The organism is Kitasatospora sp. NPDC001664 (genome assembly GCF_053596675.1).
Genome location: NZ_JBSFGS010000033.1, coordinates 1 through 82,085, shown reverse-complemented (window position 1 = coordinate 82,085; position 82,085 = coordinate 1). Strand labels below are relative to the sequence as shown.

The following is an 82,085-nucleotide window of genomic DNA, read 5'->3' as shown; positions in this document are numbered from 1 at the left end:
GGGGCGGGGGCTCCCTTCGGCCCCGGGGGTGTTGGGGGGGGGGGGGGTGGGGGGGGGGTGGGTTTGGGGGGGGGGGGGGTTTGGGTGGGGGGGGGGGGGGGGGGGGCGGGGGGGGGGCCCGGGCCCACCCGGCCGGTGACAGGACTCTGACACGCCCACCCCGCCCCCGGCCAGAGCACCACGGCGATCACGTCACCGTGGCTCCCGTCACACCGGCGGTCGCCCGCCGCACCACCACCGGCATGGCCAGCGCCGCCACCGCGAAGACCACCCCGGTCATCACCCATCCGGCCAGCCCGAGCGGCAGCACCAGCGTGGTTACCAGCACCGGACCGAGCATCAGCGCCGCCGCCTGCCCGGAGTTGAAGACGCCCTGGTAGACGCCGTGCCGCCCCTCCTGCGCGAGTTCGTAGCTGAGCGCCCACGCCGCCGCCTGGGTGGTGACCTCCCCCAGCCCCTGGAGCAGCACCGCGCCGACCACCAGCAGCGCGGCGGCCCAGCCGGGCAGCCCGTGGGCCAGGCCGAGCACCACCCAGCAGAGCCCGACCAGCAGACCCCCGTACCGGAAGACCCGGCCCGCCCCCGCGACGGTCCCGGTGCCCCGGGCGGCCCGCACCTGGAGCAGCACCACCATCAGGGTGTTGACGATCAGTGAGCCGGCCACCAGCACCCGGGGCGCCTCGGTGTGGTCGACGATCCAGAGCGGCACGCCCACCTCCAGCAGGGGGAACTGCAGGCAGAGCACCGCGTTGAGCAGGGTGACGGCCAGGAAGGTCCGGTCCCGAAGCGCCGGGTTGCGCCCGCCCGGCCCCGCCTCCTCCGGGCCGGCCCCGGCAGCGCGCTCCACCGGCGGGACGGCCAGCGCGTAGAGCACCGCCACGACCGCGAAGCTCGCCGCGTCGGCCAGGATCGCGGTCACGTAGGCGCCCGGGGTGTCCACGTGCAGCACCAGCGCGGCGGCGGCCGTGCCGAGGCCGATGCCCACGTTGGTGACCACCCGCAGGTACGCCCGCCCGACCACCCGCCGCTCGGGCGGCAGCACCTCGGCGTAGAGCGCGCTGCGGACGGCGGCCGAGCCGCGGTCGGCGGTGGCCACCACGCAGGCCAGCGGCAGGAAGAGCGCGTAGTCGCGGACCACCGCGTAGCCCACCATGCCGACCGCCTCCACGGCGACCAGCCCGATCAGCACCGGCCTGACGCCCCACCGGTCGGCGGCCCGGCCCGCCGGGATGCCGGCCAGCACCCCGCAGATCCCCGCCAGGGTGAGCGCGAGGCCGACCCGGGCGGGGCCGAAGCCGAGCACCCGGGTGAAGTAGAGGACCCCGAGGGCCATGGACAGGCCGTTGCCGAGGCAGTTGACCAGGGTGATGCCGGAGAGCCGGCGGATCGTCCGGTCCGGGTGGAGCAGGCGGTCCCGGAGGCGCTCGCGGGCAGGGGAGGGCCGGGGCCCGAGGGTGGTGGAGGTCATGCACCGATCCCACCGCCTGCGGGCCGGGCGCGTAACTGATTTAGGGTATGGCTGAATCGTCGGCCCGTTGGTGGGGGAAATGCACCGGTTCCGGCTCAGCACCGAGGCGTTGGCCAACGCCTCCTTCGCCCTCTCCCCGCTCCAGGAGACCGCGCTCGGCCTGCGGCTGTGGACCCACCCCGGCCGTTACCCCGTGCAGGCACCCTGGGCCGAGGTGCTCCGCCCCGCCTTCGAACGGCTGCCGGGCGCGCCGCTGCTGCTCTCCCTGGTGGGCCGCAACCGGTACGTGCCGGACTTCCTGACGCCCCGTCCGACCACCCCGCAGCCCGACTTCCACGCCGAGCTGGCGGTGGTCCGCGCCCTGCCGCCCGAGCGGCTGGCGGTGGAGCTGCGCGCCGCCCACCTGCCGCACGAGCAGCCGCTGCCGCCGCTGCTGGCCGAGGGCCTCGCGCGCGACCCGGCGGAACTCCTCGCCCGGATCGCCGACGCGCTGGCGCAGTACTGGGAGGACTGCCTCGCCCCGCTCTGGTGGCCCCGGGCCCGGCCGGTGCTCCAGGCGGACCTGGTGCACCGCTCCCGGATCTTCGCCGAACGCGGCGCGGCGGCGCTCTTCGCGGACCTGGACCAGCGCCTGGAGTGGGCGGACGGCGTCCTGACGATCCATCGGGACTGGGGCGACGCGGACACCGACATCACGGTGGCCGCGCGGGGGCTGGTCTTCACCCCGACCTGCTTCGCCCGGGGCGCGATCACCTCGATCAGCCACGACTACCCGCCGTCGATCGTCTACCCCGCCCGGGGCCAGGGCGCGATGTCCCCCACCCCGCAGGCACCGCCGGCCCCGGCCGCCCTCGAACTCCTCCTCGGCGCCCCCAAGGCCCGCCTGCTCGCCCTGCTCGCCGAACCGGCCTCCACCACCGAACTCGCCGCCCGCCTCGGCGTCACCCCCGGCGCGGTCAGCCAGCACCTCTCGGTCCTGCACGCCACCCGCCTGGTCACCCGCACCCGCAGCGGCCGCCTGGTCCTGTACACCCGCAGTCCCCTCGCCGACGAACTCCTCGGCTGACGGCGGCCCGGTCGGCGCCCGCCCCGGTGTCGCGTCCCGGCCGCTCCTCACCCAGCGCCCGCAGCGGGGCTGCGAGCCGGGGAGCGGGGAGCGGCCGGCCCTCCCCGAGGCCCCGGAGGATCGGCAGGCCGAGTCCGTCCATGACGGCCGAGGTGGCGGGTGGCGGCGGTGGAGGTGAGGACGCCGACGAGGTAGCCGTCGTCGTCGACGACCGGCCAGACCGTCAGGTGCTTGATCCGCATCGCGAGGACGGCCAGCACCAGGTCCATCGCGGGCCAGGTGAACGGACCGCGCTGGTGGCCGACTTCGCGCACCCGGGTGCGCAGGGTGTACCAGGAGGAGGCGTGGAACGCGTGCAGTCCGCTGCGGGTGACCAGGCCGTGGCAGCGGCCGTCGTGGTCGCGCACCACGAGGTAGTCCACGTGGGCCGCGCGCAGGACGTCCTCCGCCCGTTCGACGGTGCTGTCCGTCGTGATCTGGTACTCCCACGGCACCATCGCATCGCCGACCGTGGGCCGTCTCGTCACCTCGTGCGGTCGGGTGGGGCCGGTGCCCGGGACGGACCGGACGCCGAGGACGGACGGCGTGCTGAGGGTGAGGGCGGACTGGATGTCGCGCGCGGTCTGGGTGGTCACGGTGTTCACCGTTGCCTGTCCCCCGGACGGGGTACGAGGTGCCCGGGTCGTCACCCAGAACGAGGCCGGATCGACTACCGGAGTGCGAAGTGCCCTGGATGCCCCCTACCCTACGTCCCCGTCCGCCCCGGCGGGCATCACCGCGCAGTAGGGTTGGCAGCAGCCGAGGAACGCGCACGCCGGCACCGCACCGGTGGCTCCTGGGCCCGAGAGGTCCTGAACCCAGGGACCGGAACGCGGACCACGTGATGCAGATTCCGCTCCCCACCCCCTCTTCGTCCGGCTCGTGGACCGTTCCGGTGTTCCCGCTGCTGCCGCGCCTCTCGCTGGAACCGACCCTGGCACGCGACGGCGTCTTCGACGGTGCCTGGTGGCCCCGCTCGGGCCACCTCCTGGACGAGCTCCCGGACTTGATCACTGCTCTGACCCGCCACCTCGGCCGCATCGTCCGCGTAGGCCTGGACACTTCGGCCTGGGACGAGGCTCCGCGCTCCCTGGAGGTCGACGGACTGGCCGTCAGGATCGGCCGGTACTCCGGCAGCACGGCCACGATCAGCCTCACCTGCGGCTTCCAGGACCACTACCTCCTCCTGGTGGTGCCGCCGCGCACCGCTCCGGCGGCCGCGCGGGCCGCGATGGCCGGAGCCGCGAGCACCGGCAACCACACCCCCGCCGCCGAGCTCCTGCCGGCCCCGGGCCGATGACCGTACGACGGGTCGGGAGGCCGGCCCGGACCGAGCGGCCGGAGTGCGGCGGAGCGGCTCGGCCGCGTCGCTCGCAGTCGGCCGGTACCCGTCCGGAGGCCCGCCGGCCCTCCCGGGGACGCCGACGCCGGGCGGAGCGGCTGCGGGCCGCCCCGCCCGGCGCCGGGCCGGGGTCCGGGTCAGGCGTTCGCGCAGATCACGAAGACGCTGATGCCGACCGAGCTGGTGTTCCCCTGGCGACCGAGGCCGACCCAGCCCCGCCCGTCGTCGGTCGGGAAGCTGCCGACCAGGGTGGCGTCGTTGCCGCGCGCTTCGGCCCCGCCGCCGAGGGCTCGCTTGCCGGCCGGGCAGGAGACCGTACGTCGCTGGAAGTTGGGCACGTTGGCGTTCGGCAGCGTCACCAGCTGGATGCCGTCCACGGCCCGGACGGCGGCGGCCGGCTCGGCCCGCTGCTCCGAGCCGGCCGCCCGGTCCTCGGCACCGGCCTGGGCGGCGATGCCCATCCCGACGGTCAGCGCCACCGCCAGCAGACCCGCCCCGAACGCTCGCTTGTTCCGCAGCATCTCTGATCCCCTTCCGAGCGGCGAGCCGATCGGTTCGGACTCGCACCACCAAGCGCATCGGCCGCCCACCCCAGGGGAGTTGAGCCAAACCCCACCCCAGGGCGAACCGGAAGCACGGGCCCACGAACCATCCGCCCGCCGCCCGGCCCCGCACCCGGTGGGCGTACGGCGGGTAGCGTGGTGCGGATGGATCACGACAAGGGCCTGGACGCCGACGGACACTTCGTCAGGGAGGGCTCGCTCGACCGGGTGCAGCCGGAGTTCGCCGGGCTGGTCGACGCGGCCCGAGCCGCGATCGTGGAGACGTACGGTCCGGACCGGCTGCACAGCGGCTACCTCTACGGCTCCGTCCCGCGCGGCACTGCCCGGCCCGGCCGCTCCGACCTCGACCTGCTGCTCGCCCTGCACCGCCCGCCCACCGCGGCCGACCGCGCCGACGCCGACCGGATGGCCGCGCGGCTGGACGCCGCGCACCCGGAGGTGGACGGCGTCGGGGTGCTGCTCTTCGACACCGCCACCCTGCTGAGCGAGCCGGAGCGGTACGACCTCGGATGGTTCCTGGCCTGCCTCTGCACCCCGCTGCTCGGCCCCGACCTGGCCGCTGACCTGCCCCGCTACCGGCCGAGCTCGCTGCTGGCCCGGGAGACCAACGGCGACTACCCGCTCCACCTGGTCCGATGGCGGGGCGGGCAGGGGACGGTGCGCGGCACCTGCCGAGTGACCGTCAGGAGCGCGTTCACGCTGGTGATGCCGCGCTGGGGCGGCTGGACCAGCGACCTGCTGCGCTCGGCCGAGATCGCCGGGTCGTACTACCCCGAGCGCGCGGAGCAGCTGCGCACCGTGGCGCTGGCCGCGCTGGACCCCGTCCCCGACGAGTCCGCCCGACGGCTGGTCACCGAGGAGCTCGGACCCTGGCTGGCCGCGGAGTACACCGCCGTGCACGGCACCAAGGCGCCCCGGCCCTGACGGGTCGGTGCGCGCGGTGGCCGACCGCTCCCACCTGGTGTGACCTTGCTCCCTCCGCCCTGCCCGGCGGCGGAGCGGACCGATAGCGTGGGGCGCATGTCGAACTCCAGCTCGCTGCTCACCGCCGTCCGCGACCGAGGCCGCCGTGCCGCCGGGCGGCTGGTGCACCGCGGCTGGGGGCTGGTGCAGAAGCTCGGTGCGGTCTCCAACCGGAACCCCGGGCCCTACCGCTTCCGGGAGTTGGGGGACGGGACCAAGCTGGCCTTCCCGCTCGGGGCGGTCTTCAACGAGCAGTGGATCACCATCGGCCCGTTCTCGATCATCGGCGAGCGGGTCACCATCTCGGCGGGTTTCCTGCCCGGGCTGGACCTCGGGCCGGAACCGATCGTGCGGATCGGCGGGGGGTGCGTGATCGGCCGGGGCAGCCACGTCGTCGGCCACGAGTCGATCACCCTCGGGGACGACGTCTGGACCGGCCCGTACGTCTACATCACCGACACCGCGCACTCGTACCACGACACCGACCTGCCGATCGGCAAGCAGTGGCCGCGCAACGCGCCGGTGGAGATCGGCTCCGGGTCGTGGATCGGCACCGGGGCGGTGATCCTGCCGGGCGCCCGGCTGGGGCGCAACGTGGTGGTGGCGGCCGGATCGGTGGTCAACGGGGAGGTGCCCGACCACGCGGTGGTGGCCGGGGCGCCGGCCAAGGTGGTGCGCAGCTGGTCCGAGCTGGACGGCTGGCAGCCGCCGCTGCGGCACGAGCCGCCGACGGCGATCCCGGAGGGGGTCACCGCCGAGCAGCTGCGGGCGCTGATCGGCTGGGACCTGCGGCTGCCGGGGGAGGGCAGGGCCTCCTGACCCGGCGTCAGGCCGGCCGGCGGTACCCGCAGCTGCTCGGCGGTGCTCAGGCCGGTCGGCGGGCCTCGATCAGGAAGCGGGCGGAGTGGGCGACGAACGGGCCCTCCGCCTCGATCCGCCCGTGCAGCTCGCGCAGCCGGTCGCGGTACTTCTCCACGGTGAAGCCCGGCACCATCCAGACCACCTTGCGCAGGAAGTAGACCACCGCGCCGATGTCCAGGAACTCGGTGCGCAGCCGCTCCGGCCGAAGGTCGACCACCTCCAGCCCGGCCGCCCGGGCCTGCTCGGCCTCGTCCTCGGGGTGGCGGGCCCGGCGCACCTCCTCCGGGAGCGGCCCGAGGAAGTACTCCACCAGCTCGAAGACGCTGGCCGGGCCGACGTGCTGGGCGAGGTAGCTGCCGCCCGGGCGGAGCACCCGGTGGATCTCCTCCCACCAGGGGCGCACCGGGTGACGGCTGGTCACCAGGTCGAAGGCGGCGTCCGCGAAGGGCAGCGGCGGCTCGTCCTGGTCGGCCACCACCGCGACGCCCAGCGGGTGCAGCCGGGCGGTGGCCTTGGCGACGTTCGGCGGCCAGGACTCGGTGGCCACCATCAGGGAGGGGAACGGGGCGGCGCCGGCGAGCACCTCACCGCCTCCGGTCTGCAGGTCCAGCGCGGCCCGCACTCCGGGCCGGGCCAGCCGGGCCCGGAGCGTGCGCTGGTACCCCCAGGACGGTCGCTGCTCGGTGGCACGGCCGTCCAGCCAGGAGAAGTCCCAGCCGTCGACGGAGACGGACTCGGCCTCGGCGACGAGGTCCTCGAAAGTACGTGACATAACGGGATCATCGCGTGCGAAACGGACCGGCGGCAAACGAATTCGCCGCCGGTCCGCCCGGGGTCCCCCCTGTTCGGCCCCGGGTACTGGGGGAGGTGGAGCCGGAGGGGCCTCGGTCAGAGGCGCTGCCAGAGCGCCGGGACGTTCGGCGGCTCCCAGCCGGGGTAGGCGGTGTGGGCCTGCAGGCAGCGGTAGGTGACGCCGTTGTAGGTGACCTGGTCGCCCGCCTTGTAGCTCGCGCCGGCCTTCCAGGTGGTGGTGCCACCGGTCGGGCTGGGGGACGGGCTCGGCGTTCCGGGCGAGGACGGCGACGGCGAGGGGGACGGGGTCTGCGGCACGTTCAGCACGAAGTCGTACGTGCCCTCCTTCGCCGAGCCGATCTGACGGACGTTCATCAGCAGCCGGGCGTCGAAGATGGTGTCGGTGCTGTTGCGGGGCTCGTTCGGGAAGTACAGCTGGGTGGTGAGGATCGGCCGGTTCGGGGCCTGCACCTTGACGTGGATGTGGCGGGTGCGCCCCGGGTAGAGGCCGGGCACGATCGTGGTGAGGCTGAACGCGCCCTGGGCGTTGGTGAACTGGTGGCCGCGGAAGGTGAAGCCGGTGTTGTCGTAGGCGCCGTTCACGTCGGCCTGCCAGAAGTCCAGCAGGGCGCCGGCGATCGGCAGGCAGGCCGAGCCGAAGACGTAGCCGCTGACGGTCAGCCGGGTGCCCGGGGTGCTGTCGGTGATCAGCGAGCTGCGCAGCGGGGAGTTGGGCTTGAAGTACGGGCCCTCGGTCTGCGGGATCGTCGGGTCGTCGTGGTCGTCGCAGAACGGCGTGGGCTCCAGGTCTGCGCCGGTGCCCCGCTGGTCGCGGGCCAGGGCACGGCCGGTGCCGATCAGCAGCGGGGCGGCGCCGGCCACGGCGAGGCCCTTGAGCATGGTCTTGCGGCTGAACCGGCGTTGGCCGGGCTCGGCCTCGGTGCCGGGCAGCTCGGGGTCGTGCTGTGCGGACATGGCGGTGGAACCTCCGGTGTGGGGGCATGACCACTGTGGGGGCGCGGTCATGACAGCCGACGGGCGGGCAGCAGTGAACCTACGGGCCGTCGGGGAGGCTCGCGATGGACGGCAGCCGGGGATCGTGGTGAATTTCTCCGACGCCCCGCTCACCGCCCCGCTCGGCGGCCCAGCCGCCCGGTTCGGCGGCCCGGCCGCGGAACTCGCCGGGGCTCATTCCGGTCTCCCTCCGGAAGAAGCGGCAGAAGTACGCCGGGTCCTCGAAGCCGCTCTCCCTGGCGACCTGACGGACCGTCAGGGAGGTGCGGGCGAGCAGCAGCTTGGCCCGCATGGTCTGCCGCTGGCGGATCAGCCGGCCGGGCGTGCGGCCGGTGGCCTGCTTCACCAGCTCGTGCAGGTGGCCGGGGGAGACGCCCAGCTCGCGGGCGCAGTCCGCCACCGAGCGCCCCGGCTCGGCGATCAACCGGCCGAAGGCGGCGGCCAGTTCGGCGGCCCGGCCGGGCGCGGCGGCACCGCCGTCCGGGGTGGCGGCGGAGGCGGCGCGCAGCGCGCGGACGACCAGGATGTGCAGGTAGGAGCGGAGCATCCCCGCGTACCCCTCCGCCAGGGTGCGGTACTCGCGGTCCAGTTCGCGGAACAGCGCGGCCACTTCGCCGGCGGCCGGGCCGAGGTCGCGCCAGGGGCGGGTGGCCAGGGTGCGCAGCGCGGTGACGTCCTCCGGATGGGAGAGCAGGAAGTCCTCGTCGAACAGCAGGACTTGGCCGGTCAGGCCGTCCGCCGCCTCCCAGTGGTGCAGCTGGCCGGGGGCCACCACGTACAGTTGCGGCGGCTCCAGCGGCCAGTGCGCCAGGTCCACCACGTGGGTGCCGCGGCCGCCGGTGACGTGGACGATCTCGTAGAAGGTGTGCCGGTGCGGGAAGTCGGCCCTGGACAGCGCTCCGATGGTGTCGAAGGAGCCGATGGCGAACGGCAGCACCTGGGGCTCGGGCACCTGTAACCGGTGGACGGGGAACTCGACGGTCATCCGTGGAGTCTGCCGCCGGGGGCCGTCAGTGGTCCAGACCAGAGTGTGATCGGTCAGGCCCGCAGGGCGGCGTGCAGCATCGCGGTCAGCCGGTCCAGGTACTCGGGCGTTGCGGGGGCCCGGACGACCGCGAGGTGCCAGTAGAGCGGCCCGGCGAGCAGGTCGAGGGCGGCCGTGAGGTCGAGCCCGGCCGGCAGTTCGCCCCGGTCGACGGCGCGCTCCAGCATCCGGGTGGCGCGGGCCCGGCGCGGGTCCCGCACGGTGCTGAGCAGGGCCTCGCCCAGTTCGTGGTTGCGGCCGCCCTCGGCGATCAGGTCGGGGAGGATCCGCAGCACGAGCGGATGGCCCAGTCCCTCGGCCATCTCGGCCAGGAAGGCCGCCAGGTCGCCCCGGAGGGTGCCGGTGTCGACCGGCTCGGGGGTGGCCGTGACCAGCTCCGAGAGGAGGGCGAGGGTCATGTCCTGCTTGGAGGACCAGCGCCGGTAGATGGCCGCCTTGCCCGCGCCGGCCCGCTTGGCCACCGCCTCCAGGGAGAGCCTGGCGTAGCCGGTCGCGGCCAGCTCGGCGAAGAAGGCCTCGGTGATCGCGGCCGTCACGGAGTCCTGGAGCACGGGGCCGCCGGCCGGACGCGGAGTGGTGGGGGTGCCTGCCATGGCCGCGATCCTACGCGATACGGAACGGTTGCGTCTCGGCTAGCGGCGGCGTACCGTCGGGGTCATAGTCGAGACGGAACCGTTCCGTCTCGGCGCCGACGGAGGTGTGCGCACCATGAAGTTCCTGTTCGAGAACGAGTCGTTCTCCTTCGAGACCCTCCGGGCGGCCGGCTTCGCCGGCGACGGGGGCGCCGACCTGGGCGAGGTGGTGGCCACCGCCGGCCGGATCGCCGAGGGCGACGAGGACGCCTGGCTGCGGGAGTGGACGGCGACCGCCGAGCGCGTGCACGGCACCGGCGACCGCGCCCTGGCGGCCGGGGCCCGGGTCAGTGCGCGGGAGGCGCTGCTGCGCGCTTCGAACTACTACCGCACCGCCGAGTTCTTCCGCCGCGAGGACCCGGCCCACGACCCCGAGGTCCAGCGGCTCTCGGCCCTCTCCCGGGAGACCTTCGCCGCCGCGGTCGAGCTGATGGACCGTCCGGTCCGGGCGGTCACCGTCCCGTACGAGGGCACCGGCCTGCCGGGGTACCTGTTCCTGGTGGACGACTCGGGCACCCCGCGGCCCACCATCGTCTTCACCAGCGGCTTCGACTCCACCCTGGAGGAGTCCTACTTCGTCATCGCCGCCGCCGCCATGCGCCGCGGCTACCACGTGCTCGCCTACGACGGCCCCGGCCAGGGCGCCGCGCTGCGCCTCCAGGGCCTGGTCTTCCGGCCCGACTGGGAGGCGGTGGTCACGCCCGTGATCGACCACGCGCTGACCCACCCCGAGATCGACCCCGACCGGCTGGTGCTGTTCGGCTACAGCCTCGGCGGACACCTGGCGGCCCGGGCCGCCGCGTTCGAGCACCGGCTCGCCGCGCTGGTGCTCGACGACGGCCTGTACAGCTACCACGAGCCGCACCTGACCGGGATGCCGCCGTTCCTCGCGGAGTGGGTGACGGCCGGCCGGGACGACGTCGCCGGGCCCGTGCTGGACCTGGTGATGCGGACCAGCACCCAGGTCAACTGGGCGATGCGGAACGGGATGTGGACCTTCGGCGCCTCCTCGCCCTGCGACTACGTCCGCCGCACCGCCGCCTACACCCTGGACGGCGTCGCCGGGCTCATCGACTGCCCGACCCTGGTCCTGGACGCCGAGGACGACCAGTTCTTCCGCGGCCAGCCGCAGCGGGTCGCGGACGCCCTCACCTGCCCGCACGAGCTGGTGACGCTGCGGGAGGAGGACGGCGCGGGCGAGCACTGCCACATGGGGGCGATGGCCCGCTTCCAGCAGGTCACCTTCGACTGGCTGGACACGGTGCCGGCCCTCCGGCCCGGGCCCCTCACGCCCGAAGGGTGACCACCGCGACCACGCCGTCCACCCGCAGCCGGTCCTCGCCCTCGCGGGTCAGCAGCGCGGCGTCGTACCGCCCCAAGGAGACGTCGGCAGAGCCGAGTTCGGCGGTGCCCGCGAGGCAGACCAGCAGGACGGCGGCGCCCGGCGGGACGGTCACGTCCCGCTGGAAGTCGGCGATCTCCACCTCGGCGGAGGCCTTGCCCCGACGGGTCATCACGTTGAAGTCCACCACCGGGCCGCCGAGCAGCACGCAGTCGGTCGTGGCGTCGCCGGAGAAGGCGAACGGCCGGTACGGCTCGGCGATCCGGTGCTCGGTGCCGTCCACGGTGAGCGCCATCCCGGCGCCCTCGACCATCGTGATCACCCGGTCCACCTGCTCGAAGCGGGAGAACGGGCCGCCCTGCGCCACGTCCGCGAGGCTGACCCGCCAGTGGAAGTCCGCCAGTCCCGCCCCGGACGGGTGGCCGGCCACCTCGCGGGTGATGCCGCCGCCGTTCAGCCAGGGGGTGGCGGCGCGCTGCCCGGCCGGGAGCACCTGGACCTGAACCGTCGTCATCTTCTCGCCTCACTGCCGCTGGTGCCGGTGCCGGCCGCCCCCGCACGGAGCCTGGGACCGCCGGTCCCAGGGTAAGCGCTGCTCTCCTCCCGCTCCCGGCGGCCCGGCAGAGTCTCTCCCGTCAGCAGGAGAGAGCCCCAGCGGGGCCGCACATGAGGAGCCGTCACCATGCCCGTCGTCCCCGTCGCCGATGCCCAGGTCCAGTACGACGTCACCGGCAGCGCCCCCGGCGTCCCGCTGCTCCTGGTGCACGGCACCGGCTCCGCCGGAGCCGCCGTCACCTGGGGCCGGACCGCCCCGCGCTTCGCCGCCTCCCGCACCGTGCTGACCCCCGACCTCTCCGGCACCGAGCGCACCACCGACGCGGGCGGTCCGCTCACCGTCGAGGGCCTGGCCGCCCAGGTGATCGCCGTGATCGAGCACGCCGGACGCGGCCCGGTGGACCTGCTGGGCTTCTCGATGGGCGCCCCGGTCTCGGCGGCCGTCGCCGCCCTGCGGCCCGACCTGGTCAACCGCCTGGTCCTGGTGGCCGGTTGGGCCCACACCGACGGCGACGAGCACCTGCGCAACCTGTTCACCGTCTGGCGGACCGTCGGCCGCCTGCTCCCCGACTCGGACGCCTTCGGCCGCCACGTGACCATGACCGGCTTCAGCCGCGGCTTCCTCAACGCCATCGGCCGCGAGCAGGTCGAGCAGCTGGTCCCCAACCTGCCGCCCACCCCCGGCACCCTGCGGCACGTCGACCTCGACCTGGCCGTCGACATCCGTGCGCTGCTGCCCCGCGTCAGCGCGCGGACGCTGGTGATCGGCGGCACCCAGGACGCCACCGTCCCGGTGGAGCACAGCCGGGAGCTGGCGGCCGCGCTGCCCTCGGCGCGGTACGCCGAGGTGGACGCCGGGCACGTGCTCTTCTTCGAGCGGGAGGACGAGTTCGTCGAGCTGGTCGAGGGCTTCCTGGGCTCGGTCGCGGGCGGCGGAAATGCGCGGGCGGAGCGGGGGCTGGTTCGGGCAGCATGACGCCCGTTCGGATCCCTGCGGTGAGAGGCGGTAGCGGTGGCGGCGGTCTTCGAGACGGAGCGGTTGGTCGTGCGGCAGTGGGTCGAGGGGGACCTGGAGCGGGCCCTCGACACCTACTCGCGCTGGGAGGTGGCGCGCTGGCTGGGCGCCACGCCCCGGGCCTGGGAGGGGCGGGCGGACGCCGAGGCCTTCCTGGAGCGCTGCCGGGTCCGCTCGGCGGATCCCCGGTACGGGGTCTGGGCGCTCGAACGGCGGGACACGGGGGTGGTGGCCGGCTCCGTCCTGCTGGTGCCGCTGCCGGGCGGCGACGGCGAGGTGGAGGTCGGCTGGCACCTCCACCCCGACAGCTGGGGGAACGGCTTCGCCACCGAGGCCGCCCGGGGCGCCCTGGCCAAGGGCTTCGCGGAGGGCCTGACGGAGATCCACGCGGTCGTGTACCCGGGCAACGAGCCGTCCATGGCCGTCTGCCGCCGCCTCGGCATGACCGCCCAGGGGCGCACCTCCCGCTGGTACGGCGTCGAGCTGGAGGCCTTCCGGATCGGGCGCACCGCCTAGGAAGCGCACCGCAGGGGGTACGGCAGCACCTGCGACTGGCTGATGTGCCCTCAGTTGCAGGTGTGCCGCCTTCCGGTTCGCGCAGTTCCTCGCGCCCCTGGGGCCTGCGGCCCCGAGGGCGCTGCCCTTCCGGGCGACGGGCCGTCAGGCCGCGCGGCGGGGGCGGGTGGCCAGGGCGAGGGCTCCGGCCAGGGCGGCGGCCGCCGCGACGGTGGTGAGGGCCAGCGGGAGGCTGGTGGCGTCGGCGAGGAACCCGATCACCGGCGGGCCGACCAGCATGCCCGCGTAGCCGAGGGTGGAGGCGGTGGCCACGCCCCGGGGGCCGCCGATGGCTCCGGCCTGGGCGATGGCGAGGGGGAAGACGTTGGCCAGGCCGAGGCCGACCAGGACGAAGCCGGCCAGGGCCGCGGTCAGGGTCGGGGCGAAGGCCGCGAGCAGCATCCCGGCGCAGGCGGTCAGGCCGCCGCCCAGGACCACCCGGGTCTGCCCGAGCCTGACGGCCAGCCAGGTGCCGCCGAGCCGCCCGGCCGTCATCGCGAAGGCGAAGGCGGCGTAGCCGGTGGCCGCCGCTCCGGCGCTCACCTTGACGTCGTCGGTGAGGTGCAGGGTGGCCCAGTCCGCGAGCGCGCCCTCGCCGTAGGCGGTGAAGAGCGCGGTCAGGCCGAGCAGGACGACCAGGAGGCGGGCGTGCCGGGCGGGCCGGGGAGCGGCGGAGGCGGTGGAGGGAGTGTCGGGCTTGCGGGGGGCCGGCTGCGGGGCGCGCAGCAGCACCGCTCCGGCGACGGCGGTGACGAGCAGGCCGAGTGCTCCGCCGAGGGCCAGCGCCCAGGCGGTGGAGAGCGAGCCGGAGAGCAGGCCGCCGGCCGCCGCCCCGAGCAGGCCACCGAGGCTGTAGCCCGCGTGGAAGCTCGGCATGACGGGCCGTCGGAGTTCCTCGACCAGGTCGACGGCGGCGCTGTTCATCGCGACGTTGGCCGCACCGTAGCCGGCCCCGAAGAGCAGCAGGACGCCGCCGAGCACGCCGACCGAGGAGGTGTGGGCGGGGAGCACCACGGCCAGGCTGAGCAGGGCCAGCGAGCCGACCGTCACGGGGCGGCTGCCGTAGCGCACGCAGAGCCGCCCGACCAGGGCCATGGTGGCCACCGCGCCGGCGGAGATGCAGAGCAGGGCCAGCCCGAGGGCGCTGTGCGAAGCGTTGACCTGGGCCCGGACGTCCGGGATCCGGACCACCCAGGAGGCGAACAGGAAGCCGTCCACGGCGAAGAACGCGGTGAGGGCGGTGCGGGCGGCGGGCCAGGAGCGGGAGCGGACGGGGCCGGCCGGGTGAAGGTGGGCTGCGGAACGGGCGCGTGTTTTGTTCAGTAGCGGCACAAAAGCACAATAGACGAGTGCCGCACACGCCTTCAAGCCCGAACCCGCCCGGCAGCACGGGCCCCCGCCCGACGGAGCACTCGACGGAGCGCCCGACGTCGCGCCCGACGGAGCACTCGACGGAGCGCCCGAGGGAGCGTCGGGCCGACCGCCCGGTGGAGCGTCAGCCGGACCACCCGACGGTGCGTCAGACCGCCGGAGCCCTGGCCGCCGCCCTCCCGCGCCTCGCCGCCGCCGAGGGCTCCGGCACGCAGGGGCGCCGGGCCGCGCCCGACCGGGGTCGTACGCTGCTCGGCCCCGCGCTCGCGCTGGTGCACACCGGCCAGGCGCCGACCCGGTCGGTGCTCACCGGCGCGCTGGAGGTGACCCGGGCCACCGCCGGCGCGGTCAGCGCCGAGCTGGAGGCGCTCGGGCTGATCACCGTCGACTCCAGCCCCGCCGGCGGCGGCCGCGGCCGTCCCTCGCACCGGCTCTCCATCGACCCCTCCGGCCCGGTGGTGACGGCGGCTCAGCTGCACGCGGACGGCATCAGCGTGGCGCTGGCCGGGCTGGGCGGGCAGTTGGAGCCGCCCGTCCACCTGCCGCTGCCCGCCGCCACCGACCCGGTCCGGCTGCTGCGCGCCGTCGCCGAGGCCGGGGCCGCGCTGGCCCGGGCCTCCTCCCGCCGCTGTCTCGGGGCCGCCCTCGCGCTGCCCAACCCCGTCACCGAGCCGGACGGCACGGCGCTCGCGGCGCTGCACTTCTCCTGGCCCAGCGGCACCCCCGTGGCCGACCTGTACGCCGAGGAGGTCCGCAAGGCCGACCACGGACCGCGCGCGCTCAGCCCCTTCCCGAGCGCCGTCGCCAACGACGCCAACCTGGCCGCCCTGGCCGAGCACCGGCACGGCGCGGGCCGGGGCGCCCGCCACGTCCTGCTGGTCACCTCCGGCCACCGGGGCGTCGGCGGGGCCCTGGTGATCGACGGCCGGCTGCACACCGGCAGTGCCGGACTGGCCCTGGAGGTCGGCCACCTGACGGTCGATCCGCAGGGCCGCCGCTGCCTCTGCGGCAACCAGGGCTGCCTCAACTCCGAGACCGACCCCGAGGCCCTCTTCGCTGCGGCCGGCCGCACCCCCGACCCGGGCCGGCCCCTGCTAGCCCAGGCCCGCGAGCTCGCCGCGGACCCCTCGGCCCTGCCCGCCGTCCACCACGTGGTCGACCGCCTCGGCCTCGGCCTGGCCGGGCTGGTCAACATCCTCAACCCTGACCGCATCGTGCTCAGCGGCCTCCACCTCGACCTGCTCGCCGCCGCCCCCGAGCGCCTCGCCTCGGTGGTCGCCGAGCGCTGCCTCTGGGGACGCAGCGGCCGGGTCCCCATCGTCCCGGCCGAGGTCACCCACGCCGGGCTGGTCGGCGCCGCCGAACTGGCCTGGGCCCCGTACCTCCACGACCCCCAGTCGGTGCTGCAGGTGGGTGGTGCGTAAGCTCACCGCTCATGTCCCACGCACACGACTGCGCCTGCTGCGGCGAGCACCACGACGGCCCGCCGATGGCGTACGCCCCCACCGACCCGCCGGGCTGGAAGCGGTCCTACCGCTTCCGGCGCGACAGCTTCCTGTCGGAGGAGCAGTGCGTGATCAAGGGCGAGCACTTCTACGTGCGCGGCGTGGTCCGGCTGCCGGTGACCGACGCCGACGAGGACTTCGACTGGGGCGTCTGGGTCTCCCTCAGCCGGGACAGCTTCGACCGGATGCACGACCGCTGGGAGGACCCGGCCCGGACCGAGGAGCCGCCGTACTTCGGCTGGCTCTGCACCGAGCTGCCGTACGACGAGTCCACCCTGCTGCTGAAGACCCACGTCCACACCCAGGCCGTCGGCACCCGCCCGCTGATCGAGCTCGAACCCACCGACCACCCGCTGGCGGTCGAGCAGCGTGAGGGCATCACCACGGCCCGGGTCCGCGAGTTCGCCGAAATCCTGATGGGCCCGCAGGTCGCGGACCGGTAGCCTCCCGGCACCGCACGGCTGCGGGAGGTGCTGGGCAGGGCGGAGCGGGTCGTGATCACCGAGGCGCTGCCCGGGCAGGAGGACGAGCCGCGGCGATGCGCCGGCGGCTGGGGAGGGGCAGCTACGGTTGACCCGAAGTCCTCTTTCGACAAAGGGGGTTGGGGAATCCGAGCAGCTGGAGTGGCAGCAGTCCGGCATTGGCCGGAGGATGGCAGCACACCAGCCAGGTGACCCGGAGTTCGGCCGATCGTGGCACTCCGGGGTGGGGACGCGGCAGGGAGTAGTGGCCATGGCCGGCTCCAACGGGGGTGCGAGCGGGGGAGCGAAGGGGGCCGGGGGCGAGTGGGACTTCGCGGCGCTGCGGGCCGAGGAGTTCCCGTACCTGGACGCCTCGGGGCAGGCGTACCTGGACTACACGGGCGCCGCGCTGCCGCCGCTCTCCCTCGTGCGCGGCCACGCCGAGCGGCTGGCCTCGGCGGTGTACGGGAACCCGCACTCGGCCAGCCCGTCCTCCGGGCTCTCCACCCGGCTGGCCGAGGAGGCGCGGCGGGCGGTGCTGGAGTTCTGCGGGGCCCCGGCCGAGGAGTACGTGGTGGTCTTCACGCCGAACGCGACCGGGGCGCTGCGGCTGGTCGCCGAGGCGTACCCGTTCGGGCCGGGGCGCGGGCTGCTGATGCTCGGCGACGACCACAACTCGGTGCTGGGGATCCGCCGTTACGCCCGCCCGGCCGGAGCGCCGGTCACCGTGGTCGCGCCCGGTCCGCAGCTGCGGACCGGCACCGCCGACCTGCTCGACGGCCTCGCGGAGGCGGAGCTGAACGGCGGGCCCGGGCTGTTCGCCTTCCCCGCGCAGTCCAACGCGACCGGGGTGCGGCACCCGCTGGAGTGGGTGGAGCTGGCCCGGGCCCGGGGCTGGCAGGTGCTGCTGGACGCGGCGGCGTACCTCCCGACCGGCCCGCTCGACCTGGCCGCGGTGCCCGCCGACTACGTGGCGCTCTCCTGGTACAAGATCACCGGCTATCCGAGCGGCGTCGGCTGTCTGATCGCCCGTCGGGAGTCGCTGGAGGTGCTGCGGCGGCCGTGGTTCGCCGGGGGCACCGTGCTCGCCTCCTCCTCGCACACCGACTGGCACCTGCCCGCCCCGGCGCCCGAGGGCCTGGAGGACGGCACGCTGGCCTTCCTCTCCCTCCCCGACGTCACCGCCGCCGCCCGCTGGCACACCGCCCTCGGCTACCCGGCGCTGCGCGAGCACACCGGCCGGCTGACCGCCCGGCTGCTCGACGGCCTGACCGGGCTGCGGCACCCCGACGGCGCCCCGGCAGTCCACCTGCTCGGGCCTGCCGACACCGAGGCCCGAGGTCCCACGGTCACCTTCAACCTGCTCCGGCCCGACGGCACCGAGATGGACGAGCGGCTCTGCCAGCGGGCCGCCTCCGCCGCCGGGGTGAGCATCCGGACCGGCTGCTTCTGCAACCCCGGGGTGGCCGAGCAGTACAACGAGCTGACGCCCGAGCTGGTCCGCGCCGTGCTGGCGGGCGCGGGCCCGGCGGACCTGGCCGACGTGGACGACTACCTGCGGCTGCTCCCGGTCCGTGCCCAGGGCGCCGTGCGGGCCTCGGTCGGGGCGGCCACGGCGGCGGCGGACGTCGACCGGCTGCTGACGGTCTGCCAGGACCTGGTGGAGCGTCAGCAGCCGGATCCGAGCGATCCCCGGACCGGGTGCTGAGCGGGTTCAGCCCTGCTGGCCGGTGGCGGCGAGCACGATCTCCCGGACCGTCACCTGCGGCGGCTGCCCGTACGCGTACGCGACCGCCTGGGCCACCGCCTCCGGGTCGAGCGCCCCGCCGGCCGACTCCTTCCAGGCCTGGTAGTCCTGCTTGATCCGGTCGTCGGTGGTGTGCGAGAGCAGCTCCGTCTCGACCGCGCCGGGGGCGATCACCACCACCCGGACCCCGCTGGGGGCCAGCTCCTCGCGCAGGTTCTCCGACATGGCGTGCACCGCGAACTTGGTGCCCACGTACGCGGTGTGGTTCGGGAAGGTCTTGCGACCGGCGACCGAGCTGATGTTGACGATCGTGCCGCGGCCCCGGGCCACCATGCCCGGCAGCACGGCGTGGATGCCGTACAGCACGCCCTTCACGTTGAGGTCGATCATCCGCTCCCACTCGTCCGGGTCCTGGTCGGCGATCCGGCCGAGCAGCATCGCCCCGGCGTTGTTGACGATCGCGTCGGCCGGGCCGTACGCCTCCTCGGCCTCGCGGACGGCCGCGTCCAGGGCCTGACGGTCCGTGACGTCGACCTTGCGGCAGAGGGCGTCCGGCAGGCCGAGCGCCTCCAGCCGGTCCAGCCGACGGGCCAACAGGAGCAGCGGGTGGCCCAGGGCGGACATCCGGCGGGCGGTGGCCGCGCCGATGCCGGAGCTGGCGCCGGTGATCACGATCAGGGGAGCGGAGGGCACGGCGGGGTCCTCTCGGGCCGGGTGGTGGTCTGCCGGGATTCAGCAGACCACCGCCCCTTCCGGGCCGCCACGGCAGCGCCGCGTCCGGGTTAGGCGTCGACGTCCTGCGGGTACCAGCGCAGCTCGACGGTGTTGCCGTCCGGGTCCTTCAGGTAGACCGACTGGGCGTCGCCCCGGGCGCCGAAACGGCCGTCCGGGCCGTCGATCACGTCGAGGGCGCCGGAGTCGATCACCTCCTGCCAGTCCAGCGGGTCGACCACCAGACAGAAGTGGTCCACGTTGGACGCCTCCCGCGGGCGGACGAACAGGTCGATGATCGTGCCCTCGGAGACCCGGACGGACGGGAACGACACCTTCCCGGCCCGCCACTCCTCCACCCGCACGCCCTCCAGGCCGAGCGTCTCCGTGTAGAACGCCAGCGAACGCTCCACGTCCCCGACGTTCAGCACCAGGTGATCGAAACCCTTCACGCGCATGACAACCCCCGTCTCGGAGCGGGGTGCCCTTGCTGACGCCCCGTCAGTGGATCTTAACCACAGGGCCCGGCTTCGTCGCTTGCCGCTGGATCGTCGCGGACCAGGTCTCCGATGGGGGAGACTGGACATGCCCGCACCCACGAGTACCGGAGGCACGGTGAGCGCCGCACCCCTGCACGGCCACCAGGACGGGAAGCAGCCGATCCCCCGCACCCAGGACGCCGTCGCCGCTGCCCTCCCCCCGGCACAGCGGATGGAGTTCTACCGCGAGATGGGCGAGGCCACCGACGAGGAGATCGGCGGGGTCCTGCGCCGATGGTGGCTGCGTGCAGAGCTCTACCGCGACCCGGAGGGCGACCGCATCCATGCCGCCGTCCAGGCCGGCACCGCTCCGGGAACGTCCGCCTCCGCGGTCCTTCGTCGGCTGGGAGAGCGGTGAGCGATTTCGGGTTCGACGGGCCCGAACACGACGAGGACGACCCGATCACCCTCTCCCCGGCGGCGGAGGAGGTGCTCGGTGACCCGAAGACCCCGGCGGAGGTGTTCTCCGCGATGGTCGCCTTCCTGGTGGACCTGCGGGAGAACCCCTTCCCGCACCTGAGCATGCCGGTGCCGGGCCGGCCGGGTATGCACTCGGCGCCGCTGCGGCACGACCTGGGCCTGGTGGAGTACGCGGTGAACGAGAACACCGAACCGCCGACGATCTACATCTCCCGGATCCTGCGGGCGGACTGACCGGCCCTCGTCAGTCCCGCGGACCGTGCGCACCCGCGAGACTGACGCACCCTCGTCATCATCGGCAGTCGAACGCCGGGGTCCCCGCCGGGGCCGGACTCAGGACCAGGGGTCGAAGGGGATGCCGGCGGGCTTGGAGGCGTTCAGCAGGTTGCGGAAGCGGTCGTCCTTGTCGGTGGTCTTGATGGTGGCCGCGCCGAAGTCGGCGTTGTTGAGGCGGTCGCGCAGCTCGGTGCTGGGCCAGCCGTTCCAGTCCACGATCGGGGGCTGGCGCCAGGAGTGGTAGTGGTTCTCCGGGGGCTCGTCGTTGGTGTTGGCGAGGCGGAAGAGGTGGGTCAGGGCCGGCAGACCGTCCTTGTGGTAGACCACCTTGGGGTGGGTGCCGTCGAAGCGGACCGCGGAGCGCGGGTAGGTGGACTGCCCGCTGTGCTGGGTCACCGTCAGGTACTCGACCTGGTTGGAGGCCTGGTTCACCCAGGAGACGACGTGCTCCCAGTCGTGGCGGTGGCCGCAACAGCCGCTCACCGTCTGGTCCTTCTCGAAGTAGCTGGCGTAGACGATCGCGCACCAGCCGTTGTTGCACTTCGAGCGGGCGTAGGTCTGGGACCGGTCCAGGTCGGACTGGTCGTGGCAACTCCCGTTCACCGCGCCGCTGGTCTTGAGGCCGGGGTTGAGGGTGCCGTCGGGCGCGATGGCCGCGACGGCGTAGCAGCCGTCGGTGTCGTAGTCGTAGGCGGGTGAGAACGAGGATTCGTAACCCCCGGCCCGCTGCGGGAGGTTGGGGAGCGAGTCGGCCCGGGCGATGGCGGTGGAGAGCCCGAGCAGGAGGACGCCGGCGCCGAGCAGGGTGCCGGTGCGGCGGGCTGTGCGGTGGGCCATGCGGTGCTCCTCTTGTCGTGGACACTGACGGAGGAGCTTAGGGCGGTGGAGCGCTCTCCGGGTGAAATCCGGCGGTCCGGCCGGCGAATCTCAGCCCGGCCCGGCGGCCGCGCGCAGGGCGGCCTCGGTGGAGGCCACCAGGGAGGCGTCGCCGAGGAGTTGGCGCAGGGTCAGGGCTTCGGTGAGCAGGGTGCGGGCCTCGGCGAGGCGGCCCTGGTCGGTGCGGTGCTTGCCGAGGTGCTGGAGGCAGAAGTGCACCAGGCCGGGGTGGTCGGCGCGGGCCAGGCGGAGGGCCTCGCGGTAGTGCGGCTCGGCCGCGTCGAGGGCGCCGGCGTAGCGGTGGGCGTCGCCGAGGTTTATCCGGACGGCGACCCGGGTCGGGCCTTCGGCCGCGGCGCGGGCCTGCTCCAACAGGGCGGTGGCGTCCGGGAGTCGGCCGAGGGCGAGGAGGCCGACGCCTGCCTGTCGGAGCTCGCGGGCGTCGGTGGGGGCGGTGGCGAGGAGGGCGGTGACGTGGTGCTCCAGGGCCGGGCGGTCGGTGGGGACCATGCGGCCGGTGGGGTCGAGGGCGATGAGGTGGTCCACGGACGGAGTGTGGCAGGGGCGGGTGACGGCGGGGCGGGGTGGTGGTCGATGATGGTCGGATGATCTACCGGGCGAACATGGTGGTGGCGGTTGTCGGGGTGGTGTGCGGGGGCTTGCTCCTGATCACCGCCGTTCGGGCGCAGGGCGACGGCGGGGCGGTCGGGTGGACCGTGCTGGCCGGGGGAGTACTGCTGGTGGCCGTCCTGTGGCTGGTGCTGGAGGTGCGGCAGGGGCGGCGCCGTCAGCGGGCGGCGGCGGGGAGCGGGAAGGTGTAGCTGCGGGGGCGGGCGCAGGACTGGCAGGGGGCGGAGACCCGCAACTCGGTCCGGGTGCGGGCGAGTTGCCAGTGGCAGGAGAGGCTGCCGCAGGTGCAGGGCCGTCCGGTCGCCACGGCCAGGGCGTCGAGGGCGGAGGCGGGGACCGCCTCCGCCGGTGCCGGGGATTCGGCGGGCGCGGGCTCCTGGCGCTTCCAGGGCGGCGGGACGGGCGGCTCGGTCCGGCCCTGGCCCGCGCAGTCGACGCAGCGGCCCGGTCCGGCCTGGCCGCCCCAGCACTGGCAGCGGCCGTAGCTCATCCGTCCGGGGGTGTGGTGGCGGCCGGTGCCCTCGCAGATCAGGCAGATGCCCCAGCCCTGGCAGTCGGAGCAGAGCAGGCCGGTGCCGGTGCTGAGGGTGTGCAGCGGCTGACGCAGGCTCTCCCGGCCGGGGACGAAGACCACCGGGGTGTGGGCGGAGACGGTGATCACGCCGGTGCCCCGGCCCTGATGGGCCGTCACCTCGATGCCGTCCCGCTTGGCGCTGGCCCAGGCGGTGCCCTCGGTGTGGCCGGTCCAGCGGTGGGCCTTCCAGCCCGACGCGGCGAAGGCCGTGGTCACCTCGTCGAACTGCTCGGCGCCCGGCCCGCGTTCGACGGCGACCAGGACGAAGTACCGCTGCCCGACGGCTTGGCCGTGCAGTTCCTGGGTGTCGGTCCATTCGCGGACCAGCAGCGGTGGGCGGCCCGTCGACAGGACGGAGGCGACGGCGAGCAGTTCGGTGCGGAGCCGGTGGGCGGTGTGCTCGGCTGCTGATCCTGGTGCTGGTTCGGTGTCCATCGCGGCAAACCCCCGGGTGGGTGGCCGCGCGGCTCTCGCACGCCCCCGGGGTGATCCTGCCAGCGATGGTGCGCCCGCGGAACACCGCCGGGCGGCGGGTGGACGCTCAGGCGCGGCGGAAGACGGAGCGGCGCGGGGTGCGGCGGAACCGGCGCTCGGCGCGGGGGAGGGCGGCCAGGCGGTCGGCCTCGTGGCCGGGGACGCGGGCCGGGGCGCCGGCGCCGGTGTCGCGGGCGGGGCTGCCGACGTAGAGGTCGGTGAGGGCGGCGGCGAGCAGGGTGAGGTCGCTCATGGCGGGGTCCCTTCCGGGGAGTCCGTGTGGAGTGGCTCCAGCCTGACCCGCCGTCATGACGGGGGCTTTGCCGGTGGATCTCGACCCGGTGCCGGGTAGGGGCGATCCGGTTACGCGGGGGTGACCCGACCCGGGGTGGCAGGGCGTCAGGTCCGGCAGACCGCCCGCCGGTTGTGACCACCGTCCCGGTCCGGGCGGGAACAGGAGTACGGTGCCGGACGTTCGCACGGGCATGACCGATACCGCACCTGAGGTGCTCCGATACAGCGCGTTCACCACCGACCCCGCCGGGGGGAACCCGGCCGGCGTGGTGCTGGACGCCACCGGGCTGGACGACGCCACCCAGCTGGGCATCGCCGCCGAGCTCGGCTACTCGGAGACCGCCTTCCTGCTCCGCGGCGAGGGCGAGCGGGAGTACCGGGTCCGGTACTTCAGCCCGTTGATGGAGGTCCCGTTCTGCGGCCACGCCACCGTGGCGACCGCGGTCGCGCTGGCCGAGCGGATCGGCCCCGGCGAGCTGCTGCTGCACACCGGCGCCGGCGAGGTGCCGGTCTCGGTGACCGAGGGGCCGGACGGGCTGGTGGCGACGCTCACCAGCGTCGAGCCGCACGTGCTCCCGGTGACCGACGCGGAGGTCGACGAGGCGCTCGCCCTGCTCGGCTGGGCCCGCGGCGACCTGGACGCGGCGCTGCCGCCGCGGATCGGCTACGCCGGGGCGCGGCACCTGGTGCTCGCGGTGACCACCCGGGAGCGGCTGGCCGCGCTGGACTACGACTTCGACGGCCTGGCCCGCTTCATGACGGAGCGCGAGCTGGTCACCCTCCAGCTGGTCTGGCGCGAGTCCAAGACCGTCTTCCACGTCCGGGACCCGTTCCCGGTCGGTGGCGTGGTCGAGGACCCGGCCACCGGCGCTGCGGCCGCCGCCTTCGGCGCGTACCTGCGGGAGGTGGGCGAGGCCGCCCCGGACGCCGAGCTGACGCTCCACCAGGGCTACGACCTCGGCCGCCCCGGCCTGCTCAGGGTCGGCCTCAGCCCGGAGGACCCGCGGATCCGGGTCACCGGCGCGGCGGTCCGGATTCCGGACGCGGAGTAGCTCCGGGCGGGACCCCGCCGGTCGGGGGCGTCGGGGAGGCTGGTTGACTGCGCGCGTAGCGCTCCGACCACCCCGACCAGCGAGGTCCCGTGCTGTTCTCCGCGTTCGCCCCGATCTGGGCCCTCACCGGGGTCGGCTACCTGGTCGCCCGGCGCGGGCTGCTGGGGCCGCACGCGGAGACGGTGCTCGGACGGTTCGTGTTCCACGTCGCCATGCCCGCCGCTCTGTTCACGATGATCGCCCGCACCCCGCTGGCGCGCTTCGCCAACACCTCGGTGCTGGCCTTCGCCGCCGGGACGGCCCTGATGATGGGACTCGGCGCGGTGCTGGCGGGGGTGGTGTTCGGCCGCGGCCGGGGCGAGCGGACGGTCGGCGGGATGGCCGCCGGGTACGTCAACTCCGCCAACCTCGGCATCCCGGTGGCGCTCCAGGTGCTCGGCGACGCGACCTTCGTCGCGCCGGTGGTGCTGCTCCAGGTGCTGGTGGTCACCCCGGTGGCGCTCACTCTGCTGGACGCCGAGGGCGGGCGGTCCGGCCGCCGGGTCCGCGACCTGCTCGCCCTCCCGCTGCGCAACCCCATCCTGCTGGCCGCCGGCCTGGGCGCCGCGGTCTCCGCCCTGCACTGGCGGCTGCCCGTCGAACTGGCCCGCAGCTGCGAGCTGTTGGGCGGCGCGGGTGTCCCGACCGCCCTGGTCGCCCTCGGCCTCTCGCTGCACGGCCGCCCGCCCGCCGAGGGCCGCACCCCACCCGCGGAGCTCGGCGTGCTGGTCACCCTCAAGACCGTCCTCCAGCCGCTCGCCGCCTACGCGGTGGGCCACTGGCTGCTCCACCTCCCGGCCGGCCAACTCCGCACCGTGGCCCTGTTCTCCGCCCTCCCGACCGCGCAGAACGTCTACACCTACGCCCGCGAGTACGGCGTCGGCAAGGTCCTGGCCCGCGACGCGGTCCTCTGGTCCACCCTGACCTCGATGGCCACCCTCTCGGTGGTCAGCTGGCTCCTGTGACAAGATCGACGGACTGTCGGGGACGGTCCGGGGGGACGCGATGGAGACGAGGCGTGCGGTTCGCCGTGCGGTGACGGGGCTCGGGGTGCTGGCACTGCTGGCGTCGGGCGGCTGCGGGCTCACAGTCGCGGAGGTGCCGGGCAGCCCGGACCTTCCGTCGGCCACCCGGCGTCCGGTCGTCTGGCCGCCGTCGCCGACCCCCTCCCCCTCGCCGACGCGCAACCGCGTGGTGCTGCGCGAGCACGCGGGGCAGGAGGACCTCTGGATCCTCGACGAGCTGGAGGACGGTGGACCCTCCGGGTGCCCGCGCCCCTCGCTGTCGAACATGGTGGTGCTCGACTCGGACGGCCATGGGTACGCGTACGCGGTGTGGCTGGCCGACGACGTGTACGTCTGCGCGGCGGCGCTGGTCCGCCGCCGGGACGGCAGGCTGCAGGAGACCTCGCTGTTCACGCCGATCCGCGAACTGGCCGCAGGGCGTCCGTACCTCTTCGCCTTCCAGGAGAACGGGGCCGCCTACCTCACGGCGTTCCTCGGGGTCGACGGCGGTGTCGCGCTCAAGGGCGACGAGACCGGCAGGTACTGGCCGGCGCGGTCGCGGACGGTGCAGCTGGGCGGCGGACAGGTCGTCACCTTCGCCGTGGCCCGGTTCACGGGCGAGTTCTCGGGGGGCCGGCACCAGCCGTTCGCCTTCTGCCCCGTTCGGGACGCGGTCGAGTGCCGTGTCGTGCGGTAGCCGGTCGGTCAGGAGGGGCTGACGCACCCTCAGGGCAGGGTGAGGACGCGGGGGCCGTTCTCCGTGATCGCGACGGTGTGCTCGATGTGGGCGGCGCGGGTGCCGTCGGTGGTGCGCAGGGTCCAGCCGTCGGGGTCGGTGCGGTGGGTGTCGCGGCCGCCGGCCATCAGCATGGGCTCGATGGCGAGGACCAGTCCGTGGCGCAGCGGCAGGCCCCGGCCGGGGCGGCCGCGGTTGGGGAGGTGGGGGTCCTCGTGCATCCGGCGGCCGATGCCGTGGCCGCCGAAGTCGGTGGGCATGCCGTAGCCGCCCTCGTGGGCGACGGTGCCGATGGCGTGCGAGACGTCGCCGAGGCGGTGGCCGACGGTGGCGGCGGCGATGCCGGCCTCCAGGGCGCGGCGGGTGGTCTCGATCAGGGCGAGGTCGGCGGGGCGCGGGGTGCCGACGGTGAAGCTGACGGCGGCGTCGCCGTTCCAGCCGTCGAGTTCGGCGCCGCAGTCGATGGAGACCAGGTCGCCGTCGCGCAGCCGGTAGGCGGTCGGGATGCCGTGCACCAGGGCGTCGTTGACGGAGGCGCAGATCACGGCGGGGAAGGGGGTGGGGGCGAAGGCCGGGCGGTAGCCGAGGAAGGGGGAGCGGGCCCCGGCCTCGTCGAGCACGGTGCGGGCCGCCTCGTCGAGTTCCAGCAGGCTGACGCCGGGTGCGGCGGCGGCCTGGACGGCGGCCAGCGCGTTGGCCACCACCCGTCCGGCCTCGCGCATCAGCTCCAGTGCGGCATCGGTCTTGATCTCGACCATGTGGACGTACCTCTCCCCGGGACGGTGGGTCGACTGGACCCAATACTTATACCGGTATTAGTATCACGGTCATGGTGAGAGTCCCCCTCAGCCCGCAGGAGCGGGCCCGCGGCGAGCGCTTCGGAGCCCTGCTCCGGGAGGCCCGCGGTGAGCGCAGCATGGTCGAGGTCGCGGCGGCGGCCGGAGTGTCGGCGGAGACGCTGCGCAAGATCGAGACCGGCCGGGCGCCGACCCCGGCGTTCTTCACGGTGGCGGCGCTGGCGCACGCGCTGGGCGTCTCGCTGGACGTGCTCGCGGAGGCGTGCGCCGAGCCGGCCGGGCAGGGCGAGGCCCTGACGGCCTGAGGGTCAGCCCGCCAGGTCGGCCAGGCGGCGTGCGGTGTCGGCCAGTTCGGGCCGGTCGGCGATCCGGTCGCGCAGGCCGCGCAGCTCGTGGCCGACCAGGGCGGGCAGGCTCGGGCGCTCCGGGCCGGCCGCCTCCAGGGCCGGGGCGAGCAGCGAGACGGCGGTCTGCGGGTCGTGCGCGCAGTAGTGGCAGTCGGCGATCCGGACGGTGAACAGCAGCCGGGTGGAAGGGAGTTGGGCGGCGCCCAGCAGGTCGAGGGCGTGCTGGGCGGCGTCCACCGCGCGCAGGGCGAGCAGCGGGTCCTGGACGGCGGCGGCCACGTCGCGCAGGGCGGCCGCCGCGCCGGACTCCACCCGCAGCTGCATGGAGGCGATCGAGAGCCAGGGCGCGTCGGTCTCGTCGTGGGCGCCGATGTGGTCCAGGTGCAGCCGGGCCCGGCCGATGTGCCGGACGGTGGCCCGGACGTCCCCGGCCAGGGCGTACGCGCGGGCCTGCCCGACCTGGCCCATCGCGGCGGCCCAGTGCCGCCCGGGTGCGGCCCGGGTGATCTCCCGGGCGTAGCCCAGGGCGGTGGCGGCGTCGCCGTCGAGGCGGGCCAGGGTGCTCATGTCGCTCAGCGCGGCGACCTGGGTGGCCGGGTCGTCGGCGAGTTCGGACCAGGTGAGTGCCCGGTCGAAGCAGGCCATCGCGGTGGCGTAGCGGCCGTGCTGCATCCGCATCGCGCCGGCGGCGTGGGCGTACTCGGCGGCCAGGCGGACGAGTGGGCGGCGGCGGCCGGCGGGGGTGACGGCCAGGCGGTCCAGCACGGCGCGCAGGGTGCGTTCGACGGCGGCGGCCACTTCGGGGCGGGCGGCGCGTTCGCCGGCCTTGAGGTGGGCGGCGAGCAGGCCGGCCAGGGCGTGGGCGGTGTCCGGGTCGAGGCCGGTTCGGCCTGCCGGGTCGGCGCAGAACTCGGCGTGCAGGGCGGAGAGTTGGGGTTCGGTGGGGACGGTGCAGCCGACGGCGCCGTGCAGCGGACAGAGCAGGCCGTAGTCGGGGAGGCGGGCGGGGGCGGGGCCGGTGGGGAAGACGAGGCCCTGGGGTGGGTTCGGATGCCCGGTTGCAACTGGCCCTCGGTGCCCGGCGGACGGGTCGTGGCCTTCCGCCGCGCGCAGTTCCTCGCGCCCCTGGGTGCTGCCACGGGCCTCGCGTCGTCGGGTGCCGCTGCGGAGCAGGGCCGGGGCGCCGAGGGCCTCGCGGGGGAGGGGCGGGCGGACCAGGGCCGGGGGCAGGCCGGGGCCGGGCTGTTCGCTGCACTCGGCCTTGCCGAAGGCCTCGGTCAACTCGCCGCCGGTGCGCAGGAGTTCGTCGAACTGCTGGACCAGTCGGGCATTCGCCCGGCGGGTGCCGTGCTCCAGGCGACTGATGGCGGTGTGGTCGTAGCCGATCGCGGTGGCCAACTGGGCCTGGGTCAGCCCGGCCTGGCGGCGCCAGTGCCGTAGCCGGGCGCCGAAGGCCTGCCAGGCGGCGGCGGCTGAGACCGGGGGCGGGCCGTCGGCGGGGAGGGCTGACGCTGCGTCAAGGGGCCTTGCTGCGGCGCGGCTGCGGTGCACTGGCAGTTCTCCCCCCGGGTCCGTGCGCGTATCGAGGACGGTACTCCTCCGCAGCCCGCCGCGTACATCGGATGGTCTCAACCTCTTCACGAAGGTGGTCTCGACCTCTGTCTTCCTCCGGTGGTCGAGACCTCTGGGCGGAACCCGCAGCTTGACAGAGTTTGCCAACCGCACCGAGGGCGGTCCGCAACCGTTGACCGCGTTCTGACGACGTGTGAGTGTTCCGGCACCCGAGCACGGACGTCCCCATGGCCATGCCCCAACATGGCCTCCCCGGCGTGCCTTTGGCACGCCGTCCGTGGTCGAGGACCCCCACGTTCGAGGAGCCTCGATGAAACGAAAGTTGCTGACGGCGGGCACCACCCTGACCGTCCTGGCCGGGATGCTCGCCGCCACCGCGGCCGGGCAGGCCGGAGCCGCCCCACAGCCGGTGCCGTCGGGAGCGCAGTCCGCGCAGTCCGCACTCGTCGCACTGAACACCGCCGTCGCCGCCGCGGACCAGGCCGCCACGGCCGGTCTCGACGCCCTGGCCAAGGGCCCGGACGAGACGTACCAGCGCTCCTCGGTGACCCCGTGGATCAACGGTCTGTACTCCGTCGCCTACCAGCGCACCTACAAGGGCCTGCCGGTGGTCGGCGGCGACGCCGTCGTGCTGGCCGACGCCCAGGGCCGGGTGCACGGCAGCCAGAACGCCAAGTCCGGTGCGATCGGCGTCTCGACCAAGGCCGAGGTCACCGCGGCCGCCGCCGAGGCCACCTCCCGCGCCAAGCTGGCCTCCGTCTCCGGCGTCGAGGCCGGCCGTCTGGTGGTCAAGGTCAAGGACGGCGTCTCCACGCTGGCCTGGGAGACGGTGGTCAACGGCCGGACCCAGACCGCCCCGAGCCGTCTGCACGTCTTCGTCGACGCCCGTACGGGTGCGGTCATCGACTCCTACGACGACGTCAAGGCCGGTACCGCGAACAGCAAGTGGAACGGCCCCTCGCCGACCATCACCACCACCGCCTCGGGCAGCACCTACTCGCTGCGCGACCCCAGCCGCCCCGGCCTGAGCTGTGCCGACTACTCCACCGGCCAGGTCTTCTCCAAGTCCAGCGACACCTGGGGCAACGGCAGCTCCACCAGCAAGGAGACCGGCTGCGCCGACGTGTTCTTCGCGGCGCAGAAGGAATGGGACATGCTCCGCGACTGGCTCGGTCGCAACGGGCACAACGGCAACGGCGGCAGCTGGCCGGTCAAGGTCGGCCTCAACGACGTCAACGCCTACTGGGACGGCTCCTCGGTCTCGATCGGCCACAACAACGCCAACGAGTGGATCGCCTCGATCGACGTGGTGGGCCACGAGTTCGGCCACGGCCTCGACCAGTTCACCCCCGGCGGCGCGGCCAGCAACGAGGCCGGCCTGGGTGAGGCGACCGGCGACATCATGGGCGCGCTCACCGAGGCGTACGCCAACCAGAGCGCCCCGTACGACGCCCCCGACTACCTGGTCGGCGAGATGATCAACCTGGTCGGCTCCGGGCCGATCCGGAACATGTACAACCCCTCGCAGGTGAGCAACAACCCCAACTGCTACTCCTCCTCCATCCCCAACACCGAGGAGCACGCGGCGGCGGGCCCGCTGAACCACTGGTTCTACCTGCTGGCCGAGGGCAGCGCCCCGGGCGGCGGCAAGCCCAACAGCCCCACCTGCAACAGCAGTTCGGTGACCGGCATCGGCATCCAGAACGCCGGCAAGGTCTTCTACGGCGGCATGCTGCTCAAGACCAGCAGCATGACCTACAAGAAGTACCGCGTGGCGACCCTGTCCGCCGCGAAGACGCTGGACCCGACCTGCAACTTCTACAACCGGGCCAAGGCCGCCTGGGACGCCGTCAGCGTCCCGGCCCAGACCGGTGAGGTCACCTGCACCTCCCAGCCGGGCAGCGACTTCTCGGTGACGCTGAGCCCGACCAGCGGCTCGGTGGACAAGGGTTCCTCGGTGACCGCCACGGTGAGCACCCAGACCACCTCCGGCAGCGCCCAGACGGTCAACCTGACCGCCTCCGCCCCGGCCGGCGTCTCGGTCTCCTTCAGCCCGTCCTCCGTGCAGTCGGGTTCGTCCTCGACCATGACCGTCACCGCCTCCAGCTCGGCGGTCAGCGGCACCGTCACGGTGACCGGCACCGGCACCGCGACCCACACCGCGCAGTACCAGCTGACGGTCAACGGCGGCGGCAACCCGGACCCGCAGATCCCCAACATCAGCGTGGCCAACGTGCAGGCGCACCTGACCCAGCTGAACACCATCGCCTCCCAGAACGGCGGCAACCGCCGTGCGGGCAGCGCCGGTTACACCGCCTCGGTGGCGTACGTGAAGGCCAAGCTGCAGGCGGCGGGCTACACCGTCTCCGAGCAGAGCTGCACCTCCTGCACCTACGTCTCCAACAACCTGATCGCCGACTGGCCGGGTGGCCCCGCCGACCAGGTCACCATGCTCGGCGCGCACCTGGACTCGGTCGCGGCCGGCCCCGGGATCAACGACAACGGCTCCGGCTCGGCCACCCTGCTGGAGAACGCGCTGGCGCTGGCCCAGGCCAACCCGCAGAACCTGACCCGCCACGTGCGCTTCGCCTGGTGGGCCGGTGAGGAGCAGGGGCTCCAGGGCTCCAAGCACTACGTCGGCCAGTTGAGCTCCACGGCGCGCAGCGCCATCAAGGGCTACTACAACTTCGACATGGTGGGCTCGCCCAACGGCGGCTACTTCATCAACAACCTGAACTCGGCCACCTCGGCCCCGATGAAGGCCTACTGGGACTCGCTCGGCGTCCAGCCGGAGGAGAACGTCGAGGGCCAGGGCCGCTCGGACGACTACTCCTTCCAGCAGGCCGGCATCCCGACCTCCGGCTACGCGGCCGGCGCCAGCGCCACCAAGACCTCGGCGCAGGCCGCCAAGTGGGGCGGCACCGCGAACCGGGCGTACGACTCCTGCTACCACTCCGCCTGCGACACCACGTCCAACATCAGCACCACCGTGCTGGACCGCTCGGCGGACGGCGTCGCCTACACCATCTGGAAGACCTCGGTCGGCGGCACCACCAACCCGGACCCGACCCTGAACGTCACCCTCAGCCCGGCCAGTGGCACCGCCACCGCGGGCAACTCGGTGACCTCGACGGTCTCGGTCAGCGGCAACCCGGCCCAGACGGTGAGCCTCTCCGCCTCGGGCGCCCCGGCCGGCACCACGGTCTCGTTCAGCCCCTCCTCGGTGCAGACCGGGTCCTCCTCGACCATGACGGTCGCGGTCGGCTCCTCCACCACCCCGGGCACCTACAGCATCACGGTGACCGCGGCCGGCACAGTCAGCCGCACCGCCACCTACAGCCTGACGGTCAGTGGGACCTCCTCCGGCACCTGGGCGGCGGGCACCACCTACGCCGCCGGTGACGTGGTGACCTACAACGGCGTCAGCTACCGCTGCATCCAGGGCCACACGGCCCAGGTCGGCTGGGAGCCGCCGAACGTCCCCGCCCTGTGGGGCCGCATCTGATCCAACCGAAGACAGGCTGTGCCGCGATCCGTCGAGGGGGACGGGTCGCGGCACAGCCGCGTCCGCGCACGGGTGCGAGAAGCGGAAGCTGGACCCACCCATAAGATTACTTATCGTAGTCATCCGCTACACTCGGTGGCAGGCAAGGGAGTTGTCACACCGAGGAGCGCAGCGCGATGGCCATCGAGACCCTGGACGTGGACCGCACCGACCCGGAGTACCGGGCCTGGCTGAAGGAGGCCGTCCGCAAGGTGCAGGCCGACGCCAACCGCTCGGCCGACACCCACCTGCTGCGCTTCCCGCTCCCGGTGGACTGGGGGATCGACCTCTACCTGAAGGACGAGTCCACCCACCCGACCGGCAGCCTCAAGCACCGCCTCGCCCGCTCGCTCTTCCTCTACGCGCTCTGCAACGGCTGGATCCGCCCCGGCCGCCCGGTGATCGAGGCCTCCAGCGGCTCCACCGCCGTCTCCGAGGCGTACTTCGCCGGGCTGATCGGCGTGCCGTTCATCGCGGTGATGGCCAAGAGCACCAGCCAGGCCAAGATCGACCTGATCGAGTTCCAGGGCGGCGAGTGCCACCTGGTGGACAGCGCCTGCGAGGTCTACGAGGCGGCCGCCGAGCTGGCCGAGCGGACCGGCGGCCACTACATGGACCAGTTCACCTACGCCGAGCGGGCCACCGACTGGCGCGGCAACAACAACATCGCCGAGTCGATCTTCGCCCAGCTCCGCCTGGAGCCCCACCCCGAGCCGGCCTGGATCGTCGCCACCGCCGGCACCGGCGGCACCTCCGCCACCCTGGCCCGCTACGTCCACTACACCCAGGCCGACACCCGGATCTGCGTGGCCGACCCGGAGAACTCCTGCTTCTTCCAGGGCTGGGTCGACCACGACCCCGGGGCCACCTGCGACACCGGCTCCCGGATCGAGGGCATCGGCCGCCCCCGGATGGAGCCCAGCTTCGTGCCCGGCGCCGTCGACCGGATGATGAAGGTCCCCGACGCCGCCTCGATCGCCGCGATCCGGGTGCTGGAGCGGGTGCTCGGCAAGAAGGCGGGCGCCTCCACCGGCACCGGGCTGTGGAGCGCCCTGCGGATCGTCGCCGAGATGCGCGCCGCCGGGCAGCACGGCAGCGTCGTCACCCTGATCTGCGACCCCGGTGACCGCTACCTCGACAAGTACTACTCCGACGACTGGCTGTACGGCCAGGGCATCGACATCGCCCCGCACCAGGAGCAGCTGGAGCTCTTCCTCAAGGACGAGGGCCCGCTCGGCTGAGCGAAAACCGGTGGTGGGCGGACGGACTCCGCTGGTAGGCAGGCGGTATGAACGACCTTCAGACCGAACGCCTCCTCCTGCACGCCTTCACCCCGGAGTCCGCCGCCCGGGTGGAGGCGGGCGAGCCCGGCGACGGCGACCACTGGACGGACGGCTACCCCGGCCCCGGTGAGCAGCGCGCCACCCGCAACTTCCTGAACCGCTGTCAGGGCGGCACCACCCCGCACCCCTTCGGCAACTACGAGATCCGCCGCCGCGAGGACGGCGCTGCCCTCGGCGGCATCGGCTTCCACGGTGCCCCGGACGCCGCCGGCTCGGTGATGATCGGCTACGGCCTGGCCGAGTCCGCCCGGGGCCTGGGCTACGCCACCGAGGCCGTCCGGGCGATCGTCGAACACTGCCGTGCCCAAGGGGTGGTCACCCTGCGGGCCGACACCGACCCGGACAACCACGCCTCGCAGAACGTGCTGCGCAAGGCCGGCTTCGAGCTGGTCCGGGAGGACGAGGACGGGCCGCAGTTCGAGATCGCACTGGCCGACGGCGCCAAGATCGTGACCTACCTGGAGCTGGCCTCGCTCGACGCGCTGCGGCCGGGCGCGGAGGTGGCGGGGCTCGCGGTGCGGGAGGTCGACGGCGCCTCGGCCGAGAACCGGGAGGCCCGGGAGCGGATCGGCGGTCCGTACGGCTGGAGCAGCGCGCGGCGCACCGAGGAGCAGTGGCGGCAGTCGCTGGTGGAGCGGCCGGGCCGGCGGTTCTGGACGATCACCCGGGACGGCGAGGCGGTGGGCACCGTGGAGACCGAACCCCACCCGGACGGCTCGGTCGAGATCGGCGCCTTCGGCCTGCTCCCGGAGCACGTCGGTCAGGGGCTCGGCGCCGCCGCCCTGACGCTCGCGCTGCGCACCGCCTGGGCCACCCGGGAGAACACCACCCGGGTCGTCCTGGACACCTGCACCGAGGACCACCCGAACGCCCTGCGGAACTACCTGGCCCGGGGCATGACGGTCTACAAGACGGAGACGGGCAACAAGGGCGCCTCCGCCTGACGGCGCCTCGGGCCACACCGGGGAGCGGGACCGGAGGACCCGCGGGGAGCCGCCCGCGGGGCGGGGCTCAGGCGAGCAGCAGCTCGCGGATCGACTCCCGGGCCACCGCCGCCTCGGCGGACGGCAGTGCGGCGTCGGTGACCCAGGTGTCCACGGCCGTCAGGGGGGCGATCGCGGAGAGGCCGACCACGCCCCACTTGGTGTGGTCGGCGACCACGACGGTGCGGCGGGCGGAGGCGATCAGGGCGCGGTTGGTCTCGGCCTCGGCCAGGTTGGGGGTGGTCAGGCCGGCCTCCGCGTCCAGGCCGTGGGCGCCCAGGAAGAGCAGGTCGAAGCGGAGCTCGCGGACGGCCCGGTCGGCCACCGGGCCGACCAGGGCGTCGGACGGGGTGCGGACCCCGCCGGTGAGCACCACCGTGGTGCCCGCCCCGGTGCCGGCCCGCCGGGCCCGCTCGAAGACCTCGGAGACCGGCACCGAGTTGGTGACCACCGTCAGGTGCTCCACCTCCACCAGCTGCTGGGCCAGCGCGTAGGTGGTGGTGCCGCCGGAGAGCGCGACCGCGCTGCCCGGGGTGACCAGGGCGGCCGCGGCCCGGGCGATCTGCTCCTTGGCGGAGGGCTCCAGCACCGACTTGGCCTCGAAGCCGGGCTCGTGCGCCAGGGCCGCGCCGGCCGCCACCGCCCCGCCGTGCACCTTCTCCACCGTGCCGGCCCGGGCCAGCGCGTCGAGGTCCCGACGGATCGTCATGTCGGAGACGCCCAGGCGCTGCGTCAGCTCGTTGACCCGGACGCCGCCGCGCCGCCGCACCTCGTCGAGGATCAGCGCGCGGCGCTGCTCGGCCAGCAGGTTGCTGGTGTCGGCCATCTGTCAGCCCTCCGGATCGGTCCTTGGCGACATCCTGTCAGATCGTCACACCCGGCAGGTCCTCGGGGACGAGCAGCTGGAGCTCCTCCGTGGTCGGGTCGGCCAGCTGGGCGACCCGCATCGCGTGCCGCTCCACCATGGTCTCGAACACCTGGCGCGCCGTCCGGCCGTTGCCGAATCCCGGCCCCCGCTCCAGCCGGGAGAAGTGGTCCAGCAGGGCCCGTTCGGCGGCCTCGGTCAGCGCGTACTCGTGCTCCACCGACTGCGCCCGGGCGATCTCCAGCAGCTCCCCGGCCGAGTAGTCGGGGAAGGTGACGGTGCGGGAGAAGCGGGAGGAGACGCCGGGGTTGGCGGAGAGGAAGCGCTCCATCTCGGTGGTGTAGCCGGCCACGATCACCACCACCTCGTCCCGGTGGTCCTCCATCAGCTTGACCAGGGTGTCGATCGCCTCCCGCCCGAAGTCCCGGGCACCGTCCTCGGGGGCCAGTGCGTAGGCCTCGTCGATGAAGAGCACCCCGCCCCGGGCCCGGTCGAAGGCCGCCTGGGTGCGGATCGCGGTGGAGCCGATGTGCTCGCCGACCAGGTCCACCCGGGCCACCTCCACCAGGTGGCCCTGCTGGAGCACCCCGAGCGCGGCCAGGATCTCCCCGTACAGCCGGGCCACCGTGGTCTTGCCGGTGCCGGGGGAGCCGGTGAAGACCAGGTGCCGCCGCAGCGAGGGTGCCTTCAGCCCGGCCTGCCGGCGGCGGCGGCCGACCGAGATCAGGTCGATCAGGGTGCGCACCTCCTGCTTCACGGTGGCCAGGCCGATCAGCGCGTCCAGCTCGGCGAGCGCCTCGTCGGCCGGCCGGCAGTCCGGGATCGGCGCGATCGAGGCCGTCACCGGGGCGGCGGCGGTGGTGAGTTGCACCGTCCGCGGGGCCGGGACGGCCGGTGCGGCGGGCGCGAGGGGCTGGGCCGCCGGGCTGTTCGGCGGGGCCACGTCGTCCGAGACGCAGTTCTCCGTCACCGGCCCCGGCTCGGAGAACTCGAACCCGGCCCGCGCGTTCTGCTCCGCCCGGCAGCGGGTCAGCACCGTGCGGCAGCCGTCGATCACGTGGAAGCCGAAGCCCTGTCCCTGGGAGACCCGGCAGTCGGTGAAGCTGCCCCGGCCCTGCGCCGAGACGTAGACGGCCGCCTCGGCGCTGCCCCGCACCGTGCACTCGTACAGCTCCGGATCGGCGCCGGTGGTGACGATCACCCCCGTCCCGACCTCGGAGACCTCACAGCCCGTCAGCCGCCCGCCGCTGCCGTGGTCGCGGAACCAGAGCCCGGTGGCCGCCTGCTGCACCCGGCAGTCCGCCAGCTGGACGGTGGCGCCGCCGCTGACCGAGACGGCCGAGCTGCGCACCGCGCTGAACGAGCAGTCCTTGGCCGTCACCAGCGAATCCCGGTCGAGCACCGAGAGCGCGCCGGGCACGTCGTGCACCGAGCAGTCGGTGAGGGTGGCCCGGGCGCCGTCGCTGACCCAGACCGCGGGGTAGTCGCCGGTGCTGGAGTGCAGCTCGCAGGAGAGCGCGCTGACCTCGGTGCCCGGGTCCCAGACCGCCAGCGCGCCGCGGCCGAACTCCCGGACGGTGGCGTGCTCCAGGGTCAGCCGGGCCCGGCCGCGCAGGTCGGCGCCGTTCTCGGCCAGCTCGTACAGGCGGCACCCGGTCAGGGTCAGCTCGGCGCCGCTGTCCAGGGTCAGCCCGTTGTCCGAGACCCGGTGCACGGTGCAGTCGGAGAGCCGGCCGACGGCCTGCTTCTCCGCCAGCACGCCGCTGCCCTTGATCTCGTAGACCTCACAGCCCGTCAGCTCGACGCTGCTCCCCGCCCCGGTGATCAGCACCCCGGCCCCGCCGGCGTGGTGCACCCGGCAGTTCTCCAGCCGGGCGGTGGAGCCGTCCAGCACCGCGAGCCCGACCTGGGCCGAGCCGGCCAGCTCGGTGGACTCGGCCACCAGCGCGGCCCCGGCGCGCAGCCGCACGCCCAGCCCGGCCGGGTTGAGCACGGTGCAGCCGCGTAGGGTCAGCGCGGCCCCGTCGGTCAGCTCCACCCCGGAGTCCGCCGTGGCCTCCACCCGGCAGCCGGTCAACTCGGCCGCCACGCCCGGTCCGTGGACCAGCACGGCCGGGGCCGCGCGCTCCGAGCCCTCGATCACCAGGCCCTGCACCACCGCGTCGGCGGCCAGGGTGAGCGGCACCCCGGCGGGCGGGTCGAGCCGGACGGTGCCGGGCCCGTCCGCCGGGCGCAGGGTGACGGCCTTGTCCAGCACGACGTTCTCCCGGAACGTCCCGGCCCGGACGGTCAGCGTGTCACCCGGCTCGGCGGCCGCCACCGCCTCGGCCAGCGTCTGGTACTCGCCGGCCCGGCGCCGCCAGCGCGAGGCGCTGTCCTGGGTGACCCGGACCCTGTGCTCAGCCATGACGATCCGCCATCCCCACCTCTGTCAACGGGCTGTCTGTATCGGAGCTTGCCGTGCTTGCCGCACCGGGAGACGCCGGACCGCCACGACCGGTACAACGACCGGGCGCGGCACGGGTTCCGCCCGCTGCGCGCGGGTGGTCAGAGACGCTCCAGGACGGTGAACTCGTCGCCCAGGTGCAGGGTGCCGATCAGACCGGTGAAGCCCTCCGGCCGCTCCGGGATCAGGTTCTGGCCGAAGACCAGCTTCTGGCCCAGCTGGTGGTGGCGGCCCAGCGCCCGCAGCGGCTCGGGGCCCCGGCGCTCGCCGGTCTCCTGGTCGGTGGTGGTCACCACGCAGCGGCCGCAGGGCTTGGCCACCCGGAAGGTCACCTCGCCGACCCGCACCCGCAGCCAGTCGTCCTCGGCCCAGGGCTCGTCCACGTCCACCACCAGGTTGGGGCGGAAGCGCTCCATCGGCACCGGGGCCGCCTTGCGCTCGTCCTCCGGGTGGTCCTCGGCGATCCGGGCGTTCAGCTCCGCCAGCGAGCCGGTGGTGGTGAGCAGCAGCGGGAAGCCGTCGGCCATCGTCACGGTGTCGCCCGGGCCCGCGTGCTCCGGCTTCACCGGGCGGGCCAGCGGGTCGTCCAGGTGCACCAGGCGCACGCCGGGGAAGTACCCGGCGAACCAGGCGTTGGCCTCCTCGGCGGCCAGCGCGGTGGTGAAGAAGGTGCCGAACACCTCGGCCTTGACGGAGGGCTCGCCCGCGGGGGCGGCGATCTCGATCCGCTCGCCGTCCGGCGCGGTCACGGTCAGCGAGCCGTCGGGGGAGGGCAGGGCGCGGAACTGACCGAGCGTCGGCTCGTCCCGCTGGGTCACGGCCTTGCCGCCCTCGTCCACCAGCATCCACCGACGGTCCCCGGTCAGGCCCCAGGGCTCGACCTGGGCGCTCTCCGGGCTGAGCCGGTACGTGGACTTGATCGGATAGATGTGCAGACCCGTCAGCTGAGACATGCGCCCATCCTGCCAGAGCTCGGCGGCGCCCTTGGGCGCGGGAGCGCCCCGCAGGGGCGCGGGGAACTGCGCGCTGGGGAACGGCAACACGTGCAACTGGCTCGCCTGCCCCAATCTCACGCCGCTCCGCCTTCCGTACTCGCGCAGTTCCTCGCGCCCCTGGGGCCTTCGGCCCGGAGGCGCAGCCCACAGGCCGCATACGCCGAGGGGCCGCCTGGACCGGTGTGGTCCGGGCGGCCCCTCGGGACGACCGTCGTGCCCTGCTCGGTCCCGATCCCCCCGGATCGTGGACGCAGGTGGAGCGGTACGGCTCAGTAGGCGTTCCCCTGGTAGCCGGACTGCGGGTACTGGGGCTGCTGCGCCACCGGGCGGACCGGGGCGGCCGGGCGGAACTGGTTGCCGCCGAAGCTCTGGTCCGGGAAGCCCTGCGGGACCGAGGCGGCCCCGGCGAAGCCCTGCGGTGCTCCGGCGTACGCCCCCTGGTTGGCCATCTGGGGAGCCGTCGCGTAGCCCTGCGGCTGGTACTGCTGGAAGGCCGGGCTGGGACCGCCGGCCGGGCGCTGCTGCGGCAGCTGGCCGGTCTGGCCGTAACCCGGCACCTGGGGCTGCGGAGAGGTGTAGACCGCAGGGGTCGGCTGGGCCGGGATGTACTGGGTGGCCGGGCCGCTGCTGCTCGGGCCGGGGCCCAGGGCGAGCCGGGCCGGGGGCAGCGCGGGGAGGTTGCCGCCCGGGCTGTCGAAGCCCGTACTCCCGTACGTGGAGCCGTAGTTGGTTCCGTAGCCGTAGCTCGACGAGGCCGGCGGCAGGGCGGCCGGCACATTGATGGGGGCGATCTGCGGGACACCGCGCTCTGCGACCAGGCTGTCGTAGATGGGCGTGCCGGAGCTGAAGGACGGAGAGGGGTAGCCGACTCCGTCGTAGGAGCGGGGCGAGGTCATGGGGCATACCGTAAGCCCACAATGTGCCTGCTGAGGAGAGTGAGAGGCGTAGGAGTTCCAGTGTTTACGTACTCTTCTCCGGAACAACTCGCTCGAAAGTGTGATGATCGGACATTTCGACGCCGCTTTCCGGCCACCTCCGGGAGCTGACGGAGTGTCGAACGAGGGGCGAACACTCCGTGGCCGACCGACAGCACGCGCCCCCCGGTGAACCGGGGGGCGCGTGTCTGGTGGCGTGAGCCCCCGTCAGCGGGTGGAGAGTGCCTGGATCGGGAAGCCGGGGCGGCCGGCCAGCTCGGAGGTGCAGTGCGCGCAGCGCACCGCGGCGGCCGGGATGGAGCTCAGGCAGTCCGGGCAGTCGGTCTTGGGCACCGGCACGTCCTTGACCGGCTCGAAGCGCTGCTGGAGCTTGCCGACCGGGACCACCACGGCGAAGTAGATCACCGCGCTGACCAGGACGAAACCGATCAGCGCGTTCAGGAAGCCGCCGTAGGGGAAGCTGGTGCCGCCGACCTCGAAGGTGCGCTTGCTGTAGTCGCCGACCGCGCCGGTGGCGACGCCGATCAGCGGGGTGAGGAAGGCGGTGACGAAGCCGGTGACCACGGCGGTGAAGGCCGCGCCGATCACGATGCCGACCGCGAGGTCCACCACGTTTCCGCGCAGCAGGAAGCTGCGGAATCCCTTGAACACCGGGAACTCCAAATCGTTGAAGGGGGAGAGGGGGCGCACGCGCCGTGCACGGCGGGCCCGATTGGCCATTGTGACCCTTCAACCCCCGTGTGGTCCAAGCCAGTTCACCTGATCCGCGTAACCGGGGCACCGGTGTGCGAGGCCCGAAAACACACCCGCCCGGGGCCGTGGCGGCCCCGGGCGGGTGGGTGGGCGGGCTGACCGGAGGTCAGATCCCGGCGGCGCGCAGGCGCTCCGCATACGGCTGGATCCGGGCCACCGCCTCGGCGGTGCGGCGCACGGTGGCGGCGTCCATGTGGGTCCAGAGCGGGACGGTCAGCACCGAGTCGGCCAGCCGGTCGGTGACCGGCAGCGCGTCCGCCTGCCCGAGGTGGGCGTAGGACTGCTGGCGCTGCACCGGCGGGTGGAAGTAGCGCCGGGTGTCGATGCCCTCGGCCTTGAGCGCGGCGGCCAGCTGCAGGGCGGTCAGACCGAAGGCCTCGGCGTCCAGGATCATGGTGAGGTCCTTGAACGTGGAGACGTCGCCCTCCTCCGGCAGCGCCAGCCGCAGGCCCGGCAGGCCGGCCGTGGCCCGGGCGAACTCGGCCACCAGCGCGCCCCGGTGGGCCACCCGCTCGGGCAGCCCGGCGACCCAGGTCAGGCCGACGGCCGCGTGCAGCTCGCTCATCCGGGCGTTCAGGCCGGGGAAGAGCGTGTTGTAGTCACCGGGGTTGCCGTAGTCCCGGCCGGTGCGCAGGGTCTTGGCCAGCGCCGCGTCCCGGGTGGCCACCAGGCCGCCCTCACCCGCGACCGCGACCTTGGTCGGGCTCATCGAGAACACCTCGGCCAGGCCGAAGTTGCCCACCGGGACGCCCTTGCGCTTGGAACCGAAGCCGTGCGCGGCGTCGTAGACCACCGGCAGCCCGGCCGCGTCGGCGATCCGCTGGATCTCCTCGGTCTGGCAGGGCGTGCCGTAGACGTGGGTGGCCATCAGGGCGGCCGGGTCGTCCGCCGCCTTCAGCCGGGCCTCGGCGTCCGCCGGGTCCAGGGTGATGTCCTGCTCGCGGGCCTCGGCGAACAGCGGGGTACCGCCCGCCCAGTGCGCGGCGTGCGCGGTGGCCGAGAAGGTGAAGCCCGGCATCAGCACCGGACGGCCGCCGCCCACCCCGGCGGCCTGGAGCACCAGCATCAGGCCGGCCGTGCAGTTGGAGACCGCCACCACGTGCGGCACCTCCAGGAGTTCGGCGGCCCGCTCCTCCAGCTCGGCCACGGTGCGGCCGTTGGTCAGCATGCCGCTGTCCAGCACCGTGCCGAGCCGGGCCAGCAGGCCCTCGCGGTCCGGCACCTGGACGCGGGTCAGCGGCAGGCCGTCGGGGAAGGCGGGAGTGCCGCCGAGGAAGGCGGGCGCTGCGGTGTCAGTGGTGGTCATGGTCGGTTCGATCCCCCCAGGGTCGAGGTGGTGGCGCGGCTTCGGAACGGGCCGGGGCGGCGACGGGCACGGTGCCCCACTGGCCGGGCTGCACCCGCCAGACCGGAGCCCGGGCCCGGCGGCGCGGCGCCGCCCGGTCGGTCTCCGGCAGCGGGACGGCGAGCAGCACCAGCACCAGCGGGAGCACCTGGACCCGTTCGCGGGAGAGGATGCCCAGGTTGTTGATGGTGGAGAAGGCCCAGCAGAACAGCAGGGTGTAGACCAGCGCGTACGCGATGTACGAGCGTTTCAGGAACAGCCGGGGGAGCTGGCGCATCCGCGGCCAGCCGCGGATGAACATCACCAGCAGCGCGAAGCACTCCACCGACTGGAACAGGCTCTGGATGTTGGAGGCCTCGAACGGGAACGGGCGGAACAGCACGCTCACCACGGCCATCGGCAGACCGGCCGGATTGAGGCTGAAGGCCGGTGCGGCGTCCTCCGGAGCCGGCGCGTTGATCATCGAGTTGCCCTGCGAGGTGCGTCTCGAGGTCTCCGAGAGCACCTGGTTGACGGCGTCGCCGCCGCCCTGCCCGGAGGTCCCGAAGAAGGTGTTCACCTGTTGCAGCATCAGCATCACCATGGCGCCCAGCACCGCCACGGTGACCACCATCCGCAGCGGGCCCAGCGCGCTGACCTCCTTGGGCCGCTTGCGCAGCACGTACGCCACGGTGAGCCCGGCGCCGGCCAGCACGGTGACGTGCGGACGGACCATCGCGGTGCCCAGCGAGCCCAGCCCGATGAAGACGAAGGCGCCGAACTGACGGCTCAGCAGCTTGGCCACCCCGTAGGTGGTCAGGCCCAGGCAGAACATCATCCAGGCGTCCTTGCCGATGCTGGACGGCCAGAACAGCAGCGAGGGCAGGAAGAAGACCAGCTTGGCGTAGCGCCGGGTGTCCGCCTCCGGGAAGGCGATCTGCAGCGCCCGCCAGAACAGCAGCAGCCCCCAGAAGCCCAGCCAGGAGAACACCAGGAAGCCGCCGACCAGGGACGGGCCGGTGATCGCGTACACCACCCCGGTGACGATGATGATGAAGCCGGTGCCGGCCACCTTCATGCCCAGGTCGTAGTGGATGCCGGCCGAGAAGTCCGCGGTGTCCAGGAAGTAGGCGAGCTCGCTGCCCTTCTGGTGGTACATCTTGGCGTCCGCCGCGCCGCCGTAGAGCACGAAGGCCATCAGGTAGCGGGGGAACGCGCAGAGCAGCTTGAGGGCCATGGCCAGCATCAGCAGCCGGAACACCCTGGGCTGCGGGTTGTTCGCGGCCACCCGGGCCAGGATCGGGGTCCCTATCGCCATCAGGGCGGGCAGCACCAGCAGCGCCCCCCAGGTGTCGTAGCTGGTGTGCACCATGGTGAACACGAAGACCGTGACGTAGGTGCAGACCAGCCCGCCGGCCACCAGGGTCGACCAGGGCACGACGGGCGACCGCAGCGCCTGCCGGAGCATCAGAAGACCTCCAGGTCACCGAGGTTGAACCGCCAGGCGCCGAGCTCCGGCGGCACCGCCCCGGCCGGGGTGCGGGCGGCCAGCCGCATGCCGGTGCGCGGCGCCCGCAGGTAGCCGGAGCGCGGGGCGGCCGCGGCCGCCTCGGTGCCGGCCGCGAGGTGGGTCGCCACGTGGTCGCCTCCGGAGCGGGCGGCGGCCCGCAGCAGCTCGGCGGCCGCCCGCCGGTCGCCCGGGCGGACGATCACGTCGGCGAGGGTGAACTCCACCAGCGGGCCGCGCCGCCGGGGGCGGCCGAAGGCCACCCCGGCCAGCTCGCCGCCCCGGTGACAGGTCATCACCCGGTAGTCCAGCCCGGGCGCGTCGCCGTAGCGCCAGCGCAGGTAGGGCTCGGTGCGGGCCACCGCGAGGCGGCCGTCCGAGGCGTCCGCCCCGGCCCGCTCGCGCAGCAGCTCCGCCAGGCCGTCCGGTGCGCCGGAGCCGAACCAGTCGGCGGCGGTGGGCAGCGGACAGACCACCGGCCCGGTGGCGGCGGCCTTGCGGGCCAGCGCGGCCCGCGCGCCCCTGGCGAAGGAGAGCGGCCGGGCGATCCGCAGCGAGACGGGCACCTGGCCCAGGTCCTGCCAGCCCATCTTGAGGTAGCCGGGCAGGCTGTTGCCGTTGGGCGTGTTGAAGACCAGCTCGGCCTCGGAGGAGACCTGCTCCAGCAGCTCGGTGGTGAGCCGGCGGAAGATCCCCCGGCCCTGGAAGTCCGGGTGGGTGGCGGTGTCCACCGGGCGCACCGCGCGGACCACCCGGTCCACCGCCCGCCACTCCCAGCGCAGGAACAGCCGCACCCCGACGATCCGCCCCCCGGGCGTCACGGCCACCAGACCGGGGCTGGCCCCGAAGGGGTTGCGGTGGTGCTTCCACGCGAAGAAGTCGGCGCTGCGGGTCCCGGTGGGGCCGCCCGCCAGCGATGCGGTCAGCAGCTCCAGCACCGCGGGGGTGTCCGCCCCGTCCAGCGGTCGGTAGCTCAACTCGACGGCGTCGTCCCGGAGTTGCTCGGGGCTCGCGCTCACGATGGTTCGGTCTTCCTCTCGGAGGGGCAGGGCGGCGGGGCGAGGTTCAGCTCCGCAGCACCCGCTCGTACACCCGCTCGACGGCCTGCTGGGCGCCCGCCACGTCGAAGGACTCCGAGCGCCCGCGGGCGGCCTCGCCCATCCGCTCGCGCAGCCCCCGGTCGGCCGCCAGCTTCCCGAAGGCCGCCGCCAGGCCCGCCGGGTCGGCCGGCTCCACCAGGAAGCCCTCGACGCCGTCGTCCAGCACCTCCGGCATCCCGCCCACCCTGGTCACCACCGAGGGCAGCCCGCTGGTCATCGCCTCCATCAGCGCCACCGGCAGCCCCTCCTGACGGGAGCTCAGGGTGAACGCGTCGAAGGCCGGCAGCAGCTCCGGCACGTCCGGCCGGGAGCCGGCGAAGACCACACCCTCGCCGGCCGCGGCCTTCAGCTCGGCCTCCAGCGGCCCGGAGCCGATCAGCACCAGCCGGGCCTCGGGCCGCTCCTGCCGCAGCCGCTCGAACGCGGCCAGCAGGGTGGCCTGGTCCTTCTTCGGCGTCATGTTGGCCACCGTGCCGAGGACGAACGCCCCCTCCGGCAGCCCGAGTTCGGCCCGGGCCGCCCGCCGGGCCGCCGGGCCGCGCGCCGCGCCGCCCAGGTCCGGCCCGTGGTGCACCACGGTGACGAAGTCACCGGGCCGCCGCCGGGCGGCCGGAATGCTCGCCGCCACCGCGTGCGAGACCGCCACCACCGCGCGGTTGCGCTTGTACGTCAGGGAGTTGGCCCAGCGGGTCTCCCGGCGGTACCGCTCCCAGACGTTGTGCTCGGTGTGCACCAGCACCGGCCGCCGGGAGCCCAGGGTGAGCAGCCGGGCGGCGGCGGCCGGGACCGGCATGTGCGAGTGCACCAGGTCGTACCGGCGGGCCCGCAGCAGCGCCCGCAGCCGCAGCGGCCAGCGCCGCCCCGGCCCGAGCAGGTGCACCGTCACCCCGGCCGCCTCCAGGGCCGGCACCAGGGCGTCCTTCCACGGCAGCACGTAGGCCACCTCGACCTCGTACCGCGAACGGTCGGCGTGCCGGGCGCAGTTGACCAGCAGCTGCTCGGCGCCGCCCCGGCCCAGCCCCTTGGCGAGCCAGAGCACCCGGACCTTCCCCCCCTGGTCGGTCACCGGTCCTCGCCCTCCTGCCAGGCCGCCTCGTTCACCGGCTCCGGGCCGCGCCGGGCCCAGGACGGCGAGGACCGGTGGCGCGGGCCCTCGGCCCGCTGCTCCTGCGGGGGCACCGGAGCCGCCGGGGCCGGTGCGGCCCCGGGCACGGCGGACGCCTGGGCGGCCAGCCCGTCCCGCTTGCGGCGGCCGGACGGGCCGATGGTGCCGAGCAGCGCCACACCGGCCACCGGCACGCCGGTGCGGGAGAGCAACTCGCTGACCCGGTCCGCCTGCTCGGGCGTCACGTTGCCCGCCTTGATGGTCACCAGCACCGCGTCGGCGTGCTGCACCAGGTCGTAGGCGTCGTTGGCGTGCAGCAGCGGGGAGCTGTCGATCAGCACCACGTCCGCGTGCCGCCGGGCCCGGCGCAGCACCTCGCCGGCCCGCAGCACCAGCGCGGCCGGGTAGGCCGTGGTGTTGCCACCGGTGATCAGCCGCACGCCGTCCACGTTGGTCCGCCGGATCAGGTCGTCCAGCTCGGGCAGCTGCTCGCCGCTCAGCAGCTCGGCCATGCCGGGGCCGTCGCCGACCCCGAAGTGCTCGTGCGCCTTCGGGTGCCGGAAGTCGCAGTCCAGCACCAGGACCTCGCGACCGGTCTCGGCCAGCGCCGCCGCCAGGTTGGCCACCGTGGTGGTGCGCCCGTCGCCGCTGCGGCCGGACATCACCAGGATCACCGGGGCGGGCTGGGCCAGCCGCCGGGAGACCAGCTCGGCCGGGTTGAGGTTGCCGTCGGCCAGCTGCGCGGCCAGCGCCGGCGGGCCGGTCAGCAGCAGGGTCGAGCGCAGCGAGCGGAACGCCTCGGCCCCCGGATCGGACGGCCGGGCCACCACCAGCGGGTCGCGCAGCCGCCGCAGACGGGTGGAGAGGTAGGGGATCTCGCCGATCACCGGGAGGTTGAACGCCTCCTCCGCGCCGTTGCGGGTGCGCAGGCGGGTGTCCATCCGGCTGAGCATCAGCGCGGCCACCACGCCGAGCGCCAGGCCGAGCACCACCGCGAGGGTCAGCCGCAGGCCCCGGCTCGGCGAGGTCAGCAGGTTCCCGCCGAGCTCCTTGGCGTCGATCGAGCCCCACTGCTGGACGGCGTCGGTCTGGCTGACGGCCTGCAGGTCGCTGATCGCGGTCAGGGTCTTGGTCAGCGAGTTCCGAGCGGCCGTCAACTGCGGGTCCAGCTTGGGCTGGTCGGCCGGCTTGGCGCTGTAGAACTCCTGCTGGAGCTTGTTGACCTGGTCCTGCTGGGTGGCGCGCTGCGCCTCCAGCCGCTTGATCGACTCGCTCGCGCTCTTCGCGGTCTCCTGGCTGTAGCCCTTGATGGTCGCCTCGGCGAACGCCCCGGCGGTCTCCACGCAGCTCTTGCTGGTCGGCCCGGTGACGGTGAACTCGAGCATCGTCGGCGAGGCCGCCGCCACCTTCCGGCGGGCCACCAGACCGGCCACGTCGGTGATGTTGAGCGTCTTCGCGGCGGCCGTCGACACGTCCGAACCGGCCGCGTACGAGAGCACCTGGTCGGCCCGGACCGCCTCGCCGGCCCCGGCCACCGGGGTGATGGCGACCTTGCACTGCCATTTCCCGTTGTCGACGGTGTCGCCCGTCGGGGTGAGCAGCAGCCCGATGATCAAGGCGGCCACCGTACAGCCGACCAGCAGTCGCCAGTAACGTCGCAGTACGGTGAAGTGGTTGGCCGGTTCCACCGGTTGGATCCCCTCGCGTTCGTGGTGCATGCGCCGCGCCGACCGGCCCGGGTCGGGTCCGGGTCGGCTCCGCACGGTCTGCTGGCCGCTCGCCTGGTGGCGTGCAGCGGCGCGGGCCCCGCCCCCCAGCGTGGACCCGTCTCCCCGGGCACGATGCTTGCGGCACCTGACGTGCGGCGCAAGCACTTTCGCCAATCTGATGCGCGATCTCGTCCGGGGACCGAGAATCGCCCCTCTCCTCAGCGCTTCCCGAGCGATCTCTCGTAGAACTCGACCATCTGCCCGCAGACCTGAGGCAGGGTGAACTTGGTCAGGAACCGGGCCCGGGCCGCCTTCGCCCGCAGCTGCGCCGCGGAGCGGTCCTCCAGGGTCTCCGCCAGCGCCGCCGCCAGCGCGGCCGGCCGCTCCGGCGGCACCAGCAGCCCGTAGTCCTCCGACCCCACCGTCTCGCGCAGCGCCGCCACGTCCGCGGCCACCAGCGGCACCCCGACGCCCATCGCCTCCATCGCCGCGCTGCCCAGCCCCTCCCAGCGCGACGGCACCGCGAACGCGTCCACCGCCGCCATCAGGTCGAAGACGTCCGAACGAGGCCCCAGGAACCGCACGTTGCCCGCCACCCCGGCCAGCTCCCGCAGCCTCGGCGTCTCCGACCCCGCGCTGCCCGCCAGCAGCAGCACCGCCTCCGGCTGCCCGGCCCGTACGGCGGGCCAGGCCTCCAACAGCACGTCAAGACCCTTCTGGTACTGCTGCCGCGCCGCCGCCAGCACCACCGGCGTGTGGTCCGACAGCTCCAGCCCGGCCCGCACCGCGTCCCGCCGCTCCTGGCTCACCGTGCCCAGCAGCTCGGTGTCCCGCCCGCGCGGCACCACGTCGATCCGCTCCGGATTCACCTTCAGCCGACGGGCCATCACCTCGGCCACGTGCCGGGTCAGCGCGTGGAACCGGCGGGTCCCCTGTGCGGTCGTGGCGTCCACCGCCTGGGCCGCCCGCACCTTCCACGGGCTCAGGCCCCGGGCGTGCAGGTGCTCCGGCCCGTACGAGGAGTTCACCAGACTGGAGACCACCGGCGTCCGGGTGGACAGCGCCGCGGCCCGGCCGAGCACGTCCGACTCGTAGAGCGTGGTGTGCACCAACTCCGGGCGGCGGTCGCGCAGCAGCCGCCGCAGCGCGGCGTACTCACCGGCCCGGCCCGAGGCGTGCACCCCGAACACCTCCGCCCCCGCCGCGGCCAGCTCCGGCTGGAACCCGCCCGGCGACGGCCGCAGGTACGCCACGTCCAGCTTCACCCCGGCCCGCACCAGCTGCGGCGCCATCGCGACCAGGCCCTGCTCGGCTCCGCCGATCCGGCTCACGCTGTCGATCACATAGAGCACATGCACAGTGGCCCCCCACCCAAACACTGACAGGCGGTCAGCATCCCAGGCCAGACCCGCCCACCGCCACCGAATCCCCATACTGTGAACACCCTGGGAACCGAAGCACCCGGGGGCGCGGCGGAAGTGGCTACGCCTCTGGGGGCGCGAGGAACTGCGCGAATCGGAAGGCGGCCCACCGGCAACTGAACCGCCGTCAGCCAGTTGCACGTGCTGCCGTTCCCCTGCGCGCCCCGCGGCGGAGCCGCCGATCAGCAGGGCCCCGCGCCCCCGGGATCACCTTTCACCGTTTCTTCGCGAAACGCCCGTGCGAGACGTGCGGCATGTGCCAGGTTGGGCGCCATGGCTGAGCCGAGGGTGTTGCATCTGGTCACTGACCCGCGGGGCCGGGGGGCCCAGAACCTGGCGCGGGACCTGCACGGGGAGCTGCTGCGCAGGGGGGTGCCGTCCACGCTGCGTTCGTTGCAGCCGCACGTCGACGCCCCCGCGCCGCACGACGCCCCGCCGTTGGGCCCGTCCCGCTACCACCCCAGCACGCTGCGGGCGCTGCGCGAGGCGGCCCGCACCAGCGACGTGGTGATCGCCCACGGCTCCAGCACCCTGCAGGCCTGCGCCGTGGGCCTGTTCGGCTCCCCGACCCCGTTCGTCTACGTCAACATCGGCGACCCGCGGCACTGGACGGCGAGCCCGGCCCGCCGCCTGCGGGTGGCGGCGTTCCTGCACCGGGCCGCCGCCGTCTCGGCGATCTCGGACGGCGCCCGCGACGTCCTGCTGCAGCGCTTCCGGCTGCCCGCGCAGCGGGTCCGCACCATCCCGAACGGCCGCGCCGCCGACCGCTACCGCCCGGCCGCCGACCAGGCCGAGCGGACCGCCGCCCGCAAGGAGCTGGGGCTTCCCGCCGAGGGCCGGCTGGTCGCGTGGATCGGTGCGCTCGCCCCGGAGAAGCGTCTCGACGTGGCCCTCGCCGCGCTCGACCGGCTCCCCGACGTCCACCTGGCCGTCGCCGGGGACGGCCCGCTCAAGGGCAGCTACCAGCCCCACCCCCGTGCCCACTTCCTCGGGCGCCTGACCGACCCGGCCCCGCTCTACCGGGCTTCCGACGCGCTGCTGCTGAGCAGCGACAGCGAGGGCGTCCCCGGGGTGCTGATCGAGGCGGCGCTGGCCGAACTGCCCATCGCCGCCACCGACGTGGGCTGGGTCGGCGACGTGGTGCTGGACGGCACCACCGGTGCACTGGCCCGCCCGGGCGACCCGGCGGCGCTGGCCGAGGCGCTCGGCAGGGTGCTCGGCGGGGACCGCGCCGCGCTCGGCAAGGCCGCCCGCGAGCACGCCCTGGGCCGCTTCGACCTGGCCGTGGTGACCGACGCCTGGCAGCAGCTCGTCCACCAGGTGGCCCGGCGGCGCTAACGATCCGTCAAGACCGCCGTCGCACCCCTGTCGTGCGGCCGGGCCCGCGCGCATACTGACCCGGCGGTTCCGCCAGTGCGGCGGCCGCAGACGGGGAGGACGTCATGGCAGTCCTGGCGATCCTGGTGGGCTTGGGCCTGGTGGCCCTGCTCTCCAGCGTCCGGGTGGTCCAGCAGTACGAGCGCGGCGTGGTGTTCCGGCTCGGCCGGGTCTCGGGGGAGCCCCGGCCGCCGGGGCCGACCCTCCTGGTCCCGGTGATCGACCGGATCCGCAAGGTCAACATGCAGATCGTCACCATGCCGGTGCCCGCCCAGGAGGGCATCACCCGGGACAACGTCTCCGTCCGGGTGGACGCGGTGGTCTACTTCCGGGTGGTCGACCCGGTCCGGGCCACCGTGGACGTGCAGAACTACGCCTTCGCGATGTCCCAGGTGGCGCAGACCTCGCTGCGCTCGATCATCGGCAAGAGCGAACTGGACGACCTGCTCTCCGGCCGCGAGGGCCTGCACCACGGCCTCGAACTGATGCTGGAGAGCCCGGCCACCGGCTGGGGCGTGCACATCGACCGGGTGGAGATCAAGGACGTCGCGCTGCCCGACTCGATGAAGCGCTCGATGGCCCGTCAGGCCGAGGCCGACCGGGAGCGGCGGGCCCGCATCATCACCGCCGACGGCGAGTTCCAGGCGGCCGCCAAGCTGGCCGACGCGGCCCGGCAGATGGACGAGACGCCGTCCGCGATGCAGCTGCGCCTGCTCCAGACCGTGGTCGAGGTGGCGGCCGAGAAGAACTCCACCCTGGTGCTGCCCTTCCCGGTCGAGCTGCTGCGCTTCTTCGAGCAGGCCGCCGCCCGCCCGGAGCCGCGGGACTGACGGCCCGTCACCGGCGGTTGGGCCGTCCGGGCGAAGAATCCGCCCGGACGGCCCGTCGGCTCGCCGCTCCTCCCGCGGGCTGGAAGCATCGGCCCACGTGAAGCAGCTCATCCGCACCGCCGTCCTGGCCACCGCCGCCGCCGGACTGCTCGCCGCCCCCGTCACGGCCGGTCAGGCCACCGCAGCCCCCGAGGTGCCGCACGAGGGAGGGTACGTCGGCCGGGTCGACAACCCGGGCCCGATCCGGGCGGTCAAGCAGGAGGCCGTCGAGTTCTTCTGGTACGACTGCTACCACTCGCGGCAGCTCGAACTCCCGCTGGAGCGCTGGTCGGCCAAGCACGCCTCGGACGTGACGCTGCGCCGGGTGCCGGCGGTCTGGGCCGGAGCGCCGGAGGAGCGGGTCCAGAAGGGCCACGCCCGGCTGTACTACACCCTGGAGAAGCTCGGCAAGGTCGACGAGTTCCAGGTGGCCGCCTTCAAGGCGGTGAACGTGGACGAGCAGGACGTCATCACCGAGGACACCGCCACGGCCTGGGCCGGCACGGTCGGGCTGGACGCCGAGAAGTTCCGGGCAGCCTACCGCTCGGCCGAGGTGCGCGACCTCACCGAGGCCGCCTCCGGCCTGATGGCGAAGTACAAGGTCGACGAGCTCCCCACCGTCTTCGTCAACGGCGACCGGGCCAAGCCCAGCAAGAACGGCGGAGTCGAGGGCATGCCCGCCGCCCTGGACGCCCTGGTCGACTGACCGGAAGCAGTGCGTCGAGAGCCGGGACGGTCACCGTCCCGGCTCTTCTTCACGGATCCGCCCCCTGCCTCGCACACTCTGTGCCAGAGTGTGCGCTGCGGCCGAACCGGACCGGGGAACTCCCCTGGCGGCGGCCGGTATCACTCGGCACCGGAGAAGGCGGGGTTCCGTGGGGGGACAACGCGCGCAGGTCCTCGATCAGCGCGAAAACCAGACTGAGGCCCGGCGGCCGGGGGCCGAGGGTCCCCCGCCCGAGTTGGTCTTCAAGCGGCGGCTCCGACCGGCCCAGGTGGCCCGGGAGCTGCTGGGGGCACGCGAGTTGGTGCGCGCCCTGGCCGAGCGCGACCTGCGCGCCCGGTACAAGCAGGCGGTGCTCGGCTTCGCCTGGGCGGTGCTCACGCCGCTGGCGCTGTGCGCCATCTTCACGCTGGTCTTCCAGCGGGCGGTCAAGATCGACACCGGCGGGGTGGCCTACCCGCTGTTCGCCTACGTCGGCCTGATCGTCTGGCAGTTCTTCAGCAACACCATGAACCAGGGCGCGCTGAGCCTGGCCAACAACCTCAGCCTGCTCAACAAGGTCTACTGCCCGCGCGAGGTCTTCCCGCTGGCCACCATGCTGGTCGCCAGCGTCGACATGCTGATCGGCATCGGCGTGCTGGGCCTGCTCTTCCTGGCCTTCTGGACGGCGCCGGCCGCCACCTTCTTCTGGGTGTTCCCGCTGCTGCTGATCCAGCTGGCGTTCACCTACGGCGTGGCGCTGGTGCTCTCGGTGGCCGTGGTCTACCTGCGCGACGTCCGGCACCTGCTGCCGATCATCACGCAGATGGGCGTGTTCGCGACCCCGGTCGCGTACCCGCTCTCGCAGATCCCGCAGAAGCTCCAGGAGGTCTACGTGGCCTTCAACCCGCTGGGCGCGGTGATCGAGGGCTACCGGCGGGCGCTGCTGCACGGCCAGGCACCCGACCTCACCCTGACCGGGATCGCCGCGGTCAGCTCGGTGGTCGTGCTCTGCGGCGGCTACCTGGTGTTCAAGAAGCTGGAGACGGGGATCGCCGATGTCGCGTGAGCTGATGACCAAGAACCTCCCCCTGGGCACCGTCCGCACCGAGCACGTGTGGAAGCGGTTCAAGGCGGACCAGCAGCGGATGCTGCTGCGCGACAAGGTCGAGCAGGTCACCCGGAAGCTGCGCGGCGGCAAGGGCGAGGACTGGCGCTGGGCGCTGCGTGACATCAACATGCACATCGAGCCGGGCGAGGCGGTCGGCCTGATCGGCTCCAACGGCTCCGGCAAGTCCACCCTGCTGAAGATGCTCACCCGGGTCATGTACCCGTACGGCGGCGTGATCGACGTGCGCGGCCGGATCGGCGCGCTGATCGAGATCCGGGCCGGCATCCACCCGGACCTGACGGGCCGGGAGAACATCTACCTGTTCGGCGCGCTGCTCGGCCTCAAGCGCCGCGAGGTGGCCGGACGGTTCGACGACATCGTGGAGTTCGCCCGGCTCGGCGGGGCGATCGACCGTCAGGTGAAGTACTACTCCTCCGGCATGCAGATGCGCCTGGGCTTCGCGGTCGCCGCGTACCTGGAGCCGCACGTGCTGCTGGTGGACGAGGTGCTCGCGGTCGGCGACGCGGTCTTCCAGCAGCGCTGCCTGGACCGGATGCGCGAGGTGGCCGAGCAGGGCACCACGATCGTCTTCGTCTCGCACGACCTCCCTGCGGTGGAGTCGATCTGCCGCCGGGGCATCTGGCTGGAGCAGGGCACCGTCCGGGTGGACGCCGGGATCAAGGACGCGCTGGCCGGGTACCGGGACTCGATCGAGGCCCAGTCCGAGGCCACCGCCCGGGTCGGCGAGCCGCTCCAGCTGCTCAAGCACGCGATGGTCGGCGAGGGCCGGGAGAACCTCACCACCGACGAGCCGATGACCGTCGAGCTCACCCTCGGCGGCGACTACCGCGGCGACGCCACCCTGCACCTCGGCGTCAGCGAGGGCACCTCCAGCCCGATCTTCCAGATCAGCCACGAGATCCGGTTGAACGGCGAGGACCACCACGTCGCCTGCGTGATCCCCAACCTGCCGCTCCCGCGCGGCCGTTACACTCTCTGGGCGGGCGTGTACAGCATCGGCAAGACCGACGGCGGAACGCTCATGAGCTGGCACTCCGTGGGCCAGTTCGACGTCTTCGGACCGATGCTCGACACCCCGCCGCGCGCCGTGGTGCTGGCCGCGCCGGTCTTCGTCCCGCACCGTTGGGAGGAGTGAGCCGGTGACCGGTCTCCGGGTCCTGGTCCACCTCAACAACCTGGCGCTGGGTGGCGCCCAGTTGAACGCCGTGGACATCGCCCGCACCATGCGCGACCGCGGGCACCACCCGGTGCTGTTCGCCCAGGGCATCGACGGCCCCGCACCACTCGTCGAACTGGCCGCCTCGCACGACCTCGAACTGGTCGTCGAGGGCGGCCCGGACACCCCGAACCGGGTGGTCCGGCAGCGGCTCACCCGGGTCGCCGAGGAGCACGGCAGCCAGCTGGTGCACGCCTGGGAGGTGCGGGCCGCCCGCAACTCCTTCTTCGGGCCCGGCCGCCTCGGCCGGATCCCGGTGGTCACCACCTTCTACGGCATCCGGATGCTGCGCGGCCTGCCCCGGCATCAGCCCCTGGTGCTCGGCCTCGGCGCGATGATGGGGGAGGGGCGGGCCTTCGGCCACCGGGACGTCCGGCTGATCGAACCCCCCGTCAACACCCTCACCGACGCCCCCGGGGTGGTGGACGGCGAGGAGTTCCGCAAGGAACACGGCATCTCCGACGACGAGTTGCTGCTCTCCATCGTCACCCGGATGGTGCCCGACCTGGAGAAGGACGAGGGCGCGCTGCTCACCGCCCGTGCCGTCCGCGAGCTGGCCGACCCGAGGGTCCGGCTGGTCGTGGTCGGCGCCGGCCCCAGCCTGGACCGGATGCGCGCGGTGGCCGACGAGGTCAACGGCGACCTGGGCCGTCAGGCGGTGCTCGTCCCCGGGCAGTTGGCCGACCCCAGACCGGCCTACCAGGCCGCCGACGTGGTCCTCGGCATGGGCGGCTCCGCCCTGCGCGGCCTCGCCTTCGGCAAGCCCGTGGTGGTGCACGGCGCGGACGGCTACACCGCCCTGCACGAGCCCGGCCCGCTGGTCGAGCCGCACGCCTCCCGCTGCATGTACGGCTTCGGCGACGGCACCCGCCGCCCCGAGGTGCTGGCCACCCAGCTCCGGCCACTGCTCGACGACCCCGCACTCCGCGCCTCGCTCGGGAGTTGGGGCCGCGACTGGGTGGTCGGCCGGTTCTCCCTCGACAGCATCACCACCGCCTTCGAGGAGCTCTACCGCGAGGTCCTGGCCACCCCGCCCGGGCCGTCCAGCTGGTTCCGCGACCTGGAGCAGATGACCAGGTTCGAGTACAGCAAGCCCACCGCCCTGCGGATGCTCGGCCGCTGACGGCCCGTCGGCCGGCGCTTCGGCCGGCGGCGGGAATCCGTTGGACGCGGGCCCGCCCCGGCGGCTGGGATGGGCCCATGGGCACACGCATGAACCCGGACGAGTTCGACACCGACCCCGGCCTGGTGCGGAGACTGATCGACGGTCAGTTCCCGCACTGGGCCGGGCTCGCGATCACCCCCGTCCGCTCCTCGGGCACCGACAACGCGATGTACCGGCTCGGCGAGGAGCTGGTGGTCCGGCTGCCCCGCATCCCCGGTGCGGTCCCGGACGTCGCCAAGGAGCAGCACTGGCTGCCCCGGCTCGCCCCGCACCTCCCGCTCACCGTCCCGGCCCCGGTCGCCCTGGGCGCGCCGGTCCCGGACTTCCCCCACCCCTGGTCCGTCCAGCGCTGGCTCCCGGGGGCGAACCTCTTCGACCACCCCCTCGCCGACCTCGCCCCCGTCGCCCGCTCCCTCGGCGCCTTCGTCGCCGCCCTGCGCGACGTCCCCTCGGAAGGTGGCCCCGCCGGCTACCGGGCCGGGCCGCTGTCCGCCCGCGACGAGGAGGTCTGCGGCGCGGTCCGTGCCATCGGCGCCCTGGTCGACCCGGCCGCCGTCCTCGCCGACTGGGAGGACGCCCTCGCCGCCCCCGCCTGGGACGGCCCCCCGGTCTGGACCCACGGCGACCTGCTCCCCGGCAACCTGCTCGCCCACGACGACCGCCTCACCGCCGTCATCGACTTCGGCTGCGGCGGAGTCGGCGACCCCGCCTGCGACCTCCTTCCCGCCTGGGCCCTGCTCGACGCCGGCACCCGCCCGGCCTTCCGCGCCGCCGCGGCCCCCGACGACGCCACCTGGCTCCGCGCCCGCGGCTGGGCCCTCGCCTTCGCCCTCCCCGCCTGGGCGCACTACCGCACCACCAACCCCACCCTGGCCACCATCGCCCGCCGGACGGTGGCCGAAGTGCTGGCGTGACCGGCGAGGGCGCGAGGGAGGTACGTGGTGTTGCCGGGGGCGCGAGGAACTGCGCGGGTCGGAAGGCGGCTCATCGGCAACTGATCCACCGTCAGCCAGTTGCAGGTGCTGCCGTTCCCCCGCGCGCAGTTCCTCGCGCCCCCGGGGTGACCACCTTCGCCAGCCCGAGGGTGCTGCGGTTCCCCCCGCGCCCCCGGGATCACGCCCTGCGCAGGAGCAGTGTCGCGAAGCCCAGGGTGCCGCGGTAGCCGTTCAACCAGCCGTCGCGGTGCTCGGTGGCGGTCGCCAGGGCGTCAGCGGCGTCCGGGTGCTCGGAGTGGGTGAGGGCCCACTCCGTCAGGGAGCCGGTCCAGGACCACTCGTAGGCGTCCCACTCGGCCTGCGAGGAGACGTGGGCGTCGATCGGGGCCCAGCCCGCCCGCGTGATCCGGGCGACCAGCTCGGGCAGGTCGGTGTACTCCCTCGCGGGCACGCCGAGCGCTTTCAGTGCGGCGGCCTCGGGCTTCCGCTCCCAGAAACAGACGCCGAGCAGCGCGACCCCGCCCGGCCGCAGCAGCTCCCCGACGGCCTCCAGGGTCAGCTCCACCCCGCCGAAGGCGTGCTCGGTGCCGACGCACAGCACCACGTCGAACGGCTGCTCCGCCACCTGCTTGCGCACGTCCCGGTGGTGCAGCCCGATCCGCCGGGCCACCCCGAGCGCCTCCGCCCGCTCCCGCGCCCGCCCCAGCGCCGCGTCGTCCAGGTCCACCCCGACCGCCCGCAGCCCCGGACGGGCCGTCAGGGCGCGCAGCAGCCAGGCCCCTTCGCCGCAGCCCAGGTCCAGCAGCCGGCCGTCCCGGGCCGGCAGCGCCCGGGCGAGGAGCCGCTCGACCGACTCGTCGGAGAGCGGCGCGGCGATCGGGTGGTGGGAGTGGGCGATCCGGAAGCGCATGCGAGGGTCCATCGGCTCAGTCTGTCCGTGCCTGCTCGTCCGCCGCCAGGGGTTTGCCGTAGGTGCGGCCCTTCCACGCCGCGCCGCGCCCCCGCCAGTGCTGCACCGCCGAGTCCACCGTCATCAGCAGGTAGAGCAGTGCGGTGAACGGCAGCAGCAGCGCCGCCCACACCGGCTGCCGGTAGTACCGCACCATCGGCAGGTAGGTCCCGGTCATCAGGGCCCAGGCCAGGCCGCCGCACAGCGCGGTGAGCCCGCCGCCGGCCAGCAGGGCCACCGGCGGCACCAGGTACACCAGTGCCAGCCCCACCACCGTCCCCGCCAACAGCCAGACCGAGTGCCGCAGTTGGGCGTACGCGCTGCGCGACACCATCCGCCACAGCTGCCCCAGCTCCGGGTACGGCCGGACGCTGTCCACCTGCTCGGCCAGCCCCAGCCAGGTCCGTCCGCCGCCGCGCTTCACGGCCCGCGCCAGCGAGACGTCGTCGATCACCGCCCCCCGGATCGCCGCGATCCCGCCGGCCCGCTCCAGCGCCTCGCGCCGCACCAGCGAACAGCCCCCGGCCGCGGCCGCGGTACGGGAGCCGGGCCGGTTGCTCCACCGGAAGGGGTACAGCTGCGCGAAGAAGTACACGAAGGCCGGCACCACCAGCCGCTCCCAGCCGGTCACCACCCTCAGCCGGGCCATCTGCGAGACCAGGTCCAGCCCGTGCCCCTCGGCGGCGGCGACCAGTGCGGCCAGCGAGTCCGGGCCGTGCGCGATGTCCGCGTCCGTCAGCAGCAGGTAATCGGCCTCGTCGGCCAGTTCGACCCCGTGCCGCAGGGCCCAGAGCTTGCCCGTCCAGCCGGCCGGCAGCGGGGGAGGGGTGGTGACGGTCAGCGGCAGCCCGCCCGCCGCGCCCAGCCGGTGCGCCAGCTCGCCCGTGCCGTCCGTGCTGTGATCGTCGATCAGCACCACCCGGGCGGACCCCGGGTACCGCTGCGCCAGCACGCTCGGCAGTGACTCCGGGAGCACCTCGGCCTCGTCCCGGGCCGGCACCAGCACCACCACCGAGGGCCACCGCTCCGGCTCCACCCGCCGGGGCAGCCGCTGGTCGGTCCGCCAGAAGAACCCCTGACCCACCGTCAGCCACACCCAGGAGGCCAGGGACACCACCGAGACCCACAGCAGCACCGTCACCCTCGCCAGTCTGCCACCGGCCCCTGCCCGCCGAGCGTCACCGCACCGCCGGACGGGCGACCGCTGCCGGGTGCCGTGCCCTTCGCCGGTCCTCCCACTGGAGGGCGGCCAGGGAGACCAGCAGGCCGGCGATCACGGTGCCGGTCATCGTGCGGGCGACTCCGAAGCCCTCGACCAGGGTCCGGCACAGCAGCGCGCTCAGGGCGGGGAGCACCAGCATCGCCAGGACCCGCAGGTACCAGGGCAGTCGACGGGTGAGCACGACCGCGAGCAGGCCCGCCATGTAGGCGGGGGCCAGGAAGTACACCCCCGGGATCACCACGAACAGAATCACGCCAGCGATCAGCCCCACCGTGCCCACCCCCCCGGTCCGCGACGGTCGGCACCGTCGTCGTCCGCCAGCGTGGCAGATTAATTGAACGTGTTCAAGTCTGCCGGATCGGGCAAGTCGAGGAAGCCCGCGACCAGCTCCACGAACCGGCCGGGCTCCTCCACCCAGGGCCGGTGGCCCGAACGGTCCATCAGTTCCAGCCGGGCGTGCGGGTAGAGCGCGGCCGCCGCCCGGGCCGGGGCGGTGCCGATCAGGCCGTCGGAGGCCCCGGCCAGCACCAGCACCGGCGCCCGTACCGCCCCCAGCCGTGCCAGCCGCCGCTCCTCGTCGGCCGGGGTGGCCGCGCCCGCGTAGTAGGCGGCGCGCAGCCAGGCGTGCGGGGAGCCGTGCTCGGGGCGGTGCTCGGCCTGCCGGGCGTCGTCCCAGTGGTGCCAGGAGAAGGGGTGCGTCCGCCGCCCCGACTCGGCCGCCGCCTCCCCGGTGAGCCCGCCCCCGGTGAGCAGCCGGTGGGCCTCGGCGGCGTCCGGGTACCAGGGCTCGCCGGAGCGGGCGGCCCGCAGCTCCGCGAGCTCCGCCTCGTCCGGCTCCCGGGCGGCCCGCCCCACCGGGGTGACCAGGACCAGCCGCCGCAACCGACCGGGGTGGGCGGCCGCGTACTCCTGGGCGACCAGGCAGCCGGCCGAGTGCCCGAGCAGGTCGACCGCCGGCAGGCCGAGGTGCGCGCGCAGCGCCTCGACGTCCCGGGCCTGCTCGGTGAAGGCCACCGTGCCCCGGTCGGCCGGTACCGCCGAACGGCCGGTGGCCCGGGGGTCGAGCAGAACCAGCCGCCGACGGTCCGTCAGGCCGCCGAGCCCGCCCAGGTAGCGCAGGTCCATCCCGGGGCCGCCCGGGAGCACCAGCAAGGGCGGCCCCTCGCCGAGGAGTTCGTAGTGGAGCGCGGTCCCGTCGTAGGAGCTGAAGGTAGGCATGGCAGGCACCCTCACACAGCGCGCCCACCCCGTGCCAACGCCCGTCCGGTCCTTGGAAGGCCCGCCCCGGAGCAGTCACCGGCGGCCGGGCGGCGGGGCCGGTCCAGTAGAGTCGTGAGCTGTGAAGATCGCACTGATGGACTCCGGAATCGGCCTGCTCGCCGCGGCCGCGGCCCTGCGGCGGCTGCGCCCCGACGCCGACCTGGTGCTCTCCTCCGACCCGGACGGGATGCCCTGGGGCCCCCGGACGCCCGAGGACCTCAGCGAGCACGCGCTGGCCTGCGCGCGGGCCGCCGCCGAGCTGGAGCCGGACGCCCTGGTGGTGGCCTGCAACACCGCCTCGGTGCACGCACTGGACGCGATCCGGGCCGAGCTGGAGCCGCGGCTGCCGGTGATCGGCACCGTCCCGGCGATCAAGCCGGCCGCCGCCCGGGGCGGCCGGGTGGCGATCTGGGCCACCCCCGCGACCACCGGAAGCCCCTACCAGCGCGGCCTGATCCGGGAGTTCGGCGGCTCGGCCGAGATCACCGAGGTGGCCTGCCCGGGCCTGGCCGACGCGGTCGAACGGGCCGACGCGGCGGACATCGCCGCCGCCGTGGCCGACGCGGCCTCCCGCACCCCGGCGGGGACGGAGGTGCTGGTGCTCGGCTGCACCCACTACGAGCTGGTGGTGGATCAGATCCGGGACGCCGTGGACGCCCGGGGCTCCCGGCCGGTCTTCCACGGCTCGGCCGACGCGGTCGCCGCCCAGGCGCTGCGCCGGATCGCCGACGGGACCCCGGAGGGCTCCGGCACCCTGACGGTGCTGCACACCGGCCGCACCGCCGCGCTGCCCGCCGCCGCCCTGACCTACCCCGAGGGCCGGCTGCTGACGGCCCTCGCCCAGGCCCGCTGACCCCGGGGCCGGCCGCCCCGGAAAGTCCCTTGCCGGGGGCCGGGGCGGTGCCTACTCTCGTCGCAACGCGTCGAAGGAGACGAGTAGCCGAGGACCCACGCGAGCCGAGAGAGCCGCCGGAAGCTGTGAAGGCGGACTCGCGTCCGAGGTGAAGACCCTCCCGAGTGCGGGGAGGAACGGCCCGTCCGGGCCCCATGCCCCGCCGGCCCGCCCCCGTCACCGGGCGACCCGAGGCCGCCCCCGCGCGGGGCGGCGAAAGTGCGGTGGTACCGCGAGCACCCTTCTCGCCCGCACTCCCAAGGGATCATGACGACAGCCACGGAGGCTGCGATGATCCACCCGACGAGCCGGACCCTCTGCTCCGGCCTCCCCACCCGCCTCGACGACACGGTCACGGTCGCCGGCTGGGTGCACGCCCTACGGCTCCAACGCGCCATGCAGTTCCTGGTGCTGCGCGACCACACCGGCCAGGTCCAGGTCACCCACCGCCGCGACGGTGGTGAGCTGGAGGCCGTGCTCGACTCCCTCACTCCCGAGTCCGCCGTCCGGATCACCGGCCGGCTGGTGACGGCCCCTCAGGTGAAGCTGGGCGGCCTGGAGATCGTCCCCGAGCGGGTCGAGGTGCTCGGCCTCGCCGAGACCCCGCTGCCGATCGACGACCGGACCGGCCCCGAGCAGCGGCTCGACCACCGCTTCCTGGACGTCCGCCGCCGGGCCGCCGCCCAGCTGCTGTTCGCCGTGCAGACCACCTTCGAACAGGCCGTGCGCGAGTACGCGGTGGCCGAGGGCTGCACCGAGATGCACACCCCCAAGCTGATGGGCTCGGCCTCCGAGTCCGGGGCCGAGGTGTTCCGGGTCGGCTACTTCGACCGCTCCGCGTACCTGGCGCAGTCGCCGCAGTTCTACAAGCAGATGGCGGTGGCCGCCGGGATCGACCGGGTGCTGGAGATCGGGCCGGTCTTCCGGGCCGAGCCCTCGCACACCTCCCGGCACGCCACCGAGTTCACCGGCCTGGACGTCGAGCTGGCCTGGACCGACGGGGTCGAGGACGTGATGGCCTTCGAGGAGGCCATGCTGGCCCACGCGGTCGGCAGGGTCGCCGAGGCGCACGGCGAGGCGGTCCGCGAGGTCCTCGGCGTGGAGGTGGTGGTCCCTCAGGTCCCGTTCCCCCGGCTGACCATGGCCGAGGCCCAGGAGGTGCTGCGGGCCGGCGGCTGGGACCCGGAGGGGGAGAAGCAGGACCTCGACCCCGAGGGCGAGCGGCGGATCGCCGCGTACGCGCGGGAGCGCTTCGGCCACGAGTTCCTCTTCGTCACCCACTACCCGGCGGCGATCCGGCCCTTCTACCACCGGCGGCCCGAAGGCCGGCCCGACCTCACGCTCAGCTTCGACCTGCTCTGGAAGGGGCTGGAGGTCACCACCGGTGCCCAGCGCGAGCACCGCTCCGAGGTGCTGCTGGCGCAGGCGGCTGAGAAGGGGATGGAGACCGGCCCCATGCGGGAGTACCTGGACGTGTTCCGCTTCGGGTGCCCGCCGCACGGCGGCTTCGGCGCCGGGCTGGCCCGGCTGCTGATGGTGATGCTGGGGCTGGAGTCGATCCGCGAGGCGGTCTTCCTCTTCCGCGGGCCGCACCGGCTGGCCCCCTGACGTACCCGTCCCCCCGGCCCGCGCGGGTCGGGGGGATCAGGCCCAGTGGGCCGGGCGCTCCAGGCCGGCCGGGAGGACGGTGGCGGCGTCGCCGCGGGCCGCGTTCAGCTGGGCCTGGAGGAGGAACAGGGCACCCGTCAGGTCCGCCCCCGCCAGGTTGGCGTCCCGCAGGTCGGCGCCGATCAGGTCGGCCTCCCGCAGGTCCGCCTTCCGCAGGTCGGCGGCGATCAGGTAGGCGCCGCGCAGGTTGGCCCCGCGCAGCTTGGCCCCCGCCAGGCGGGCCCCGATCAGGTCGGCGCCGCGGTGGTTGCGCTTCTTGCCGGGGACGGCGGCCCGGTACAGCTCACTGGCGCGCAGCAGCGTCTCGCTCACCCGCTGACGCACCGTCGGCACGTCCACCGCCAGCAGCTCGGCCGGGGCGCCGCGGGTCAGCCCGCCGACCTCCGCCAGCTCCGCCTCCAGCTCGGCCCGTACGGAGCCCAGGTGAGGGAGGGCGGCGGCCTCGGTCAGGTAGCGCAGCAGCTCGTGCAGCTGCCGCACCACCGGGAAGACCTCGAACATCTCGGCGGCGCTGGACGGGTCCTCCCGCCAGCTGCGGCCGCCGTAGGTCAGCTGGGAGACCTTCTGGCCGGCGCCCAGGCAGTCGAAGACGGTGCAGCCGGTGAAGCCCGAGGTGCGGAGCTTGGTGTGGATCCCGCACCGGAAGTCCTCCTGGAGGTTCCGGCACGGCGTCCCGGCGGTCTTGTTCACAGCGAAGTCCGCCGACTTCGCGAACGGCAGGGCCACGCAGCACAGCCCGAAGCAGTTCGCACAGTCGGACACCAGCTCAAGACCTTCGGCCACCACGGACGTGCTCCCGGAAAACTAGGACGGACAACCGCCCCAATGTACGCGGTGACGCGCACCGGGCTGCGCCCCGCAGGGGCGCGGGGAACTGCGCGCAGGGGAACGGCAGCACGTGCAACTGGCTGACGGCGGTTCAGTTGCCGGTGCGCCGCCTCCCGGTTCGCGCAGTTCCCCGCGCCCCCAGAGGTGTGGCCACGTACGTCTCAGTCGGCGACCGCAGGTCTGCCGCAGAGGCGCTGCACCGCCGGCTCCAGCCCCGAGAGGATGGTGTCGAAGCGGCGGGCGCTGGTGGTGCAGTCGACCTGGAGGCGGCTGATCCGCAGCGGGTGCTCGGGCAGCCGGGGCCCCAGGCGGTGGTCGGAGAGGAAGCCGAGGTGGTAGCCGAGCTGGCGGAGCAGGGTGTCGGCCCGCGGGTCGTAGCCGCCGTTGGGGTAGGCGAAGGCGGTGGGCGCCTCGCCCAGCCAGCCGCTGAGGGCCCGGTGGGCACCGGTGATCTCGGCCTCCACGGTGGCGTCGTCGCACTGGCTGAGGCAGGGGTGCCCCAGGGTGTGGTTGCCGATCGCCACCTGACCGTCCCTCAGCTCCCGCAGGTCCGCGGGGGAGAGCTGCTGCTGCCCCGGCGGCCGCCGGTGCGCACTGACCCGCAGCTCGGCGAGGCTGCGCCGCCGGTCCGGGTCGGGCAGGGTCTTCAGGCGGGCCAGCAGCTGGTCCGGCCGGGCCAGACTGCGCAGCGAGCGGGCCTGGCCGCCGTTGCGGGCGAGGAAGGCGGCCTCGTGCCACCAGAACGGGCGCTCGGTGCCGATCAGCTCGGCGATCACGAAGGCGGCCGCCGGGATCCGACGGGCCTTCAGCTCGGGCAGGGCGTGGGTGAGGACGGTGCGGTCGGCGTCGTCGAAGGTGATGAGCACCGAGCGCGGCGGCAGCGGGCGTCCCTCGGCGATCGAGCGCTCGACGTCCTGGAGCGAGACCGGGGTGGCGAGGCGGCGCAGCCGGTCGAGCTGGGCGCCGAAGGAGCCGGGGTCGGTCACGCCGTGGTAGGCGAGCACCGCGAGCCGCTGGGCGGCCCGGGCGCGGAAGAGCGGTTGGGCGGGCGAGAAGCGCAGCCAGCCGCCGCGGTCGCGGTCGGCGGGGCCCTCGGTGCCGTCGGCGCCGGTGGTGGTGGCGGGAACGGCAGGGACGGTCACGGACGGTGTGCGGTCGGTGGGACGGCTGGTCATGGTGGTGACGGTGCTGTCGGACTGCGGCACTGGGCCCCCCTCGGTCGCCGGTGCGGCGTGGCGGTACCACCGGGGCGACCTGGCCGTGCCCCGGCTGCCGTGGCGCGGCGGCGCCGCCCTCGGCCCGGCCGACCGTGGTGGGGACTCCCAACCCGTGCCACGGAAGGCCTGCATCGCTGACCGGACGGACCTGCAACCGGCGGGAACGCCTCGGACGCTGCTCCTGCTCGCGCCCCGCCGGGTGCCGGACTGCCCGGCGTGCTGCTCGGCCCGCACCTGCGGCCTCCGGGTGTGTGGGCACCCGGCGGACCGTCGGAGCGGGCCTGGATCTGGATCGTTCAATGTAGTGGAGACAGCCGACGGCCACCGATGGTTGTACGGCCTTCGGCAAGATTTCGCGGCAGCGTGCGGGAGGCCTGCGGGGGCGTGCGGGAGTGCGCCGGGAGCGTGTTCACCGGCTCCCGTCCGCGGTCCCGCGGGTATACCTTGGGTGGCATGAGCGAGACAGAACGTGATCATGGCGGCACGGTGGCCCGGCTGTTCGGCGGTGCCGCTCTGCACCGTCACCAGCTCGCGCTGGCCGCCGTCGGTGCGGCCTGCATCGCGATGGGCATCCTCACCGCCGTGCTGGTCCCGGAGAGCGACGGCCCCGCAGCCTGGGTGATGGCGGTCGCCGGCTGCCTGGCGGCCGGGGTGCTGCTGCTGGCCCGGGTCGCGTTCGCCCGCCTCCGCCCGAACGGCGGATCGGCGCTCTGACGGGCTCAGGCGCCTCCTGGCGGGCTCCGAGTGTGCTGACGGGCCCCGGCGCGCCGAAGGGCAGCGCTGCGTGACACCTCCGGCACCGCGCGGTGCCGCGTTCTGATCGGACCGGCCGATTTTCGGCCTATCTGCGCTTTTCTTTCACAAGTTCCCGGCACCAGCCCCACGCATCCCCCTAGTCTGGGCTCGCCCGGCCGCCGACCGCTGCCGGGCGCAAGGCCACTTGCGCCGCCGGGGAGGGTGGCGCCGAGGGGGGAACGATGGCGGGCAGTGCTGCGTCCGGAGGCATCCGGGGCAGGGTGAAACAGCAGTTGGCACGGGCTGCCGGGGCCGTCCCCGGCGAGGGTGCCACGGTGCTCATCTACCACCGGGTGGGCGGCGGATCCAGCGACGAACTCGACGTCACCACGGCCGACTTCACCGCCCAGATGGACCTGCTCGCCGAGCTGCCGCCCGGCCGGGTGACCGGTCTCGACGAGGCCGCCGACCGCCTCGCGGCCGGCCGCCGCACCCCCAGCACCGTGATCACCTTCGACGACGGCTTCGCCGACGTGTACGAGAACGCCTGGCCGCTGCTCAAGGAGCGCGGCCTGCCCTTCACCATCTACCTGGCCAGCGGTCAGGTCGGCGGCCCGATGCGCTGGGAGGGCGCCACCGCCAAGGACACCGGCGCGCCCGGCCTCAGCTGGGAGCAGCTGCGCGAGCTGGTCGACTCCGGCCTGTGCACGGTGGCCAACCACACCCGCACCCACGTCCGTCCCGAACTGCTCTCCACCGACGAGCTGGACGGGTGCAACGACGACATCGAGGAGCGCCTCGGCGTGCGGCCCCGGCACTTCGCCTACACCTGGGGCATCCCCGTCCCGCACCTGGACGCCGCCCTGCGGGCCCGCTTCCGCACCTCGGCCACCGGCCAGGTCGGCCGCAACCTGCCCGGCTTCGACCCGGCCCGGTTCGCCCGGGTGCCGGTCCGGCGCACCGACCCGATCGACTTCTACCGGGCCAAGCTCTACGGCCGCCTGATACCCGAACGGGCCTATGCCCGGATCGTGGCCACCGCGAAGGCGGTCGGCGCCCGTGCCTGACGCCCTGTCACCCGGTGCCCCGTCACCCCGCCTGCGCGGCCCGCACGGCCGCCCGCTCAGGGTCGCCCACCTCACCACCGTCGACATGAGCCTCCAGCTGCTGCTGGCCACCGAGCTCAAGGTGGACCTGGAGGCCGGCTTCGAGACCTACGGCATCAGCGCCCCCGGCCCCTACGTCGAGCAGCTCACCGCGATCGGGGTCCGGCACGAGCCGCTCCACGCGCTGACCCGCGCCTGGGAGCCGAAGGCCGACCTGGCCGCCGCCCGCGAACTGCTCGCGGTGCTGCGCCGGATCGAGCCCGACGTGCTGCACACCCACAACCCCAAGACCGGCGTGATGGGCCGGATCCTCGGCCGGCTGGCCGGGGTGCCGGTGGTGGTCAACACCTGCCACGGCCTCTGGGCCCAGGCCCACGACCCGATCGCCAAACGGGCCTTCGTGCTGGGCGCCGAGGCCTTCGCGGCCCGCTTCTCGCACGCCGAGCTCTACCAGAACGGCGAGGACCGCAAGACCCTCTCGCGCGCCGTCCCGGCCCGCCGCTCCAGGGTGGTGGGCAACGGCGTGGACCTCTCCCGCTTCGGCGCCGACCCCGAGGCCCGGGCCCGGATCAGGGCCGGACTGGGCGTCGCGGACGACGAGTTGCTGGTCGGCGGGGTCGGCCGCCGGGTCGCCGAGAAGGGCATCGTCGAGTACGCCGAGGCGGCCCGCGCCCTGGCCGGGAAGGCCCGGTTCGTCTGGGTCGGCCCGCAGGACGCGGACAAGCCGGACGCGCTGGCCGAGGAGGAGCGGGGCGTCGAGTACCTCGGCAGCCGCTCCGACATGCCGCAGGTCTACGCCGCGCTCGACGTCTTCGTTCTCCCCTCCTACCGGGAGGGGTTCTCCCGCTCCGCCATGGAGGCCGCCGCCAGCGGTCTGCCGATGGTGCTGAGCGACATCCGCGGGTGCCGCGAGATCGGCACCCACGGCGAGCACCTGCTGCTCACCCCGCCCGGCGACGCCCGGGCCCTCACCACCGCGCTGGACCGGCTCCTCACCGAGCCGGACCTGCGTGAGCAGCTGGGCGCGGCCGCCCGTCGCCGCGCCCTGGCCACGTTCGACCAACGCGCCGTCGCGCGGGTCTCGCTGGAGACCTACGCCGCGGTGGCCAGAGCCAAGCGGTTGGCCTGGCCGGTCGGCTGACGCCACCTCACCACCACACCCGCTGGGGGAGAAGAAGATGAAGCGAGGGGGGGACCTCGTGGTCACCGTGCTGGCCGGGAGCATCGCGCTCCCGCTGGGACTGGTGATCGCGATCCTGATCCGCTGCACCATGGGCGGCCCGGTGATCTTCCGACAGACCCGGACCGGCCGGGCCGGTCAGGAGTTCAGCATCCTCAAGTTCCGCACCATGCGGGACAAGCACCACCCCGACGAGCCGGACGCTCCCCGGATCACCCGGCTCGGCGCCCTGCTCCGCAAGACCAGTCTCGACGAGCTGCCGCAGCTGTGGAACGTGGTGCGCGGCGACATGGGCGTGATCGGCCCCCGGCCCACCCTGCCCGAGCAGGTCGTCCACTACTCCGAGCGGCAGCGCGGCCGTCTCGCCGTCCGGCCCGGCCTCACCGGCTGGGCCCAGGTCAAGGGCCGCAACTCCATCACCTGGCCCGAGCGGATCGAGCTGGACCTGGAGTACATCGCCAGGCGCTCCCTCGGCCTGGACCTCCGGATCCTCGCCATGACCGCCCGCATGCTCCTGCGCCCCACCGGCATCACCGCCGCCGGCGGCGTCAACCCGGGCTTCCCCGTCCCGGTCGCCACCACCACGACCCGCATCGTCCTTCCCCGTCAGGCCACGGCCCCGCGCATCCCGGTCGAGGAGGCCTCCTGACAGTGGCCACACCGGGGGCGCGGGGAACTGCGCGCGGTGGAAAGGCAGCACCGGCAACTGGCCGATGGTGGTTCAGTTGCCGGTGAGCCGCCTTCCGACCCGCGCAGTTCCCCGCGCCCCCGAGGGCGTAGCCACGTTTGCCCGAGAGGACACCATTCATGACCGAGTCCCTGTGGATCGCCGGAGCCGGCGGCGTCGGCCGCGAGGCGCTGGACACCGCCCTCGCCGCCGGAGTGCCGGTGGCCGGCTTCCTCGACGACCGGGCGCAGGGCGGCACGGTGCGCGGGCTGCCGGTGCTGGCGCCGGCCGAGCTGCCCGCCGGCGCGCCGTACCTGATCGGGATCGCCGACCCCGGGGTGCGGGAGCGGCTGGCCGCGCTCCTGGACGGCCTCGGCGGCCGGGCCGCCACGCTGGTGCACCCCCGGGCGATCGTCGGCCCGGAGACCACGCTCGGGCCGGGCTGCCTGGTGATGGGCGGGGCGTACGTCTCCAGCAACGTCCGGATCGGGCCGCACAGCCAGGTGCACTACAACGCGACGGTCGGTCACGACACCGTGCTGACCGAGCTGGTGACGGTCTATCCGGGCGGCAACGTCTCCGGCTCCGTGCACGCCGAGCCCGGCGCCACCGTCGGCAGCAACGCCGTCGTGCTCCAGGGCCGCAAGCTCGGCCGGCTGGCCTTCGTCGGTGCCGCCGCCGTGGTCACCCGGGACGTCCCGGACGGCACCACGGTGATCGGCTCCCCGGCCCGGCCCATGGCACCGCCCGCCTGACGGACGGTCAGCCCGCCCCGGTCTCCGCCGCGAGCCCGCGCTCCAGCTCGGCCAACGCCGCCGCCCGGGCCCGCAGCTCCGGCACCAGCTCCCGCAGCTCGGGCCGGCCGTCCAGCCGCTCCAGCGCGTCGGCCGCCTGGCCGAGCACCGAGCGGGCCCCGGGCAGGTCGCCGGTGCGCACCAGGCAGTCCACCGCGAGCCCCCAGGCCTGCGCCGCCTCCGCCGGCTCCTCGGCCACCTGCCGGGCATTGCCGATCTCCACCAGCAGCTCGGCGTCGTCGGTCCGCCGGGCCAGCGCGACGGCGTGCCGGAGGAGTTCACCGGCCCGGTCCGGCTCGCCGAGCTCCCGGTGGGCCGTGGCCAGCCACCGCCAGGAACGGGCGACCAGCCAGTGGTCCTCGTTCATGGCGCCCGCCAGTTCGACGACCCGCAGCACCTCGGCGGCCTCGGCCGCCTCGCCCGCCGCCACCAGGGCCTCGCCCAGCGCGAGCCGGGTGGAGGTGGCCCGGAACACCTGCTCCGCCTCGGTGGCCCGCCGGAGCACCCCGCGCAGGAGCGTGACCGCCTCGGGCGCCCGGTCGAGCGCGAGCAGCGCCCGCGCCACCTCCCGGTTCACCTCGTCCGAGGCCCCGGGCTCCGCGATCCGCCGCCACTCGGCGAGTGCGCCCTCGGCGTCGCCCTCCCGCAGCAGGGCCCGACCGAGCGCCAGCCGGAGGGCGTCCCGCTCCGGGCCCAGCTCCGGGTCCCGCTCCGGGCTCAGCTCCGGCGGGCCGTCCAGCAGGGCGAGGGCCCGACGCAGCACGGTCACCGCCTCCTCCCCGCGGTCCTGCCCGGCCAGGGCCCGGCTCACCCCGGAGAGCGCCAGCGCCTCGTCCCAGAGATCCCCGTCGGCGCGGGCCCGCTCCACGGCCTCCTCGAAGCAGGCCGCCGCGGCCCGGGGCTGACGGACCGCCAGCAGGGCCGAGCCCAGCGAGCAGTGCGCGTCCCGGACCATCCGGGGCAGTCCCCGCGCCAACTCCGGCCGGAGCTCGGTCTCGGCCAGTTCGAGGGTCAGCGCCAGCAGGGTCTCGGCCACCAGCAGCCCGGTGTCCGGCAGGTGACGGCGCTCCAGGTACCGCTCCAGGTTGTGGCAGAGCAGCATCCGCAGGTCCGCCGGGCCCTCGCCGGTGGCCAGCAGCACCGCCTCCGCGAGCACCTCGTCCAGCCAGTTCAGCGCCTGGGCCTGCCGGACCGCCACCGACCGGCCACCTCGGGGAGCGGTCGCGAACAGGTCCTCGGCGGCCGCCCGGGTGCGGCCCTCGTACACCAGCAGCAGCCGGATCCGGGCCTGGGCGGCCTCCTCGTCCGCGGGCTCCGCGGACTCTGCTGCCTCCGCAAGCTCCGCGGACTCTGCTGCCTCCGCGGGCTCGGTGGGCAGCCCCTCCAGGAAGAGCCGGATCAGGTCGGGCAGTTCCCAGCGCCCCTGCCCTCCGCCGCTGCCGGTCACCAGATGGGACCGGACCAGGCCGCGCAGCAGGCGGCGGGTGGTCCGCTCGGATCCGCCGCCCAGTGCGGTGGCGGTGTCGGTGGTGAGGGGGAAGGGCACCAGCGCCATCAGCCGCAGCAGTCGGCCCTGGTCCGCCGGCAGGTGACGGTACGACACGTCGATGACCGCCCGCAGGGTCCGCTCCCGGTCGGCGATGCCGTCCAGCGCCGTCCGCCGGTCCACCAGCTCCCCGGCCAACTCGGCGAGGGTCAGCTCCGGGTCCTCGGCGAGCAGTGCCGCCACCATCCGCAGGGCCAGCGGCAGCCGCCCGCACTGGACGGCGAGCGCCTCGGCCGCCTCCGGTTCCCGCCCGAAGCGGCCGTCCCGACGGCCCCGCTGCCGGTGGCCCTCGCGCGGACCGGAGGCCCGGACGTGCAGCCGCAGCGCCTCCAGCGCGTCGGCGCGGCCGAGGGCGGCCAGCTCGACCACCTCGGCGCCGGGCAGACCGAGCGAGTGCCGGGAGGTGACCAGCACCCGGGTGCGCGGATCGCCCGGCAGCAGCGGGAGCACCTGCGGCACGGTGGCCGCGTCGTCGAGCACCACGAGCACCGCACCCTCCCGCGCGGCCAGCAGCGAGCGGTAGAGCTGCTCGCGCTCCGGCTGCCCGGCGGGCTGTTCGGCGGCGGGGACGCCGAGCGCCTCCAGCAGCGTGCCGAGCGCCGCGCCGGGCTCCACCCGGCCGTCCGGCCGGTGGCCCCGGAGGTCGAGGAAGAGCACACCGCCGGGGAAGTCACCCCGCTCCCGGGCCAGGTGGGCGGCCTGCAGGGCGAGTTCGGTGGTGCCCACCCCGCCCGGACCGCTGATCACCACCACGGCGGCCGGACCCGGTTCCGCCTCGGGCACCGCCGGCACCGGCTCCTCGGGGCTCGGTGGCTCCTCCAGATAGGCGTAGGGCAGCGGCAGCATCTGTCCGGAGGGGCTCCGGCGCGCGAGCAGCCGCAGGTTCTCCGGGAGCGGGCCGAAGGTGCCGTCGGCCCGGGTCATCCGCCACTCGGTCCGGGGACCGTCCGGCCCCGGGGCAGGCGGGGCCCAGGTCGACAGCCCGTGCCGGGCGGCGAGCTCCTCCAGCGAGCCGGAACCGGAGCCGGAGCCCTGATCCGAGCCGGAGCCCGAAGGTGAGCGGGCCGGTGCGGTGGGGGAGCCCGCTGCGGACCCGGGCTGCGGCTCCCCGGGGTCCGCCGGGGCGGACGGTTCCGGACGGAGCAGCTCCAGCAGCCGGTCGAGCTCCGGCTGCCGCCCGACGAACACCCGCCCGCGTGAGCGCAGCCCGTCCAGCGCGGTCCGCACCTCGGCCCGGGCCGCCAGGTTGACCTGCCCGATCGTGCCGGACTGGATCACCGTCCCGATCGAGGCCTGACCGTCGATCAGGTTCCGCACGCCCTCCGGGGACGGGTGGGAGTCCATGCGCACCTCCGGACGGCATAGTCTCGGACCATGGCTATTCCTTCCTTCCTGGCGGAACTGCGCTCCCTCGTCGGCACCCGTCCGCTCTGGCTCACCGGCGTCGGCGCCGTGGTCCGCGACGAGGAGGGCCGGGTGCTGCTCAACCGCCGCAGCGACTCCGGCCGTTGGGGGATCGTCGGCGGCATCCTCGACCCGGGGGAGCAGCCCGCCGAGGGGCTGGTCCGCGAGGTGTTCGAGGAGACCGGCGTGGTGGCCGAGCCCGAGATGCTCAGCGCCGTCACGGTCTCCCCGATGATGAGCTACCCCAACGGGGACCGGGCCCAGTACCTGGACCTGACCTTCCGCTGCCGCGCCGTCTCCGGCGAGGCCAGGGTGAACGACGACGAGTCCCTCGAGGTCCGCTGGTTCACCCTGGCCGAGCTGGCGGAGCTGGAGCTGGACGAGTACGTCCGCTACCGGCTCGAACTGGCGCTGGCAGGGAAGGCCGAGGCCGCCTTCAGCTTCACCCCCGGCACCGGCGACCCGGCCTGACACCCCCTCACGGGCGCGGTCAGAGCGTGCGGAACCAGGCCGCCGTGCGCTCCAGGCCCTCCCGCAGCGGCACCGGCACGACCTCGGGGAACAGCTCGCGCAACCTGGCGTTGTCCGCCTGGGAGTCGCGGACGTCGCCGGGCCGCGGGTCGGTGTGCTCGACCTGCGGGGTCTCGCCGAGCACCTCGCCCAGCAGGCCGATCAGTTCGAGCAGCGAGGTGCGGGTGCCGAAGGCCAGGTTGACCGGGTCGGCGTGCACCACCTTGCGGACCACGGCCTCGCTGATCACCTGGGTGACGGTGCCGACGTAGGTGAAGTCCCGGCTCTGGCCGCCGTCCCCGTGCACGCTCAGCGGCCGCCCGGCCAGCGCGGCGTCCAGGAAGGCCGGGACCACGGCGGCGTAGGCGTGCCCGGCCGGCTGGAGCGGGCCGAAGACGTTGAAGAAGCGCAGCGGCAGCACGCCCAGCCCGTAGCAGTGGTGATAGGCCGCCAGGTACGCCTCGGTGGCCAGCTTGCTGACCGCGTACGGGCTCATCGGCGCCGTCCGCATGGTCTCCCGCTTGGGCAGCTCCCGGTTCGCCCCGTAGACCGAGGACGAGGAGGCCGCCGTCACGTGGCCGACGCCGGCCCGGCGGGCGGCCTCCAGCACCTCCAGGGTGCCGGTCGCGTTGGCGTGGTGGCTGGCCAGCGGATCGGCCACCGAGCGCGGCACCGAGGGCAGCGCGGCCAGGTGCACCACCGCTTCGGCCCCGGCGAAGGCCTCGTCCAGCAGTGCCGGGTCCAGGATGGTTCCCTCGTACAGTGTCACGTCGACACCGTCCAGGTTGGCCTTGCTCCCGGTGCTCAGGTTGTCCACCACCGCGACCTCGGCCACCTCGGGCCGGTCCAGCAGCGCGCGGACCAGGTTGGCCCCGATGAAACCGGCTCCGCCGGTCACGACCACCCGCATCTGTCGTACTCCCCCCACCTGTCGGCCCGGGGTCTCCCGCCCCGGGCGCACTGCGCCGCATCGTATCGACGCACCAGGCCCGACGTGCCGCAAACGGGGCAGAGCGGCCACCCCGGGGGGCGCGGGTTGGTGGCCATGCCAGGGGCGCGGGGAACTGCGCGCGGGGGAACGGCAGCACGTGCAACTGGCTGACGTGCCCTCAGTTGCAGGTGGGCCGCCTTCCGAAGCGCGCAGTTCCCCGCGCCCCCGGGATGACCACCAACCCCCAGGTGAGCCGCCTTCCGAAGCGCGCCCGCGCGGCGGAGCCGCAGATCAGCAGAGCCCTGCGCCCCCGGGGTGACCGCTTCCGGCCCTGCCTCCGGGGCTCAGAGTTTGCGCTGGCGGTACATCTCCTCGGCCGCGTCCAGCACGGCGGCCAGGTCCCCGCCGGCCGAGGCGGTGGCCACGGCCGCCACCGCGCCCTCCACGAAGGGGGCGTCGGCCAGCCGGACGGGGAAGGGCAGTCCGTGCTCGTCCGCCTCGGCCAACAGCGCCCGCACGGTGCCGACCGCGCTGCCGAGGTCGGCCAGCACCGCCACCCCGTGCCCCTGGTCCACCCGCCGGGCCGCCGCCGCGACCAGCACCGCGCTGGTGCCCAGGCCGTCGGCCAGGCTCCCGCCGGTGGCGGCCACCGGCGCCGGGTCGGTCGCCCTGGTCAGTCCGGTGGCCAGCGAGGCCACCGCCTCGGCCAGCCGCTGGCTGTGCGAGACCAGCACCACGCCCACCCGGCCGACCTGCCCGGGCCCGCCCGGCCGCGGCGGGGGAGGGGGCGCCGCCGCGGGGGCCGGGTGCGGGGCGGAGGGGGCCTGTGAGATGGGGATCACATCGGCCCGGGGGTCCTCCCGGCGGTCCATGGCTGCTCCTCGGGGCCTGCGCGGTGCGCGGTCTGACGGGTCGTTGGACCAACCCTCTCGCAGCCGCCCGCCGCGCGCAGCACGATTCGGACGGCCGCTCCTAGCACAGCACGCCCGCTCACCGCACCCGAACGGCTCATCTGCCCCTGGGGAGACGGCGGTTGGTGCCAAGCGGCGCCCGGGCGGGGAGGGCTGGCTACGCTGGGCCTTCGTCCGACAGAGGGAGAGGGGACATGTCAGTGACCGAGCAGAAGAAGCCGGATCTGGACCTGACCGGGGCCGAGTGGCTCTCCAGCAGCCAGGGGCCGGGGGACGTGCAGATCGCCTTCGTGGACGGCTTCATCGCGATGCGGGACGGGCGGGAGCCGGAGGGTCCGGTCCTGGTCTTCACACCGGCCGAGTGGCGGGCCTTCGTCCTGGGTGCGCGGGACGGGGAGTTCGACCCGGTCTGAGCGGACACTCCGTCAGGTCCCGTGGGGCCCGGCTTTGGAGGTTCTCCGTCAGATCGGAGGAGCGGCCGTAGGCCCCGGAACACCGGAAAGAAATCTGATGGTCGGATAGTCGTTGACTGTTCGACAAGTAACGGCTCACAGTATGACCAGACAGACGCCGTGCCCAACGCCCCCACGCGTCCAGGCACGGCGCCTGCTGTGCGGTCCGGCACGAGTGCCGGGCCCCCTCCCGTGTGAACCCCTGACGTACCTCGGTACGCGTCGCCGGGAGGGATGGCCCCGGGATCGAGAGCGACTCGACGTCCGGTGCCGGTGCCCGGTATCCGCACGCCCCCACGCGGCGGTCTACCGGGCAGGTTCGCGAGCTGCGACGGGCGGGGCCCCGCGAACCTGGCTTGTGTGTGAAAAAACGAAGTGCGGTCTGTGGTCGTTCCTGCTCTGCTTGACGCTACTCGACGGTCGACGGACAGCGGAAAACGCTTGGGCAGATGGTTCGGTGTGTCGCACGACTATGTGCAGTGAGGGAACGCGCACGCGGGCGCGCTGCGACAAGCCGCCCCCCGGTGGACCGATGCCCACAGCGGCTGTCGTGCTGAACCGAACGTAGCCCGGACGGTTGCTCAGAGTCAACATTGGTCTCTGAGCGTGGATCTCGGCCCGAGCACCCACCCGCCCCGTGAGCAGGGCGTGACCGCACCGTACGATGGCGTCATGTCATTTCTCCGCCGCCGCTCCGGCACCCCCGCGGGCCCGGACTTCGACGTGCTCGCGATGGACCCGGGCGACTGGCCCGGTGACTTCGGCGCCATGATCATGAGCGGCCCGGACGGTTCGTGTCAGGGGATCTTCCTCCGGTACGACCTGTTCGGCGGCCGCGGCCCCGCGATGTTCATCGGCAACCTCCCGGAGGGCTCGCCGGCCCGCGACGCGGCCGACGGAGTCCCGTTCGAGATCCGTCAGCTGCTCACCGCGCTGGAGAACGAGGAGCCGGTCGACTTCGTCTCGGCCGAGGACTTCCCGGTGATGCTCGGCGACGACCTGCTGATCGTCCGGAAGGTGAAGGTCAGTGAGGAGCGCGTGTTCTGCGCCCAGTTCGGCCGCAGCGACGGCGTCCAGGTGACCATCGCCTCCTGGGACCGTCCGATCGCGGACGACCTGTACCAGCTGCTCAAGCCGCTCCCGGCGGAGATGTTCCAGCAGGGCTGACGGCCCCGGAGGTCCACCTTCCGGGCCTTGCTTGACGCTCGTGATCAATGCTTCGTACAGTCACCGGCATGCCGCACCGCCCGCTGCTGACCCGCCGCAGCTACCTCGACCTGCGGCGCACCGCGAGCGCGGTCTGTCCGGCCGGCTGAGGAGGAGTCACTCCTCCGGCGGCGTGCTCCGGGGCTGAAAAGCAGCCAATCTCCGGACCGTCGCGTCCCGGCACCGAGCGCGCCCCCCGAGCGGGTGACGGCGCGTCGTCCGCAGTCCGCAGCGCACCACGCAGCCGCCCCGGAGGCACCCCGCCATGACCGTCACCGACGGCACCCCGTCCGTCCCGGACGCCCTCGCCCGCCTGCCCCGCGTGGTCGACCTGCTGGCGGCCCGCGCGGAGGAGCACGACCGGGACGCCACCTTCCCCTACCAGGGCATCGAGGCCGTGCACGAGGCCGGCCTGCTCACCCTCACCGTCGGCCGCCGCTACGGCGGCCCCGGTGCCGGGCTGGCCGAGACCGTCCAGCTGCTGGCCCAACTCGGCCGGGGCGACGCCTCGGTGGCCCTGCTCGCCGCCGACACCCTGCTGGTCCACGCGGAGCAGGCCCGCACCGGTGGCTGGCCCGCCGCGCTCTACCGCCGCCTGCTGACCGAATCCCGCCGCGGCCCGGCCCTGCTCAACACCCTGCCCGCCGAGCCCGGCCAACGCCCCGACACGGTGGCCCGCCGGGACGGCCAGGGCTGGCGGCTGAACGGCCGCAAGGGCTGGTGCGCCGGGGCCGAGGCGCTGGCCTGGATGGCGGTCCGGGCCCGGACCGAGGAGGAGCCGCCGCGGACCGGCTGGTTCCTGGTCCGCGGGGACAGCCCCGGCATCGAACTCGACCCGGTCTGGGACCAGTTGGGCCTGCGGGCGGCGGCCGGCCAGGAGGTGCAGCTCAGCGAGGTCGCGGTGGCCGCCGACGCGGTGGTGGGCCTGGCACCCGCCCGTAGAGCCGACCCGGCGGCGGAGGCCGCCGACCAGGTCTCCCGCGCCTGGCGCGAACTCGCCCTCTCCGCCGTGCACCTGGGCGTCGCCCGGGCCGCCCAGCAGTGGCTGGTCACCTTCCTGGGCCGCCGTACCCCGGCCAACCTGACGGAGCCGCTCTCCACCCTGCCGCGGTACCGCGCGGCGGTGGCCGAGATCGAGGCCTCGCTGATCGGGGCCGAGGAGCTCCTGCACGGGCTGGCCGCCCGCGTCGACCGGGGCGAGCGCACCGCCGCCCAGCGCACCGGGGCGGCCCAGCTCCTGATCAACCGCGCCGCCACCGCCGCCGTCCAACAGGCCGTCACCCTCACCGGCAACCCCGGCCTCAGCCGCCGCCACCCCCTGGAGCGCTACCTCCGCGACCTCCTCACCGGCCGCACCCACCTCCCCTCCGAGGACGCCACCCTGGACGGCCTGGCCGACGGGCTCTTCTAGGGCGCGCGAAAGTGGTCATGCCGGGGGCGCGGGGAACTGCGCGAAGGGGAACGGAACGACCCGTGTGCCGGGTACGGATGCTCACGTGCAAGTGAAACTCCGTACCCGGCACACGGGTCAGTGCCTTCCGATTCGCGCAGTTCCCCGCGCCCCTGAACCCCTGCGGGGTTCGCTAGCGGGTGCCGACGGCGGTGCGGACGGCCCGGCGGGCGAGGGCGGCGTCGTCGTAGAGGCGGCGGATCATGATGCGCTGCTCCTCGCCGGCCCCCGGGACGTCGTGCAGGCGGATCTCCCGCATCAGGACCAGCACCAGGTTCACCAGGAACGCGTCCCGCGCCACCGTCCCGCCGGACTGTGCGAGCTGGCTGATCTGCCGTCGGGCCGCGGTGTCCCCGGAGAGGACGCTCCACAGGACCGCCAGGTCGTACCCCGGGAGGTACCAGCCGGCTTGCTCCCAGTCGACCAGGACCGGCCCGGAGGGCGCGAGCAGCACGTTCCCGAGCAGCGCGTCGCCGTGGCAGAGCTGGAGCGGCGCCGAGGAGAGCCCGTGCAGCAGGGCCCGCAGGTCGCCCGCGTCCCGGTCGGTGAGCTGCCCGACCGAGTGGTAGCGGGAGATCTCCAGCTGGTAGTCGAGCGGCTTGCCGAAGACGTCCGTCGGCGGCCGCCAGAGGTTGAGCGAGCGGATCGAGCCGAGCACCGCGCGCAGCTCGCCCGGGGTGGGCGCGTTCACCGGGTGGCGCTCGCGGGCGGCCTGACGGCCCGGCACCCGCTCCATGACCAGGACGCAGCGGTCGTGGTCGGCGGCCACCAGCCGGGGGAGGCGGACCGGCGGACGGTGCCGGACGAAGGCCCGGTAGACCGCGATCTCGTGGTGGAAGCGCTCGATCAGCTGCTCGGAGTGCTCGCTGCGGAGCGCCTGCGGCGCCAGGCACTTGGCGACCACGGGGGCGCGGCCGATGGTGCCGGCGATGATGATGTGTCGGCTGCCTTCCCGCAGGACCTGGCGCGGGAGGAAGCCAGGGCATATCCGCGCGACGTTGGCGAGGACGGCCCGGACGGCCGGGGTCTGCAGGGCGGCCGGGTCGAGGCGGTCCGCGCCGGTCTCCAGCGGGCGGCCGCGGAGCAGCCGCTCGGAGCCGGGGCGGTTGCCGTACTGGTCGGCCTGGCGCGGCAGCAGGGCGCGGGCGGTGGCGAGGGCGCGGGGGTCGCGGAGGGGGACCGGGCCGGGCCCGGGACGACCGCCGGCCGCGGTGGGGGGGCGCAGCGCGGTGCGGGGCTGGGTGGGGGTGCCGGTGGTCGCTGAGGAGTACATGGGCTGGTGAGGGTCCCTTCCGGTCCGGCGGCTGGCCTCTGCCGGTGTCTGCTGCGGACTCCCCGGTGCGGCTGGGTGCCGCCGGGGCTGGAGGTGGAGCGCAGGCGCCGGGCACGGAACGGTGGGTCGGTGGTCGGCCCGCACCCTGGGGAGTGCGTGCCGTTCGCCAGCCCTGGCCATGCCCGGCGCCTGCGCGCCACCCGGCCGCGCCACCCCCTCGGATGAGGCCCCGGAACGGCCGTTGACGGTGCGTCAGGGCAGTCCCTGGGCCGTTTTCGGCGCTCCGACCCGCAGTCGGGGTGGCGCATCTCTACCTGACACCCGGCGGCCACTGGTGCACCATCTGGCGGACCCTGGCGAAGCGTGGCGAATGGTCGCGCGGCACATGCCAGCGCCACTACTGTCGTGGCAGCCGAGGATCCTGGGGGCTTCACGTGAGCAAGGGGCCGAACGCCAGATTCGCCGACCTCTTCGCCCTGACCGGTTGGTCCAAGGGCGAGTTGGCGAGGCTGGTGAACCGGCGGGGCGCGGCGATGGGCCAGCAACAGCTGTCCACCGACACCTCGCGGGTGCGGCGCTGGATCGAGCAGGGGGAGGTCCCCCGCGACCCGGTGCCCAGAGTACTGGCTGCCGTGTTCACCGAGCGGCTCGGCCGTGTCGTCACCACTGAGGACCTCGGCCTCGAACGACACCGGCCCTCCAGGACCGGGAGCAGCAGCAAGGAACCAGCCTGGGAGCCGGATCGCACGGCCGAGGTCCTCACCGAGTTCACGGGAATGGACCTCATGCTCAACCGACGCGGACTGGTGGGCGCGGGCACCGCGCTCACGGCGGGCGCCGTCATCGGCGACAACCTCTACGACTGGCTGCGCGGCGCCGACGTGGCGTACGCGGCCGAACGTCCGGGCCCCCGGACGATGGTGACCAGCTCCAACGGCAGACCGGTGCTCGACGTCTACGAGCCGGGCCCGGTCGGCGACGACGAGGTGGCGGCGCTGGAGCGCTCGGTGGAGGTCTTCCGGGCCTGGGACGCCTCCCGGGGCGGCGGCCTCCAGCGCAAGGCGGTGGTCGGCCAACTCAACGAGGTGGGCGGCCTGTTGACCCACGACATCCGGCCGCAGGCCAAGCGCCGGCTCTGGCTGGTGGCCGCCAACCTGGCGGTGCTGGCGGGCTGGATGTCGCACGACGTCGGCCTGGAGCCCACCGCCCAGCGGTACTTCGTGATCGCCGCCCAGGCCGCCCGGGAGGCCGACGACCGGCCCCGGGCCGGCGAGGCCGTCTCCCGGGCCGCCCGGCAGATGCTCCACCTCGGCCGGGCCGACGACGCCCTCGAACTGATGCGGATGGCCCGGGCGAACGGCGACGGCCGGATGCTCCCGCAGACCGAGGCGATGCTGCACACCGTGGAGGCCTGGGCGCAGGCCGCGCTCGGCCGCGCCGAGGCCACCCGGCGGCTGCTCGGCGAGGCCGAGGAGCTCTTCACCCGCGGCAGCGACCTGCCGGTCCCCAGCTGGATGGCCACCTTCGACGTGGCCGAGCTGCACGGCATGCAGGCCCTGGTCTACCGCACCCTGGCCGAGCACGACCCGGGCTGGGCCCGGCGGGCCGAGCACCACGTCCGCCAGGCGATGGAGCAGCGGCACCGGACCGGCCGTGAGCGCTCCAGCCTGCTGGACGAGATCACCCTGGCCTCGGTGCACTGGCTCTCCGGCGAGCCCGAGGGCGCCCTCACCCACGCCAAGCTGGCGCTCAACTCGATCGGCCAGACCTCCTCGACCCGTACCTGGGACAGGCTCCGGGCCATGTACCGGCTCACCGGGCGCTACCGCACGATGCCGGCCGTGGCCGAGCTGCGCTCCGAGATCGAGGCCGCGATGCCCGCCCCGCGCCGCGAGCCGGGGCTGGCCTGAGCCCGCTCCGGGGCCCGGTCGGAACTGACGGAGTGACAGCGGACGGACCGTCAGCAGGCGGTCCGTCCGCGCCGGTGGGCAGACTCTGCCACGGAGCGCGGTGGGGGGCGAGGAAATTGTGCGGATCCCTTGGAGGTTCCCGTCGGTGTCCGTCCGGACGGCCCGGCCGCGGGGTGGCTTGATCGGTCCTGTGTGCGTAAGGGGCGGTCAGGCGGTAACCTTCGGTGGTTCCGGCGCCCGGGCGCCCATTGTTCGACCCTCCTGACCCCCGGCGGCGGAAATCCCGTTGCCACCTAGACCGCCGCAACGGATGCTGACGTCATGTTCGAGCCAGTGATAGCGCCCAGTGCCAGCCTCCTCGGCCTCCTCCAGCGAGGCCGTGGTGACGGGCAACTGCATGCGCTCGCGGCCGACCGTCACGAGGCGGTCGCCGCCTTGGAGTCCTGCGTCACATCCGACCCCCGTGCCGACTGGCAGGTCGAGAACCGCTCCCTCTACTACGCCCGGCTCTACATGGAGCTCGAGGCACCGCTCACCGGGCTGGAGCTGCACCTGCACTCCGTCGAGGACACCCTCGACCCGGACGAGGGCCGCACCGGCCTCACCCTGGCCGTCCTCGGCCACCTGGCCGGATACGGCCGCCGGGACGCCCTCACCCTGCTCCGCAGCTACGTCGCCACCGGCAGCAACTGGGCCTGGGCCCTGGACGAGCTGGCGCTGCGCGACGACGACGAGCGCTCGCTGCTCGCGCTGGCCCCCTTGGTGCTCGGCCGCTTCCCGGCCGGCCCGGAGGGCGACGCCGCCCTGAGAGCGGCCGTCCGGGCCGCCTACGAGCCGCGCCCCTGGCGCCTCTGGGCCGCCCACCACCCGCGGATCGCCGCCGCCGGCGAGCAGTCACCCTTCGACCTCTGGCAACGCCAGATGAACCGCACCGGCGTCACCCCCGGCTGGAGCACCGACGACGTGCTGGCCTGGGCCGACCAGCCCGAGCCCGGCGGCTCGCCCGAGCGCCGCGCGGCCGCCGCCGCCCGCTGTCTGGCCGCCGTGGTCCGCCCCGAGGACCGCCGGGCCGTCCTGACCGCCGCCCGCGACGGCGCCCCCGGCGCCCGCACCGCGGCCCTGCGCTACCTGGTGGACCAGCAGGATCCCGAGGCGGCCGGCCTGATCGAGCTGGCCGCCGCCGACATCGACGAGCGGGTCGTCGCCTCCGCCCTGTCCGAGCTGCGCCGGATGCGCGGCGAGGCCGCCCTGGAGCACGCCCGCCGCTGGGCCGACCCGGCCACCGGCGGCGCCGACAGCGCCCTCGGCGAGGCCGCCGTCCAGCTCCTCGCCGACGCCGGCGAAGCCGCCGACGGCCCCCTGGTGGTGGCCGGCCTCCGCCGCTGGATCTCCGTGCGCGGGGTCGACGGCAGCGGCCTGGGGACCTTGGTCGACGGTGTGGGGCGGCTGGCCGCCGCCGGTGCCGTCCCCGCCCTGCGCCACGTCTACGGCGAGGCCGCCTCCTCCGAGCTGCGCGGCCGGGCCGCGAAAGCCCTCTCCCTCACCGACCCGTACTTCGCCCGCGGCATCGCCGTCGAGTGCCTCTGGGACTGCGAGGAGGCCACCCGCGAGCTGGCCGCCCGCCACGTCACCACCACCGGCGACGTCCGCGTCCTCGAACGCCTCCGCCGCCTCGCGGCCGACCCGGCCGAAGAGGCCGAGGTCCACACCGTCATCCGCAGCCGCCTCACCGGCCACTGACGGCACCGCGCCCGGACCCGCCTCGGGCCGCGCCCCGGACCGCCCGGAGGGCGGTCCGGGGCGGCGGGGGCGGGGGGCCAGGGAGGGAAGGGGGACCCGGTGGGGGGGAGGGGGGGGGAAGAGGAGAGGG

The 82,085-nt window shown here is 74.4% G+C and carries 78 protein-coding genes; 40 read left to right on the top strand and 38 right to left on the bottom strand.

The features are described 5' to 3' along the window. Positions 1 to 187: 187 nt before the first annotated feature. Complete coding sequence (locus tag ACWCYY_RS34075) at positions 188 to 1,468, bottom strand: MFS transporter (protein ID WP_449798210.1); 1,281 nt, start codon at positions 1,466 to 1,468, stop codon at positions 188 to 190. A gap of 79 nt (positions 1,469 to 1,547) precedes the next feature. On the opposite strand from ACWCYY_RS34075, the gene ACWCYY_RS34070 reads away from it, so the two are divergent. Continuing rightward, a complete protein-coding gene (locus tag ACWCYY_RS34070) occupies positions 1,548 to 2,534 on the top strand; it encodes an ArsR/SmtB family transcription factor (protein WP_380148709.1) in 987 nt (328 codons plus the stop codon). Between the two features lie 47 nt (positions 2,535 to 2,581). On the opposite strand, the gene ACWCYY_RS34065 is transcribed toward ACWCYY_RS34070, so the two are convergent. Beyond that, a complete protein-coding gene (locus ACWCYY_RS34065) occupies positions 2,582 to 3,169 on the bottom strand; it encodes a CBS domain-containing protein (RefSeq protein ID WP_380148711.1) in 588 nt (195 codons plus the stop codon). Positions 3,170 to 3,417: 248 nt separating this feature from the next. Between ACWCYY_RS34065 and ACWCYY_RS34060 the strand changes: the two genes are divergently transcribed. Continuing rightward, positions 3,418 to 3,873 (top strand): DUF5994 family protein, encoded by a 456-nt coding sequence (locus ACWCYY_RS34060; RefSeq protein ID WP_345289484.1) that lies wholly within the window; start codon positions 3,418 to 3,420, stop codon positions 3,871 to 3,873. A gap of 179 nt (positions 3,874 to 4,052) precedes the next feature. On the opposite strand, the gene ACWCYY_RS34055 is transcribed toward ACWCYY_RS34060, so the two are convergent. Then, positions 4,053 to 4,436, bottom strand: coding sequence for a hypothetical protein (locus ACWCYY_RS34055; RefSeq protein WP_345289485.1), 384 nt, complete (start codon positions 4,434 to 4,436; stop codon positions 4,053 to 4,055). Positions 4,437 to 4,622: 186 nt separating this feature from the next. Between ACWCYY_RS34055 and ACWCYY_RS34050 the strand changes: the two genes are divergently transcribed. Both ACWCYY_RS34050 and ACWCYY_RS34045 read left to right on the top strand, forming a co-directional pair. Then, positions 4,623 to 5,402 (top strand): nucleotidyltransferase domain-containing protein, encoded by a 780-nt coding sequence (locus ACWCYY_RS34050; protein ID WP_449798209.1) that lies wholly within the window; start codon positions 4,623 to 4,625, stop codon positions 5,400 to 5,402. Between the two features lie 96 nt (positions 5,403 to 5,498). Continuing rightward, a complete protein-coding gene (locus tag ACWCYY_RS34045; RefSeq protein ID WP_345289488.1) occupies positions 5,499 to 6,260 on the top strand; it encodes an acyltransferase in 762 nt (253 codons plus the stop codon). Positions 6,261 to 6,306: 46 nt separating this feature from the next. Here ACWCYY_RS34045 and ACWCYY_RS34040 read toward each other — a convergent pair whose 3' ends face one another. The 4 genes from ACWCYY_RS34040 to ACWCYY_RS34025 form a co-directional block, all read right to left on the bottom strand. Then, the gene (locus ACWCYY_RS34040) at positions 6,307 to 7,074 is read right to left on the bottom strand and encodes a class I SAM-dependent methyltransferase (RefSeq protein WP_449798208.1); all 768 of its coding nucleotides are present in this window, start codon (positions 7,072 to 7,074) and stop codon (positions 6,307 to 6,309) included. Between the two features lie 116 nt (positions 7,075 to 7,190). Further along, on the bottom strand, positions 7,191 to 8,069 hold the full coding sequence (locus ACWCYY_RS34035; protein WP_345289490.1) for a carbohydrate-binding protein: 879 nt from the start codon (positions 8,067 to 8,069) through the stop codon (positions 7,191 to 7,193). Between the two features lie 79 nt (positions 8,070 to 8,148). Continuing rightward, positions 8,149 to 9,093, bottom strand: a complete 945-nt coding sequence (locus tag ACWCYY_RS34030) for a helix-turn-helix transcriptional regulator (RefSeq protein WP_345289492.1) — start codon at positions 9,091 to 9,093, stop codon at positions 8,149 to 8,151. 53 nt (positions 9,094 to 9,146) lie between these two features. Further along, positions 9,147 to 9,746 carry a TetR-like C-terminal domain-containing protein gene (locus ACWCYY_RS34025; RefSeq protein WP_449798207.1) on the bottom strand — a complete coding sequence of 200 codons (600 nt, stop codon included), beginning with the start codon at positions 9,744 to 9,746 and terminating at the stop codon, positions 9,147 to 9,149. Between the two features lie 115 nt (positions 9,747 to 9,861). Here ACWCYY_RS34025 and ACWCYY_RS34020 point away from each other — a divergent pair, with 115 nt between their 5' ends. Further along, positions 9,862 to 11,088, top strand: coding sequence for an alpha/beta hydrolase family protein (locus ACWCYY_RS34020; RefSeq protein WP_449798206.1), 1,227 nt, complete (start codon positions 9,862 to 9,864; stop codon positions 11,086 to 11,088). Here the strand turns inward: ACWCYY_RS34020 and ACWCYY_RS34015 are convergent. Next, entirely contained in the window at positions 11,072 to 11,641 is a 570-nt protein-coding gene (locus ACWCYY_RS34015; protein WP_449798205.1) for a HutD/Ves family protein, read from the bottom strand. The two genes, ACWCYY_RS34020 and ACWCYY_RS34015, sit on opposite strands and share 17 nt — an antisense overlap. 168 nt (positions 11,642 to 11,809) lie before the next feature. On the opposite strand from ACWCYY_RS34015, the gene ACWCYY_RS34010 reads away from it, so the two are divergent. Further along, positions 11,810 to 12,658, top strand: coding sequence for an alpha/beta fold hydrolase (locus ACWCYY_RS34010; protein WP_345289497.1), 849 nt, complete (start codon positions 11,810 to 11,812; stop codon positions 12,656 to 12,658). A 36-nt stretch (positions 12,659 to 12,694) separates the two neighbouring features. Then, entirely contained in the window at positions 12,695 to 13,213 is a 519-nt protein-coding gene (locus ACWCYY_RS34005) for a GNAT family N-acetyltransferase (protein ID WP_345289498.1), read from the top strand. A 144-nt stretch (positions 13,214 to 13,357) separates the two neighbouring features. Here the strand turns inward: ACWCYY_RS34005 and ACWCYY_RS34000 are convergent, their stop codons facing one another. Beyond that, entirely contained in the window at positions 13,358 to 14,584 is a 1,227-nt protein-coding gene (locus ACWCYY_RS34000) for an MFS transporter (RefSeq protein WP_449798204.1), read from the bottom strand. 203 nt (positions 14,585 to 14,787) lie between these two features. On the opposite strand from ACWCYY_RS34000, the gene ACWCYY_RS33995 reads away from it, so the two are divergent. The 3 genes from ACWCYY_RS33995 to ACWCYY_RS33985 all read left to right on the top strand — a co-directional run bounded on the left by ACWCYY_RS33995 (position 14,788) and on the right by ACWCYY_RS33985 (position 18,297). Next, positions 14,788 to 16,047, top strand: coding sequence for an ROK family protein (locus tag ACWCYY_RS33995; RefSeq protein ID WP_449798211.1), 1,260 nt, complete (start codon positions 14,788 to 14,790; stop codon positions 16,045 to 16,047). A gap of 11 nt (positions 16,048 to 16,058) precedes the next feature. Next, positions 16,059 to 16,571, top strand: coding sequence for a DUF2199 domain-containing protein (locus tag ACWCYY_RS33990; RefSeq protein WP_345289500.1), 513 nt, complete (start codon positions 16,059 to 16,061; stop codon positions 16,569 to 16,571). 289 nt (positions 16,572 to 16,860) lie between these two features. After that, entirely contained in the window at positions 16,861 to 18,297 is a 1,437-nt protein-coding gene (locus tag ACWCYY_RS33985) for an aminotransferase class V-fold PLP-dependent enzyme (RefSeq protein ID WP_449798203.1), read from the top strand. A gap of 6 nt (positions 18,298 to 18,303) precedes the next feature. Here the strand turns inward: ACWCYY_RS33985 and ACWCYY_RS33980 are convergent, their stop codons facing one another. Together ACWCYY_RS33980 and ACWCYY_RS33975 are read right to left on the bottom strand one after the other, a co-directional pair. After that, positions 18,304 to 19,029 (bottom strand): SDR family oxidoreductase, encoded by a 726-nt coding sequence (locus ACWCYY_RS33980; RefSeq protein ID WP_345289503.1) that lies wholly within the window; start codon positions 19,027 to 19,029, stop codon positions 18,304 to 18,306. An 89-nt stretch (positions 19,030 to 19,118) separates the two neighbouring features. Next, entirely contained in the window at positions 19,119 to 19,505 is a 387-nt protein-coding gene (locus ACWCYY_RS33975) for a VOC family protein (protein WP_449798202.1), read from the bottom strand. Between the two features lie 157 nt (positions 19,506 to 19,662). On the opposite strand from ACWCYY_RS33975, the gene ACWCYY_RS33970 reads away from it, so the two are divergent. Together ACWCYY_RS33970 and ACWCYY_RS33965 are read left to right on the top strand one after the other, a co-directional pair. Further along, entirely contained in the window at positions 19,663 to 19,944 is a 282-nt protein-coding gene (locus ACWCYY_RS33970) for a hypothetical protein (protein WP_449798201.1), read from the top strand. After that, positions 19,941 to 20,240: a hypothetical protein gene (locus ACWCYY_RS33965; RefSeq protein WP_449798200.1), complete on the top strand. Its 300-nt coding sequence runs from the start codon at positions 19,941 to 19,943 to the stop codon at positions 20,238 to 20,240. Before ACWCYY_RS33970 ends, ACWCYY_RS33965 begins: the two co-directional genes overlap by 4 nt. 99 nt (positions 20,241 to 20,339) lie before the next feature. On the opposite strand, the gene ACWCYY_RS33960 is transcribed toward ACWCYY_RS33965, so the two are convergent. Beyond that, a complete protein-coding gene (locus ACWCYY_RS33960; protein ID WP_449798199.1) occupies positions 20,340 to 21,119 on the bottom strand; it encodes an NPP1 family protein in 780 nt (259 codons plus the stop codon). Positions 21,120 to 21,209: 90 nt separating this feature from the next. Further along, a complete protein-coding gene (locus ACWCYY_RS33955) occupies positions 21,210 to 21,704 on the bottom strand; it encodes a tetratricopeptide repeat protein (protein ID WP_449798198.1) in 495 nt (164 codons plus the stop codon). Between the two features lie 59 nt (positions 21,705 to 21,763). On the opposite strand from ACWCYY_RS33955, the gene ACWCYY_RS33950 reads away from it, so the two are divergent. Next, the gene (locus ACWCYY_RS33950; protein ID WP_345289508.1) at positions 21,764 to 21,979 is read left to right on the top strand and encodes a hypothetical protein; all 216 of its coding nucleotides are present in this window, start codon (positions 21,764 to 21,766) and stop codon (positions 21,977 to 21,979) included. Here ACWCYY_RS33950 and ACWCYY_RS33945 read toward each other — a convergent pair. Next, entirely contained in the window at positions 21,946 to 22,797 is an 852-nt protein-coding gene (locus ACWCYY_RS33945; RefSeq protein WP_449798197.1) for a hypothetical protein, read from the bottom strand. The genes ACWCYY_RS33950 and ACWCYY_RS33945 overlap by 34 nt on opposite strands. 106 nt (positions 22,798 to 22,903) lie before the next feature. Beyond that, the gene (locus ACWCYY_RS33940) at positions 22,904 to 23,089 is read right to left on the bottom strand and encodes a hypothetical protein (protein WP_345289510.1); all 186 of its coding nucleotides are present in this window, start codon (positions 23,087 to 23,089) and stop codon (positions 22,904 to 22,906) included. 232 nt (positions 23,090 to 23,321) lie between these two features. Here ACWCYY_RS33940 and ACWCYY_RS33935 point away from each other — a divergent pair, with 232 nt between their 5' ends. The 3 genes from ACWCYY_RS33935 (at position 23,322) to ACWCYY_RS33925 (ending at position 25,922) form a co-directional block, all read left to right on the top strand. Further along, positions 23,322 to 24,182 (top strand): PhzF family phenazine biosynthesis protein, encoded by an 861-nt coding sequence (locus tag ACWCYY_RS33935; RefSeq protein WP_449798196.1) that lies wholly within the window; start codon positions 23,322 to 23,324, stop codon positions 24,180 to 24,182. An 89-nt stretch (positions 24,183 to 24,271) separates the two neighbouring features. Next, the gene (locus tag ACWCYY_RS33930) at positions 24,272 to 25,186 is read left to right on the top strand and encodes an AEC family transporter (protein ID WP_449798195.1); all 915 of its coding nucleotides are present in this window, start codon (positions 24,272 to 24,274) and stop codon (positions 25,184 to 25,186) included. A gap of 133 nt (positions 25,187 to 25,319) precedes the next feature. Then, the gene (locus ACWCYY_RS33925) at positions 25,320 to 25,922 is read left to right on the top strand and encodes a hypothetical protein (RefSeq protein ID WP_449798194.1); all 603 of its coding nucleotides are present in this window, start codon (positions 25,320 to 25,322) and stop codon (positions 25,920 to 25,922) included. A gap of 29 nt (positions 25,923 to 25,951) precedes the next feature. On the opposite strand, the gene map is transcribed toward ACWCYY_RS33925, so the two are convergent. After that, complete coding sequence (gene map, locus ACWCYY_RS33920; protein WP_345289515.1) at positions 25,952 to 26,719, bottom strand: type I methionyl aminopeptidase; 768 nt, start codon at positions 26,717 to 26,719, stop codon at positions 25,952 to 25,954. Positions 26,720 to 26,790: 71 nt separating this feature from the next. Between map and ACWCYY_RS33915 the strand changes: the two genes are divergently transcribed. Further along, positions 26,791 to 27,063, top strand: a complete 273-nt coding sequence (locus ACWCYY_RS33915) for a helix-turn-helix domain-containing protein (protein ID WP_345289516.1) — start codon at positions 26,791 to 26,793, stop codon at positions 27,061 to 27,063. Between the two features lie 3 nt (positions 27,064 to 27,066). Here ACWCYY_RS33915 and ACWCYY_RS33910 read toward each other — a convergent pair whose 3' ends face one another. After that, positions 27,067 to 28,656, bottom strand: a complete 1,590-nt coding sequence (locus ACWCYY_RS33910) for a helix-turn-helix domain-containing protein (RefSeq protein ID WP_449798193.1) — start codon at positions 28,654 to 28,656, stop codon at positions 27,067 to 27,069. Positions 28,657 to 28,987: 331 nt separating this feature from the next. Between ACWCYY_RS33910 and ACWCYY_RS33905 the strand changes: the two genes are divergently transcribed. The 3 genes from ACWCYY_RS33905 to ACWCYY_RS33895 all read left to right on the top strand — a co-directional run bounded on the left by ACWCYY_RS33905 (position 28,988) and on the right by ACWCYY_RS33895 (position 34,508). Continuing rightward, entirely contained in the window at positions 28,988 to 32,182 is a 3,195-nt protein-coding gene (locus tag ACWCYY_RS33905) for a M28 family peptidase (RefSeq protein WP_345289519.1), read from the top strand. A gap of 176 nt (positions 32,183 to 32,358) precedes the next feature. Further along, complete coding sequence (locus ACWCYY_RS33900; RefSeq protein WP_345289520.1) at positions 32,359 to 33,462, top strand: PLP-dependent cysteine synthase family protein; 1,104 nt, start codon at positions 32,359 to 32,361, stop codon at positions 33,460 to 33,462. A 47-nt stretch (positions 33,463 to 33,509) separates the two neighbouring features. Continuing rightward, positions 33,510 to 34,508, top strand: a complete 999-nt coding sequence (locus tag ACWCYY_RS33895; protein WP_449798192.1) for a GNAT family N-acetyltransferase — start codon at positions 33,510 to 33,512, stop codon at positions 34,506 to 34,508. A gap of 67 nt (positions 34,509 to 34,575) precedes the next feature. On the opposite strand, the gene ACWCYY_RS33890 is transcribed toward ACWCYY_RS33895, so the two are convergent. The 11 genes from ACWCYY_RS33890 to ACWCYY_RS33840 all read right to left on the bottom strand — a co-directional run bounded on the left by ACWCYY_RS33890 (position 34,576) and on the right by ACWCYY_RS33840 (position 48,629). Then, positions 34,576 to 35,373 (bottom strand): DeoR/GlpR family DNA-binding transcription regulator, encoded by a 798-nt coding sequence (locus tag ACWCYY_RS33890; protein WP_345289522.1) that lies wholly within the window; start codon positions 35,371 to 35,373, stop codon positions 34,576 to 34,578. 37 nt (positions 35,374 to 35,410) lie between these two features. Beyond that, complete coding sequence (locus ACWCYY_RS33885; RefSeq protein ID WP_345289523.1) at positions 35,411 to 37,819, bottom strand: right-handed parallel beta-helix repeat-containing protein; 2,409 nt, start codon at positions 37,817 to 37,819, stop codon at positions 35,411 to 35,413. 140 nt (positions 37,820 to 37,959) lie between these two features. Beyond that, positions 37,960 to 38,811 carry an MOSC domain-containing protein gene (locus ACWCYY_RS33880; protein ID WP_345289524.1) on the bottom strand — a complete coding sequence of 284 codons (852 nt, stop codon included), beginning with the start codon at positions 38,809 to 38,811 and terminating at the stop codon, positions 37,960 to 37,962. Positions 38,812 to 39,122: 311 nt separating this feature from the next. Then, complete coding sequence (locus ACWCYY_RS33875) at positions 39,123 to 39,749, bottom strand: DUF6643 family protein (protein WP_345289526.1); 627 nt, start codon at positions 39,747 to 39,749, stop codon at positions 39,123 to 39,125. Positions 39,750 to 39,995: 246 nt separating this feature from the next. Further along, positions 39,996 to 40,439 (bottom strand): large conductance mechanosensitive channel protein MscL, encoded by a 444-nt coding sequence (mscL, locus tag ACWCYY_RS33870; protein ID WP_345289527.1) that lies wholly within the window; start codon positions 40,437 to 40,439, stop codon positions 39,996 to 39,998. Between the two features lie 208 nt (positions 40,440 to 40,647). Beyond that, entirely contained in the window at positions 40,648 to 41,847 is a 1,200-nt protein-coding gene (locus tag ACWCYY_RS33865) for a DegT/DnrJ/EryC1/StrS family aminotransferase (protein ID WP_345289528.1), read from the bottom strand. After that, positions 41,834 to 43,333 carry a hypothetical protein gene (locus ACWCYY_RS33860; RefSeq protein ID WP_345289530.1) on the bottom strand — a complete coding sequence of 500 codons (1,500 nt, stop codon included), beginning with the start codon at positions 43,331 to 43,333 and terminating at the stop codon, positions 41,834 to 41,836. The genes ACWCYY_RS33865 and ACWCYY_RS33860 overlap by 14 nt, the downstream gene beginning before the upstream one ends. Continuing rightward, on the bottom strand, positions 43,333 to 44,391 hold the full coding sequence (locus ACWCYY_RS33855) for a GNAT family N-acetyltransferase (protein ID WP_380148724.1): 1,059 nt from the start codon (positions 44,389 to 44,391) through the stop codon (positions 43,333 to 43,335). Before ACWCYY_RS33855 ends, ACWCYY_RS33860 begins: the two co-directional genes overlap by 1 nt. Before the next feature lie 46 nt (positions 44,392 to 44,437). Then, positions 44,438 to 45,538 (bottom strand): glycosyltransferase, encoded by a 1,101-nt coding sequence (locus ACWCYY_RS33850; RefSeq protein ID WP_380148726.1) that lies wholly within the window; start codon positions 45,536 to 45,538, stop codon positions 44,438 to 44,440. Next, positions 45,535 to 47,265, bottom strand: a complete 1,731-nt coding sequence (locus tag ACWCYY_RS33845; protein WP_380148728.1) for a tyrosine-protein kinase family protein — start codon at positions 47,263 to 47,265, stop codon at positions 45,535 to 45,537. Before ACWCYY_RS33845 ends, ACWCYY_RS33850 begins: the two co-directional genes overlap by 4 nt. Before the next feature lie 239 nt (positions 47,266 to 47,504). Further along, positions 47,505 to 48,629: a glycosyltransferase family 4 protein gene (locus ACWCYY_RS33840; protein ID WP_345289535.1), complete on the bottom strand. Its 1,125-nt coding sequence runs from the start codon at positions 48,627 to 48,629 to the stop codon at positions 47,505 to 47,507. Positions 48,630 to 48,980: 351 nt separating this feature from the next. Here ACWCYY_RS33840 and ACWCYY_RS33835 point away from each other — a divergent pair, with 351 nt between their 5' ends. From ACWCYY_RS33835 to ACWCYY_RS33805, 7 genes are all read left to right on the top strand, one after another. Next, complete coding sequence (locus ACWCYY_RS33835; protein WP_345289537.1) at positions 48,981 to 50,045, top strand: glycosyltransferase family 4 protein; 1,065 nt, start codon at positions 48,981 to 48,983, stop codon at positions 50,043 to 50,045. Positions 50,046 to 50,149: 104 nt separating this feature from the next. Next, complete coding sequence (locus tag ACWCYY_RS33830; RefSeq protein ID WP_345289538.1) at positions 50,150 to 50,914, top strand: slipin family protein; 765 nt, start codon at positions 50,150 to 50,152, stop codon at positions 50,912 to 50,914. 97 nt (positions 50,915 to 51,011) lie between these two features. Next, positions 51,012 to 51,659 carry a thiol:disulfide interchange protein DsbA/DsbL gene (locus ACWCYY_RS33825; RefSeq protein ID WP_345289539.1) on the top strand — a complete coding sequence of 216 codons (648 nt, stop codon included), beginning with the start codon at positions 51,012 to 51,014 and terminating at the stop codon, positions 51,657 to 51,659. 169 nt (positions 51,660 to 51,828) lie between these two features. Further along, a complete protein-coding gene (locus ACWCYY_RS33820) occupies positions 51,829 to 52,725 on the top strand; it encodes an ABC transporter permease (RefSeq protein WP_380148730.1) in 897 nt (298 codons plus the stop codon). Further along, positions 52,715 to 53,923: an ABC transporter ATP-binding protein gene (locus ACWCYY_RS33815; protein WP_345289541.1), complete on the top strand. Its 1,209-nt coding sequence runs from the start codon at positions 52,715 to 52,717 to the stop codon at positions 53,921 to 53,923. Before ACWCYY_RS33820 ends, ACWCYY_RS33815 begins: the two co-directional genes overlap by 11 nt. 4 nt (positions 53,924 to 53,927) lie before the next feature. Further along, positions 53,928 to 55,127, top strand: a complete 1,200-nt coding sequence (locus tag ACWCYY_RS33810; protein WP_449798191.1) for a glycosyltransferase family 4 protein — start codon at positions 53,928 to 53,930, stop codon at positions 55,125 to 55,127. A 77-nt stretch (positions 55,128 to 55,204) separates the two neighbouring features. Then, positions 55,205 to 56,083 (top strand): aminoglycoside phosphotransferase family protein, encoded by an 879-nt coding sequence (locus tag ACWCYY_RS33805; RefSeq protein ID WP_449798190.1) that lies wholly within the window; start codon positions 55,205 to 55,207, stop codon positions 56,081 to 56,083. Between the two features lie 199 nt (positions 56,084 to 56,282). On the opposite strand, the gene ACWCYY_RS33800 is transcribed toward ACWCYY_RS33805, so the two are convergent. The 4 genes from ACWCYY_RS33800 to ACWCYY_RS33785 form a co-directional block, all read right to left on the bottom strand. Next, entirely contained in the window at positions 56,283 to 57,026 is a 744-nt protein-coding gene (locus ACWCYY_RS33800) for an SAM-dependent methyltransferase (RefSeq protein ID WP_449798189.1), read from the bottom strand. Positions 57,027 to 57,030: 4 nt separating this feature from the next. Further along, positions 57,031 to 58,194 (bottom strand): glycosyltransferase, encoded by a 1,164-nt coding sequence (locus ACWCYY_RS33795; protein ID WP_449798188.1) that lies wholly within the window; start codon positions 58,192 to 58,194, stop codon positions 57,031 to 57,033. Between the two features lie 37 nt (positions 58,195 to 58,231). After that, positions 58,232 to 58,528: a hypothetical protein gene (locus ACWCYY_RS33790; RefSeq protein WP_345279377.1), complete on the bottom strand. Its 297-nt coding sequence runs from the start codon at positions 58,526 to 58,528 to the stop codon at positions 58,232 to 58,234. 77 nt (positions 58,529 to 58,605) lie between these two features. Further along, complete coding sequence (locus tag ACWCYY_RS33785; protein WP_449798187.1) at positions 58,606 to 59,493, bottom strand: alpha/beta fold hydrolase; 888 nt, start codon at positions 59,491 to 59,493, stop codon at positions 58,606 to 58,608. Positions 59,494 to 59,614: 121 nt separating this feature from the next. On the opposite strand from ACWCYY_RS33785, the gene ACWCYY_RS33780 reads away from it, so the two are divergent. Both ACWCYY_RS33780 and aspS read left to right on the top strand, forming a co-directional pair. Beyond that, positions 59,615 to 60,388: a glutamate racemase gene (locus ACWCYY_RS33780; protein ID WP_449798186.1), complete on the top strand. Its 774-nt coding sequence runs from the start codon at positions 59,615 to 59,617 to the stop codon at positions 60,386 to 60,388. 330 nt (positions 60,389 to 60,718) lie between these two features. Next, the gene (gene aspS / locus ACWCYY_RS33775) at positions 60,719 to 62,035 is read left to right on the top strand and encodes an aspartate--tRNA(Asn) ligase (RefSeq protein WP_449798185.1); all 1,317 of its coding nucleotides are present in this window, start codon (positions 60,719 to 60,721) and stop codon (positions 62,033 to 62,035) included. Positions 62,036 to 62,071: 36 nt separating this feature from the next. Here the strand turns inward: aspS and ACWCYY_RS33770 are convergent, their stop codons facing one another. Both ACWCYY_RS33770 and ACWCYY_RS33765 read right to left on the bottom strand, forming a co-directional pair. Beyond that, entirely contained in the window at positions 62,072 to 62,881 is an 810-nt protein-coding gene (locus ACWCYY_RS33770; RefSeq protein WP_345279385.1) for a pentapeptide repeat-containing protein, read from the bottom strand. Positions 62,882 to 63,084: 203 nt separating this feature from the next. After that, the gene (locus tag ACWCYY_RS33765) at positions 63,085 to 64,098 is read right to left on the bottom strand and encodes a polysaccharide deacetylase family protein (protein ID WP_345279387.1); all 1,014 of its coding nucleotides are present in this window, start codon (positions 64,096 to 64,098) and stop codon (positions 63,085 to 63,087) included. A 495-nt stretch (positions 64,099 to 64,593) separates the two neighbouring features. Here ACWCYY_RS33765 and ACWCYY_RS33760 point away from each other — a divergent pair, with 495 nt between their 5' ends. The 5 genes from ACWCYY_RS33760 to ACWCYY_RS33740 all read left to right on the top strand — a co-directional run bounded on the left by ACWCYY_RS33760 (position 64,594) and on the right by ACWCYY_RS33740 (position 68,583). Next, the gene (locus ACWCYY_RS33760; RefSeq protein ID WP_345279389.1) at positions 64,594 to 64,854 is read left to right on the top strand and encodes a hypothetical protein; all 261 of its coding nucleotides are present in this window, start codon (positions 64,594 to 64,596) and stop codon (positions 64,852 to 64,854) included. A gap of 356 nt (positions 64,855 to 65,210) precedes the next feature. Beyond that, positions 65,211 to 65,942, top strand: coding sequence for a polysaccharide deacetylase family protein (locus ACWCYY_RS33755; protein WP_449798184.1), 732 nt, complete (start codon positions 65,211 to 65,213; stop codon positions 65,940 to 65,942). Beyond that, the gene (locus ACWCYY_RS33750; protein WP_345279393.1) at positions 65,935 to 67,122 is read left to right on the top strand and encodes a glycosyltransferase family 4 protein; all 1,188 of its coding nucleotides are present in this window, start codon (positions 65,935 to 65,937) and stop codon (positions 67,120 to 67,122) included. Before ACWCYY_RS33755 ends, ACWCYY_RS33750 begins: the two co-directional genes overlap by 8 nt. A 37-nt stretch (positions 67,123 to 67,159) precedes the next feature. Continuing rightward, complete coding sequence (locus ACWCYY_RS33745) at positions 67,160 to 67,810, top strand: sugar transferase (protein ID WP_449798183.1); 651 nt, start codon at positions 67,160 to 67,162, stop codon at positions 67,808 to 67,810. 158 nt (positions 67,811 to 67,968) lie between these two features. Continuing rightward, entirely contained in the window at positions 67,969 to 68,583 is a 615-nt protein-coding gene (locus ACWCYY_RS33740) for an acetyltransferase (RefSeq protein WP_345279397.1), read from the top strand. 7 nt (positions 68,584 to 68,590) lie between these two features. Here the strand turns inward: ACWCYY_RS33740 and ACWCYY_RS33735 are convergent, their stop codons facing one another. After that, positions 68,591 to 71,512 (bottom strand): ATP-binding protein, encoded by a 2,922-nt coding sequence (locus ACWCYY_RS33735; RefSeq protein WP_449798182.1) that lies wholly within the window; start codon positions 71,510 to 71,512, stop codon positions 68,591 to 68,593. Between the two features lie 30 nt (positions 71,513 to 71,542). Between ACWCYY_RS33735 and ACWCYY_RS33730 the strand changes: the two genes are divergently transcribed. Beyond that, positions 71,543 to 72,043: an NUDIX hydrolase gene (locus ACWCYY_RS33730; protein WP_449798181.1), complete on the top strand. Its 501-nt coding sequence runs from the start codon at positions 71,543 to 71,545 to the stop codon at positions 72,041 to 72,043. Positions 72,044 to 72,062: 19 nt separating this feature from the next. Here ACWCYY_RS33730 and ACWCYY_RS33725 read toward each other — a convergent pair whose 3' ends face one another. Then, positions 72,063 to 72,992 carry an NAD-dependent epimerase/dehydratase family protein gene (locus tag ACWCYY_RS33725; RefSeq protein ID WP_345279403.1) on the bottom strand — a complete coding sequence of 310 codons (930 nt, stop codon included), beginning with the start codon at positions 72,990 to 72,992 and terminating at the stop codon, positions 72,063 to 72,065. 365 nt (positions 72,993 to 73,357) lie between these two features. Beyond that, entirely contained in the window at positions 73,358 to 73,756 is a 399-nt protein-coding gene (locus ACWCYY_RS33720; protein WP_345279451.1) for a PTS-dependent dihydroxyacetone kinase phosphotransferase subunit DhaM, read from the bottom strand. 362 nt (positions 73,757 to 74,118) lie between these two features. Between ACWCYY_RS33720 and ACWCYY_RS33715 the strand changes: the two genes are divergently transcribed. From ACWCYY_RS33715 to ACWCYY_RS33705, 3 genes are all read left to right on the top strand, one after another. After that, positions 74,119 to 74,337, top strand: a complete 219-nt coding sequence (locus ACWCYY_RS33715) for a DUF397 domain-containing protein (protein ID WP_345279405.1) — start codon at positions 74,119 to 74,121, stop codon at positions 74,335 to 74,337. Positions 74,338 to 75,048: 711 nt separating this feature from the next. Beyond that, complete coding sequence (locus tag ACWCYY_RS33710) at positions 75,049 to 75,543, top strand: hypothetical protein (protein ID WP_345279407.1); 495 nt, start codon at positions 75,049 to 75,051, stop codon at positions 75,541 to 75,543. Between the two features lie 304 nt (positions 75,544 to 75,847). Continuing rightward, positions 75,848 to 76,993 carry an acyl-CoA dehydrogenase family protein gene (locus ACWCYY_RS33705; RefSeq protein WP_449798180.1) on the top strand — a complete coding sequence of 382 codons (1,146 nt, stop codon included), beginning with the start codon at positions 75,848 to 75,850 and terminating at the stop codon, positions 76,991 to 76,993. Between the two features lie 172 nt (positions 76,994 to 77,165). On the opposite strand, the gene ACWCYY_RS33700 is transcribed toward ACWCYY_RS33705, so the two are convergent. Beyond that, positions 77,166 to 78,305, bottom strand: a complete 1,140-nt coding sequence (locus tag ACWCYY_RS33700; RefSeq protein WP_449798179.1) for an aminoglycoside phosphotransferase family protein — start codon at positions 78,303 to 78,305, stop codon at positions 77,166 to 77,168. A gap of 434 nt (positions 78,306 to 78,739) precedes the next feature. Between ACWCYY_RS33700 and ACWCYY_RS33695 the strand changes: the two genes are divergently transcribed. Then, positions 78,740 to 80,215 (top strand): DNA-binding protein NsdB, encoded by a 1,476-nt coding sequence (locus ACWCYY_RS33695; RefSeq protein WP_449798178.1) that lies wholly within the window; start codon positions 78,740 to 78,742, stop codon positions 80,213 to 80,215. A gap of 321 nt (positions 80,216 to 80,536) precedes the next feature. Next, positions 80,537 to 81,955 carry a HEAT repeat domain-containing protein gene (locus tag ACWCYY_RS33690; RefSeq protein WP_449798177.1) on the top strand — a complete coding sequence of 473 codons (1,419 nt, stop codon included), beginning with the start codon at positions 80,537 to 80,539 and terminating at the stop codon, positions 81,953 to 81,955. Positions 81,956 to 82,085 lie beyond the last annotated feature (130 nt).

Excerpts from the sequence above, each read along its gene's own strand:
- ACWCYY_RS33785 (WP_449798187.1), bottom strand. The coding sequence starts at position 59,493 with ATGCCTACCTTCAGCTCCTACGACGGGACCGCGCTCCACTACGAACTC.
- ACWCYY_RS34060 (WP_345289484.1), top strand. The coding sequence starts at position 3,418 with ATGCAGATTCCGCTCCCCACCCCCTCTTCGTCCGGCTCGTGGACCGTT.
- ACWCYY_RS33725 (WP_345279403.1), bottom strand. The coding sequence starts at position 72,992 with ATGCGGGTGGTCGTGACCGGCGGAGCCGGTTTCATCGGGGCCAACCTG.
- ACWCYY_RS33935 (WP_449798196.1), top strand. The coding sequence starts at position 23,322 with ATGACCGATACCGCACCTGAGGTGCTCCGATACAGCGCGTTCACCACC.
- ACWCYY_RS33895 (WP_449798192.1), top strand. The coding sequence starts at position 33,510 with ATGAACGACCTTCAGACCGAACGCCTCCTCCTGCACGCCTTCACCCCG.
- ACWCYY_RS33875 (WP_345289526.1), bottom strand. The coding sequence starts at position 39,749 with ATGACCTCGCCCCGCTCCTACGACGGAGTCGGCTACCCCTCTCCGTCC.
- ACWCYY_RS33860 (WP_345289530.1), bottom strand. The coding sequence starts at position 43,333 with ATGCTCCGGCAGGCGCTGCGGTCGCCCGTCGTGCCCTGGTCGACCCTG.
- ACWCYY_RS33880 (WP_345289524.1), bottom strand. The coding sequence starts at position 38,811 with ATGTCTCAGCTGACGGGTCTGCACATCTATCCGATCAAGTCCACGTAC.
- ACWCYY_RS34075 (WP_449798210.1), bottom strand. The coding sequence starts at position 1,468 with ATGACCTCCACCACCCTCGGGCCCCGGCCCTCCCCTGCCCGCGAGCGC.
- ACWCYY_RS33915 (WP_345289516.1), top strand. The coding sequence starts at position 26,791 with ATGGTGAGAGTCCCCCTCAGCCCGCAGGAGCGGGCCCGCGGCGAGCGC.
- ACWCYY_RS34070 (WP_380148709.1), top strand. The coding sequence starts at position 1,548 with ATGCACCGGTTCCGGCTCAGCACCGAGGCGTTGGCCAACGCCTCCTTC.
- ACWCYY_RS33905 (WP_345289519.1), top strand. The coding sequence starts at position 28,988 with ATGAAACGAAAGTTGCTGACGGCGGGCACCACCCTGACCGTCCTGGCC.
- ACWCYY_RS33945 (WP_449798197.1), bottom strand. The coding sequence starts at position 22,797 with ATGGACACCGAACCAGCACCAGGATCAGCAGCCGAGCACACCGCCCAC.
- ACWCYY_RS33865 (WP_345289528.1), bottom strand. The coding sequence starts at position 41,847 with ATGACCACCACTGACACCGCAGCGCCCGCCTTCCTCGGCGGCACTCCC.
- ACWCYY_RS34030 (WP_345289492.1), bottom strand. The coding sequence starts at position 9,093 with ATGACCGTCGAGTTCCCCGTCCACCGGTTACAGGTGCCCGAGCCCCAG.
- ACWCYY_RS33730 (WP_449798181.1), top strand. The coding sequence starts at position 71,543 with ATGGCTATTCCTTCCTTCCTGGCGGAACTGCGCTCCCTCGTCGGCACC.
- ACWCYY_RS33705 (WP_449798180.1), top strand. The coding sequence starts at position 75,848 with ATGACCGTCACCGACGGCACCCCGTCCGTCCCGGACGCCCTCGCCCGC.
- ACWCYY_RS34040 (WP_449798208.1), bottom strand. The coding sequence starts at position 7,074 with ATGTCACGTACTTTCGAGGACCTCGTCGCCGAGGCCGAGTCCGTCTCC.
- ACWCYY_RS33940 (WP_345289510.1), bottom strand. The coding sequence starts at position 23,089 with ATGAGCGACCTCACCCTGCTCGCCGCCGCCCTCACCGACCTCTACGTC.
- ACWCYY_RS33950 (WP_345289508.1), top strand. The coding sequence starts at position 21,764 with ATGATCTACCGGGCGAACATGGTGGTGGCGGTTGTCGGGGTGGTGTGC.
- ACWCYY_RS33765 (WP_345279387.1), bottom strand. The coding sequence starts at position 64,098 with ATGACCAGCCGTCCCACCGACCGCACACCGTCCGTGACCGTCCCTGCC.
- ACWCYY_RS33990 (WP_345289500.1), top strand. The coding sequence starts at position 16,059 with ATGTCCCACGCACACGACTGCGCCTGCTGCGGCGAGCACCACGACGGC.
- ACWCYY_RS33885 (WP_345289523.1), bottom strand. The coding sequence starts at position 37,819 with ATGGCTGAGCACAGGGTCCGGGTCACCCAGGACAGCGCCTCGCGCTGG.
- map (WP_345289515.1), bottom strand. The coding sequence starts at position 26,719 with ATGGTCGAGATCAAGACCGATGCCGCACTGGAGCTGATGCGCGAGGCC.
- ACWCYY_RS34045 (WP_345289488.1), top strand. The coding sequence starts at position 5,499 with ATGTCGAACTCCAGCTCGCTGCTCACCGCCGTCCGCGACCGAGGCCGC.
- ACWCYY_RS33890 (WP_345289522.1), bottom strand. The coding sequence starts at position 35,373 with ATGGCCGACACCAGCAACCTGCTGGCCGAGCAGCGCCGCGCGCTGATC.
- ACWCYY_RS34020 (WP_449798206.1), top strand. The coding sequence starts at position 9,862 with ATGAAGTTCCTGTTCGAGAACGAGTCGTTCTCCTTCGAGACCCTCCGG.
- ACWCYY_RS33700 (WP_449798179.1), bottom strand. The coding sequence starts at position 78,305 with ATGTACTCCTCAGCGACCACCGGCACCCCCACCCAGCCCCGCACCGCG.
- ACWCYY_RS34055 (WP_345289485.1), bottom strand. The coding sequence starts at position 4,436 with ATGCTGCGGAACAAGCGAGCGTTCGGGGCGGGTCTGCTGGCGGTGGCG.
- ACWCYY_RS33760 (WP_345279389.1), top strand. The coding sequence starts at position 64,594 with ATGAGCGAGACAGAACGTGATCATGGCGGCACGGTGGCCCGGCTGTTC.
- ACWCYY_RS33710 (WP_345279407.1), top strand. The coding sequence starts at position 75,049 with ATGTCATTTCTCCGCCGCCGCTCCGGCACCCCCGCGGGCCCGGACTTC.
- ACWCYY_RS34025 (WP_449798207.1), bottom strand. The coding sequence starts at position 9,746 with ATGGCAGGCACCCCCACCACTCCGCGTCCGGCCGGCGGCCCCGTGCTC.
- aspS (WP_449798185.1), top strand. The coding sequence starts at position 60,719 with ATGATCCACCCGACGAGCCGGACCCTCTGCTCCGGCCTCCCCACCCGC.
- ACWCYY_RS33830 (WP_345289538.1), top strand. The coding sequence starts at position 50,150 with ATGGCAGTCCTGGCGATCCTGGTGGGCTTGGGCCTGGTGGCCCTGCTC.
- ACWCYY_RS33835 (WP_345289537.1), top strand. The coding sequence starts at position 48,981 with ATGGCTGAGCCGAGGGTGTTGCATCTGGTCACTGACCCGCGGGGCCGG.
- ACWCYY_RS33740 (WP_345279397.1), top strand. The coding sequence starts at position 67,969 with ATGACCGAGTCCCTGTGGATCGCCGGAGCCGGCGGCGTCGGCCGCGAG.
- ACWCYY_RS33900 (WP_345289520.1), top strand. The coding sequence starts at position 32,359 with ATGGCCATCGAGACCCTGGACGTGGACCGCACCGACCCGGAGTACCGG.
- ACWCYY_RS33975 (WP_449798202.1), bottom strand. The coding sequence starts at position 19,505 with ATGCGCGTGAAGGGTTTCGATCACCTGGTGCTGAACGTCGGGGACGTG.
- ACWCYY_RS34035 (WP_345289490.1), bottom strand. The coding sequence starts at position 8,069 with ATGTCCGCACAGCACGACCCCGAGCTGCCCGGCACCGAGGCCGAGCCC.
- ACWCYY_RS33815 (WP_345289541.1), top strand. The coding sequence starts at position 52,715 with ATGTCGCGTGAGCTGATGACCAAGAACCTCCCCCTGGGCACCGTCCGC.
- ACWCYY_RS33800 (WP_449798189.1), bottom strand. The coding sequence starts at position 57,026 with ATGGACCCTCGCATGCGCTTCCGGATCGCCCACTCCCACCACCCGATC.
- ACWCYY_RS33985 (WP_449798203.1), top strand. The coding sequence starts at position 16,861 with ATGGCCGGCTCCAACGGGGGTGCGAGCGGGGGAGCGAAGGGGGCCGGG.
- ACWCYY_RS33805 (WP_449798190.1), top strand. The coding sequence starts at position 55,205 with ATGGGCACACGCATGAACCCGGACGAGTTCGACACCGACCCCGGCCTG.
- ACWCYY_RS33715 (WP_345279405.1), top strand. The coding sequence starts at position 74,119 with ATGTCAGTGACCGAGCAGAAGAAGCCGGATCTGGACCTGACCGGGGCC.
- ACWCYY_RS33690 (WP_449798177.1), top strand. The coding sequence starts at position 80,537 with ATGTTCGAGCCAGTGATAGCGCCCAGTGCCAGCCTCCTCGGCCTCCTC.
- ACWCYY_RS34050 (WP_449798209.1), top strand. The coding sequence starts at position 4,623 with ATGGATCACGACAAGGGCCTGGACGCCGACGGACACTTCGTCAGGGAG.
- ACWCYY_RS34010 (WP_345289497.1), top strand. The coding sequence starts at position 11,810 with ATGCCCGTCGTCCCCGTCGCCGATGCCCAGGTCCAGTACGACGTCACC.
- ACWCYY_RS33745 (WP_449798183.1), top strand. The coding sequence starts at position 67,160 with ATGAAGCGAGGGGGGGACCTCGTGGTCACCGTGCTGGCCGGGAGCATC.
- ACWCYY_RS34015 (WP_449798205.1), bottom strand. The coding sequence starts at position 11,641 with ATGACGACGGTTCAGGTCCAGGTGCTCCCGGCCGGGCAGCGCGCCGCC.
- ACWCYY_RS33960 (WP_449798199.1), bottom strand. The coding sequence starts at position 21,119 with ATGGCCCACCGCACAGCCCGCCGCACCGGCACCCTGCTCGGCGCCGGC.
- ACWCYY_RS33735 (WP_449798182.1), bottom strand. The coding sequence starts at position 71,512 with ATGGACTCCCACCCGTCCCCGGAGGGCGTGCGGAACCTGATCGACGGT.